The organism is Methylobacterium sp. J-070 (genome assembly GCF_022829385.1).
Lineage (GTDB): Bacteria > Pseudomonadota > Alphaproteobacteria > Rhizobiales > Beijerinckiaceae > Methylobacterium.
Window position 1 is genome coordinate 108417 of sequence record NZ_JAKSXX010000246.1, and the last position, 93822, is coordinate 202238.

At 69.7% G+C, this 93822-nt stretch carries 102 protein-coding genes, 1 tRNA gene and 1 pseudogene (1 of these 104 cut by a window edge); 51 read left to right on the top strand and 53 right to left on the bottom strand.

Annotated features, from left to right (window positions below; translation table 11 throughout):
* Together MKL01_RS28870 and MKL01_RS28875 are read left to right on the top strand one after the other, a co-directional pair.
* Nucleotides 1-637 carry the 3' portion of a hypothetical protein gene (locus MKL01_RS28870; protein WP_243908617.1) on the top strand. Its footprint begins 608 nt before the window's first position, so the window shows 637 of its 1245 coding nt (coding positions 609-1245); the start codon falls outside the window, past its left edge; it ends in the stop codon at nt 635-637.
* A 331-nt stretch (nt 638-968) separates the two neighbouring features.
* On the top strand, nt 969-1268 hold the full coding sequence (locus MKL01_RS28875) for a hypothetical protein (protein WP_243908618.1): 300 nt from the start codon (nt 969-971) through the stop codon (nt 1266-1268).
* Nucleotides 1269-1286: 18 nt separating this feature from the next.
* Here the strand turns inward: MKL01_RS28875 and MKL01_RS28880 are convergent, their stop codons facing one another.
* The gene (locus tag MKL01_RS28880; RefSeq protein WP_243908619.1) at nt 1287-2768 is read right to left on the bottom strand and encodes a PLP-dependent aminotransferase family protein; all 1482 of its coding nucleotides are present in this window, start codon (nt 2766-2768) and stop codon (nt 1287-1289) included.
* A 100-nt stretch (nt 2769-2868) separates the two neighbouring features.
* Here MKL01_RS28880 and MKL01_RS28885 point away from each other — a divergent pair, with 100 nt between their 5' ends.
* Together MKL01_RS28885 and MKL01_RS28890 are read left to right on the top strand one after the other, a co-directional pair.
* Nucleotides 2869-3495 (top strand): FMN-binding negative transcriptional regulator, encoded by a 627-nt coding sequence (locus MKL01_RS28885; RefSeq protein WP_243908620.1) that lies wholly within the window; start codon nt 2869-2871, stop codon nt 3493-3495.
* A complete protein-coding gene (locus MKL01_RS28890; protein WP_243908621.1) occupies nt 3492-4208 on the top strand; it encodes a GNAT family N-acetyltransferase in 717 nt (238 codons plus the stop codon). Before MKL01_RS28885 ends, MKL01_RS28890 begins: the two co-directional genes overlap by 4 nt.
* A gap of 7 nt (nt 4209-4215) precedes the next feature.
* Here MKL01_RS28890 and MKL01_RS28895 read toward each other — a convergent pair whose 3' ends face one another.
* Complete coding sequence (locus tag MKL01_RS28895) at nt 4216-5763, bottom strand: GMC family oxidoreductase (protein WP_243908622.1); 1548 nt, start codon at nt 5761-5763, stop codon at nt 4216-4218.
* On the bottom strand, nt 5760-7184 hold the full coding sequence (locus MKL01_RS28900; protein ID WP_243908623.1) for an alpha/beta hydrolase: 1425 nt from the start codon (nt 7182-7184) through the stop codon (nt 5760-5762). Before MKL01_RS28900 ends, MKL01_RS28895 begins: the two co-directional genes overlap by 4 nt.
* A 124-nt stretch (nt 7185-7308) precedes the next feature.
* Between MKL01_RS28900 and MKL01_RS28905 the strand changes: the two genes are divergently transcribed.
* On the top strand, nt 7309-8061 hold the full coding sequence (locus MKL01_RS28905; protein ID WP_243908624.1) for a GNAT family N-acetyltransferase: 753 nt from the start codon (nt 7309-7311) through the stop codon (nt 8059-8061).
* 16 nt (nt 8062-8077) lie between these two features.
* On the opposite strand, the gene xseA is transcribed toward MKL01_RS28905, so the two are convergent.
* From xseA to MKL01_RS28940, 7 genes are all read right to left on the bottom strand, one after another.
* On the bottom strand, nt 8078-9769 hold the full coding sequence (gene xseA / locus MKL01_RS28910; protein ID WP_243908625.1) for an exodeoxyribonuclease VII large subunit: 1692 nt from the start codon (nt 9767-9769) through the stop codon (nt 8078-8080).
* A gap of 56 nt (nt 9770-9825) precedes the next feature.
* On the bottom strand, nt 9826-11298 hold the full coding sequence (locus tag MKL01_RS28915) for an MDR family MFS transporter (protein ID WP_243908626.1): 1473 nt from the start codon (nt 11296-11298) through the stop codon (nt 9826-9828).
* A 168-nt stretch (nt 11299-11466) separates the two neighbouring features.
* Complete coding sequence (locus tag MKL01_RS28920; protein WP_243908627.1) at nt 11467-12783, bottom strand: MFS transporter; 1317 nt, start codon at nt 12781-12783, stop codon at nt 11467-11469.
* Nucleotides 12783-12989: an Rmf/CrpP family protein gene (locus tag MKL01_RS28925; RefSeq protein ID WP_243908628.1), complete on the bottom strand. Its 207-nt coding sequence runs from the start codon at nt 12987-12989 to the stop codon at nt 12783-12785. The genes MKL01_RS28920 and MKL01_RS28925 overlap by 1 nt, the downstream gene beginning before the upstream one ends.
* A 67-nt stretch (nt 12990-13056) precedes the next feature.
* Nucleotides 13057-13314 (bottom strand): DUF6894 family protein, encoded by a 258-nt coding sequence (locus MKL01_RS28930; protein ID WP_243908629.1) that lies wholly within the window; start codon nt 13312-13314, stop codon nt 13057-13059.
* Between the two features lie 112 nt (nt 13315-13426).
* The gene (locus MKL01_RS28935) at nt 13427-13690 is read right to left on the bottom strand and encodes a hypothetical protein (RefSeq protein ID WP_243908630.1); all 264 of its coding nucleotides are present in this window, start codon (nt 13688-13690) and stop codon (nt 13427-13429) included.
* A 169-nt stretch (nt 13691-13859) separates the two neighbouring features.
* Nucleotides 13860-14084 (bottom strand): hypothetical protein, encoded by a 225-nt coding sequence (locus tag MKL01_RS28940; RefSeq protein ID WP_243908631.1) that lies wholly within the window; start codon nt 14082-14084, stop codon nt 13860-13862.
* 293 nt (nt 14085-14377) lie between these two features.
* Between MKL01_RS28940 and MKL01_RS28945 the strand changes: the two genes are divergently transcribed.
* Nucleotides 14378-14743 carry a c-type cytochrome gene (locus tag MKL01_RS28945; protein ID WP_243908632.1) on the top strand — a complete coding sequence of 122 codons (366 nt, stop codon included), beginning with the start codon at nt 14378-14380 and terminating at the stop codon, nt 14741-14743.
* Nucleotides 14744-14794: 51 nt separating this feature from the next.
* Here the strand turns inward: MKL01_RS28945 and MKL01_RS28950 are convergent, their stop codons facing one another.
* The 3 genes from MKL01_RS28950 to MKL01_RS28960 form a co-directional block, all read right to left on the bottom strand.
* Entirely contained in the window at nt 14795-15313 is a 519-nt protein-coding gene (locus MKL01_RS28950) for a MarR family winged helix-turn-helix transcriptional regulator (protein ID WP_243908633.1), read from the bottom strand.
* Nucleotides 15314-15444: 131 nt separating this feature from the next.
* The gene (locus tag MKL01_RS28955) at nt 15445-16323 is read right to left on the bottom strand and encodes a site-specific tyrosine recombinase XerD (protein WP_243908714.1); all 879 of its coding nucleotides are present in this window, start codon (nt 16321-16323) and stop codon (nt 15445-15447) included.
* 65 nt (nt 16324-16388) lie between these two features.
* The gene (locus MKL01_RS28960) at nt 16389-16541 is read right to left on the bottom strand and encodes a histidine kinase (protein WP_243908634.1); all 153 of its coding nucleotides are present in this window, start codon (nt 16539-16541) and stop codon (nt 16389-16391) included.
* Nucleotides 16542-16793: 252 nt separating this feature from the next.
* Here MKL01_RS28960 and MKL01_RS28965 point away from each other — a divergent pair, with 252 nt between their 5' ends.
* The 7 genes from MKL01_RS28965 (at nt 16794) to MKL01_RS28995 (ending at nt 21795) form a co-directional block, all read left to right on the top strand.
* Entirely contained in the window at nt 16794-17396 is a 603-nt protein-coding gene (locus MKL01_RS28965) for a shikimate kinase (RefSeq protein WP_243908635.1), read from the top strand.
* 19 nt (nt 17397-17415) lie between these two features.
* Nucleotides 17416-18561 (top strand): 3-dehydroquinate synthase, encoded by a 1146-nt coding sequence (gene aroB, locus MKL01_RS28970; protein WP_243908636.1) that lies wholly within the window; start codon nt 17416-17418, stop codon nt 18559-18561.
* A gap of 107 nt (nt 18562-18668) precedes the next feature.
* Nucleotides 18669-18744, top strand: a tRNA-Thr gene (locus MKL01_RS28975).
* Nucleotides 18745-18964: 220 nt separating this feature from the next.
* Nucleotides 18965-19156, top strand: coding sequence for a hypothetical protein (locus MKL01_RS28980; RefSeq protein ID WP_243908637.1), 192 nt, complete (start codon nt 18965-18967; stop codon nt 19154-19156).
* Nucleotides 19157-19168: 12 nt separating this feature from the next.
* On the top strand, nt 19169-19822 hold the full coding sequence (locus MKL01_RS28985; RefSeq protein WP_243908638.1) for a Fic family protein: 654 nt from the start codon (nt 19169-19171) through the stop codon (nt 19820-19822).
* Nucleotides 19823-19927: 105 nt separating this feature from the next.
* On the top strand, nt 19928-20434 hold the full coding sequence (locus tag MKL01_RS28990) for a hypothetical protein (RefSeq protein WP_243908639.1): 507 nt from the start codon (nt 19928-19930) through the stop codon (nt 20432-20434).
* Nucleotides 20435-20673: 239 nt separating this feature from the next.
* Nucleotides 20674-21795: a hypothetical protein gene (locus tag MKL01_RS28995; protein WP_243908640.1), complete on the top strand. Its 1122-nt coding sequence runs from the start codon at nt 20674-20676 to the stop codon at nt 21793-21795.
* A 3-nt stretch (nt 21796-21798) separates the two neighbouring features.
* On the opposite strand, the gene MKL01_RS29000 is transcribed toward MKL01_RS28995, so the two are convergent.
* The gene (locus MKL01_RS29000) at nt 21799-22056 is read right to left on the bottom strand and encodes a hypothetical protein (RefSeq protein ID WP_243908641.1); all 258 of its coding nucleotides are present in this window, start codon (nt 22054-22056) and stop codon (nt 21799-21801) included.
* Between the two features lie 112 nt (nt 22057-22168).
* On the opposite strand from MKL01_RS29000, the gene MKL01_RS29005 reads away from it, so the two are divergent.
* The gene (locus MKL01_RS29005) at nt 22169-22765 is read left to right on the top strand and encodes a hypothetical protein (protein WP_243908642.1); all 597 of its coding nucleotides are present in this window, start codon (nt 22169-22171) and stop codon (nt 22763-22765) included.
* A 1548-nt stretch (nt 22766-24313) separates the two neighbouring features.
* On the top strand, nt 24314-25162 hold the full coding sequence (locus tag MKL01_RS29010) for an HNH endonuclease (RefSeq protein ID WP_243908643.1): 849 nt from the start codon (nt 24314-24316) through the stop codon (nt 25160-25162).
* A gap of 148 nt (nt 25163-25310) precedes the next feature.
* On the opposite strand, the gene MKL01_RS29015 is transcribed toward MKL01_RS29010, so the two are convergent.
* The 9 genes from MKL01_RS29015 to MKL01_RS35840 form a co-directional block, all read right to left on the bottom strand.
* Entirely contained in the window at nt 25311-26036 is a 726-nt protein-coding gene (locus MKL01_RS29015; RefSeq protein WP_243908644.1) for a hypothetical protein, read from the bottom strand.
* Nucleotides 26037-26048: 12 nt separating this feature from the next.
* On the bottom strand, nt 26049-26465 hold the full coding sequence (locus tag MKL01_RS29020; RefSeq protein WP_243908645.1) for a hypothetical protein: 417 nt from the start codon (nt 26463-26465) through the stop codon (nt 26049-26051).
* Between the two features lie 2 nt (nt 26466-26467).
* Nucleotides 26468-26722, bottom strand: coding sequence for a hypothetical protein (locus tag MKL01_RS29025; RefSeq protein WP_243908646.1), 255 nt, complete (start codon nt 26720-26722; stop codon nt 26468-26470).
* A 184-nt stretch (nt 26723-26906) separates the two neighbouring features.
* On the bottom strand, nt 26907-28397 hold the full coding sequence (locus tag MKL01_RS29030) for a hypothetical protein (protein ID WP_243908647.1): 1491 nt from the start codon (nt 28395-28397) through the stop codon (nt 26907-26909).
* On the bottom strand, nt 28394-28750 hold the full coding sequence (locus MKL01_RS29035; RefSeq protein ID WP_243908648.1) for a hypothetical protein: 357 nt from the start codon (nt 28748-28750) through the stop codon (nt 28394-28396). Before MKL01_RS29035 ends, MKL01_RS29030 begins: the two co-directional genes overlap by 4 nt.
* Nucleotides 28751-28921: 171 nt before the next feature.
* Nucleotides 28922-29539, bottom strand: a complete 618-nt coding sequence (locus tag MKL01_RS29040) for a recombinase family protein (protein ID WP_243908649.1) — start codon at nt 29537-29539, stop codon at nt 28922-28924.
* 604 nt (nt 29540-30143) lie between these two features.
* Nucleotides 30144-32474 carry a primase-helicase family protein gene (locus MKL01_RS29045; RefSeq protein WP_243908650.1) on the bottom strand — a complete coding sequence of 777 codons (2331 nt, stop codon included), beginning with the start codon at nt 32472-32474 and terminating at the stop codon, nt 30144-30146.
* A gap of 113 nt (nt 32475-32587) precedes the next feature.
* A complete protein-coding gene (locus MKL01_RS29050; RefSeq protein WP_243908651.1) occupies nt 32588-32821 on the bottom strand; it encodes a DNA-binding protein in 234 nt (77 codons plus the stop codon).
* A gap of 168 nt (nt 32822-32989) precedes the next feature.
* The gene (locus tag MKL01_RS35840; RefSeq protein ID WP_279604946.1) at nt 32990-33121 is read right to left on the bottom strand and encodes a hypothetical protein; all 132 of its coding nucleotides are present in this window, start codon (nt 33119-33121) and stop codon (nt 32990-32992) included.
* A gap of 199 nt (nt 33122-33320) precedes the next feature.
* On the opposite strand from MKL01_RS35840, the gene MKL01_RS36295 reads away from it, so the two are divergent.
* On the top strand, nt 33321-33440 hold the full coding sequence (locus MKL01_RS36295) for a hypothetical protein (RefSeq protein ID WP_409566376.1): 120 nt from the start codon (nt 33321-33323) through the stop codon (nt 33438-33440).
* 75 nt (nt 33441-33515) lie between these two features.
* Here the strand turns inward: MKL01_RS36295 and MKL01_RS29055 are convergent.
* The 8 genes and pseudogenes from MKL01_RS29055 to MKL01_RS29090 form a co-directional block, all read right to left on the bottom strand.
* Nucleotides 33516-34556: pseudogene (locus tag MKL01_RS29055) on the bottom strand (tyrosine-type recombinase/integrase); the annotation flags it as partial.
* A 250-nt stretch (nt 34557-34806) separates the two neighbouring features.
* A complete protein-coding gene (locus MKL01_RS29060; RefSeq protein ID WP_243908653.1) occupies nt 34807-36561 on the bottom strand; it encodes a complex I subunit 5 family protein in 1755 nt (584 codons plus the stop codon).
* Nucleotides 36558-36953, bottom strand: coding sequence for a sodium:proton antiporter (locus MKL01_RS29065; RefSeq protein ID WP_243908715.1), 396 nt, complete (start codon nt 36951-36953; stop codon nt 36558-36560). The genes MKL01_RS29060 and MKL01_RS29065 overlap by 4 nt, the downstream gene beginning before the upstream one ends.
* Before the next feature lie 2 nt (nt 36954-36955).
* Nucleotides 36956-37732, bottom strand: coding sequence for an MnhB domain-containing protein (locus MKL01_RS29070; protein ID WP_243908654.1), 777 nt, complete (start codon nt 37730-37732; stop codon nt 36956-36958).
* On the bottom strand, nt 37729-37980 hold the full coding sequence (locus MKL01_RS29075; RefSeq protein ID WP_243908655.1) for a Na(+)/H(+) antiporter subunit B: 252 nt from the start codon (nt 37978-37980) through the stop codon (nt 37729-37731). Before MKL01_RS29075 ends, MKL01_RS29070 begins: the two co-directional genes overlap by 4 nt.
* Nucleotides 37977-38261, bottom strand: a complete 285-nt coding sequence (locus MKL01_RS29080; RefSeq protein ID WP_243908656.1) for a monovalent cation/H(+) antiporter subunit G — start codon at nt 38259-38261, stop codon at nt 37977-37979. The genes MKL01_RS29075 and MKL01_RS29080 overlap by 4 nt, the downstream gene beginning before the upstream one ends.
* Nucleotides 38258-38509, bottom strand: coding sequence for a monovalent cation/H+ antiporter complex subunit F (locus MKL01_RS29085; RefSeq protein ID WP_243908657.1), 252 nt, complete (start codon nt 38507-38509; stop codon nt 38258-38260). Before MKL01_RS29085 ends, MKL01_RS29080 begins: the two co-directional genes overlap by 4 nt.
* Entirely contained in the window at nt 38506-39036 is a 531-nt protein-coding gene (locus MKL01_RS29090; RefSeq protein ID WP_243908658.1) for a hypothetical protein, read from the bottom strand. Before MKL01_RS29090 ends, MKL01_RS29085 begins: the two co-directional genes overlap by 4 nt.
* Nucleotides 39037-39301: 265 nt before the next feature.
* Between MKL01_RS29090 and MKL01_RS29095 the strand changes: the two genes are divergently transcribed.
* The 4 genes from MKL01_RS29095 to MKL01_RS29110 all read left to right on the top strand — a co-directional run bounded on the left by MKL01_RS29095 (nt 39302) and on the right by MKL01_RS29110 (nt 43979).
* Nucleotides 39302-39871 carry an NUDIX domain-containing protein gene (locus MKL01_RS29095; RefSeq protein WP_243908659.1) on the top strand — a complete coding sequence of 190 codons (570 nt, stop codon included), beginning with the start codon at nt 39302-39304 and terminating at the stop codon, nt 39869-39871.
* A gap of 121 nt (nt 39872-39992) precedes the next feature.
* Complete coding sequence (locus tag MKL01_RS29100) at nt 39993-41711, top strand: IlvD/Edd family dehydratase (protein ID WP_243908660.1); 1719 nt, start codon at nt 39993-39995, stop codon at nt 41709-41711.
* A complete protein-coding gene (locus MKL01_RS29105; RefSeq protein WP_243908661.1) occupies nt 41704-42750 on the top strand; it encodes an Ldh family oxidoreductase in 1047 nt (348 codons plus the stop codon). Before MKL01_RS29100 ends, MKL01_RS29105 begins: the two co-directional genes overlap by 8 nt.
* A 59-nt stretch (nt 42751-42809) precedes the next feature.
* Nucleotides 42810-43979 carry an acetyl-CoA acetyltransferase gene (locus MKL01_RS29110; RefSeq protein WP_243908662.1) on the top strand — a complete coding sequence of 390 codons (1170 nt, stop codon included), beginning with the start codon at nt 42810-42812 and terminating at the stop codon, nt 43977-43979.
* Nucleotides 43980-44251: 272 nt separating this feature from the next.
* Here MKL01_RS29110 and MKL01_RS29115 read toward each other — a convergent pair whose 3' ends face one another.
* The 3 genes from MKL01_RS29115 to MKL01_RS29125 form a co-directional block, all read right to left on the bottom strand.
* Nucleotides 44252-45544, bottom strand: a complete 1293-nt coding sequence (locus MKL01_RS29115; RefSeq protein WP_243908663.1) for an O-acetylhomoserine aminocarboxypropyltransferase/cysteine synthase family protein — start codon at nt 45542-45544, stop codon at nt 44252-44254.
* Between the two features lie 37 nt (nt 45545-45581).
* Entirely contained in the window at nt 45582-45968 is a 387-nt protein-coding gene (locus MKL01_RS29120) for a response regulator (RefSeq protein WP_243908664.1), read from the bottom strand.
* Between the two features lie 87 nt (nt 45969-46055).
* Nucleotides 46056-46712 carry an alpha/beta hydrolase gene (locus MKL01_RS29125; RefSeq protein ID WP_243908665.1) on the bottom strand — a complete coding sequence of 219 codons (657 nt, stop codon included), beginning with the start codon at nt 46710-46712 and terminating at the stop codon, nt 46056-46058.
* Between the two features lie 264 nt (nt 46713-46976).
* Between MKL01_RS29125 and MKL01_RS29130 the strand changes: the two genes are divergently transcribed.
* The 13 genes from MKL01_RS29130 (at nt 46977) to MKL01_RS29190 (ending at nt 57935) form a co-directional block, all read left to right on the top strand.
* Nucleotides 46977-48146 (top strand): cysteine desulfurase family protein, encoded by a 1170-nt coding sequence (locus tag MKL01_RS29130; protein ID WP_243908666.1) that lies wholly within the window; start codon nt 46977-46979, stop codon nt 48144-48146.
* Nucleotides 48147-48215: 69 nt separating this feature from the next.
* Nucleotides 48216-49685: a Fe-S cluster assembly protein SufB gene (gene sufB, locus MKL01_RS29135; protein WP_243908667.1), complete on the top strand. Its 1470-nt coding sequence runs from the start codon at nt 48216-48218 to the stop codon at nt 49683-49685.
* Between the two features lie 10 nt (nt 49686-49695).
* Nucleotides 49696-49953: a hypothetical protein gene (locus MKL01_RS29140; RefSeq protein WP_243908668.1), complete on the top strand. Its 258-nt coding sequence runs from the start codon at nt 49696-49698 to the stop codon at nt 49951-49953.
* Nucleotides 49954-49997: 44 nt separating this feature from the next.
* Nucleotides 49998-50750: a Fe-S cluster assembly ATPase SufC gene (gene sufC, locus MKL01_RS29145; RefSeq protein WP_243908669.1), complete on the top strand. Its 753-nt coding sequence runs from the start codon at nt 49998-50000 to the stop codon at nt 50748-50750.
* Nucleotides 50751-50753: 3 nt separating this feature from the next.
* Nucleotides 50754-52076 carry a SufB/SufD family protein gene (locus tag MKL01_RS29150; RefSeq protein WP_243908670.1) on the top strand — a complete coding sequence of 441 codons (1323 nt, stop codon included), beginning with the start codon at nt 50754-50756 and terminating at the stop codon, nt 52074-52076.
* A gap of 185 nt (nt 52077-52261) precedes the next feature.
* Nucleotides 52262-53506: a cysteine desulfurase gene (locus MKL01_RS29155; protein ID WP_243908671.1), complete on the top strand. Its 1245-nt coding sequence runs from the start codon at nt 52262-52264 to the stop codon at nt 53504-53506.
* 52 nt (nt 53507-53558) lie between these two features.
* A complete protein-coding gene (locus MKL01_RS29160; protein ID WP_243908672.1) occupies nt 53559-53942 on the top strand; it encodes an SUF system Fe-S cluster assembly protein in 384 nt (127 codons plus the stop codon).
* A 265-nt stretch (nt 53943-54207) separates the two neighbouring features.
* The gene (locus MKL01_RS29165; RefSeq protein WP_243908673.1) at nt 54208-54405 is read left to right on the top strand and encodes a hypothetical protein; all 198 of its coding nucleotides are present in this window, start codon (nt 54208-54210) and stop codon (nt 54403-54405) included.
* A gap of 226 nt (nt 54406-54631) precedes the next feature.
* Nucleotides 54632-54949 carry a hypothetical protein gene (locus MKL01_RS29170; RefSeq protein WP_243908674.1) on the top strand — a complete coding sequence of 106 codons (318 nt, stop codon included), beginning with the start codon at nt 54632-54634 and terminating at the stop codon, nt 54947-54949.
* A 276-nt stretch (nt 54950-55225) separates the two neighbouring features.
* Nucleotides 55226-55537: a hypothetical protein gene (locus MKL01_RS29175; RefSeq protein ID WP_243908675.1), complete on the top strand. Its 312-nt coding sequence runs from the start codon at nt 55226-55228 to the stop codon at nt 55535-55537.
* A 285-nt stretch (nt 55538-55822) separates the two neighbouring features.
* Nucleotides 55823-56077, top strand: a complete 255-nt coding sequence (locus MKL01_RS29180; protein ID WP_243908676.1) for a hypothetical protein — start codon at nt 55823-55825, stop codon at nt 56075-56077.
* Nucleotides 56078-56223: 146 nt separating this feature from the next.
* The gene (locus MKL01_RS29185) at nt 56224-57159 is read left to right on the top strand and encodes an ABC transporter ATP-binding protein (protein WP_243908716.1); all 936 of its coding nucleotides are present in this window, start codon (nt 56224-56226) and stop codon (nt 57157-57159) included.
* A 14-nt stretch (nt 57160-57173) separates the two neighbouring features.
* Nucleotides 57174-57935 carry an ABC transporter permease gene (locus MKL01_RS29190; RefSeq protein WP_243908717.1) on the top strand — a complete coding sequence of 254 codons (762 nt, stop codon included), beginning with the start codon at nt 57174-57176 and terminating at the stop codon, nt 57933-57935.
* A gap of 4 nt (nt 57936-57939) precedes the next feature.
* On the opposite strand, the gene MKL01_RS29195 is transcribed toward MKL01_RS29190, so the two are convergent.
* Entirely contained in the window at nt 57940-58704 is a 765-nt protein-coding gene (locus tag MKL01_RS29195) for an alpha/beta fold hydrolase (RefSeq protein ID WP_243908677.1), read from the bottom strand.
* 115 nt (nt 58705-58819) lie between these two features.
* Between MKL01_RS29195 and MKL01_RS29200 the strand changes: the two genes are divergently transcribed.
* Complete coding sequence (locus MKL01_RS29200) at nt 58820-59680, top strand: FkbM family methyltransferase (protein ID WP_243908678.1); 861 nt, start codon at nt 58820-58822, stop codon at nt 59678-59680.
* On the opposite strand, the gene sfsA is transcribed toward MKL01_RS29200, so the two are convergent.
* Nucleotides 59667-60380 carry a DNA/RNA nuclease SfsA gene (sfsA, locus tag MKL01_RS29205; RefSeq protein ID WP_243908718.1) on the bottom strand — a complete coding sequence of 238 codons (714 nt, stop codon included), beginning with the start codon at nt 60378-60380 and terminating at the stop codon, nt 59667-59669. The two genes, MKL01_RS29200 and sfsA, sit on opposite strands and share 14 nt — an antisense overlap.
* 81 nt (nt 60381-60461) lie before the next feature.
* Here sfsA and MKL01_RS29210 point away from each other — a divergent pair, with 81 nt between their 5' ends.
* Together MKL01_RS29210 and MKL01_RS29215 are read left to right on the top strand one after the other, a co-directional pair.
* Nucleotides 60462-61202, top strand: coding sequence for a competence/damage-inducible protein A (locus MKL01_RS29210; protein ID WP_243908679.1), 741 nt, complete (start codon nt 60462-60464; stop codon nt 61200-61202).
* Nucleotides 61203-61248: 46 nt separating this feature from the next.
* Nucleotides 61249-62118, top strand: a complete 870-nt coding sequence (locus tag MKL01_RS29215; RefSeq protein WP_243908680.1) for a formate/nitrite transporter family protein — start codon at nt 61249-61251, stop codon at nt 62116-62118.
* 46 nt (nt 62119-62164) lie between these two features.
* Here MKL01_RS29215 and MKL01_RS29220 read toward each other — a convergent pair whose 3' ends face one another.
* From MKL01_RS29220 to MKL01_RS29255, 8 genes are all read right to left on the bottom strand, one after another.
* Nucleotides 62165-63445, bottom strand: coding sequence for an NAD(P)/FAD-dependent oxidoreductase (locus MKL01_RS29220; protein WP_243908681.1), 1281 nt, complete (start codon nt 63443-63445; stop codon nt 62165-62167).
* A 122-nt stretch (nt 63446-63567) separates the two neighbouring features.
* Nucleotides 63568-64053 carry an ATP F0F1 synthase subunit B gene (locus MKL01_RS29225; RefSeq protein WP_243908719.1) on the bottom strand — a complete coding sequence of 162 codons (486 nt, stop codon included), beginning with the start codon at nt 64051-64053 and terminating at the stop codon, nt 63568-63570.
* A gap of 16 nt (nt 64054-64069) precedes the next feature.
* Nucleotides 64070-64648, bottom strand: a complete 579-nt coding sequence (locus MKL01_RS29230) for a F0F1 ATP synthase subunit B' (RefSeq protein ID WP_243908682.1) — start codon at nt 64646-64648, stop codon at nt 64070-64072.
* 140 nt (nt 64649-64788) lie between these two features.
* Nucleotides 64789-65016 (bottom strand): F0F1 ATP synthase subunit C, encoded by a 228-nt coding sequence (locus MKL01_RS29235; RefSeq protein ID WP_007566773.1) that lies wholly within the window; start codon nt 65014-65016, stop codon nt 64789-64791.
* A gap of 75 nt (nt 65017-65091) precedes the next feature.
* Nucleotides 65092-65847 carry a F0F1 ATP synthase subunit A gene (locus MKL01_RS29240; protein ID WP_243908683.1) on the bottom strand — a complete coding sequence of 252 codons (756 nt, stop codon included), beginning with the start codon at nt 65845-65847 and terminating at the stop codon, nt 65092-65094.
* A 71-nt stretch (nt 65848-65918) separates the two neighbouring features.
* The gene (locus MKL01_RS29245) at nt 65919-66293 is read right to left on the bottom strand and encodes an AtpZ/AtpI family protein (protein ID WP_243908720.1); all 375 of its coding nucleotides are present in this window, start codon (nt 66291-66293) and stop codon (nt 65919-65921) included.
* 190 nt (nt 66294-66483) lie between these two features.
* Nucleotides 66484-67128 carry a DsbA family protein gene (locus MKL01_RS29250; protein ID WP_243908684.1) on the bottom strand — a complete coding sequence of 215 codons (645 nt, stop codon included), beginning with the start codon at nt 67126-67128 and terminating at the stop codon, nt 66484-66486.
* 100 nt (nt 67129-67228) lie between these two features.
* Complete coding sequence (locus tag MKL01_RS29255; RefSeq protein ID WP_243908685.1) at nt 67229-67711, bottom strand: DUF721 domain-containing protein; 483 nt, start codon at nt 67709-67711, stop codon at nt 67229-67231.
* 130 nt (nt 67712-67841) lie between these two features.
* On the opposite strand from MKL01_RS29255, the gene mutY reads away from it, so the two are divergent.
* A complete protein-coding gene (gene mutY / locus MKL01_RS29260; protein WP_243908686.1) occupies nt 67842-69185 on the top strand; it encodes an A/G-specific adenine glycosylase in 1344 nt (447 codons plus the stop codon).
* Between the two features lie 315 nt (nt 69186-69500).
* On the opposite strand, the gene MKL01_RS29265 is transcribed toward mutY, so the two are convergent.
* Nucleotides 69501-70691 carry a site-specific DNA-methyltransferase gene (locus MKL01_RS29265; RefSeq protein WP_279604948.1) on the bottom strand — a complete coding sequence of 397 codons (1191 nt, stop codon included), beginning with the start codon at nt 70689-70691 and terminating at the stop codon, nt 69501-69503.
* 486 nt (nt 70692-71177) lie between these two features.
* Between MKL01_RS29265 and MKL01_RS29270 the strand changes: the two genes are divergently transcribed.
* The 5 genes from MKL01_RS29270 to MKL01_RS29290 all read left to right on the top strand — a co-directional run bounded on the left by MKL01_RS29270 (nt 71178) and on the right by MKL01_RS29290 (nt 75629).
* Complete coding sequence (locus MKL01_RS29270; RefSeq protein WP_243908721.1) at nt 71178-71489, top strand: septal ring lytic transglycosylase RlpA family protein; 312 nt, start codon at nt 71178-71180, stop codon at nt 71487-71489.
* Nucleotides 71490-71597: 108 nt separating this feature from the next.
* A complete protein-coding gene (locus tag MKL01_RS29275; protein WP_243908688.1) occupies nt 71598-71912 on the top strand; it encodes a polyhydroxyalkanoic acid system family protein in 315 nt (104 codons plus the stop codon).
* Nucleotides 71913-71992: 80 nt separating this feature from the next.
* Complete coding sequence (locus MKL01_RS29280; RefSeq protein ID WP_243908689.1) at nt 71993-72229, top strand: hypothetical protein; 237 nt, start codon at nt 71993-71995, stop codon at nt 72227-72229.
* A gap of 64 nt (nt 72230-72293) precedes the next feature.
* Nucleotides 72294-74096 carry an ATP-binding cassette domain-containing protein gene (locus MKL01_RS29285; protein WP_243908690.1) on the top strand — a complete coding sequence of 601 codons (1803 nt, stop codon included), beginning with the start codon at nt 72294-72296 and terminating at the stop codon, nt 74094-74096.
* A 42-nt stretch (nt 74097-74138) separates the two neighbouring features.
* Nucleotides 74139-75629, top strand: a complete 1491-nt coding sequence (locus MKL01_RS29290) for a carboxypeptidase M32 (protein ID WP_243908691.1) — start codon at nt 74139-74141, stop codon at nt 75627-75629.
* A 45-nt stretch (nt 75630-75674) separates the two neighbouring features.
* Here MKL01_RS29290 and MKL01_RS29295 read toward each other — a convergent pair whose 3' ends face one another.
* Nucleotides 75675-79151 carry a YhaN family protein gene (locus MKL01_RS29295; protein ID WP_243908692.1) on the bottom strand — a complete coding sequence of 1159 codons (3477 nt, stop codon included), beginning with the start codon at nt 79149-79151 and terminating at the stop codon, nt 75675-75677.
* Nucleotides 79152-79173: 22 nt separating this feature from the next.
* Entirely contained in the window at nt 79174-80412 is a 1239-nt protein-coding gene (locus MKL01_RS29300) for an exonuclease SbcCD subunit D (protein ID WP_243908693.1), read from the bottom strand.
* A gap of 249 nt (nt 80413-80661) precedes the next feature.
* Between MKL01_RS29300 and MKL01_RS29305 the strand changes: the two genes are divergently transcribed.
* The gene (locus MKL01_RS29305) at nt 80662-81447 is read left to right on the top strand and encodes an endonuclease/exonuclease/phosphatase family protein (RefSeq protein ID WP_243908694.1); all 786 of its coding nucleotides are present in this window, start codon (nt 80662-80664) and stop codon (nt 81445-81447) included.
* On the opposite strand, the gene MKL01_RS29310 is transcribed toward MKL01_RS29305, so the two are convergent.
* The 3 genes from MKL01_RS29310 to MKL01_RS29320 form a co-directional block, all read right to left on the bottom strand.
* Nucleotides 81365-82801 (bottom strand): phospholipase D-like domain-containing protein, encoded by a 1437-nt coding sequence (locus MKL01_RS29310; RefSeq protein ID WP_243908695.1) that lies wholly within the window; start codon nt 82799-82801, stop codon nt 81365-81367. The two genes, MKL01_RS29305 and MKL01_RS29310, sit on opposite strands and share 83 nt — an antisense overlap.
* Nucleotides 82802-82866: 65 nt before the next feature.
* Nucleotides 82867-83175, bottom strand: coding sequence for a hypothetical protein (locus MKL01_RS29315; protein WP_243908696.1), 309 nt, complete (start codon nt 83173-83175; stop codon nt 82867-82869).
* A 145-nt stretch (nt 83176-83320) separates the two neighbouring features.
* Entirely contained in the window at nt 83321-84139 is an 819-nt protein-coding gene (locus MKL01_RS29320; RefSeq protein WP_243908697.1) for an enoyl-CoA hydratase, read from the bottom strand.
* Between the two features lie 56 nt (nt 84140-84195).
* Between MKL01_RS29320 and MKL01_RS29325 the strand changes: the two genes are divergently transcribed.
* Both MKL01_RS29325 and MKL01_RS29330 read left to right on the top strand, forming a co-directional pair.
* Nucleotides 84196-84480: a DUF5993 family protein gene (locus MKL01_RS29325; RefSeq protein WP_243908698.1), complete on the top strand. Its 285-nt coding sequence runs from the start codon at nt 84196-84198 to the stop codon at nt 84478-84480.
* A gap of 14 nt (nt 84481-84494) precedes the next feature.
* Nucleotides 84495-85055 (top strand): disulfide bond formation protein B, encoded by a 561-nt coding sequence (locus MKL01_RS29330; RefSeq protein WP_243908699.1) that lies wholly within the window; start codon nt 84495-84497, stop codon nt 85053-85055.
* A gap of 78 nt (nt 85056-85133) precedes the next feature.
* Here the strand turns inward: MKL01_RS29330 and MKL01_RS29335 are convergent, their stop codons facing one another.
* Nucleotides 85134-85505 carry an AMP-dependent synthetase gene (locus tag MKL01_RS29335; protein WP_243908700.1) on the bottom strand — a complete coding sequence of 124 codons (372 nt, stop codon included), beginning with the start codon at nt 85503-85505 and terminating at the stop codon, nt 85134-85136.
* Between the two features lie 360 nt (nt 85506-85865).
* Between MKL01_RS29335 and MKL01_RS29340 the strand changes: the two genes are divergently transcribed.
* Entirely contained in the window at nt 85866-86318 is a 453-nt protein-coding gene (locus MKL01_RS29340) for a hypothetical protein (RefSeq protein WP_409566375.1), read from the top strand.
* A gap of 14 nt (nt 86319-86332) precedes the next feature.
* Here MKL01_RS29340 and MKL01_RS29345 read toward each other — a convergent pair whose 3' ends face one another.
* Nucleotides 86333-87022 (bottom strand): uracil-DNA glycosylase, encoded by a 690-nt coding sequence (locus MKL01_RS29345; protein ID WP_243908701.1) that lies wholly within the window; start codon nt 87020-87022, stop codon nt 86333-86335.
* Nucleotides 87023-87301: 279 nt separating this feature from the next.
* On the opposite strand from MKL01_RS29345, the gene hemH reads away from it, so the two are divergent.
* Together hemH and MKL01_RS29355 are read left to right on the top strand one after the other, a co-directional pair.
* Nucleotides 87302-88384, top strand: a complete 1083-nt coding sequence (hemH, locus tag MKL01_RS29350; RefSeq protein WP_243908702.1) for a ferrochelatase — start codon at nt 87302-87304, stop codon at nt 88382-88384.
* Between the two features lie 94 nt (nt 88385-88478).
* On the top strand, nt 88479-88637 hold the full coding sequence (locus MKL01_RS29355; RefSeq protein ID WP_243908703.1) for a hypothetical protein: 159 nt from the start codon (nt 88479-88481) through the stop codon (nt 88635-88637).
* Between the two features lie 69 nt (nt 88638-88706).
* On the opposite strand, the gene MKL01_RS29360 is transcribed toward MKL01_RS29355, so the two are convergent.
* Nucleotides 88707-89612 carry a peptidylprolyl isomerase gene (locus tag MKL01_RS29360; RefSeq protein WP_243908704.1) on the bottom strand — a complete coding sequence of 302 codons (906 nt, stop codon included), beginning with the start codon at nt 89610-89612 and terminating at the stop codon, nt 88707-88709.
* Nucleotides 89613-89875: 263 nt separating this feature from the next.
* On the opposite strand from MKL01_RS29360, the gene secA reads away from it, so the two are divergent.
* The 3 genes from secA to MKL01_RS29375 form a co-directional block, all read left to right on the top strand.
* Nucleotides 89876-92767: a preprotein translocase subunit SecA gene (secA, locus tag MKL01_RS29365; RefSeq protein ID WP_243908705.1), complete on the top strand. Its 2892-nt coding sequence runs from the start codon at nt 89876-89878 to the stop codon at nt 92765-92767.
* 8 nt (nt 92768-92775) lie between these two features.
* On the top strand, nt 92776-93447 hold the full coding sequence (bioD, locus tag MKL01_RS29370) for a dethiobiotin synthase (RefSeq protein WP_243908706.1): 672 nt from the start codon (nt 92776-92778) through the stop codon (nt 93445-93447).
* Between the two features lie 111 nt (nt 93448-93558).
* A partial coding sequence (locus MKL01_RS29375; protein ID WP_243908707.1) for a KUP/HAK/KT family potassium transporter occupies nt 93559-93822 on the top strand: 264 nt, incomplete at its 3' end.

Consider the following 93822-nt stretch of genomic DNA (forward strand, 5'->3'; position numbering starts at 1 on the left):
CGGGCTCGACCGGGACGGCCTGATCTCGTTCCACGGGATCGGGGCGGACAACCCGAAGGCGGGGGGCATCGACGTCTTCCACGCGCCGCCGGAGATCGAGGCCGCCTTCGGCCCGCTCCTCGCCGATGTCGGCACCTGGATCCCGCGGCAGGCGCGGCGGATCGACCCCGACAACGGCACCGACATGGTCATGACCCTGGACACCCAGGCCTACGCGGGCTGCGACCTCACCGTGATCTCGGAGACCGACTTCTTCGAGCGCGGCGTCGAGCGCATCACCGAGAAGTCGCTGAAGGCCGCCGCCACCGGGCTGCCCTTCGTGACGGTCGGTGCCCCGCGCGCGGTTGCGCGGCTCTCCGAGTTGGGCTTTCACACCTTCGGCGCCCTGATCGACCATCACTACGACGTGATCGCCGACCCGTGCGAGCGCCTGCCGCAGGTGTTCCGCGCCATCGAACGGGCCTGGGCCGCCTGCAAGGGCGACCCCGCCGGCTGGCACGGCCGGGCGCGGGAGCAGGCCGAGGCCAACGTCGCCCATGCGCGACGCGGCCTCCTGGCGCAGCTCGACCGGGTGATGGTGATGCCTCTGGTCGCGCGCCTGGCGCGCTTCGCGGAGACGGGCACCATCGAGCACTGACCGCCGCGTCGCCGTGACCGGACCTCTGCCCCCACCGGATCGGTCCTGCGCGGCCTGCGGCCGTGGGCATTACCTTGCGGTGCCGTTCTGCCCGTTCTGCGGCGCCGGCCAGGCATCGCGCGCGTCCCTCGGCGCTGACACATCCCGGCCCGCGCCGCAGGGCGTCCGCCGCAATCCGATTCCGGCGTCACCCGCTTCCCCCGGGACGTGGGCGGTCGCCGACGCCGAGCCGCATCGGCCGCGTCCGGCAGCGCCGCGTGCGCCTTCGCGTCGGACCATGGCCGATCGGGCGCCTCGGCGCGGGGGCTCGCGGTTCCGTCGCGTCATCGCAATGGCGGTCTTCGTCGGCGGCCTGACCTGTCGGGCTCCGGCCCTGCGGGAGGATCCGCCCGCGGCGACGCGGCTGGCGATCGGATCCGACTGGATGCGCGTGACGCTCGCGCCGTTCCGGAGGACGCCGCTGCTGCTCTTGGCCGGCGAGGGCGCCTTCGGCCTGCGGATCGACGGGGAGCGCGTCGTGCGCGTCGGGCCGGGCGAGAGCATCACGCTCGGCACCCGGCTTCTGCGGAGCCTCGAATTGCGCGCGAGACCCCGAACCGTCGTCACGCTGACACCCGTTCCGGAGCCGTAGGCCGCGTCGGAAGCCGCGTTACGCGGCGAGCCGCAGAGTCTCGGCCAAAAGCCGCATTGCCGGATCCATGGCGCGTTCCGGCACCGCCGCGTAGCCGAGCAGCAGGCCCTCCGCCGGTCGTCCGGCGTAGTAGGCCGAGAGGGCCACGGCGGAGATCCCGGCGCGTCCGAGCGCGTCCGTGGCCGCCGTATCGGTGAGCCCCGCGGGCCAGGCGGGCCCCGGCCGGGCGATGAGATGCATCCCGCCCTCCATCGGGGTGATCGCGACGAGGCCGTCGGCGATGCGGCCGGCGGCCTCGACGAGCGCCGCCTGACGCAGGGCGTAGAGACGACGCGTCCGGCGCAGGTGGCTCGCCAAGTGTCCGTCCTCGATGAAGCGGGCCAGCGCCCATTGGCCGATCACCGGCGGCGCCGGACCGGTCTCGGTCAGGGCGTGGTGCACCGGCGCGACGAGCCCGCGCGGCAGGACGAGATAGCTGAGCCCCATGGCGGGCAGCAGCAGCTTCGAGAAGCTGCCGACGTAGATCACGCGGCCGGAGCGATCGAGGGTGCGCAGCGGCGCGAGCGGGCGTCCGGCGTACCGGTAGGCGCCGTCGTAATCGTCCTCCACGATCCAGCCCGAGCCGGTCTCCGCCCAGGAGAGCAGGTCGAGCCTGTTCTCCAGGCTCATGGCCTGCCCGAGGGGATAATGGTGGGCCGGCGTCACCACGGCGAGCCTCGCCGCGGGCGCCAGAGAGGCCGCCCGCGCAGCCGCCAGTCCGCCCGATCCGATCGGCACGGGGACGGGTCGCAGGCCCGCGGCCGCGAGCGCCTGCGCGATGCCGGGGAAGCCCGGCTCCTCGACCAGGGCGGTCTCGCCCGGGTCAAGGAGCAGCTCCGCGATCAGCCGGAGGCTCTGGCGGATGCCGGCCGTGACGATCACCTCGTCCGCCTCGCAGACGACGCCCCGGGCCTGCCCGAGATGGGCGGCGATCGCCCCCCTGAGCGCAGGCGAGCCGCGGGGGTCTGGCCGCTCGATCGGGCCGTGGCGCCACTCGGCCTGGAGCAGGCGCGCCCACACGGGGTACGGGAAGGCGTCGACCGCCGGGCGCCCGAGCGCGAAGGCATCCGGCACGTCCGGTCCGGCCATGAAGCGCCGCGGCGCGGCGCCGACCAGGCGGGCGCCGCGCCGCGACAGGCTCGGCGGCAACGCCGCTGCCGGCGGGTCGGCCGTCACGGCGCGCGGGACGGCATCGTCGGGAATCGTCGCGGCCACGCGCGTGGCCGAACCGATCCGCGCCGTCAGGTAACCCTCCGCGGTGAGCTGCTCCAGGGCGAGAACCACCGTGCCCCGGGCGCAGCCGAGATCCGCCGCCAGCATCCGCGACGGCGGGAGCCGGGCGCCCCGGGGCAGGCGCCGGTCCAGGATCGCGGCGCGCAGGGCCTCGCGCAGCTGGGCGTGCAGCGGCGAAGGCGAGGCGGCGTCGAGGCTGACGGACAGGGGGGGAATGGCCCGGGTCACGGCACGAACTGGTCCAGTCGGGTTTCGGAAACTGGACCTTTCCCTTGGTCCGCCGGCGGGTCAATCAGCCGGTCTGACGATGTCGCTCGGATCGGACCTCATGTACCAGCCGCCGCACTTCCGGGAGGATTCGCGGGCCGCGCAGCACGCGCTGATCCGCACCCATCCCCTCGGCCTCCTGATCACGGCCGGCCCGGCCGGGCTCCTGGCAAACCCGATCCCGTTCCTGCTCGACGAGGCGGGCCCGCACGGGACGCTCCGGGCCCATCTCGCCCGGGCGAACCCGCAGGGACAGGACCTCGCCGCGGTGTCGGAATGCCTGATCGTGTTCCAGGGACCCCAGGGCTACGTCACGCCGGGCTGGTACGCGAGCAAGCGCGCGCACGGGCGGGTGGTGCCGACCTGGAACTACGCGACGGTCCACGCGTGGGGACGCCCGCGCGTGATCCAGGATGCGACCTGGCTGGCAGGCCAGATCGCCGATCTCACCGCCCTGCGCGAGGCGCCCCGCGCCGAGCCCTGGGCGGTCTCGGATGCGCCGGCCCCGTTCGTGGCCGCGCAGGTCCGGGCGCTGATCGGGGTAGAGATACCGATCACCCGCATCGAGGGGAAGTGGAAGATGAGCCAGAACAGGCCGGTCGAGGACCGGGACGGTGTCGTCGCGGGGTTCCGGGCGGACGGCGAGACAACGCTCGCCGACCTCGTCGCGGCGCGGAGCGGATCATGAGCATGCGCGTCGACGCCTTCGGCCAGCCGATCGGCCCGGCCCTTCCGGACTGGAGCCCGCGCCCGTTCCCGCCGCGGACGCCCATGACGGGCCGCACCTGCCGGGTCGTGCCGCTCGACGCCGCCGCCCATGCGGCGGGCCTGTTCGCCGCCTATAGCGGGGCGCCCGACCGGCGCGGCTGGACCTATCTTCCGGACGAGATGCCCGAGAGCGAGGCCGACTTCCGGACGCGGCTGGAGGCGCGGGCGGCAAGCGCGGACCCACTGTTCCACACGATCCTCGATGCCGGGAGCGGCGAGCCCCTGGGCCTCGCGTCGTACCTGCGGATCGATCCGAACAACGGCGTGATCGAGGTCGGACATCTCCATTTCGGGCCGAAGCTGCAGCGCGCCGCCGCCGCCACGGAGGCGATGGCGCTGATGATGAGCCGCGCCTTCGACGAACTCGGATACCGCCGCTACGAGTGGAAATGCGACAGCCTCAACGCCCCGTCCCGGGCGGCGGCGCTCCGCCTGGGCTTCACCTTCGAGGGCATCTTCCGCAACGCCGTCGTGGTGAAGGGGCGATCGCGCGACACCGCGTGGTTCTCGGTCACCGATGCGGAATGGCCGCTCCTGCGCGCCGGCTTCGCGGCGTGGCTCGACCCGGTCAATTTCGACGCCGACGGGCGGCAGCGGCGCGGGCTCGCGGAACTCCGTGCCGGGGCCGGGTGAGGGCGGTTCAGGGACGGCCGACCAGGAAGGCCTCGGCGCTGCGCAGGCTCAGCGCCATGATGGTCAGGGCCGGGTTCGCCGCGAGGGAACTCGGGAAGGTCGAGCCGTCGCAGATCCACAGGTTGTCGATGTCGAAGCTGCGGCCGTAGGGATCGACCACGGCGCTGGCGCCGTCGCGCCCCATCCGGCAGGTGCCGATCGTGTGGGCGACGCGTTCCATCACCCAGATGTCCTCGGCGCCGGCGGCTTCCCACAGCTTGCGCATCACCTTCGTGGCGTGCGCGTTGAGGCGGTTCTCGTTGGTGCCGTAGCCGAAGCTGATCCGGGCCTTGGGCATGCCGTGCCGGTCGGTCTCGTCCGACAGGGTCAGCACGTTCGTGTCGCAGGGCAGGGTCTCGCCGTTGATGCCGATCCCCGCCAGCCGGTTGTAGCGGTCGAGGTAGTCGAGGAGCGGCTTCCCCCACAGGCCGCGCCCGCGCGCCACCGCGTTGCCGAACGTCACCGGCACGACCCCGAGGCTCTGGATCAGGTAGCCGCCGGCAAAATCCGCATCCGACCGCAGGAAGTCCTCGGTGATCAGCGACGACGGATAGCCACGGTTCATCCGCACCTCGTGGGGGAAGGTGCCCCAGACCTGCGTGGCCACGTGGCCCATGTAGTTGCGTCCGACCTGATCGCTGGAATTGCCGAGCCCGAGATGCAGGAGCAGCCGCGGCGTCTCGACGGCGCCGGCGCAGAGGAACACGGCCGCGCAGCGCTGGCGCCGGTCCACGCCGCCCTGCCGGTAGACCACCGCGGTGACGCGGCCGTCGGCGCCGCGTTCCAGGCCGTGCACGAACGCCTCGGCCCGGATCTCCGCACCGTGGGTCAGGGCCAGCGGCAGGTAGGTCACGTCCATGCTCGCCTTGGCGCCGGTGCGGCAGCCCTGGTGGCAGAAGCCGCAGTTGATGCAGGCGTTGCGCCGCGGTCCGCCCGCGGAGTCGAAATCCCGCGACACCACGGCCGCCGGGGCATCGGCCCAGCGGATCCCGAGTGCGTCGCAGGCGCCGGCCATGATCTGCGCCGGGCCGTTGCGCGGCACCGGCGGGAGCGGGTAGCGCCGGTCGGGATCCCAGGGATAGGCCTGCGCCCCCGAGACGCCGAGGAAGCCTTCGACCCGCTCGTAGAACGGGACAAGCTCCTCGTAGGTCAGCGGCCAGTCGACGCCCTCGCCGGTCTCCGTCCGGAGCCGCAGGTCGCGGGCGTCGGCGCGGGGCACGAAGGCGCCCCAGTGGAGGGTCGAGCCGCCGACTCCGGTGCCGCTGTTGTTGGCGCCGAAGGCCTCGGGCGTCGGGCCGCCGCTCAGGCGTTCCTCGGTCCAGTAGATCTCGTCGGCGAGCGTCTCGTCGAAGGCGAAGCGCTCCGGCGTGAAATTCGGTCCCGCCTCCAGGGCCACGACCTTCAGGCCGGCCGCGGCGAGGCGCGCCAGCAGGGGGGCACCGCCGGCTCCGGTGCCCACGACGACAGCATCGACGACATCCTCGTCGCGGTGGGCGCGCATGCCGTCGAAGTTCATGGCGTCACCTCGGCGTTTGCGGATCGTGGCTCCCAGGGCTCGGGGGCGTCGAGCCCGACCTCGCCGAAGCCCGGAAGCCCGTCGGCGATCTCGCCCGGCCTGTCGCCGCCCGCGCCGATGCCCGAGAAGCCGATCCGCGCCAGGGCGGCCGGATGGGCGAGCCAGAGCCGGGTCGCGTCGGCACGCAGATCCTCGAACCAGAACCGCATCCGATCCGCATCGAGCCGGCCGCCGAGACGCTCCGGCACCGTCAGCTCGCCGCGCTGGGCGAGGCTCAGCAACCCGTCCTGATACGGCTCGTCCAGCGTCACGAAGGGGCGACCGCGCACCGCGCGGGCCGCGGCATCGAGGGTGCGCAAGGCGGCCGCGTAGGCCTCCGCGTCCAGGGGCAGCGCCACGAAGCGCCAGCCGTCCCCGTCCACGGCGGCGAGCCGCCGATCGAGCCGGGCCGCGAGGTCGATGTCCTCGACCGGCAGGACGCGGGCGAGGACGGCGCGCAGGATCGCGAGTTCCACCGGATCGAGGGCCTCCGGCCGGTAGGCGGGGTCGTCGGCCTCCGCGCGGGTGTCGAGGGCCGCGCGCAGCCGGCTGTTCACCCGCTCGGAGGCGATCAGGGCTTGATAGGCGACCGGTATCGCCGGGGCGAGGGGCGCGGGATCGCGCGGCCGGGCGCCGATGTGATCGCGCAGCCGGGCGGCCAGGATCTCGGGACGTTCCAGCGGCAGGAGGTGCCCGACGCCCTCCACCGTGACGAGGCGATGACGCGCGAGATGCGGCGCCATCAGGGCGCGCTGCGCGTCGGGCCCGAGGTCGGCATCCTCGGAGCCCGCGAGGATCAGCGCAGGCGTGCGCAGAACCCCGATGCGGCGGCACCAATCCTCGCGGGATCCGGCGTCGAGCCATGCCTTCCAGGCGTCCGGCGACGCCCGGAGCACGTCTGCGACGCAGAGGGCCTCCGTGTCGGGATCCAGGGCCGATCCGACATTCTCGCGCACGAAAGCCTGCGCCTCCCGCCGCCGCGTCTCCGCATCCGCGTCGATCCAGGCGCGCATCCGGGCACGGCGGTCCTCGGGAATGGGTTCGGGGCTCGGCGGCGAGCCCGAGACCAGGATCAGGTCCGTGAGGCCGGCCAGGCCCGGCGCGCCATCCTCGGACCGGCGCGCGAGGGCCAGCGCCACCTTGGCCCCCATGCTGTGGCCGGCGATTCCGAAGCGCGCGGTCTTATGGGCGCTGATCACGGCGTCGACGTGGTCGGCCATCGCGTCGACCGAGAACGCCGTCCTGCCGGCGGCTTCGCCGAAGCCGGGCAGATCCACCGGGTGGCACGTCGGCGTTCCGTCGAGGGCGCGCGCGAGCGGGCCCCAGCTTCGGGCGCTGCCGCCCAGGAAGTGCAGGCAGAACAGGACTTCGGGTTCAGACATCGCGGAGACATCGCGCGCCTGCAGGACGCTTCAAGCGTACGAGACGCCGCATGGCCGAAGTCTTGGCGGGCGGTCTTCGGCCAAGTCCCGGCACCGTGTAAGCAGCGCCCGGGAGGTGACCGCCATGTCGGATCTCGCGTGCGCCTGGCGCGTGGAGGAGGCCTGTCTCAACGCCTGGCCGAGCTCGCGCCAGCTTCTGGTCGACGGCTACCTGCTGCGGGCCGCGGGTGGGCCTTCCAAACGGCAGAACTCGGTGAACCCCCTGCGCGGCAGCGGCGCGCCGGAGCCGGCGATCGAGGCGGCCGGAGCGATCTATGCCCGCCTCGGGCAGCGCGCGATCTTCCGGGTACCCACCATCGCGCCCCAGATGGAGCCGCTCCTCGCGCGCCGCGGTTATACCGTCCTGGACGAGACCTGCACCCTCGTCCGCGACCTCGACGACCTGCCTGCGGAGCCCGACCCCGCCGTCGCGGTGGCGGCGGCCCCCGGCGACGCCTGGCTGGCGCTCCGCGACGGGATCAACCGCGCCGACCCCGCGGCCGTCCTGGCGTTCCGCGAGACGGTCGCCGCCCTGGCGGTGCCCCGGGCCTTCGCGGCGGCGGAGGCGGAGGGCGGGATCGGCGCCATCGCCTTCGGGGTGCTCGATCGCGAGTGGCTGGTCATCGAATCGGTGGCGGTGCCCGCACCCCTGCGGGGCCGCGGCCATGGCCGCCGCGCCGTCGGGGCGCTGCTCCACTGGGGCCGGGCGCAGGGTGCCGGGGCCGCCTGCCTGCAGGTCGTGGCGGCGAACACGCCGGCCCGGGCGCTCTATCGCGCGCTCGGCTTCACGCGGGAATTGTACCGGTATCACTACCGGGCGGCGTCCGAGCCGGCCTGACGCCGCGGGTCCGGCCTCAGGCGTCGAACAGCGACCGCTGCCGGGCCGGGGGCGCCGGCTTCGCCGCCGCCCGCTTGTCCGCGGCGCGGCCGGAGGCCGAGGCCGGACCGACCTGACGCCCGGTCCTGGCGGGCGCGGCCGGCTCCGATCCACCCTCCGGCACCGCCGCCACGGTCCCATCGGCGAATTGCAGGCTGAGGCGGAGGGCGGCGGCCGCATCCGCGGCGCGGCGGACCGGCATCCCGGCGGCATCGCGCACCAGCACGTAGCCGCGCTCCAGCACGGCGCGGTAGCTGAGCGAGCCCAGCAAGCCGGCGAGCCCCTCCAGCCGATCGCGCCGCCGCTCGACGCCGCGCGCGCCGGCCTGCGCCAGACGGTCCGACAGCGCGATCAGACGATCGGTCCGGCGGCCCTGCAAGGCCCGCGCCCGCTCCAGGCTCGCGTCGCGGGCGACGACGAGGCGGCGCCCGAGCTGCACCAGGGCCTCGCCCCGGCGCTGGACGTCGTTGCGCAGGGCCTGGAGCGGCCGATGGTCGATCCGGGCCAGCCGGGCGCGGGCGTTGGCGAGCGCAACGTCGGGCGAGCGCCGGGCCAGCCGGTCGAGCAGGAGCTGGAGCCGGGCGCGGTGCCGGCTCGCGCCCGCCGCCAGAGCCGGGGCGAGGCGCGCCTCGGCGAGATCGAGCCGCTGGCGCTTGGCCGCCAGCACGGTGTCGGCACTCGGCAAAGCGCGCGCGAGGGCCCGCAGGTCCGACCGGTCGCGCTCGATGCGGCGTCCGACGGCGCCGATGCCGCGGGCGGCGAAATCCGCCACGGCGGCGATCAGGTCGGCCCGGACCGGCACGGCCATCTCGGCGGCCCCCGTCGGCGTCGGTGCGCGGCGGTCGGAGACGTGGTCGATCAGGGTGGTGTCGGTCTCGTGCCCGACCGCCGAGATCAGCGGGATCGCGCTCGCGAACGCGGCGCGGACGACGCATTCCTCGTTGAACGCCCACAGGTCCTCGATGGAGCCGCCGCCGCGGGCGACGATCAGCACGTCCGGGCGCGGGATCGGGCCCCCGGCCGGGAGCGCGTTGAAGCCGCGGATCGCGGCCGCGACCTCCTCGGCCGCGCCGTCGCCCTGGACCCGCACCGGCCAGACCAGGACCGGACGGGGAAAGCGATCCTCCAGCCGGTGGAGGATGTCGCGGATCACCGCCCCGGTGGGCGAGGTGACGACGCCGACCACGCGCGGCAGATAGGGGATCGCCCGCTTGTGCTCGGGGGCGAACAGGCCCTCGGCGGCGAGCTGCTTCTTGCGCTCCTCCAGCAGGGCCATCCAGGCGCCGAGCCCCGCCGGCTCCAGGCTCTCGACCACGATCTGGTACGAGGATTTCCCCGCGAAGGTGGTGATGCGCCCGGTGGCGACGACCTCAAGCCCTTCCTGGGGCTTCTGGCGCAGGCGTCCGAACACACCCTTCCAGACCACCGCGTCGATGCGCGCCTGCCCGTCCTTCAGGGAGAAATACGCGTGGCCGGAGCCGTGCTGGCCGCGGTAGCCCGAGATCTCGCCGCGCAGCCGCACGTGGCCGAACGCGTCCTCGAGGGTGCGCTTCAGCGCGCCCGCCAGCTCGCCCACCGACCATTCGGGCTGGTTGGCGTTGAGCACGCTGGACGGTGGGATGTCCGCCGCGGGCGGTGCTGCGGGGCGCGGGGGCGGCACGAGGGGCATGGTCCGACGCTAGAACATGATGCGCCCGCACGGAAGCGGCACGCCGGCCACGCCGTCTACTCTACGGCGAGTTCGCGCGGCGCATCCGAGATCGCCACCCGCGGGACCAGGAGCGACAGCACCAGCGTCAGCGACGCCACGGCGAAGACCGTCAGGAACGTGCCATGCAGCGCGTGCTGGAGCCCGTCCCGGATCGCGTCGCCGCCGGCCCCCAGGCTCGCCGGATCGTCGAGCAGGCGTCTCAACGCGTCGGAGCTGACCGCGGGCCCGTCGGAGGGATGGGCGAGCCGGTAGTTCAGAACGGCGCCCAGCGCGGTGGCGCCGAGCGTCGAGCCGAGATTGCGCGCGAAGATGTTCGAGGCCGTCGCTGCCCCGCGCTGAGCCCAGGTCACGCTGTCCTGGATGATCACGATGGCGGCGGTCGACAGGAAGCCCATGCCGAGGCCCATCACCACCGAGCCGCAGGCCGCCACGATGGGCGAGGTGTCTGGACCGAGCGCGACGAAGGCCGTTGCCCCCAGCGGCAGCAGGATCGCGCCGACCAGCAGGACCGGGCGCAGCCCGAAGCGCACGAAGCTGCGCGCCGCCGTGGTGGCGCCGACCGGCCAGCCGAGCACCATCAGGGTGAGCGTCAGGCCGGCGATCAGCGGCGATTGCCGCAGGACGCCCTGCACGTACATCGGCAGGAACGCGGTGAGCCCGATCACCGTCATGCCGGACAGCAGGGTCGCGGTGTTGGCCGTGGCGATCGGGCGCTGCATCCACAGGCGGATGTCGAGCATCGGATCCGCGGCGCGCCGCTCCTGCAGCACGAACAGGATCGCCGCGACCACGAAGCCGACGGCCGGCCACAAGGCCGCCTCGGCCGAGTCGCCCGCTTCGGTCAGCGCGATCATCAGAGCCGCGATGGCCGCGGTGAAGAGCGCCGCGCCGAGGACGTCGATCTGCCGGCTGCGGCGCTCCACGCCCTCGTGGAGGAAGCGGAAAAACAGGCCGGCCGCGAAGACGCCGATGGGCAGGTTGATCCAGAAGATCCAGGGCCAGCTCACGTGACCGATGATCAGGCCGCCGACCAGCGGCCCGGCCACCGACGAGATGCCCCAGACGCTCGCCAGGTAGCCCTGGACCCGGCCCCGTTCCCGCGCCGGGTAGAGGTCGCCGACGACGGTGAGGCTGACCGGCTGGATCGCCCCCGCGCCGACGCCCTGCACCAGGCGGAACAGGATCAGCGACGGCATCGACCAAGCGAAGCCGCAGAGCAGGGAGCCCAGCAGGAACACCGCGATCCCGAACAGCAGCACCGGCCGACGGCCGTAGAGATCCGACAGCTTGCCGAAGACGACCGTGGTCGCCGTCTGGGTCAGCAGGAAGGACGCGAACACCCAGGCGTAGAGGTGGAGATCGCCGAGTTGCCCGGCGATCTGCGGCATCGCCGTCGAGACGATCGTCGCCTCGATGGCGATCATGAACATCGCCGCCATCACCGCGGCGAGGACCAGGGGACGGCGCGTTTCCGGAGGGGTGGGCATTGCGCCGGTCTAGGCCCGCCGCGCGCGCCGACCTAGCCTTCAGCCCGGCCCCGCGCGCCTTCCCTGTCGGGGGGCGTGCGGGAACGCACATCGGGAGTCGCCGCGCCCTGCCGCACACGCATGGTGTGCGCGTCCCGATGTGCGGAGCGCACGTATCCGGTGCCGCGCTCAGGCCTCCGACTGGGCGTCGAGATCGCGTCCGCGGGTCTCCGGGAGCAGGAAGGCCGCGACGGTCCCGATCAGGCTGAAGGCGGCGAGGTAGTAGGCCGGCGCGAGGCGGTCTCCGGTCGCGGCGATCAGCCAATTCACCACGTAGTTGGTGCTGCCGCCGAAGACCGAGACGGACAGCGCGTAGACGATCGACAGGCCGGCGCTGCGGACCGCCCGCGGCAGCGCCTCCGGTATCCCGACGATCACCGCGGCGGCGTTGATGGAGGACAGGGCCGAGAGGAGGAACGTGACCGCGTAGACGCTCGCCGCGCTCGGCGCCTTCACCACCCAGGCGAAGGCCGGGACCACCAGGATCAGGATCAGCGCGCGCGGCCAGATCATCACCGGGCGCCGGCCGACGCGGTCCGCCAGCCAGCCGCCGAGCAACGGGAACACCACGGAGGCGAGACCCAGGGCGATCGGCACCGCGGTGGCGGCCGTCTCGCTCAGGCCCAGGGTCGCGCCGGCGAAGACCGGCATGTTGGTGCCGACCGCGTTGGACACGGTCGAGGCGGCGATGACCAGGAAGGTCAGGCCCAGCAGGCGGCCGTGCCCGCGCAGGAGCCGCCCAACCACCGCCAGGGTCGAGGAGGCCGCGTGCGGATCCGCCTCGGCACCCGCCGTCTCCGGCAGGTGGCTGCGGATGACGAGGCCGATCGGCACGACGCACAGGCCGAGGGCGAACATCAGCCGCCAGCCCCAGCGGGCCATGGCCTGGTCGCCGACGGCGAGCGCCAGGGCGGTCGCGACGATCCCGGCGAACAGGGCGGCGCAGCCCTGGCTGGCGATCTGCCAGCTCGTCACGAAGCCGCGTCGGTCCGGGGGCGCCGCCTCCAGCAGGTAGGCCGTCGACGGACCGACTTCGCCGCCGAGGGCGAGTCCCTGGACGAGGCGCCCCGCGATCACGATCGCCTGCGCCCAGCCACCGATCGCCGCATAGGACGGGCAGGCCGCCAGCATCAGCATCCCGAGCGCCATCAGCGCGATGGTGATCAGCATCGCCGGCTTGCGCCCGGCCCGGTCGGCGAAGGCGCCGATCACGACCCCGCCGATCGGCCGCATGACGTAGCCGATGCCGAACAGGGCCAGCGACGCCAGCAGGCTGTGGGTCGGGTCGTCGGCCGGAAAGAAGGCCTCGCCGATCGGCTTGGCGAAGAAGGCGTAGACGGTGAAATCGTAGAACTCGAGGGCATTGCCGAGGACGACGGCGCCGACCGCCTTGCGGTCGAGGGCCGGATGGGTGGCGCCGAGACGCGGCGCGGTCCGGGCGTCCATCAGCGCGCCGATCCGTCGACCGGGTGCTTGGCGATCCCGCCGGTCACGGGCTCGATCCCGTCCGACACGGCGTCGTCGTAGCCGGAGAGCCAGAGCGTGCGCGCCTCGGTGCCCGCCGCATACGGGCATGCCTCGCGGGCCAGGCCCTTGCCTGGCGCAGCCCGGCCGAGGGCGCGGGCATCGAGATCGTTCTGCGGTGAATCCATTCCGGCGCGGCTCCTGGTCAACGGCCTTTGCCGCGATGTAGGGCGCGGATCGCGGGCGTCGCCGCCGTCAGTGACGGGTGAGATCCTCCGACGGGGGCAACTCCACGGCCTCGGCGAACGGGAATTCCAGCACGACGTCGCCCGCCTCGTCGGTGACCACGAGGCACGCGGTCATCAGCTTGGCTTGATCGCGCGGACCGCGCAGGGCCGCGCGGATCGTCTCCCGGGCCTTCTCCCAGGCCGCGTCCGGATCGCGGAGCTCGACCCCGGCCGGATCGGCGATGGTGTCCGCGCCGATCTGCGTGTGGAAGAAGTAGCGCGGCATGGCGGTTACCCATGACGGGTCCCCGGATCGGGTGCCCTGTCGGACAGGTGGGGATCACGGACCGCCGGACCAGCCCTCGATCGCGGCGCGCATCGCGGGGCCGCGACCGGACTCAGCCGTTGGCCGACCGCGCCTCCGGGGCAGCCGGCACGGGGCGGAGGGTCCGGACCTGAGCGGAAGCTCCGCCCGCGCGGTGATGCTTCTCCATCGCCATCAGCGGCCGCAATTCGGGTTCGGCGAAATCGAGCAGCCTGGCGTTGCGCCAGCGCGGCTTGCCGGATCCGCGGCGGAACCAGCGGGGCCGTTCCTCCTCGACCAGCAGCACGAGGCGGCCCGTCCAGGATTTCCGGAACCAGAAACGCCCGGTCAGACTCATTGCCCGATCCTCACGATAAGACAGTCGAAAACGCTCGTTCGGGCTGTTCCCGCACGGTTTCGGCCGCCTCGATACCGGATCTGACTTAAGAAGTTGCGGGCGATGGCGTGAACGCGGATCGGTCGGCGGTATCCGCTGCGGCGGCTCGGGCGCCGTGCCGATGCGGCCCCTAGCGGGCGAGATGGCGGATGACGAGGACCGTCACGAAGAGCCAGACGAGGCCCGAGACGCCGTACACGCAGCCGCGGAGCAGGACGGCTTCCAGGGCGGCATGCATCGACGGCCGGTCGTCGGCCCGCGCCGGCCGCTGTCCCGGCATCGCGGCGGCATCGGTCGGCGACGCCGCGAGCAGGCGGGTCAGGCACTCCGGAAGGGGTGGTTCGCTCGATCGCACGGCGGCTAGGAGCCTACAGACCTTCGGAGACGCCGGCAAACGGCACGCACCCTGCCGGTCGGCCACTCCGCGAGCACCCCTTCGCACAGCTTCCAAGTGCCGCAGGGAGCCAATGCGGACGCATGGGGTTGAGGCAAGCGGTGACCGGACTCGGCCATTGCGTCCACACAGCGGGATTTCGGCTTCAGGAAACTCGGCCGTTGCACCCCGCATGTGGATTCATTTAGAGCTGTTCCAGGCAGGCTAGTCCTGCTGCAAACGCTGCCGCGGCGGCGGCCAAACGGAGGAAATCCATGCGTTCAGTCGTACTCGGCGCCGTCCTTGCCGTCCTGATCCCGTTTTCGGTTCAGGCTCAGGAGGCCGGAGATCCGGCCGCGGGCGAGAAGGCTTTCGCCCCTTGCAAGGCGTGCCACAATTTCCAGAAGAACGGCGTCGGTCCGGACCTGAAGGGCGTCGTCGGACGCAAGGCCGGCACCTATGAGGGCTACAGCTACTCCGCCGCGATGAAGAATTCCGGAATCACCTGGGACGAGGCCAACCTCCACGAGTGGCTGAAGAACCCGAAGGCGAAGGTGCCGGGCACCAAGATGATCTTCCAGGGCTACCCCGACGACAAGAAGATCAACGACGTGATCGCCTACCTCAAGACGCAGTCCTGACCGCGACGGCATCGCGGTCCATTCCGGGGCGGCCGCCGAGCCGCCCCGGTCTCAATCCGCGACGGGACCGGCGTGGAGTTCGTGCCTGAGGGTCACGAGGTCGTCGAGCAGCCGCTTGCGGCCCTCCAGGTCCAGTCCGGTAAGGCCGCCGGCCTCGTCGGGAACGCAGGCGAGAACCTCGCGCAGGGTCTCGCCGGCCGGGGTCAGGAAGATGCTGACCTGCCGCTCGTCGACCCTGTCCCGGGCCCGCCGCACGCGCCCCGACGCTTCGAGTCGCTTCAGCAGCGGCGTCAGCGTCCCGGAGTCGAGGAAGAGCCGGTTGCCGATCTCCTTCACCGACAGCCCGTCCTGCTCCCACAGCACGAGCAGGACGAGATATTGCGGGTATGTCAGCTCGTAGCGACCGAGGAGATTGCGGTAGGTGCGGCCGAACGCGTGAGCCGCGGCGTAGACGGCGAAGCACAGCTGGTTGTCGAGGCGCTGCCGCTCCCGCCGCGTCGGCTGCTCGACGATCGCCTGCCCCGCCCGGTCCGGCTTAGCGCCGCTCTGCGAAGCAGTGGAACTCGGCATAGGAAGGATCTCTCTCTGGTAAAGACGGGCTCGCATACCGGTATGGCGACAGGTCACTCTTAGGCAGTTCGCGAAACCTATACAATTGCCCGGGTCTGCGGCGTCCGGTGCATATCGCTCCGGCCTGGGCTTCAACCATCCATCAGCGGGTGCAGATCGCGTACCATCGCCTTCAGGCGCTCATCGAGGACGTGCGTGTAGATCTGCGTCGTCGAGATGTCGGCGTGGCCCAGCAATTCCTGCACGATGCGGAGATCGGCCCCGTTCTGGAGCAGGTGGCTGGCGAAGGCGTGGCGCAGGACGTGCGGGCTCACGCGGTCGGGACGCAATCCCGCCTCCAGGGCGGCAGCCTTGAGGTCCCGGGCGAAGGCCTGCCGGGTAAGGTGGCCGCTGTCGCTGTCGGCGGGGAACAGCCACGGCGTGTCCTCCGGCACCGCCGTGAGGTGCGCCGCCATGGCGGCGCGGGCCGCCTCCGTCAGGGGCACGAGCCGTTCGCGGCCGCCCTTGCCCTTGATGAACAGAAAGCGCTCGCGGGTCGCGCCGGCGGTGCGCGGCAGGGCGACGAGTTCGGACACGCGCAGGCCGGTGGCGTAGAGCAGTTCGAGCAGGCAGACCATCCGGCGCGCCCGCCGGACCGCGCCGGGCGTCCCGTCGGCGGCCGACGTTGCCGCCTGTGCGACGGCCAGCAGGCGGTCGACCTCCGCGATGGACAGGACCTTCGGCAAGGTCCGCCCCCGGCGGGGGCCCGAGACGGCGACGCTGGGGTCGGCCTCTGCGACGCCCTCGGCGTACAGGAACTTGTGGAAACCGCGCACGCACGACAGGCGCCGCGCCGCCGAGGACGCCTTCAGCCCGCGGGTCTCGAGGTCGATCAGGAAGGCCCGGAGCGTCCCGGCCTCCACCTCCGAAACGGCGAGTCCCGACCGGGCGAGGAAACCGAGATAGTCGTCGAGATCGCGGCGGTAGGCGGCCAGGGTGTTCAGACCGGCCCCGCGCTCCGCGGCCAGCATGTCGAGATACTCGGCGACGTCCGGAGAGGACGGCCGAGCGGCTTCGCCGCCGGCCCCGGGGGCGTTCAACGAGCGCCCGGCTGAAGCTTCGAGGCCGGGATGGTCACGATCATCTCCCGCGGCGTCGGCTGGACGAAGTTGGCCAGCGCGAACATGGCGGCGAAGACCAGGCCCGCCAGGATCGCGAGGATGGCAAAGAAACGGAATAGGGTCGGCACGTCGGTCGAACCTCGGGCGGACGGGCGCGGTCGCAGGACCCGGAGCGAGCGGGGGCTTGCCCCGTCTTGCCGCGGGCGCCCGGTTTCCATCACGCGATCGAGGCGCTGACAAGGCCCACAACGACACAGCGATGCGTTTCGCTGGCCGCTTGAATCGCGCTAAGAGCCTGCCGCAGGATGATACACGCGCCGGCGCCCTGCGCCCGAGGCGCCAGGGAGGCAGGGACGCATTTCGATGCGGTGCAGCGGGCGATGAGCGAAGGGGAGGCGGCGGAGGAGCCGATCGAGGCGCGGCTGCGCCGGGCGCTCGGCCTGCGCTCGATCGTGCTCGTCGGCCTGATGGGGGCGGGCAAGAGCACCGTCGGCCGTCGCCTCGCCAGCCGGCTCGGGCTGATCTTCAAGGACGCCGACAGCGAGATCGAGGCGGCGGCCGGCCTGACGATCCCCGACATCTTCGCGATCTACGGCGAGCCGAGCTTCCGGGACGGGGAGGAGCGCGTCATCTCGCGCCTGCTCCGGGCCGGGCCGCTGGTGCTGGCGACCGGCGGCGGTGCCTACCTGCGCGAATCCACGCGCAGGCGCATCGCCGAGTCGGCGGTGTCGGTCTGGCTCAAGGCGGATCTCGATGTGCTGATGCGGCGGGTGCGCAAGCGCGGGAACCGGCCGCTGCTCCACACGGAGGACCCCGAGGCGACGATGCGCGACCTGATGGCGGTGCGCCATCCGGTCTACGCGGCGGCCGACGTCGTGGTGATCTCCCGGGAGGTCTCGCACGACCGCGTCGTCCAGGACGTGCTGGAGGCGCTCGATGCCCATCTCAGCGGCGCGTCGTCCATTCCCGTCGCCGCCCAGTAGGATTCCAGCGAGCCCGACCGTGACCGAGCCCCAGACCCCACGCGATCCCCTGACGGTCCACGTGCCCCTCGACGGCGACCGCGCCTACGACATCCGGATCGGGCGCGGCCTGATCGACGCCGCGGGGGCGCAGGTGGCGGCGCTCGGCGGCCGCCGGGCCGCGATCGTCACGGACCGGACGGTCGGGGCGCTCTATGCCGACCGGCTGCGGGAAAGTCTGATGCGCGCCGGCCTCGACGCCGGGGTGGTGACGGTGGCGCCGGGGGAGGGTTCGAAATCCTACGCGGGCTACGCTCAGGTCTGCGACGGCCTGCTGGCGCTGAAGGTCGAGCGGGGCGACCTCGTGGTGGCCCTGGGCGGCGGCGTGGTCGGCGACCTCGCCGGCTTCGCCGCCGCGACCCTGCGGCGGGGCGTACGCTTCGTTCAGGTCCCGACCAGCCTGCTCGCGCAGGTCGATTCCTCCGTCGGCGGCAAGACCGGGATCAACGCACCGCTCGGAAAGAATCTGATCGGCGCCTTCCACCAGCCCCGCCTGGTCCTGGCGGACACCGCCGCCCTCGACACGCTCTCCGAGCGCGAGATGCGTGCCGGCTACGCCGAGGTCGCCAAGTACGGCCTGATCGCCGATTCCGGCTTCTTCGACTGGTGCGAGGCCAACTGGCGCGGGATCTTCGCCGGCGGTCCCGAACGCGAGGCCGCCGTGGCATCCTGTTGCCGGGCCAAGGCCGCGGTCGTGACCCGCGACGAGCGGGAGGACGGCGAGCGGGCGCTCCTGAACCTCGGCCACACCTTCGGCCATGCCCTCGAGCGCCTCGCGGGGTACGATCCGGACCGGCTGGTCCACGGCGAGGCCGTGGCGATCGGGTTGGCGCTCGCCTTCCGGTTCTCGGCCCGGCTGGGCCTCTGCGCCGGTCAGGATGCCGGGCGCGTCGCCAACCACCTGGCGCTCGCCGGCCTCCCGACCCGCCTTCAGGCGATCCCGGGCGGCAGCGGCGATGCGGCGGCGATCCTCGATGCGATGGCGCAGGACAAGAAGGTCCGCGACGGCGCGCTGACCTTCATCCTCGCCCGCGGGATCGGCCAGAGCTTCATCGCGCCGGGCGTGGACCGCGCCGAGGTGGCGGCCTTCCTGCAGGACGAGCTCGCCTCCGGCACCGGCGCCTGACGCCGGGTCCGCGTCCCTGGCGGCCTTGCCTAACGCAGGTCGGGCCGCTAAGAGCCTGCCACGCCCGGCGCCGACTTGCGCCGCGCGGGGTCCACGTCGTGGCCCGGGCCGCAATAGCTCAGCTGGTAGAGCACCTCATTCGTAATGAGGGGGTCGGGGGTTCGAATCCCTCTTGCGGCACCATCACTTAGCCCTCTGCTTGCTTACCGGAAACGACGATCGGTAAGCAGATAGTAAGCAGCGGTCGAACGATTATCGTGGACAACTGGCATCACTCAGGAACGGAAACGCCCTGCGGCGGATTCCCCAGCCTCTCACGTCGTGACAACCGATCTCGGCGTGGGCATATTTTTTCGATCCGAGAGAGTGAGTCGACACCACATCTCGGCATCAGGAGCGTGCAATGACCGACCTTCGCACCGATGAGCGGCTGCTGGCAGCGTTGCAGCAGTCGGCCACGATGACTCCGCCCGCCGACCAGATCGAGCGTCAGCGTCTGTCCTTCGTAATGGGCTCGTTGCCCATGAGCAGTGATGTCACGCGAGAGGATGTGCGCGAGCTACTGGACCGGCAGAAGGGGCAGCAGCGCGGCTAACGGCCCCACGCCATGATCCTGCATGAGCTGGCCGGTGGACGGGAGGACCACCCTGTCTACCGCGCGATGGAAGCGGAGAACGGCAGTCGGCAGTACGATTTTCTCCGCTCCATCGTATCCGCCTCGATCGGCATCGGGCGACCGTTTTTCTCTCAGCAGATCCTTAAGGCCCTGAACTATCACGCGATCGCATGCCTGCACTACGACGCTGGCGTTTATCGTCCGTGCGGCGTGACGGTCGGCGAGCATCGGCCGCCTGATCACTACCGCGTACCGGCGCTCATGGACGACTTCGTGAACGAGGTGAACCGCGTCTGGGACGTTACCGACGCGGTGGCCCTTGCGACTTATGTCTTATGGCGCCTCAACAACATCCATCCTTTCATCAATGGGAATGGGCGCACCGCCCGAGCCGCCTGCTATTTCGTGCTCTGCCTGCGAGCGGGCGGTTGGCTTCCCGGCGATCCGATCCTGCCCGAGCTGATTCGCCGACACAGGGACGCCTACTGCCAGGCTCTCCAATTCGCTCACGTGACGCACGCGACCACCGGCAACCCCGACCTTCGACCCCTTCACGCGATCGTCGTGCAATTAGTTGAGGAGCAGCTTCGCTCGGCTGGACCAGCCCAGCCACCGCCTCCGCCGATCGCCCTGCCGGCTCCTTGAGGGCCGAAAGGGCGATGATGCTCGACGGGTTGGCCTGGAAGCGCGACACGGTCTGGACCGCGATCCTTCTGGCGCATTCTGTGAAGGGATGAAAGGAGCGGTCAGGTGACGCCAGCCGAGTACGTCGAGGTTGTCGTCATGCCGACGGTGAGGGAGTTCATGAAGAATCCCGCCGACCGAAGGCTTGCTTACCTGTCCGCGATCGCTGCCTTCCACATCCCAGACTATCTGCTGCGCGCCGGTCCGCCAGCAACCAAGCCGGAAGCCGAACTGAAGCGTATCCGCGATGTTCTACGTTCGGATCTAATCTACTGGTACGACGCGATCGAAGGCATGGCGAACGGTGCCAAGCACTGCGGCAGGGATCGGGGCGTGCCGTTCAGGCCTGGTGACGAGGAATACGTGCCACCCTTCGGCTTCGGGGAGGGCTTCGGCGGCTTCGATCATGGACGGTGGGATGGCCCGGGACTTCGCGCGCCGGCCGGGGACGATCATGTCTTCGTGGACAACGCTCTTGGCTACTTCCTGTTGGCTTGTGCGCGACATTTTCCGGATCACATCCCGGACATCGAGCCTTCGGATTGGGACCCGAAGTTCAAGCCTGCCGGTTGACCGATGCCGGTCGAAGAGGCCGACCCGATTATGGAGGCGGCGACGGCGCACGGGGCGCACCGCGCAGCTCAAGCTCAAGCCCGAGACGATCGAGGCGTTCACCCGGATCGCCGACGCGAAGTGGTGGGGGCTCGGCGAGGCTTTCGAGCGGGCAACGGCGCTTTTGGAGCAAGATGCAGCTAGCAGGTAGCTACCAACTAATATGTTGCTATCTACTAATAGCTTTCAGGCCGATAATAATGTCGAATAGCAATCTCCGAGCTAATAAATTTTCATCTCTTGCACTTATAGAGACTATAATAGCGAGCACGATAGCCGCTTTTTTAGCCTGGAAAATCGGCTCGATCAAATTTATAATACTATCTAGTTGTATATCTCCGTTCCTTTTGATTAGATCGAAGGAGATAACCGTTGCCACAATAAATAATTGCAATAAAACGATAGAATTCCTGGGAGAAAGGTCTTTTTTATTTGGAATTACTATGTTCTTTTCGATTGTAGGCGTGGTTTTTGCGGTCAATGTTTATACAACTATCGTTAATGTCGCCATAAGTCCCATTAAAGCTATAAAAATGATACCAGAAAATTATTATTACAATGTTTTTGTACTCGATTTTAGAAGCAGCCCTAAAATGATTCCTGGAGTGGAGGAAGTACCGTATGCTCTGAAGACAGAAGAACAATGGGACTTGTATGCTCTTCTAAAAAAGTATTGGATTTCTGCAAAGGAATTTACATCGAGAAATAAACTTTATTTTACCCTACTCGTTGCATTGCCTTGGATTTTATCAATATTACCGATAATACTACCCATAACATTGGGTTCTTTATTGCTTAGATATTCCGTTAAGAGCACAGCTATTGTCTGGTTGCCCCTCCTATGGGTACTTTATCAGTCAAATCCTGGAAAAGATGTCGATACGCGATTAAATCTAGCTGTTGAGCAACCGTGGTTCAAAGTAACTTTGGTCTATTCATTGTTTGTAGTCGCATCATTCCTGTTTAAGCTTTACGTATATTTTGCTATCATCGATATTCACTTACCAAACAGCCTAGGTCCGCTTAAAAGTCTAGGAGACAACCTAATAGATTGCTTTAATATGCCCCTCTGGCAAGTTGCAGGCTTTATCAATGCGCTACTAGCATTGATACTCTATAACGAAGCGAAGAAAAATTCCATCAGAACCGGTACGTTAGAGGCATGGCCCGACAACCGCGTGAGGGCTCTTTATTCTTTTATTCAATCTTCAAGATCGGCAATATCAATTTACACAGTAAGCTGTTTTATTTATATAATGTTTGCTTCTGCCTCAAATAGGGAATGGCCCGCTGTTAGGCTTATCCTATTCCCATGGTCGTAGCGTCTACTCCACCGTCCGCCAGTTCGCGGGCGGGAGGTCCGGCCCCGGAGACGTCGCGTCGCGCTGGTAGAACAGCCGCCGATCGCCGGCCACGACCTCGGCGACGTCGTCGATCCCCTCCACGATGCGCGAGACAGCCACGTAGAGGGGGCCCTGCGGCTTCGCGCGGGTGAGAACCTCGATGCAGCGGCGGCGGAAGAGGCGCCCCTCTTCGAGGAAGGCGACCTCCTCGGCCCTCACGAACACGCCCCGCCTCGCCATCGCGCCGCCCTCCGTCTCGCAACGGGATTTAGAACATAACATGAACGCGTGTAGGGGAGGGATGTCGAACCGTGCGGCCTGAAACCCTTTCTAAAGCCTTTACGAGGCACTTTTGGCCGACGCGCATCCACAGGGTGCGAAAGGGCTGACGACGGGGGCTTCGATGGGGGTGTCGATACGGGTCATGACCTACGCCGACCTAGAGCAGGAGCTGGGCTTGAAGCCCGCTTCCGCCCGGCAGCTCGTGCGTCGGAACGGTTGGCGGCGGGTGCCGGGTAACGACGGCCGGACCCGCGTCGAGGTCCCCGCCGAGGAGTTCGAACGGTATCTCAAGACCCCTATCGAAGCCTCGGTCGAAGATGAAGAAAACGAGCTCGACACCCCCGTCGAGACCCCGTTCGAAGCCCCTCTCGTCGCCGCTCTCTCGGCCCATATCGCCCGGCTCGAAAGGGCTCTCGACGAAGCCGAGGCGGCTCTCAAGGCGGTGATCGGCGAGCGGGATGAAGTCCAAGCCTTGACGGCTGCTGCCCGGGAAGAGGCGATCGCCGCCCGCGGGCAGATCGACGTGCTCCGGGTCCGGCTCGACGCGGAGCGCGAGAGGGGTCTCGCCGCCGCCGCGCGGATCGAGGAGATCGCCGCCGACCGGGATCGTTGGCACGAGATCACGACGCGGACGCAGAAACCGTGGTGGCGCCGGCTGGCCGGGTAGGCGGAGGCTACTCCTCCCGCCCGATCCGCTCGACGATCGCGACCAGCAGCTCCCGACCGGCGGGATCAAGCGGCCTCGGAGGTCCGGCGGAGCGCGGCTTCGGCCCGGAGGTCGGATCGGAACGCCCGGAGACGCGCGGCCCGGGAGGCGGCGACGTAGGACCGGACGGCTTCGCGGGTCGCTCGGAGGCCAAGATCGGTCTCGAAGGAGTCGGCGGGGTGTTTCCCGCGGTTAAGTGGCGTCCTTTCGGCTGACGAGGTCCACTTACCGCGAGCCGGCCCTCCTACTTCGACGCTAGAATATCGGCTTCACCGGTCGGCATTCTAGTTCGTACAGGAACGCTAGTTCTCCGCTCTTCAAGCCTCTATTCCCCGCCAAACTCAGTTTGCCGGTAAGCCGATCTAGGCTTCCTGCAATCTTTCCGTCCACTCCTGGATCAAAAGTCCAAGGTAAGCTGAACCCTATGTTTGTCGGCGCTATCCAAGTTATAGGTATAACCTTATTTTTCAGGCCGTGGACCCTCTTCTCTTCAAGATCTACCTAAACGCCTATGTTGGCGGCTGGCGAGGTCAAGGGCGGAGGCCCGGCCGTCCAATACGTTCCGCCACACGATAGGTTGATCACCTCGGCTCGGGCGATCGACGGAGCCGCCAGCACCAGCCCGGCGACGAACAGCGCAGCTCGCATCATGGGGCCTCTCTCGCGCGCATCATCGGCTCGGCTGTCGCGGCGGGTATCCCCGAAGATAACACCGATCAACAAGCCGTTTCCGGCCGCGTAGCCGTACGCGTTGCGCGTAACGCCGGACGTGATGCAGGATGAGCCGTCAAGGGAAGACGGGGTTGGAAGCCGCCTTCGGGCGAGTGTGGACCCCGCCTTCTCCTCGTGGCCGTGTAGAGCGAACGGTATGGACCCGCGTCGCGGCGCGTGGCTGGGATGGGAGGCGGCTGCCTTGCTAGGGGACGGGCCGCCTCCCCCTCACGTGCTGAGGACAGGGGAACCCATCTTCCCCCGGCGTGCAAGGTCGAGGGCGGTTTGTACCCACTTTCCGCAGGGATATAACCATAGGTCTGTTCGATCTTCGTTCCCTGTGGGAAAAGCCGTCCACAGAGGGAACCGACGGCACGCGAGCCCCTGGAAGGACCCTCTTTCCACAGTTGAAGGTACCGCTCGGCGAAGTCCGGCTCGTTCAGGTCGTCGGCCGAGAGGTCCCGTCGTCGCGTCGCGCTCGCCGATGATCTCGGTGGTGAAGCGCGCGTCGAGGTTATCGGCCTCGTAGACCGCCAACGGCGCTGGATCGTCAGGTGATCGCCGTCTAAGCGTCGGCAAGACTCATCTGGTAAACGTTACGGAGGCTGCTCTTGGCGATGCGAGTGTGCCCCGGCGGGCGCTCGACACAGGTCACAGTCGTGTAATTCTGGGTATGCTGCACAACCTAGCGGGCACCGCTTCTCGGCCCCCTTCCTGGCCGGCACGAGAATGCGCAACCAAGTTCTATCACGCGAGCCGAGAAGGCCGGGCATTATGGCAGCACAACCCGACGCCCCGATGAAGACCTATGACCCGGTCGGTCGCTGCATCTACTGCGGCGAGGATAAAGGGCGGTTGGGAGAAGAACATATCATTCCGCTGGGGTTGGACGGTAACATCGTTTTACCTCTAGCCAGCTGCGACGATTGCTCAACTATTACAGGAAAATTTGAAGGTGTTGTGCAAAGAACTATGCTTGGAAATATTCGGGTAAAACTAGGAATGAAGACTCGAAGAAAAAAGGATAGACCCAAGAAACTTGATATATTTATCAAAACTTCGGCCGGAGAAGAAGCCACTCCCGTTCCCGTTTCCGAATTTCCACATATGTTCGCTCTGCCCTTACTGGGCAAAGCGAGAGTGCTCCACGGGCTGCCAGAATTTCACTCGGATGTGATTGGGTGCGGATTTTGGGCGAATGCTCCGGAAGATGAAGTCCGCCCTTATCTCAAAGACGAAAACCATAAATTGCGCATTGGAGCAGTTAGAGCAGATTTTTTCTGTCGAATGCTTTCGAAGATCGCATACTCTTTTGCTGTCGCGGAATTCGGGTACGGAGCGTTTAAGCCATTGGTGCTACCGATCATTCTAGGCAAATCAAACAACTATGGCCACTTGGTCGGCGGCGATCCACAGGCGCCGCTTGCATCTGAACATTTGCATGACGTTAGTTGGGAATACCAGATTGTCAGATTGCAAGTATATATAGTCGTGAATATCAGACTATTCTCTAAAGCTGGCGCGCCCCAGTATCATGTCGTTGTCGGCACGACCGGCATCATCACCCCGCAGCAGAGACAAGCTCTCGATCAGGAAGCGCGGCAGCAAGCGAACAACGCGTGCCCGGATCTAGGGTCGTTAGGCTAAAGCACCCCCGGCACCGAAGCGCCGGGGGCTTTCGCGTCATGAAGCGGCGCGGGATTTGGAGAGCGCCCCGCGGCCTAGGCGCCGGCCGGTTCATCGAACGGCCTGTCCACGTGTGGATTTCCTCTCCCTCGCGGCGAGGAGACCCGGTTCACTCAGCATCACGGGCGGACGGCCCCGGCCCGCCGACGGCGGCCAGCGCCGCCTCGATCGTGGGCATCGGGGCGTCCGGATCAGTGCGCAGCCGCTCGGCGGCCTGGGCCCACGGGCAGGGGCCGGCCGCCAGGGCAGCGTTCCGCGCGGCATGGAGGTCGGGCGGGGCGTTGCCGGCCCGAACCACATCGAGGGCGCGACCGAGGATCGCCGCACGGGCGGCGTGGTGCTCATACTCGGCGACGATCGCGGCACGGTCGGACTCGGCGGTCACGACCTCTTTCGCGGCCATGACGATCCGGCCGTCCGCGGAACCGAGTTCCCGCTCCAGAGCGGCGACATCCTCGCGCTTCTTCTCCATCAGCATCCGGGACCTACGCATCTCAGCTCGAAGCTCTTCAAGCTCGACCCGAAGTGCCGCGAGGCGCTTGTCCCCTGTGGGCTCCTCCTCGGGCAGGTCATCGCCGCGGATCAGCGCGGCGGCCCGGCGCGCGGCGGTCTCCTCGCGGCGGTAGTGGTCTTCAGACATCGAGGGGGAGGCCGACGTCGACGCGCGCCGGATCTCGGCTTCGAGCTTCTCCTCCCGTTCCTCGAAGGCGTACGGGAACCCGATGCTGTCCCGGCGTCGTGCCTCCAAAACCTCGGAGACCCGGTTGCGCGCGGCGATGAGGTCCGCGAGGCGGGCGCGGGCAGGGGAGCGGGCGGCGACGAGGGACAACGACATGACAGAAGCTCCCTAGATGCGGGACATGTGAGGGAAGATCGCCGCCATCCGAGCGCGCTCGGCGGCGTCGGTGGAGGCGGGCGGGCGCTTGTCCTGGGCGATCGTCGGGCGAGCGTCCTGGGCGGTCCTGATGCGGCTCTGGCGTGCGAGCCGACGGGTCTGGCGAAGCTGGAGGGGGTTCTTGCCGTCCTGACCGACGGTCGGGTTCGTCCGCTCGGCGTCGTCGAGGATATCGTCGAGGAGATCCTCGAACCGGTTGTAGTCCGCACCTCGGATCTGGGAGGCGACGAACTCGCGGAGCGCGTCGACCTTCTTGTCGTCGGTGGCGGCGCGGTCCTTGGCGATCTTCACCCGGTTCGAGGGTCCGAGTGAGACTTGGGATCCACATGAGCCGGTCGAGGCGCAAAAGCGCATGGGGGCGTCGGCCATGATCAGCCTCCGATCCGGTTCATGTGCGGGAAGAGGGCCGCGTCCTGGGCCGGGATCGACGGCTTGTGGACCGCGTCGCTTTCGGAGCCGTCGGCGTCGCCCAGGAGGAGAGCCTCCAGATCGGCGCGATCTCCCTCGGGGGCCAGCGCGATCAGGTTACGGATCGCCTCGTCGCGATCGGCGGGGACGGCATCGCGCGCGATGGGAGCAGAGCCGCCCATGACGTGCGGCCGGGTGGTGTTCGAGGGGATGGGCATCTTAGGCGCTCCGGAGGTTCGAGGACTGAAGGCGGGGGCGGCGGTGGGGGAAGGACGCCCAGTTGCGGACGAACTCCTTCGTCGAAAGGACCCGGAGGGCCTCGTCATAGTAGAGGGGCCGGGTCTTCTCCGAAGTTGCTTCGGTCTTTTCGGGCTTCGCGGGCATGACGGCGGGACCTTCTGGCTACCTACGGCGGGCGAACATTTGATGAGGTGGGCGTTTCGATTGCGTCAGTTGCTTCAGTTGTTCGATGTTTTCACGAGTGAAGATAATCTTACGCCGTTCTTCGATCTTTGCAACAGTAATGGCCCCAGCCACGGCATTCGCCACGTCGTCATGAGCGCCCTTCATCTGCGGATGATCGATTATGTCCCGGCCAGTTCCGCGGGTTGTACGGCGTTCGAGCGCGACAAGCTGAGCCTCTAGCTTCGGAACGTCGAGGAGCCGGCACTGTTCACTGTTCAAGATCGGCAAGAACTCGCGATATATGTCCGACTTGTTCTTCTCGGACGGCTGGTAGGTCACGCCGTGCGCGGCGAACCGGTCGCGAACCCAGGCCGCGCCGTAGTTGTCGCCGACCACGGTCGTCACGCCGAAGGTCTTGAGGAGGCCGGCGAACTCGACCGTCACCGCATCCGGGGATCCCTGAAGCTCGCGGACGGCATCAAGGACGGCGACCTCCCCGTCGTGGTGCGCAATCGCCAGGACGTGGCTGTCCGATCCACCGCCGCTTACGTCGACGAAGGCGCGATACCGGATTCCGGCGACGGGCGGACGCTCGCGGACACCGGTCGGGATGCACGCCTGGACGGCTTCGAGGGTGATGAACGCCTCGATGTCGTTCCGAAATTCACCCCCGTATTCTGCCGCCGCGGCCGCCGGGTCGGCTTTGTAAGCCCGGTCGACGACCTTCTCGGACAGCGTCGGGTTCATGGTCCGGCTGGCCCCCTTCGCGACGAGGACGCTCGGGTCGCCGTCGGGGCCGAAATCGCGCTTGAACGTGTTCCACAGCTCGCCGCGCTTCGAGTAGGGCGACGAGAAGCCGTAGAGGGGGCCGCCGGTCGTCGCGAGCGCGGGCCGGGCCGCGCCGAGGATCTCGCTGTCGGGGTTCGCCGCGGTGTCGGCGGTGTGCCAGTAGGCGACCTCGTCACAGAGGAGACAGACGAGCGTCTCTCCCCGGATCGTCCGGTAGTTCGCCGGGCGGATCTCGATGTCGACCCCGTTCGTCAGCCTGATCGTGTCGGCCGTCGGCTCGCCGTCCATCATGTTTGCGAAGAGGGGGACGCCTTCGATGATCCCGCGGATGTAGGTGAAAGCTTTGGTCGCTTGCTTGGTGGTCGCGGCCAGGAGGACGACCTTCAGCCGTTCGCCGGGTGCCCGGACGTCGGCGTAGTCGATCAGACAGGCGTAGTAGACGGCCAGGATCGCGAAGGCGCGGGTCTTCCCGGCCCGGCGACCGAATACACCCCAGAACTCGTCAACTGGCGCGTCGGGCTCGCGCTCGCGACCGGTCAGTTCGAGGAAGACCAATCGCTCCTCAGCGGAGAGGGTCTCGCCTTGGGAGGCGATGAGCAGGATCCGCCACAACGCCCACGACTTCCCAGGCAGGATCTCACCGAACAACGCCGGGTCGTCCAGGGCTGACCGCATGGGGATGAGGCGACGCTGGCTCATGGGCGGCGGCCGGCGAGATGGGAAGCGAGGTCGAGCGGCCGGGCGGCCTTGGACACCGGCGGACCCATGCGGCGGGACAGCCGATCACACCGGTCACAGAGCATCCCGAACTGATCGAGGTCGATCGCCTCGCCGGCCGAGCGCGCGGCGGTCATGCGCTCGCGCTCCAGGGACAGGAGGGCGAAGGCGTGGATCGCGTCGAGCCGGACGGCGTCGAGTGTATTGAGGCCGCCGCGCTCCGCGATCAGCCGCTCGCGGGTCTCCCGAAGCTTACGCGCGAACTTCGTCCGACCGTCGAAGTCGACGAAAAGACGCTTTTCTTTCGTTTGATCCGGAGCGAGTTCGGTTTCCACGGTGTATCCCGCCGGTCCTAAATCGATATCGGCCCTGTGAGCGGCCTATATCGACGTGATGACTGGGGGTAATTTAGATGACCGCGGGACAAGGTCAATGAAATTGATTTTTTAGGCAGTTCGGCTCCTAAAGGTGCTTTTCTTTTACTTACTTGCGATAGCGAAGGACCGTCAGGCTACCTTCGCGGTGCGGGCGACCCTGGCGATCGTGTCCCGCGAGGCTCCGGTCGCGGCCTGGACCTGGGACCACGAGGCGCCCTTGGCGAGCATGGCGGCGATGCCGGCGTTCCGCTTCGCATCCTCGGGGCGGCCCCGGAGGCGGCCCTCAGTCTTCGCCTTGGCGATGCCCTGGGCCTGACGACGACGGCGGTCCTCGTAGTCCTTCCGGGCCACGGCCGCGAGCATGTCCAACATCATGCCGTTCAACGCCTCGAACATCCGGGCGGTGAAGTCGTCCGGGTCAGGGGAGGCCATGGCCCAGGAGGTCGGGAGGTCCAGGGCGACGACCCGGACTCGGCGGGAGGAGATCTCGGTCTTGAGACGGTCCCAGTCGCCCGCGGTGAGGCGGGAGAGGCGATCGACTTGCTCGACGAGGAGGACGTCGCCGGGGCGGGCGTCCGCCAGGAGCCGGAACAGCTCAGGACGGGCCAGCTTCGAGCCACTCTCGTTCTCGACATACCAAGCCGCGATCGTCAGGCCGCGCTCGCGGGCGAACGCCTCCAGAGGCTCACGAGCGCGAGTGGCGTCTTGCTCGGAGGTGGACGCGCGGAGGTAGGCTCGAACGAACATCGGAACCTCGTCGGTACGATTAGACCGGTCCGAATATAAGCGGTCCGATTTGCGTCGTCCAGTGGCGTTTATCGTACCACTCTAAGGGTAGTCCGATCAGGGCATACCTTTTCAGACCGGCGTCGGGGGAATGACGCGGGGATCGGCGTGGTCGGCGGTTCAGGTTCAGCGGGTGCTGGCGCGGGTGTGAGCGGTCGGCAAGGTCGAGTTGGGCGCCGCGGATTTTTCTGTCCGGCCGGTGTGCGCGTGCCGTCGTGGTTTCGAGGCCCGCGGGGATGGGATCTGGCGAGGGGCGGAAGGGCGGAATTGGTCTCGTTTTGGGGCGTGGGGCCGTTTTAACTCTACTTACTCTTCTACTGCTCATGATCAGAGGGGTAGAAGAAGAGAACTATTAAATCCGGCCCACGCCCGGAAACGAAGATCATTCCGCCCTTCCGCCCCTCCCGGTCCCGGCTATTAAATCCGGCCCACGCTCCGAAACGAGACCAATTCCGCCCTTCCGCCCCTTCCCTCGGCCGGCAGGCTACCGGTGCCCCGGACACGAAAAACCCCGCCCACGCCTTCGTCAGGGCGCGAGCGGGGCATCGGGTGGAGGCCGGTGGCTTCAGAACCTCGGGTTCAACACATCGCCAGGGGCGACCTTCTTCTCCCGAACCATGGCCGCGATCGCCCCGTCGTTCGTAAGTTCGGCCAGCTCGGCGCTCATGGCCGCATTGACCAGAATGTACAGTCTCCGTCCCCCGATCTTGACACGCTCCGGAAGGACCGCGAGCCCGCATCCGGTCATGGTGCGCCGAAGCTCGTAGTCCGTATCGAACACCCGCCCCGACGCGCCGCCTTTGATGAAATCGATCACCTCCTTGAGCGCGACAGCCGCGGGTCTCGCGAGGTCGCGCACGGCCTCGGCGATGGCGGCGGCCTCCGCCTGGGCGTCCGAGCGCGATCCGGCGATCATATCCTCCTTCCGCGCCGTCATCGGGGCGTGATCAGCCGGGCCGACGTAGTTCCCGTAGTTCTCCGCCCAGTGCCGGATGATGCGGAGCCCGTCGCCCGAGAGCCATTCCCGGAACGCCGTGAAGCGATCCTTCGGCCACGCCGTCTCTGTCACCTCCGGATAGAACCAGCGGCGATCCTCGTTCTCCATCTTGAGGGCGCGCCGAGAGTTCGAGCACGCAAAAACGTGGACCCAGTTGTCGATCGTATGTTGACGGACGTACTTCTGATTGACCGTTACAAAACGGTCGGTGATCACGGTCTTTAAAGACTGGTACGCCTTCCAAGACGCCCCCGAATAGATCTCGTTGACGATGGCAAGGCGCTTATTGGCGACCCATTCGTTGAAGTCGCTCATTATGTCCTTTTCGCTCGGGAAGCTGACGTTCAACTCTCCCACGAGGGGTGCGAGAATATCTTGTCCGAGGGTCGTCTTCCCGACGCCCTGAGTTTCTGAAATCAGGAGGAGACCGTACCCCATCCGGACGCTCGGACGGGCGATCAGGGTCGCGCACCACTTCTCGACCTCGACCCGTTCGGCTTCGTTCGGGAAAAGGTACTTCATGAAATCTAGGAATGGCCCCGGATCCCCGGCGCTCGAACGGATGAGCGACGGCCGGTGCAGGTTGATCGCCGACGAGCCGTGGGCGACGATCGAAGTTCCTTCTTCACCCGGCCGGTAGCAAAGGCGAACGGACCGCCCCTGGTACTCCTTGAGCACGAGCCGAACCGTGTCGTTTACGTGCGAGAACGACGCGAGCATTTTGTTCAGCACGGCCTCGTTTCGGACGATTTCCGGCATCTCCCGGCAGACAAAGAGGTCGGCATCCTCGACATATGCCCACATCAGTTTGAAGCTCTCGCGGAGGACCGCTGCGGGCCGCCCCTTCCCATCCGGATTCGGAACGAGATCCGTCGCCCAGGTCGCGGGATGCTGACACTCACGGAAGGCCGGGCCGGCGTAGCGGCCGCCTTTGAACATCGCCTCCGGGAACGGGTCCGCGAGGTCGAAGCCGGACGGGAACTGCTCGCCGAACTGGATCACGAACGTCGGACAGCGAAGCGCCTTCGAGATGTACGGGACCGCCGAACGGCCGACCTCGTCGTTGTCCGGCACGATATCGGCGCGGGTGATGCCAGCCCTCTTCAGGGCGTCCCAGTCCGTTCGATGCGGTGACAGCGCGCCCCCGATCCACCCGATGTGAAGCGTATGGCCCAGCTCGGCACCCCAGGGATGCGCCTTCAGCGCATCCCGATCCTTGCGGGTCACGCCATCGACAAGGCGTTGCATGTGGCGCGCGGCCTTGGCCCCCTCGTGAATAACGACGGACGAAAATTCTTTCAGCCGGTGGGCATTGTAGAGTGGGAGCGGGCCGTCCGGCTCGGTCATCCGCCACTCGCCGTCGTCCCAATAGGTCCACGGCACATAGGCGCGCTCCCCGTCGCGCTCCATCCGGACCTGAAGCATCACGACCATGTTGTTCTCGTCGCGGAACTCGAAGACGTCCTCGTCATCCGCTTCCCGGACCATCTTCGGGAGATCGGTCAGGGTCGGGAGCGGCTGGATCTCCGGCCACCGGAAACCGGCACACTCCTCGGCGATGCGCTTGGCCTCGTCCTCGGTCGGGGCGTAGTCGGCCGGAGCCGTGACCTTGCCGTCCTTGGCGACGCGGATCACCGCGAGGTCACGCCAGTATTTCCCGGCGCTCTCGCGTACGACAGCGGTCTTGAGTGACCGCGGCTCGGCGCCGATGCGGTTGAAGTAGTCCCGCAACGCCGGGACGTCGGTGAGGCTTCCGAGCTTCTGGAACGTGCTTTTCCCTTTGTTCTCCTGGTGGTTCGTGCTATCTCTTAAATCGCTGTTTGAGCTTTGATCTTGGTTCTCCTGGGGGTGCGGCGCGGACAGGCGCTCGCACCCCTTTTTCTGTTCTTCGAAAGCCATTGTACCTACTCCTAACCGGCATGGCCGGCGCTGTTTGGGGCCCGTAAAGGGATCTCCAAAGTGGAGAGGTCCGTATTCCCGGAACTAACTCAGTCGATCGGTGCGGGAGCTGATTAGGCAGCTTTCTCCGACTGGCCGACACGACCTTCGATCATCTCGCGAAGACGCGCGGTCGGGACGTATCGCCGATTGTTGATCGTGATCGTCGGGATGTCGCCGCTCGCGATCGCCTTGAATGTCGGTGTCAGGCTCAACCCGAGGATCAGGCCGGCCGTTTTCACCGGCACGAGCGGCCGCTCCAGCGCCTCGGCCCGCTCTTCGGCGGTCATCGTCGTCTCCATCGCCATCGGCGGCGCTCCTCTACAGTGGAAGAAGCCACCGATTACAACGCGCTTGAACAGTCTGCAAGCGTATCGTAAATCTACCTCTCGGCTGGAAAGTATCTTGCCCGGGCGATAACAGTAAGTCGCGAGAAAAGTTTTCGATTTTCGACGCCTAAAAACGAACTCCGTACCTCAGCCCGTCACGCGAAGGAGCTTTCGATGAACCTCGATCTTCACCTCGCGCCCATCCCGCCTCTCCGAGATCCGCTCGATCGCGCGCGAGCCGATCCCGAACCCCTCGGTCGCGAGCCACCTCACGATCATGGAAGCCGTCGCCCAGGTGGTGAAGCTCTATCGGTCGCGCAGAGTCGTCTGCTGCCAAGTCGCGCCGGGGAATTTCTGATGGCGCCACACGCCAAGCGGAGGGAGCGGGGAGGGGGTAATGTCTGATCCAGCACGCCATGTCGTGCCGTTCCAAATGGCAGCTCGGGAGCTAGGCCTGAGCGCGGCGACGCTCCGCCGAATGTGCAGAGACGGCCGCGGCCCGACGCTTCTTCGGCTGAGCGAACGCCGGCTCGGCGTCCGCCGTGGCGACCTCGACGCGTGGCTGAAGACCCGCGAGGTAGGCGCCGAGCGCGTCTAGGGCCTCGCGCTTCTCTGTGGCGTAGACCGCCCGGTTGTAGATGCCGGCCACGCCTGCCTTGTGACCGGAGATGTGGTTCAGGACCGCCTCGACGACGTGTGGAAGCACCTTCAGGCGGTCGATCATGAGCGTCGCAGCAGTTCGGCGGAGATCGTGCAGCCGCCAGCCGGTGACGCCGGACCGCTTATCGAGCGAAGCTTTCGCCCGGGAGAATCCCTGGAATCCACCTTCGCCCTGCCCGAACACGAGTGAGCGCCCCTCGATCCGCTCCATCGTCGCCAGAATTTGAAGCGCAGGGGCAGACAACGGCACGTCGTGATCCAGGCCGTTTTTCACCCGAGTCCCGGGTAGCGACCACAAGGCACTCGCGAGATCCAATTCCGGCCACGTCATCTCGGCGACCTCATCGCGGCGTTGCCCGGTCAGCAGCAGCAGCCGCACGATCCGGCCGAAGTCGTCGTTCCGACAGGCCATCAACACCCGGCCGACTTCATCCTCGGAAAGCACTCGCGCGCGCCGCACCTCGGGCGCGGGCTTCGGCATCCCAATGACGGGGTTCGCCTCGGCCTTGCCGGTCCCGACCAGCCACGCGAAGTGCGCTGACAGCGCGGAACGCGCACGGTTGGCCGCATGGGGGCCGGTGTCCCGCTGGATTTCGGCGAGCCTGTCGGCGATCTGCCGCCGGTCGACCGCGTGGAGCGGGATTTTGTGAAGCGGCTTCCAGGCCGTGCGCAGGTAGCGGCTCACCTCGGAGAGGTACGACGGACGCAGGCTCGGCCCGACCGCGTCGAGGTACGGCTCGACGACCGCGCCGAAGGTGACCGCGGCCCGCGCCCTGGCCTTGGCTTTCTCGGCGTGCGGATCCTCGCCGAGTTTCGCCCGCGCCAGCCGCTCACCGGCCGCGCGCCGCGCATCGGCGGCCGTGAGGACCCCGGCCTTGCCGAGCGTCTCCCTCTTCGACTGGCCGAGCGCGTTGCGGTACTGCACGACCCAGGCCCGCGAGCCGCCGCGGCTGACGCTCAAGCCGAATCCGGGAAGATCATCGTCAAACACCACGAGTTTGTCGCGGCCGGCTGGGACCTGAACTGCGAGGGCGGTCTGGTTCGTGAGGCGCATCGCTTACCGGTAAGCACATAGTAAGCAGGAAGCGCGAGCGCCCTGGCTGGTCCCGCCCACATGATGAGAGGGTACACGCGCCCAAACCCCTGCCGAGACGTCATTTCTGCGCCCCGGTAAGCAGCCCTGTCAATCCTCGGACTCTCTACCCTATGTTTCGTAATGAGGGGGTCGGGGGTTCGAATCCCTCTTGCGGCACCACTCCCGACACTCCGACCGGCAGCGTCACCCGCCGTCCGGGGCCCGTCCGTCAGGCCAGCCCCAGAACCACCGCGATGACCGCAACCCCGACGGCCAGCCACGCCGCGTAGTCGCCGATCAGCCCGCTGTGGAGCACCTCCAGGGCGCGCGTCGGCGCCGATTGCGTCACGCTGACCGGCCGGACCACGAGGGCCGGCAGACGCCTCCGAAACAGCCCGTAGCCGGCACCCGCCAGCGCGGCGGTCAAGGACGTCCAGGGCAGCCAGGCCGGCCCCTCCGCCAGCGCGGCCACCGCCGGGCGGTGAAGGAACGCCGAAGCCGCCCGCGGGACGGCATGCTCGATCAGATCCGCCGGCAGGGCGACGTCGAGGGCGAGGAGCACGCAGCACGGCGCCAGCATCAGCCAGAGGGGCCGGTTGGCCTTCTCGCGCTCGTCCGCGCTCGGCGCTCCGGCCTCGTCACCGGGATCGGGTCCGAGCCCGAGGAAGATCCGGCCCGCCGCCCGCAGCACCGCGGCCCCGGTGAGCGCCGCGCCGATGGCCCCGGCCGCCAGCGCCATCCCGCGGCCCTGCTGCGCCAGCGCCCCCTGGACGAGGCGCGTGCCCTGGTCGAGCACGCCGATCGGCAGGCCGCAGAGCAGGAGCCCGGCCAGCGCCATGGCGATCCCGGCCGGCCCGATCCCCCGCCCGAGGCCGCGCAGGGCGATCTCGTCGATGCTCGCCCGCGTGGCGAGCAGGATGCCGGCGACCATGAACAGCGCGCCCTTCACCAGGCCGTGGCCGACCAGGTAGACCAGCATCCCGCCGGTGCCGTCCGCCGAGAGCGCTCCGATCCCGGTGAGCATGATTCCGGCATGCGAGATCGTCGAGAAGGCGAGCATCCGCTTGAGGTGCCGCTGCAGCAGGGCCATCCAGCCGCCGAGCAGGGCGGTGCCGCCGCCGAGGGCGGTGAGAAGCAACGGCAGGGCGTGCCGGAGCTGATCGGAGCCCCCGAACACGACGGCGCTCAGCTTCGCCAGGCCGAACAGCCCGAGGGACACCATCGATCCGGAGAAGATCACCGAGACCGGGCTCGGCGCCACCGCGTGGGCGTCGGCGAGCCAGAACTGGAACGGCACGATCGCGCCCTTGATCATCAGGGCGGCCGCCACGAGGCAGAAGGCCCCCGCCACCACCGGATCGCGTCCGCTGCGCGCCACCGCGGCGGCGATCCCCTCGAAATCGAGCGTGCCCGTCCGCGCGTAGATCAGCCCGATCCCGCCGAGCATCAGGAAGCCCGCGAGGCTGTTGATCACCGTGAAGTTGATGGCGCCCGAGAGGGCGGATTCTTCCAGGTGATAGGCCGTCAGCGCGAAGGCGGCGACGCTCATCACTTCGAACCACACGAACAGGTTGAACATGTCGCGGGTGAAGCAGAACCCCACCATGGCGGCCAGGAACAGCAGCATCAGGATGTGGAAATGGCCGTGGGTGCGGCCGAAGAAGCCCCAGGCGAACACGAAGGTGACGGCGTAGAGCAGGCCGATGAAGGCCGCGACCCAGCCGCTCGCCTCGTCGACCGAGAAGCCGATGCCGAGATGGACGCCGTCATGCGGCTCCCAGCCGCCGAACCAGTAGACGAGGGGATGTTCGGCGGCGTGCCTGGCGATGACCGCGCAGAGGACCGCGACGGCGAGCGCCGCCAGGGTCGCCAGGATGTCGGGGAGGCGCCCCGGCAGCAGGTGCGCGGTGGCCAGCATGGCCGCACAGACGACCAGCGGGATCGCGACCGGGAGCGGCAGGAGCGCGGCGGCGGAAGCGGTCACGGAGCCGTCCGCTCCCCGTCGTCCGCCCGGCTCGCCCCGCGATCGGGCTGTCCGCCCGGCCGCATGGGCCGGAGGATCTCTGGGTCGAGGCTGCCCCCGCGCTTGTAGGCCTGGATGGTCAGGACCAGGAGGAGCGCCGTCAGGGTCGCGCCGACGACGATGTCGGTGAGCACGAGCGCCTGCATCACCGGATCGACCGCCGGCGTGCCTGGCGGATGGTCGTAGAAGATCGGCGCGATGCTGCCCCAGCGGTAGCCGAGGCCGAGCAGCAGCACGTAGGTCGCCGACTGGCAGATCCCGAGACAGCCCACGAGGTGGATGAAGTTGCGGCTCGTGGCGATGCCGTAGAGGCCGATCCCGAACAGCCACGCGGCGACCGCGTAGGGGAGCATGCTCACGCGGATTCCTCCCCGGGCTCTTCGGGCTCGTCCGTCGCGCGGGTCTCCTCCATGAATTCCAGGAAGAGCTGGGTGAACCCGCCCGTCACCGCCAAGGCGACGCCGAGATTCTCGATCAGCATCAGGCCCCCGGAGAAGAGGTCGCGGAAGGTACCGAGCGGCAGGACGTTCTGCATGAAGGCCGCGCCCATGAGCATCGGTCCCAGCCCGCACAGGGCGAAGAGCAGGGCACCCCCACCCTCCAGGGCGTCGAGCCAGTGGCTGCGCACCGCGTCGCGCCACCCGGCATAGCCCTCGCCGAGGTAGATCAGCAGGGTGGCGGAGGCGAGGATGACGCCCCCCTGGAAGCCGCCGCCCGGCGTCACGGTGGCGTGTACCACCACGTAGAGCCCGAACACGGCGGTGAGCGGTCCGGCGATCCGGCAGGCGAGCACCACCGCCTCGGAGCGCGGGATCAAGGCGCGGCCGGCCCGGCGCATGGCGCGCCCGGAATTGCCCTCGCCGCGGTGGCCGCGCAGCAGCACGACGGTCCCGGTGATGGCGGCGAGCAACATGAACTCCTCGCCGAGCGTATCGAGACCGCGCAGGTCGAAGTTGATCGCGCTCACCATATTGGCGACGTGCCGCGCGTCCGGGGCGATCGCGTTGATGCGTTCGCCGTACTGCGCGATCGTCGCGCCGAAGGGCGGCAGCCCGGCGATCACCGCGGCGGCGCCAGGGAGCAGCGCGAGTCCCGACAGGGCCAGAAGCGCGACGCGCAGGCGCGGGCTCACGACTTCTCCTCGGGTGGCTGGTTGCGGACCGCCATCAGCGCGACCAGGAAGAGGAGCGGCACCGCCGCCGAGCCCACCGCCAGCTCCGACAGGGCGACGTCGGGCGCCTGCAGGGCGTCGAACAGGATCGCCAGAACGAGGCCGTTGACCGCGATGGCGAAGATCTGCCGGGCCGGGTCGCGGATGAGCACCACCGCGGTGCCCGATCCGGCGGCGAGCAGGAACAGCAGCGGCAGGATCACGGTCATGCCGAGCGGCCTTCACGCATCAGCACGGCCCGGCCGGTCACGTGCGACAGCACGGCGGCCCAGCCGAGGAACACCGCCATCATCAGCAGGATCTTCAGCGAGCGCCCCGAGATCCCGTCGGCCAGGAAGGCCGCCGTCGTGACGAGGCCGGACGCCGCCACATTGAGGAACGCGAGGGCATGCATCCGGTCGAGCGCCCGGGGCAGGCGCCATAGGGCCAGGGCGGCGAGCCACGTCACCGCCACCGCGAGGCCCAGCATGACGCCGATCGCGAAACTCATATCCAGCGCTCCAGGAAGACCGCCAGCAGCATCGTGCCGGGCAGGTTCAACAGGACCAGGGTGACGGCGAGGTCGGTGATCGACGCCTGGTCGGTGGCGAACGCCATCAGCGTCAGGATCAGCACCGTGACGCTTCCGACAAGCTGGTAGGCGGCGAAGCGCTGGCCGGGACGCCCCCGCCACGCCAGGACCGCCCCCAGGATCAGCGGCGGCAGCAGCGCCAGGATGGCGGCCGTCCAGAGGTTCACGGCGCTTCGCCCGTTAAAACGTGCGTCGCCACGGTCCCGTGGTCGCGGTCGAGGGTGAGGACGTAGCTGTCCGGGGCCAGGGAGGCGGCGAACAGGCCCACGGCCCGCGCGGCCGGCGCCGTCTCGCCGTGCGGCGTCGCCCACGGTACCTCGGCGGCGCTCCGCTCGCGGGTCGTCCCGCCGGCGGCGCGGCCGAGCAGGGCCTTCACCAGATGCACGCCCACGCGGAGGGTCTGCCCGGGCAAGCCGAGGACGGCCTCGGCGAGGGGCCGCAGCGCCGCCCGTTCGAAGCGGAAGCGCACGCCGCCGCGACGGCCGACGACCCACCACCAGGCCGTGCCGAGGCTGGCGCACGCCACCGTGGCGAGGCCTTCGTTCACGCTCGGCGATCCGGCGAAGACCAGGTAGGCAAGGGCGAGCGAGACCCAGATCACCACGGCGACGCGCGTTGATCGCTGGTGGATGCTGCTGATCGGTCCTGCCCGCATCGATCCTGGCCGGGGCGCGCCCCGCGGAAGCGTGGCCATGCGCTGATCGACCAAACGTGGCCGCGGGCGTGGCCGTTCCCGGAACCCGACGACACGGTTCCGTGTAGGGATCTCAGAGCCATTCCGATCCGGGCGTTCCCAACCCTGGCGGTCATCCTGAGGCGGCGCGGCGGAGGATTCGAGTGAGCCTTCAGGACATCGCTGCCTCGGAGAGTGCCTCGGAGGACCGCCGCCGCGGGCCCCCGCAGGAGGGCGAGGCGGGACGATCTCCGGTCGAGCCGGCTCGCAGGCACAGGGACGCGCGATGAAAGCCGAGATCCTCACCATCCGATTCGTGCACGAGGGCTGGTGCCGGTTCGGCATCGCGAAGGTGCGCCTGGCCGACGGGGCCGTCGTGGAGCGGGCGATCGAGGATCACGGCGACGCGGTGGGCGTCCTGCCCTACGATCCGGAGCGGCGGGTCGCGACCCTCGTGCGCGAGCTGCGGGTGCCGCCCCTGTTCGCGGCCGGCGAGCAGGTCCAGCTCGAGGCGCCCGCCGGGCTGATCGACGACGGCGCCCCGGAGGAGAACGTCCGTCGGGAGGCCCTGGAGGAGGTTGGCCTGCGCCTGGACACCCTGGAATTCGTCGGCGCTACCTATTCCTGCGCCAGCCTGACCACGGAGAAGTTGCATCTCTACCTCGCACCCTACAGGCGCGCGGACCGGGCGGCCGACGGCGGCGGGGCCGAGGGCGAGCATGAGAACATCCGGGTCGTGGAGATGGCACTCGCCGACCTCGCCGGGATGGCGGAACGCGCCGAGATCGCCGACCTGAAGACGCTGACCCTCGTCCTGGCGCTGCGGGTGCGCCATCCGGAGCTGTTCCGCGCGTGAGAATCCGCTATCGCGTAGTCGCCCAGGGGTTGCTGACCGCCGCGGTGCTCGCCGGGGTCGCGTGGATCGCCTTCCACCTGCGCTGAGACCCGGCGAGGCTTACGTTTCAAGGATCGATGTCATGAGCGAAGACGCCGGACACGCCGAGCCGCACGGGCTCGACCGCGGGCTGACGAATTACGGCGACCGCGACTTCGCCCGATACCTGCGCCGCTCCTTCGCCCGGTCGATGGGCATCTCGCCGGCCTTGCTGAACAAGCCGGTGGTGGGCATCGCGATGACGCCGTCCGGCTTCAACAACTGCCATCGGGGCATGCCCGAGCTGGTGGAGGCGGTCTCCCGCGGCGTGCTGGCCGCCGGCGCCCTGCCGCGACCGTTCCCGACGGTCTCGCTCGGCGAGGTTTTCCTCAACCCGACCAGCATGATGTACCGCAACCTCATGGCCATGGACACGGAGGAGATGATCCAGGCCCAGCCGATGGACGCCGTCGTGCTGATCGGCGGCTGCGACAAGACCGTGCCGGCCCAGCTCATGGGCGCGGCCTCGGCGGGGCTTCCCGCGATCCAGCTGGTGACCGGTCCGATGTCGACGGGGCGCCACCGGGGCCAGAGGCTCGGCGCCTGCACGGACTGCCGGGGCTTCTGGGCGAAATACCGGGCCGGCACCGTGGATGCCGCGGAGATCGCCGAGGTCGAGGGGCGGCTCTCGGTCACCGCCGGCACCTGCGCGGTGATGGGCACGGCCTCGACCATGGCGTGCATCGCGGAGGCGCTCGGCATGTCGCTGCCGGGCACGGCGGCGATCCCGGCGGTGCATTCGGACCGGCTGGTGGCCGCCGAGGAGACCGGCCGCGCGGCGGTTCGGCTGATCCAGTCGAAGATCGCGCCGTCGCAGGTCATCACCGAGAAGTCGGTGGAGAACGCCATCCGGGTGCTGATGGCGGTCTCGGGCTCGACCAACGCCATCGTCCACCTGACGGCGATCGCGGGGAGGCTCGGCATCCGCATCCCCTACGAACGATTCAACCAGATCTCCGACGAGACGCCGGTGCTGGTCGATCTGAAGCCCGTGGGCGAGGGCTACATGGAGGACTTCCACGCCGCCGGCGGGATGGGCGCGCTGCTGCGCGAGTTGCGCCCGCTCCTCCACCTCGACACCGTGGACGTGGAGGGCCGCACCCTGGCCGAGCGGCTCGACGAGCCGTCCGGCTGGGTCGACCGCGCGGTGATCCGCGCCTTCGACAACCCGGTCTCGCCCGTGGGCGGGCTGGTGGCGCTCACCGGCAACCTCGCCCCCGAGGGCGCGATCTTCAAGCGCGCGGCGGCAACCCCGGAGCTGTTCGAGTCCGAGGGGCGCGCGGTGGTGTTCACCGGCCTGGAGGACCTGAGCCGGCGGATCGACGACCCCGACCTCGACGTGGGCCCCGGCGACGTGCTGGTGCTGCAGAATGCCGGCCCGCATGCCGCCGGGATGCCGGAGGCCGGCTACCTGCCGATCCCGAAGAAGCTCGCCCGAGCGGGGGTGAAGGACATGGTGCGCATCTCCGACGCGCGGATGTCGGGCACGGCCTTCGGGTCGATCGTGCTGCACATCGCCCCCGAATCCGCCATCGGCGGCCCGCTGGCGGCGGTGCGCGACGGCGACCGGATCCGCCTGTCGATCCGCGACAAGCGGATCGACCTGCTGGTGGAGCCCGACGAGATCGCCCGCCGGCTCGCCGGCCACCGGCCCCCGCCGGCCCCGACCCGGGGCTACAAGGCGCTCTACCGCCGCACCGTCACCCAGGCCCCCGCGGGCTGCGACTTCGACTTCCTGATGGGGGAGGCGACCCATGAGTGACCGGATCGCGCCGGATCGCCTGCTCGACTTCGCCACGGCGGTCTACGCCGCGTCGGGCCTCCCCGCGGCGGATGCCCGGCTCTGCGCCGACACCCTGGTCCAGGCCGATCTCTGGGGCCACCAGTCCCACGGGGTGATGCGCCTGTCCTGGTACGTCGATCGGCTCCGATCCGGCGTGTGCAACCCGGTGGCTTCGCCGGAGCTGGCGGTCGATGCCGGGGCCATCGCGGTGATGGATGGCGGCGACGCGATGGGACAGGTGCTCACCGCCCGCGCCATGGAGGCGGCGATCGCGCGGGCCCGGGCCCACGGGGTCGGCGTCGTGGCCCTGCGTAACTCCGGACATTTCGGAACCGCCATGTACTACACGCTGATGGCGGCCCGGGCCGGCTGCGTCGGCTTCCTGTCGACCAACGCCAGCCCGTCGATGGCGCCATGGGGCGGCCGCGAGAAGGTCGTCGGCAACAATCCCTGGTCCTGGGCCGCCCCCGCCGGGCGGCACGCACCGATGGTCCTCGACATCGCCAACACGGGCGTCGCCCGGGGCAAGATCTATCTCGCCCGCCAGAAGGGCCTGCCGATCCCGGAGGGCTGGGCGCTCGACGCGGAGGGCAGGGCGACCACCGATCCGGAAGCGGCTCTCGACGGCCTCGTGCTGCCGATGGCCGGCCACAAAGGCTACGCCATCGCGCTCGTCATGGACATGCTGTCGGGCATCCTGACCGGCAGCGCGTCCGGCACCGGCGTGGCCGGGCCCTATCAGGCCGAGCGGCGCAGCGGCGCCGGCCAGTTCATGCTGGCCCTCGACATCGCGAAGTTCCAGCCGCCCGAGACCTTCGCGGCCCGCATGGAGGCGATGATCGCCGAGCTGAAGGGCGTAGCCCTGGCGCAGGAGGCGGACGAGATCTTCTATCCCGGCGAGATCGAGGCGCGGAACGACGCGCGGAACCGGCACGACGGCCTGCAGCTTCCGGCCGACACGCTCGCGGACCTGGATCGGCTGGCGCGCGAGACCGGCGTGGTCGGACTCCGCGCCTGAGAGCTTGATCGTCGGCGAGGCCGGGGCCATCGTCCCTCCGAGAGACGGGAGGTCACGGAATGACGCGCGCCTGCATCGTGGGCTGGGCCCACACCCCCTTCGGCAAGCTGGAGGAGCCGGATGTCGAGGGGCTGATCGCCCGGGTCTCGGGGGAGGCGCTGGCCCATGCCGGCGTCGAGGATGCGCAGGTCGACGGGATCTACGTGGGCTCGATGAACACCGGCTTCTCGAAGCAGGGGTTCGAGGGATCGCTGGTGGCGGTGAACCGGCCCGGTCTCGCCCACGCTCCGGCGACCCACCTGGAGAATGCCTGCGCCACCGGCTCGGCGGCGCTCTACGCGGCCCTCGACTTCGTCGACAGCGGCCGCGGCCGGGTCGCCCTGGTGATCGGCGCCGAGAAGATGACGGCCAAGTCGGTCGCCGAGACCGGCGATATCCTGCTCGGCGCCTCCTACCGCAAGGAGGAGGCCGAGATCGAGGGCGGATTCGCGGGCGTGTTCGGGCGGATCGCGGCGGGCTACTTCCAGCGCTACGGCGATCGCAGCGAGGAGCTGGCCCGCATCGCCGCCAAGAACCACCGCAACGGCGTCGGCAACCCCTATGCGCAGCTACGCAAGGATCTCGGCTTCGACTTCTGCAACCGGGTCTCCGAGAAGAACCCCTACGTGGCGGCCCCGCTGCGCCGGACCGACTGCTCGCTGATCTCGGACGGCGCGGCGGCCCTGGTGGTGGCCGATGCCGAGACCGCCGAGGGGCTCGAGCGGGCGATCGGCTTCCGGGCCCGGGCGCATGTCAACGACATCCTGCCCCTGTCCCGGCGCGACCCGACGGAATTCAAGGGCGCCCGGATGGCCTGGGAGAAGGCCCGGAGCCAGGCCGGAATCGGCAACGACGACCTCTCCTTCGTGGAGACCCACGACTGCTTCACGATCGCCGAACTCATCGAGTACGAGGCGATGGGCCTCGCCGCCCCGGGCGAGGGGTATCGCGTGGTGCGCGACGGGTCCGCCGAGAAGGGCGGCCGGCTTCCGATCAACCCGTCCGGCGGACTGAAGGCCAAGGGACATCCGGTGGGCGCGACCGGCGTCTCGATGCACGTCATGGCCTGCCTCCAGCTCATGGGCGAGGCCGGGGAGATGCAGGTGCCGGGTGCCGAACTCGCCGGGATCTTCAACATGGGCGGCGCGGCCGTGGCGAATTACGTGTCGATCCTGGAACGGCGGCGCTGAGTTGGGGAAGACGGCTGCGCTTCTGTCCATCCCACTTGCGGGGAGGGGTCACGGGGTGGGGGTTGTGCCGGATGCGGCTCGGCGGTGCCGTCTGCACCACCCCCACCTCCAACGCCTCCCCGCAAGGGGGGGAAGAGAGCGCATCGCGCTTCCTCATCCGCTGCAGATAGAGAACGCTCGATGTGAGGAGACGCCCTGCATCTCGTGGGGCCGCCACGGCGCTGCACTCGATCCGGACATGCTCGGGCCCGCAGGGAAGGAAACCGCCCTGCTCAGCCCAGCCTGTCCAGCGCCTGCCTGAGATCGGCGATCAGATCGGCCTCGTTCTCCAGACCGATCGAGAGCCGGACGGTCTCGGGGCCGACCCGCGCGGCGGCTTTCTCGTGCTCCGGCAATTGCCGGTGCGTGGTCGACGAGGGATGGATCGCCAGCGATTTGATCTCGCCGATGTTCACGAGGTGCGAGATCAGTTCCAGCCCGGCGATGAACTGCAAGGCCGCCGCCTCGCCGCCCTTCAGCGCGACGGTGAAGATCGCGCCGGGCCCGTCCGGCGTGTAGCGGCGGGCGAGATCCTCGCCGGGTTGCCCCGGCAGAAGCGGGTAGCTCACCCAATCAATCGCGGGATGATCCTTCAGGAAGGCCGCCACCGCCCGCGCATTGGCGCAGTGCCGCTCCATGCGCAGGGGCAGGGTCTCGATCCCCATGAGCGTGAGGAAGGCGTTCATCGGCGACAGGCCGGGCCCGAGGTCGCGCAGGCCGAAGAACCGGCAGGCCGCGGCGAAGGGTGTTTTCGGGAACGCCTTCGTCAGGACCAGCCCGTCGTAGTCCGGCCAGGGCTCGGAGATGAGGTTGTAGCCGCCGGCCTTCTCCCAATCGAAGCGCCCGCCATCGCAGATCACGCCGCCGATGGTCTGGCCCGAGCCGCCCAGAAACTTCGAGGTCGAGTGCACGACGATGTCGGCGCCGTAGGCGATCGGCCGGATCAGCGCCGGAGACGCCAGGGTGTTGTCCACCACCAGCGGCAGGCCGTGGCGGCGCGCTACCGCGGCGATGCCGTCGAGGTCCATCACCGAGGCGCAGGGGTTCACGATCGATTCGCAGACGATCGCCCGGCAGTCCGGCGTGATCGCGGCCTCGAAATCCTCCGGGCTCATGCCGCGGGCGAAGCGGGGCTTCAGATCGTAGCGGCCGTCGAGGCGGCGCATCAGGCCGAGCGAGCCGCCGAACAGGCGCGGCGAGGCGACGTAGGCGTCCCCGCTCTTCATCAGGGTCATCAGCACCAGCAGCATCGCCGACTGGCCGGAGGAGACTGCCACGGCGGCCTTGGCCCCCTCGAGGTCGGCGATGCGGCGCTCCAGCGCGGCCACCGTCGGGTTCGAGCCGCGCGAGTAGGAGAAGCCGGTCCGACGGCCGGCGAAGATGTCCGCCGCCTGCTCGGTCGACTCGAACACGAAGCCGTTGGTGAAGTAGATCGGCTGGATTCGCGCGCCGGTGGCGGGATCCGGCGCCGCGCCGGCATGGATGGCCCGGGTCGCGAAGCGGTGCTGTCGGTTCTTGTCCGTCATGGGTCTCGGTCGGGTGGTCGGCGCCCCGACCGGGGGGTCAGGCCGCGCGGCGGAGGAAGGCGTGGAGCGTCCGGACCAGGGTCGTCGGCTCGTACGGCTTCGGGATGAAGCGCGCGCCCTCCGGCATGTCGTTCGGCCCGGGGGTGCCCATGCCGGACACCACCAGCACGGGGATCGACGGCCAGCGATGCGCCACCAAGCGCGCGAGGGCGAAGCCGTCCATCGAGCCCTGCGGCATGTCGACGTCGGTCATCAGGACGCCGACGTCGCTGCGATTCTCAAGGACCCGCAGCGCCTTGTCGGCGTGGCTCGCCTCCAGGACGGTGAAGCCCGCATCCGCGAGGGTGTCCGAAGCCTCCATCAGAAGGAGGCCGTCATCTTCCACCAGGAGCACCACGGGATGGTCGGACGGGCTATCTGACATCAGACCTGCGACGGTGAATCTCGATGGGTGAAGCCCGCGGCCTATTCCTCCGGGCCTCCCCGCGTCAAGGCGCGGGGTTCGGCCGCGTCAGGCCGCCTCCTCGCGCTTGCCCAGGCGCTTGTCGAGGTACGTGTCCACCGTCTGGGTCAGCTCCTCGACCTTGCCGTCGAAGAAGTGGTTCGCACCGTCGACCATCTGGTGCTCGATGATGACGCCCTTCTGGGTCTTCACCTTCTCGATCACCGGCATCACCTCGCGGGCGGGGGCCACCCGGTCCTCGGAGCCGTGCACGAACAGGCCGGAGGAGGGGCAGGGCGCCAGGAAGGTGAAATCGTAGCGGTTCGCCATCGCGGCGATCGAGATGAAGCCCTCGATCTCGGGACGGCGCATCAGCAGCTGCATGCCGATCCACGAGCCGAATGAGACGCCGGCGATCCAGCAGGACTTCGCCTCCGGGTTGACCGACTGAACCCAGTCGAGCGCGGCCGCGGCGTCCGACAGCTCCCCCGAACCGTGATCGAACGCGCCCTGGCTTCGGCCGACCCCGCGGAAATTGAAGCGCAGGGCCGCGAATCCGCGATTGGCGAACGTGTAGAACAGGTTATACACGATCTGGTTGTTCATCGTGCCGCCGAACTGCGGGTGCGGATGCAGGATGATGGCGATCGGCGCGCCGCGCTTCTTGGGGGCTTGGTAGCGGCCTTCCAGGCGGCCGGCCGGACCGGTGAAGATGACTTCGGGCATTGCTCGTCTCTCGCTGTCGAGATCGCCCGCCGGACGATCGGCGCGACAGCCTTGACTCGCCGCGCGCACTCCATAAAAGCGCTCTTAGAATAATTCTAGGTAATTAGAACTATTCTAAAAAGGCCGTCGGGAGCGTCGCGTCGGCTGTCGCACCGACCGTGCTCGGTCGGGGGATCTCATAGTCTCGGCGCGCCTTAGCACGGAGAGCCGGTGCGCGGGCAAGGAATTGTGACGCGCTGCAGCAGAGGGCGGAACGAAACGCGGATGAGCCGGGCACGCGCCTATCTCGACTACAATGCCACCGCCCCGGTCCGTCCCTCCGTCGCGGACGCGGTGGCGCGTGCGCTGATGCTCCCCGGCAATCCCTCGTCGGTCCACGCGGAGGGCCGCGCGGCGCGGGCCGCGCTGGAGGCCGCCCGCGCTCAGGTCGCCGCGCTGGTGAATGCGCGGCCGGAGCAGGTCGTCTTCACCAGCGGCGGCACGGAAGCGGCGAACGCGGTCCTGTCGGGCGCCCTGCGCGGCCGGGGCTTGCCGAACCCGACCCGCCTGCTTCACACCGCCACCGAGCATCCCTGCGTGGCCGCGGGTCACCGGTTCACGGACACGGCGGTGGACGTACTGCCGGTGACCGCAGACGGCGTGATCGATCTGTCGGCCCTGGAGGCGCGCCTCGCCGCCCATGCGCATGAGACCGTGCTCGTCTCGGTCCATGCGGCCAACAACGAGACCGGCGCGGTCCAGCCGCTGGCCGACGTGGTGGCCCTTGCCCGGGCGCACGGCCGGGTTCTGGTCCACAGCGACGCGGTGCAGGCGGCCGGCAAGGTCGCCCTCGACATGGCCCGGCTGGGCCTCGATGCGCTGACCCTGTCGGGCCACAAATTCGCGGCGCCGAAGGGCGTCGGCGCGCTGGTGCTGGCGGAGGGCGTCACCCTGGAGAGCCCGTTGCTCCGGGGGGGCGGCCAGGAGCGCAGCCAGCGCTGCGGCACCGAGGGGCTACCGGCGATCGTCGGCATGGGCGAGGCGGCCCGGATCGCCCGCGAGTCGCTGGACGGGGAGGCCGCGCGCCTATCCGCCCTGCGCGACCGGATCGAGGCGGGGGTCCGCGCCCTTGCGCCCGACGGCGTGGTGTTCGCCGCCGGAGCGGTGCGCCTGCCCAACACGCTCAACGTCGCGGTCCCGGGCCTCGACGCGCCCGCGGCCCTGATCGCCCTCGATCTCGCCGGCGTGGCAGTTTCGTCGGGCTCGGCCTGCTCCTCGGGGAAGGTCGCCCGCTCGGCGACGCTCGCCGCAATGGGGGTCGGTGCGGATCTTGCCGGGGGGGCGCTGCGCGTCAGCCTCGGCTGGAACACGGTGGACGCGGATGCGGCATGCTTCCTCGACGCCTTCGAACGGGTGCTACAGCCCCTATATAAACGGCGAGGGCGCGCGGCCTGAGTGCCGCGCCCTCCGCTATCCGAAAGACGCTTCCCGGTCCTTGACGCCGGAGATGCCTAGGAGACGCTGATGCCTGCCGTGCAGGAAACCATCGACCGGGTCCGTTCCATCGATCTCGACCAGTACAAGTACGGGTTCGAGACCACCATCGAGATGGAGAAGTCCGAGAAGGGCATCTCCGAGGACGTGGTTCGTTTCATCTCGGCCAAGAAGAACGAGCCCGCGTGGCTGCTGGAATGGCGCCTCGACGCCTACCGGCGCTGGCTGACCATGCAGGAGCCGGAATGGGCCCGCGTCTCCTACGACAAGGTCAACTACAACGACATCTACTACTACGCGGCGCCGAAGCGCCCGGCGGCGATGTCGCTCGACGAGATCGATCCCGAGATCCTGAAGACCTACGAGAAGCTCGGCATCCCGCTCCGCGAGGTCGAGGTGCTGGAAGGCATCGCGCCCGAGCGTCGTGTCGCGGTCGACGCCGTGTTCGACTCCGTCTCGGTGGCCACCACCTTCAAGAAGGAGCTCTCGAAGGCCGGCGTGATCTTCATGCCGATCTCCGAGGCCGTGCAGGAATATCCGGAGCTGGTGCAGAAGTATCTGGGCTCCGTCGTGCCGGCGACCGACAACTTCTTCGCGACGCTGAACTCGGCCGTGTTCTCGGACGGCTCCTTCGTCTACATCCCGCCGGGCGTCCGCTGCCCGATGGAGCTGTCGACCTACTTCCGCATCAACGAGCGCGATACCGGCCAGTTCGAGCGCACGCTGATCATCGCCGACAAGGGTTCCTACGTCTCGTACCTCGAGGGCTGCACCGCCCCGAAGCGCGACGACAACCAGCTCCATGCCGCGGTGGTCGAGCTGGTCGCCCTTGACGACGCCGAGATCAAGTACTCGACGGTCCAGAACTGGTACCCGGGCGACAACGACGGCAAGGGCGGGATCTACAACTTCGTCACGAAGCGCGGCGACTGCCGCGGCGCCCGCTCGAAGATCTCGTGGACGCAGGTCGAGACCGGCTCGGCGATCACCTGGAAGTACCCGTCCTGCATCCTGCGCGGCGACGATTCCCGCGGCGAGTTCTACTCGATCGCGGTGTCGAACGGCATGCAGCAGGTCGATTCCGGCACCAAGATGATCCATCTCGGCAAGAACACCACGAGCCGGATCATCTCCAAGGGCATCTCGGCGGGCCGTTCGCAGAACACCTACCGGGGCCTCGTCTCGGCCCACAGGAAGGCGACCAATGCCCGGAACTTCACCAACTGCGACTCGCTGCTGATCGGCGACCAGTGCGGCGCCCACACGGTGCCGTACATCGAGTCGAAGAACGCCTCGGCGGTGTTCGAGCACGAGGCGACGACCTCGAAGATCTCCGAGGACCAAAAGTTCTACTGCCAGCAGCGCGGCCTCTCCGAGGAGGAGGCGACCGCGCTCATCGTCAACGGCTTCGTCCGGGACGTGCTGCAGCAGTTGCCGATGGAGTTCGCCGTCGAGGCCCAGAAGCTGATCTCGATCAGCCTGGAGGGCTCGGTGGGCTGATGCCGCGGCCATGACCTACGCGTTCGACACCCTCACGTTCACGCAGCGAGTGGAACAAGTCGGTGTCGGACGCGAACAGGCCGTGGCGCACGCCGAACTGGCGCGCGACATGATCCTTGCCGATACGGCGACGAAGGCCGATCTCACGGAACTGAAGAAAGATATCGAGGCTTCGCTCCGCGAACTCGAGCTTCGCATGACGGTGAAGATCGGCGCGATCATCGGTGCCGCAGTTACCGTGATAACGGCGCTTCAGAAATTCCTTTGACGGTCCGAGACCGACCAACATCTGATTCTTAGGACTACGAAGACATGCTGGAAATCAAGAACCTCGTCGTGCAGATCGAGGACAACCGCATCCTGAATGGCCTCAACCTGACCGTGAACGACGGCGAGGTCGCGGCGATCATGGGGCCGAACGGCTCGGGCAAGTCGACCCTCTCCTACGTCATCGCCGGCAAGGAGGACTATGAGGTCCTCGACGGAGAGATCCTGCTCGACGGGCAGAACGTTCTGGAGATGGCCGCCGACGAGCGCGCCGCGGCCGGTATCTTCCTGGCCTTCCAGTACCCGCTGGAGATCCCCGGCGTCGGCACGATGACGTTCCTGAAGGCCTGCCTGAACGCGCAGCGCAAGGCGCGCGGCGAGGCGGAGCTGTCGACCCCCGACTTCATCCGGGCGGTGAACGGCGCGGCCGACAAGCTGGAGATCAACAAGGAGATGCTCAAGCGCGCCCTCAACGTCGGCTTCTCCGGCGGCGAGAAGAAGCGCATGGAGATCCTCCAGATGGCGCTGCTGCAGCCGAAGTTCTGCGTGCTCGACGAGACCGATTCCGGCCTCGACATCGACGCCCTGCGCATCGTCTCCGAGGGGGTGAATGCCCTGCGCGATCAGGGCCGCTCGTTCCTGGTCATCACTCACTACCAGCGGCTGCTCAACCACATCGTGCCCGACACCGTACACGTCATGTCGAAGGGTCAGATCGTGAAGACCGGCGGCAAGGACCTCGCCCTCGAACTCGAGGCGTCGGGCTACGCCGAGTACCGCACCAGCGAGGCCGCCTGAGCCATGGCCGACGTCACCAACCTCCGCTCCCCCGCCGAGGCCGGCCTGTCGAAGCTGTTCGAGGCGGCCCGCCAGGGCTTCGCCTCCGAGGAGGCCATCGCCCGCGAGGAGGCGTTCCGCTTCTTCGAGGCGACCGGCCTGCCCAGCCGCCGGGTCGAGGCGTTCAAGTACACGGACCTGCGGGCCGCCATCACGGAGGCCGCTCCGCCGGCCGAGGCGCCGAGCCTCGACGCCGCCAAGGCCGCGGTGGCGCGGGCGACGGCCTTCAGCGGGATCGAGGCCGCGCGCCTCACCTTCGCGAACGGCCATCTGGTCCGCGAACTGTCCGACCTCGATCGCCTTCCGGAGGGCGTCCGGGTCGTGCCGCTGAACGAGGCGCTGTCCCGGGGCGACCCCGCCCTGAAGCAGCTCGCCCCGGTCGCGCAGGCCCGGGAGAACCCGGTCTATCAGCTCAACACCGCGTTCCTGGCGGACGGGGCCCTGATCGCGGTCGCGCCCGGCGCGAAGCCGGAGCGGCCGCTGCACCTCCGTTTCGTCGGCACCGGCGACCGGCCGTTCTCGACCGCGACGCGCGTACTGGTGGAGCTCGGCGAGGCCGCGGAATTCGCCCTGCTCGAGAGCCACGAGGGCCCCGACGGCCTCACCGCCCAGCCCAACGACGCCCTCGACGTGGTGGTCGGACCCAGGGCCGCGTTCCGGCACACCCGCCTGAACAAGGAGGGCGACGCCACCATCGCGCTCTCGACCCTCTCGCTGAAGGTCGAGGCCGAGGCGCAGGTCGAGACCGTGAACCTCGTGACCGGGGCGGTGCTGTCGCGCCACCAGATCTACGTTCACGTCGCCGGCGAGGACACCAACGTCGTGGTGAACGGGGCGGCGATGCTGCGGAACGGCCAGCTCGCCGACTCCACCCTGCTCGCCGACCACGCCGCGGTCGGCGGTGTCGGGCGCGAGCAGTTCAAGTGGATCATCGACGGCGACGCCACCGGGGTGTTCCAGGGCAAGATCATCGTCCGCCAGGTCGCCCAGAAGACCGACGGCAAGATGAAGTCCGACTGCCTGCTCCTCACCGACGAGGGGCAGATGATGAACAAGCCGGAGCTGGAGATCTTCGCCGACGACGTCGCCTGCGGCCACGGGGCCACCTGCGGCGCGCCGGATCCGGACCTGCTGTTCTATCTGATGGCCCGCGGCCTGCCGCGTCCCGTCGCCGAGAGCCTGCTGGTTCAGGCCTTCGTGGGTGAGGCTGTGGAAGCGGTCACGCACGCGGGTGCTCGCGAGGCGCTGATCGGCGAGATCGAAGCCTGGCTGAAGACGCGCGCGTAGCGTCCGCACGTCGCCCGTCCTGGGAGACGCGACGCAGTCTCCTCCCCCTCGCGGGGAGGAGCCGGAGGTGGGGGTTGCGCCGGATGAAGCTCGGCGCCTCCCGAACCACCCCCACCCTGACCCTCCCCGCACGGGGGAGGGGGTCCGTCCGGTCCGAAGGGACGGCGTCCTGTGAGTGAGAAGCGATGAACGCACCCGTCCTCACCCCCGCCTACGATGTCGAGACGGTCCGCAGGGACTTCCCGATCCTGGCCCAACAGGTCTACGGCAAGCCCCTGGTCTATCTCGACAACGCGGCCTCGGCGCAGAAGCCGAAGGCGGTGATCGACGCCATGGTGTCCTGCATGGAGACCGGCTACGCCAACGTGCACCGCGGCCTTCACTACATGGCGAACGCCGCCACCGAAGGCTTCGAGGGCGCCCGCGAGACCACCCGCCAGTTCCTCAATGCGGCCTCCACCGACGAGATCATCTTCACCCGCAACGCCACCGAGGCCTACAACCTCGTGGCGTCGTCGATGGGCTGGGCCGGGCTGATCGGGGAGGGGGACGAGATCATCCTCTCGATCATGGAGCACCACTCCAACATCGTGCCATGGCACTTCCTGCGCGAGCGCCGGGGCGCCGTGATCAAGTGGGCACCGGTGGACGACCAGGGCAACTTCCTGGTGGAGGAATACGAGAAGCTGTTCTCGCCCCGCACCCGGATGGTGGCGATCACCCACATGTCGAACGTGCTCGGCACGGTGACGCCCGCCGCCGAGATCGTCCGCATCGCCCACGCCCACGGCGTGCCGGTGCTCCTCGACGGGGCGCAGAGCGCCGTCCACCAGCCCGTCGATGTCCAGGCGCTCGACTGTGACTTCTTCGTCTTCACCGGTCACAAGGTCTACGGTCCGACCGGGATCGGCGTGCTCTACGGCAAGAAGGAATGGCTGGAGCGCCTGCCGCCCTACCAGGGCGGCGGCGAGATGATCCGGACGGTCAGCCAGGACGCGATCACCTACAACGATCCGCCGCACCGGTTCGAGGCCGGGACCCCGGCGATCATCGAGGCGGTGGGGCTCGGCGCGGCGCTCGAATACATGATGAGCCTGGGGCGCGAGGCGATTGCGGCCCACGAGGCCAAGCTCACGGCCTACGCCCAGGAGCGGCTCGGGGCGATGAATTCGCTCCGCCTCATCGGCACCGCCCCGGGCAAGGGCGGCGTGATCGCCTTCGAGATGAAGGGGGCGCATGCCCACGACATCGCCACGGTGATCGACCGCCAGGGCGTCGCGGTCCGGGCCGGGACTCACTGCGCCATGCCGTTGCTCACGCGCTTCGGCGTCACCTCGACCTGCCGCGCTTCCTTCGGCCTCTACAACACCACCGCCGAGATCGACGCCCTTGCCGAGGCGCTCGGCAGAGCAGAGATGCTGTTCACCTGATAACCTGCGCTGAGGCGGGTCCCGTCCGCACGGGCCCGGGGAGAGTGAAGCGATGACCACCGACGCCACCATCACCGGCGGCATGAACGCCCCCGCCGTCGCCGGCGCCTCGGCGATCCCGCAGGCGGAACTGGACCGTCTGACCGACGACATCGTCGCGGCGCTGAAGAGCGTCTACGATCCCGAGATCCCGGCCGACATCTACGAACTCGGCCTGATCTACAAGGTCGACATCGACGACGACCGGAAGGTCGCCATCGATATGACCCTCACGGCCCCCGGCTGCCCGGTGGCGGGCGAGATGCCCGGCTGGGTGGAGAACGCGGTGAGCGCGGTGCCGGGCGTCCAGTCCTGCACGGTGACCATGGTGTTCGACCCGCCGTGGGACCAGAGCCGCATGTCGGACGAGGCCCGCGTCGCCCTCGATATGTGGTAGCGCGGAACGGGGGGCGGCTCGAAGGCGCCGGCCTTCCGCCGACTCTTCGAACTCCGCCCGAAGCCGGCAGCCCGGGCCTCCGGAATTGCCGTCTCGACCCGGAGCCAGCATGGCACGCCGGTACGCGTCGAACGGGCGGACCCGATGGCGCTGCCGATCACGGACCGCAGCACCGCCACAACGGCGCGCGTGCCGGGTCGACGGTTGCTGAAGCGTCGCCATGCCGGCGTGCCGAGAAATCTCATCGGTGGCCGGACGCCGGCCGATGCCTGGGACCGACGATGTTCTCGAGGGCGACAAGGTCGTGTCGCGCGAGAGCGAAGATCATCGTCCGCATCCCCGGTACCGGCGCGCCGTCCACCGACCCGCCGAGCCCGCCCCCCGCGCGATGATCGCGGCCCGCATCACGCGCCGCATCGCCGGAGCGCCCGAGGCAATCTCATCGGAGCCTGCCGAATGCTGATGCGGGGCGCGGGAAGATCAGTCCGCAGGTCGAAGGACATTCGACAGTCGGGCTAGAATACAGGCGCCCCCCCGTAGATTAGTCGAACCCGCCGGCCTCTTGCGATCTGCAGGCTTCTACGGGGCCGTTAAGGCTGCGCTAACCATGACGGCGCAGATCAGGTCATGCCGCGACGCTGCGGCGCCTTCCTCGATGCGGGTGGTGGTTTCCAATGGCTTCGGGCTATGTGATCGCGGCGCTCTTGGAGACGGCCGGGCTGATCGGCCTCGTGATCGCCGCGGTGAAGATCCGGGCCGAGCGCCAGGCGAAGGCCGGCGAACTGCGCAGCTTCCTGCGGTCCGGGCAGTTGCCACCGTCGATTCCCGTCCTTGTCCGGTCCCGCTGGACCTCTGCCACCGGTGGGCGCACGCTCACCCTGCAGGCGACCTCCGGCCGGACGCTGGCGGCGGGCGAATCCACCGCGCGTTCGGCGCTCGGCCGCGCGATCGTGCGCAGCGGACGTGCTGTCCGAGACGATCTCGGCCGCCCCGTCAGCGCAGGATGACGTCGAGGCCGCTGCCGAAGAGCACTACCGCGCTGAGCGTGAGCATGAACTTCAAGTCTTCGAGGCGCGCGCTCATGATCTTTCACTTGTGCCCCGCCGCGTCATCGCTGCCCGGCTGCTGAAGATCACCGCATTAACGGATTTTTCGCGAGTCCTTTCAGCTTCCGTTAGGGATTTACCGACGGTTTCCGTTTATTAAGGTTGTCTATCGGTTAACGACCCGCACGGCACGGCACGGCACGGCCGGTCCAGGGCGCGTCAGGGAGGCTGCACACGATGGATCAGGAGCGGACCGGACCGATCGGACGCGGTTTCGACTGGGTCTTCCGCGACCGGACCACGGGTGCGATCACGATCGCCCAATGGCCGAACCTGCCGCTCTGGCTGTTCGGCGCCCTCACGCTGGCGGCTTGGGCGACCCGCGGCACCCCGACGCTCGCATCCTGGCTGTCGGTCGGCGCCGACCTTGCCCTCGCTTGGTGGGCGCTCGATGAGCTGCTCCGGGGCGTGAATCCCTGGCGCCGGTTTCTCGGCGCCGCAACGCTCTTCGGGCTCGTCGCCCTCATCACGCTTCGGCGAGCAGCTTAGTTCGGATCGACGTGGTCGCGCTACTCGCGATTGCATCCGATGACGGACGAACAGCCCCGGAAATCACCGCGTCTCTGATAAAAACTGTTCTGTACCGAAGGGGATGCGCCAGTGGTCACCGGCGCAGACTACCGGCTAAGCTCGGTTCCCACACATCCGAACATAACGGTAGGTTGCACCCGCGATGAATCTGTGAATGGTCGCGCTGAGCATCGCTGCGAGCGATGCTGGCTTGCCATGACGCGCCCTCCGGCGCCCTGCTGTGGGATTGGTGTTGACGCCATCATGACGGACGTTGGAGGATCCGACCTCGACGCCACCGCCGCGGACGAGCGGGAGCGGCTGCTCCGGCAGATCGCCGGGGCGCTGAACATTCCGGTCACGGCCTTCCGACATCGCATGGCCTGGGTTCCGGGATCCTCCGGACCGAACGCTTCGGAATGCGCGGCCCTGCTGGCCGCGTTCGCGCGGATCGACGACAGGGAGCGCCGCCGCGCCTGCCTGGCGATGGTGGAACGCTTCGGCGACCCGCTCGCATAGAAAATCCCGGCGGTGCGCTCGCGCACATGGGCCCGGTGAGCGCCGGTGATTCGGCATGCTATAGGCCGCCCGTGTCCGATGTGGCCGACCCCGGCGGCGCACCGGAATGCCGGCTGCGGCCGCGCATCCCCCGCTGATCCCAGGCCCTGATGCCGATCCTCTCCATCTCGAAGCTGTCGAAGACCTACAAGTCGGGTTTCACCGCCCTGCGCGACATCGACCTCGCCATCGAGCGGGGAGAGATCTTCGCGCTGCTCGGCCCGAACGGGGCCGGCAAATCCACGCTGATCAACATCGTCTGCGGCATCGTGACGGCGAGTTCCGGCACGGTTCTGGTCGATGGCCGCGACATCGCCGGCGACTACCGCGCCGCGCGCCGGGCGATCGGGCTCGTCCCGCAGGAGCTGACCACCGACGCCTTCGAGACGGTGCTCAACACCGTGAGCTTCTCCCGCGGCCTGTTCGGGCTGAAGCCTGATCCGGGCCATATCGAGCGGATCCTGCGGGCGCTCTCCCTCTGGGACAAGCGCGACAGCCGGCTGATGACCCTCTCGGGCGGGATGAAGCGCCGTGTCCTCATCGCCAAGGCCCTGTCGCACGAGCCCCGGATCCTGTTTCTCGACGAACCCACGGCGGGCGTCGACGTGGAGCTGCGTCAGGACATGTGGCGCCTCGTGCGCGACCTCCGGCAGCAGGGCGTCACCGTCATCCTCACGACCCACTACATCGAGGAGGCCGAGGAGATGGCCGACCGCATCGGCGTGATCCGCCGGGGCGAGATCATCCTGGTCGAGGAGAAGGCCGCGCTGATGCACAAGCTCGGCCGCAAGCAGCTCACCCTTCACCTCCAGAAGCCGATCGCCGCCGTGCCCCCGGAACTCGCCGATTACGCACTGGCGCTCGCCGGTGAGGGGAACGAGCTGGTCTACACCTACGATACGCGCGCCGAGCGCACCGGCATCACCGGCCTGCTGACCGGGCTTTCGGCGGCGGGCATCCGTTTCAACGACCTCCACACCGAGCAGAGTTCGCTGGAGGACATCTTCGTGGGCTTGGTCCGCGAGGAGGGGGCACGGGCATGAGCGCGGGGTTCGGCATGAACTGGCCGGCGGTCCGGGCCATCTACCTGTTCGAGATGGGCCGATTCTGGCGCACCGCCGGCCAGAGCATCCTGGCGCCGGTGATCTCGACGACCCTCTACTTCGTCGTCTTCGGGGCGGCGATCGGCTCACGGGTCTCGGCGGTGGACGGCGTGCCCTACGGGCTGTTCATCGTGCCCGGCCTGATCATGCTGTCGCTGCTGACGCAGAGCATCTCCAACGCCTCGTTCGGCATCTATTTCCCGCGCTTCGCCGGCACGATCTACGAGATCCTGTCGGCGCCGATCTCGCCGCTGGAGGTGGTCCTGGGCTTCGTCGGCGCGGCGGCCTCGAAGTCGATCCTGATCGGGCTGATCATCCTGGCGACCTCGGCGCTGTTCGTGCCGCTGCGGATCGACCACCCGCTCTGGATGATCGCCTTCCTGTTTCTCACCGCGGTGACGTTCAGCCTGTTCGGCTTCGTCATCGGCCTGTGGGCGGACGGGTTCGAGAAGCTGCAGCTGGTGCCGCTCCTCGTGGTGACGCCGCTGACCTTCCTGGGCGGCAGCTTCTACGCCATCGGCATGCTGCCGCCGTTCTGGCACGCGGTGAGCCTGCTCAACCCCGTCGTCTACCTGATCAGCGGCTTCCGCTGGGCGTTCTTCGGCAAGGGGGACGTGAGCATCGCGGTCAGCCTGGGGATGACCGCCCTGTTCCTGTGCGTGTGCCTGGGCCTCGTCACCTACATCTTCCGCACGGGATACCGCCTGAAGAGCTGAAGGCTCAGGGCTGCGCGGCGAGGAAGGCCAGCACGCCGTCCCGGTGCGGCTTGGCGCCGACCGCGGTGGAGTGGTCCTTGCCCTCGATCTCGAGCGCCCGGGCGTCCGGCATCAGCGCAGCGAGCCCCGGTCCCGAACCCGCCACCGTGTCGAGGGTCCCGACCGAGACCAGCACCGGCACCTCGATCTGCCCGAGTTCCGCCCGGCTCAAGGTCTGGCGCGAGCCCCGCATGCAGGCGGCCAACGCCCGCAGGTCGCTCCGGGTCTGCTCGGCGAAGATGCGGAACGCCGCGGCCGTCGGGTTCGGCGCCGGGGTGCCGGCAGGGGCCTCCAGAGCCTCGGCGATGCCGGACGGCAGCCCCTTGCCCTCGACGAGATGCATGCCGAGGCCGCCGATCAGCGCGGAGCGCACCCGGTCGGAATGGTCCAGCGCGATGTGGGCGGTGATCCGGCCGCCCATCGAATAGCCCATGATGTGGGCCCGCGCGATGCCCAGATGGTCGAGCAGCCGCACCGCGTCGCCCGCCATCGCCTCCGAGCTGTAGGCGGCCGGATCGTAGAGCTTCTCGCTCTCGCCGTGGCCGCGATTGTCGAGGGCGATCGCCCGGTAGCCGGCCTGGGTGAGGGCCTTCACCCACTGGGTGTTGACCCAATTGACCGCATGGTTCGACGCGAAGCCGTGGATCAGCAGGATCGGCGTGCCGCCGCCTTCCGCCGGCGGGACGTCGATATAGGCGATCCGCACGCCGTCGGATTCGAAGGAGTCCATGCCGCGCAACCCGTGCTCATCAGCTTGGCCACGGCTTTAGCCAGACGGGTGCGCCGGGGCAACGCGGATCGATCCGCTTGCGGGTCGCGGCGCCGGCTGGCAAACCGCCCCGGTCATGACGGACATGCAGCCCTACGGCACCTACGAACCGGCCGGCCTCGTGGCGGCGATCACCCGCCGCACCAACCGGATCCCGGCCGAGTCCTGGTATGGGCGCCGCCTCGCGCTGTTCCTGCGCCGGATCGCCATCGCGCGGCTCGGCGGCAAGCCCCTCGACGTGACCCGCTACGGCGCGCGGATGCGGCTGCACCCCTACAACAACAACTGCGAGAAGAAGGTGCTCTTCACCCCGCAGTTCTTCGACCCCGAGGAGCGGGCGCTGCTGCAGGCCCGCCTGCCGAGCGACTGCGTCTTCCTCGACATCGGCGCCAATGTCGGCGCTTACGCCCTGTGCGTGGCCGCCTTCTCCGGGCCGGGTGCCCGGATCGTCGCGGTGGAACCGCAGCCCGACGTGTTCGACCGGCTGACCTACAACATCGCCCAGAACCCGTTCCACACGGTCAAGGCCGTCGCCTGCGCGGTGGCCGACAAGGCCGGCGAGCTGACCCTGTTCATCGACCCCCGCAACCGCGGCGAATCCAGCTTGCGCATCGTCGGCACCAACCAGGGTGCCCGGATCACCGTGCCCGCGGTGACGCTCCTCGACCTGCTGCACCGCGAGGGCCTGACCCGGGTCGATGCCGTCAAGCTCGATGTCGAGGGCGCCGAGGACCTGATCCTGGAGCCGTTCCTGCGCGAGGCGCCGGAGACGCTTCTGCCGCGCATCCTCCTGATCGAGAACGGCACCGGGCAGTGGCAGCTCGACCTGCCCAGGCACCTCGAAGGCTACGGCTATCGCGAGATTGCGCGCTCACGGCTGAACCTGATGTTCGAGCGCCCGGCCGACCGGGCCGCGGATCGCCCTACGGCGGCGTGATCACCGGAATCTCGTCCGCGATGGCGACGCCTTCCGGCTGCACAGCGCAGCGATAGGCGCGGACCTCCACGCCCGCCGCGCGCGCCTCCCGGAAGGCGCGATCGAACACGGGGTCGATATCCCGGGCGACGTCGAAGGCGTCCGCGTGCATCTGCACGACGATGACGACCAGCGCCCGGCCGCCCTCCGCCACCACCTGGGCGAGGTCGCGCATGTGCCGGGCGCTGCGGGCGGCCTTGCAGTCCGGGAACTCCGCGAGCCCGGGCTGGCGCATCAGGTGGCAGTTCTTGACCTCGACATGACAGGGCCCGGACGCTGCGCCGCTGGCCAGGAAATCGACGCGGCTCGCCTGCGCGTACCTGACTTCCGGCTTCAGGACGGCGTGGCCGGCGAGGGCCGGGATCGCGCCGTCCCGGAAGGCTTCGGCGACCAGGGCATTCGGGCGCAGGGTGTTGATGCCGACCCATTGCGGGCCGCCGGGCAGGTCGGCCTCCACGAGTTCCCAGGTCAGCGGCAGCTTGCGCGCCGGATTGGCGGAGCGGGACATCAGCACGCGGGCGCCCGGCGTGTTCAGCCCGATCATCGCCCCGGGGTTGGGGCAATGGACTGTCACCCCGCCGCCTTCGGTGTCGATGTCGGCCAGGAAACGCTTATAGCGCTGGACGAGCCGTCCCGGCAGGAGCGGCGCGGCGAACTGCATCGGGTCCCCGGGGTTCACGTAGTCGCGGACCACGCTACGGTCGCGCTCTCTGCCTGTCAGCCCCGCACGACGTCCGAGCCCATGAACCAGCCTTCCGACCCCATCACGGCCGCGATCCTCGTCATCGGTGACGAGATCCTCTCGGGCCGCACCAAGGACAAGAACATCGGCACCATCGCCGACTTCCTCACCGCCGCCGGGATCGACCTGCGCGAGGTGCGGATCGTGCCGGACGAGGCCCCGATGATCGTCGAGGCGGTGAACGCGCTGCGCGCCCGCTACACCTATCTGTTCACCACCGGGGGGATCGGCCCGACCCACGACGACATCACCGCCGATTGCGTGGCCGAAGCCTTCGGCGTCGGCATCGACATCGACGAGCGGGCGCGCGCGATGCTGCTGGAGCGGCACAAACCCGAGGACCTGAACGCGGCGCGCCTGCGCATGGCGCGGATCCCGTTCGGGGCCGACCTGATCGCCAACCCGGTCTCGAAGGCGCCGGGCTTCCGGATCGGCAACGTCCACGTCATGGCCGGCGTGCCCAGCATCATGCAGGCCATGCTCGATTCGATCGCCCCGACCCTCAAGGGCGGCGCCACCATGCTGTCCGAGACGATCGAGGCGGCCGGCCTGGCGGAGGGCAGCTACGCGGGCGGCCTCGGCGAGATCGCGAAGGCGCGGCCGGCGGTATCGATCGGGTCCTACCCGGCTATGACGCCGGAGGGCTTCCGCAACCGGATCGTCGTGCGCAGCCGCGACGCCCAGGCGCTCGCCGAGGCGCGGGACGCGGTCGAAGACCTGCTGGCGCGGCTGTCAGCCTGACAATCGGACATCCGATCGGATCGAGTGGCGTAGCGAGGCTGAGCGGATGGTGCGGGACAAGAACAAGCGGGCCGATCCGGCGGCCCGGCGGGACGAGTTGCTCAAGGAAGTCTCGGAGATCGGCCGGCCGGACGCCTACGTCCTGCACGAGGTCATCCGGCTGGAAGGCGACGAGGAGTTGCGGCGCCACGGTCTGGCGCTGTTCCTGTCCGCCTTCTCGGCCGGTCTCAGCATCGCCCTGTCGCTGATCGTGCCGGGCGTCCTGCGCAGCCACCTGCCCGAAACCGACTGGGCCAAGATCGTCAGCTCGATGGGCTACGCGGTCGGGTTCCTGGTCGTCGTGCTCGGACGCCAGCAGCTCTTCACCGAGAACACCATCACGCCGATCCTGCCGCTGCTGCACGATCGCTCGGTGAAGACGGCTGTGCGGGTGGTGCGGCTCTGGGCGATCGTCCTGTCCGGCAACATCCTGGGCACCCTGACCATCGCGACGGTGATCGCCCATTCCGGCGCGTTCGAGCCGCCGGTGCTCAAGGCTTTCGCCGAGATCAGCCACGACGCCATCGCGCACGAGTTCTGGTCGACATTCGTGAAGGCGATCTTCGCCGGCTGGATGGTGGCACTGATGGTCTGGTTCCTCCCGGCCACCGGCAGCGCGGCCCCCTTCGTGATTCTGCTGATGACCTGGCTCGTAGCGCTCTGCAGCCTCGCGCACATCGTCGCCGGCTCCGTGGAGGCCTTCTATCTGGTGGTCACCGGCGCGGCCTCGATGGGCGATTACGGATTGAAGTTCTTCCTGCCGACCCTGCTCGGCAACGCCTTCGGCGGGGCGACTCTGGTGGCGGTTTTGAATTACGGGCAGGTGGCGCCGGAGGTGGAGGAGACCAAGGCGGTCGAAGGCGAGCGCACCGACTGACCCGGTACGGGGGCTGCGGGCGCTGCGATCATCCCGGCAGCCCGGCTCAATCGAGGCGGACGGGCGGCCCGATCAGCTGATCGAGATCATCGAGAAGCCAGGCCAGGGTCCCGCGCAGGGGCCCGTAGAGGCCGATCTGGTGCTGACGATACAGCAGGTCGTGGGTCAGCCGCGCGGAGAGCCCGTTCAGGCGGCCGCCGCCGAACGTGTAGCGGCCCAGGGTACCCCACCCGTTGTAGTCGGCCAGGGAGACGATGGCGCCCTTCTCCACGTAACGGAACGGCGGAAGCTCCGCCGCGACCGTGCCACCCCGGGCCAGGGCGCGGCCGAGATGGCGGGCGAGGTGCTGGGCCATCTGCCGGGCGGCCTGGGCGGTCGCCGGGACGGGCTTGCCGGAATGCGGATCGGTGAGGCTGGCGCAGTCGCCCAGGGCGAGGACGGCCGGATCGCCGGTCGTGCGCAGATCCGGGCCGACGACGAGCTGCCCGGTCCGCGAGCGGTCCAGTCCGTCGAGACCGGCGAGCACGTCAGGCGCTTTCACGCCCGCCGCCCAGACCTTCAGCCCGGCCGGGACGCGGCTGCCGTCCTTCAACGTGAAGCCCGCGCCATCCGCCCCGGTGACCATCGCGTTCGTGCGCACCGCGACGGCGAGATCCGCGAGGGTACGGGTGGCGGCCCGCGAGACGCGTTCGGGAAAGGCGGGCAGCAGGCGCGGGCCGCTCTCGAGCAACGTCAGGCGCAGGCGCCCGGGCATATCCGGCGAGCCGTAGGCCGAGAGCAGGTCGATGGCGTGCTTCAGCTCGGCGGCCAGCTCGACCCCGGTGGCGCCCCCGCCCACGATGGCGATCTCCAGCATCCCGCCGCGATCGAGCCGCGCCAGCAGATGGCGGCGCAACTGGGTGTGGAACGCCTCCGCCTCGGTCAGATCGTCGATGGTCAGGCAGTGCGCGGCCACGCCCGGCGTGCCGAAATCGTTGGCGCGGCTGCCGATGGCGAGGACGAGCAGGTCGTAGGCGAGGTCCACCTCCGGGTGCCCGTCCGCGGCCTCCACGGCCAGGCGGGCGCGCCTCGTCCGCAGGTCGACGCCGACCAGGGCCCCGGGTTGGAAGCGGAAGCCGTTGCGCCGTGCCTGCGCGAAGAAATCCACCTTCTGCCGGTCGGCCCGGGCCGTGCCGGCCGCGAAGGTGTGCAGCATCGGCTTCCAGACATGGGACAGGCTGCGGTCGGCCAGGGTCACGTCGGCGCGGCCGCCCCGCCCAAGGTGGGTGGCGACCTCGATGCCGGCGACGCCGCCGCCGACGATCACGATCCGCGCCCTGTCCGCCATGACGTCTCCGCTCTCACCATCGTCGGGAACGCCGGCGCAGTCGCCGATGTTCGGCGCGGCGGTCCGAAAACGAAAAAAGCCGCCCGGAGGCGGCTTCTGGACGATCGATTGCCGGGACGGGATCAGGACCGCATGCGGGTCCGGACCTCGCCGAGGCTCGCACGGATCAGGCCCTGCGCGGCCTCGCCCTGCATCCGCTCGCGCAGGATCGTCTCCGACACCTTCACGGCGGCCTCGGCGGCGGCGGCGCGCACCTGGGCTTCGGCCTGCGCCTCGGCCTGGGCGATCTTGGTCTCGGCGGCCAGGGTCCGGCGGGCCAGGAAGTCGTCGAGCTTGCGATGACCCTCCTCGGCCGCGCGCTCGGCCTCCTCGCGGGCACCGGCGACGATCGACTCGGCCTCCTTCTCGGCCTCGGCGCGCCGGCGCTTGTAGTCGGCGAGCACGGCCGCCGCCTCCTCGCGCAGGCGCTTGGCCTCGTCGAGTTCGTGACGGACCCGGTTGGCGCGGCCGTCCAGGCCCTTGATCATCGTCGAGAAGGCCCCGGCCTTCCAGGCGATGCCCAGGAAGACGACGAACGCGACGGCGACCCAGAATTCGGCTTCGAGCAGCATCGTGGGTTCCCGGCTAGTGTGCGGTAGCGTCGAGGGCGCGATCGAGGCTGGCCCGCTCCGGGGCCTGACCCGTGAGGCGCTCGACGATCGCCGACGCGGCCTCGCCCGCGATGGCGCGGACGTTGCCCATGGCGGCCTCGGTCCGGGTGCGGATCGTCGCCTCGGCGGCGGCGATCTTGGCGTTCAGCTCCGCCTCCAGCGCCTTGCGCTTGACCTCGGCCTCGGCGGCCAGGGCGTTCCGGGTGGTCTGCGCGATGTCGCGCGCCTTGCCCTGGGCGTCCCGGAGGGCGGTCTCGAAGGCCACGCCGGCGGCGTCCGCCTCGGCCTTCATCGCCTGCGCCTGGTCCAGGTCGGCGCGCAGGCGCTCGGAGCGCGCGTGCAGGATCGACTGGATCCGCGGCAGCGCGATCTTGTCCATCAGATAGTAGAGGAGCCCGAAGGCCAGCGCGAGCCAGATCAGCTGCGCCAGGAAGCCCGAACTCTCGAAGGGCGGAAAGGCGCCGGTATGCGCCTCCGTGTGCTCGGTATGGCCCGGCACGATCTGCGTGTCGGCGCCCGGAGGCGGCGTGGTGAGGGGATTGGGCTGAGCCATGAGACCGCTACACTGACACCGTTCGCTGAGGCCACCGCCGGGGCGGTGACGGAAGAAGCGGGCGCCCCCCGGGGAGCGCCCACCCGTTCATCGGGCGGCTGCCCGAGGAGGCCGTGAACCCGCGGCCTCCGGCGCGCCGATCAGACGGCGAAGAGCAGCAGCAGCGCGATCAGCAGCGAGAAGATGCCGAGCGCCTCGGTGAGGGCGAAGCCCAGGAGCAGGGTGGCGCGCTGGCCGTCGGCCGCAGACGGGTTGCGAAGGGCGCCGGCAAGGAACTGACCGAACAGGTTGCCGAGGCCGATGCCTGCGCCCGCCATGCCGAGGCAGGCGAGGCCGGCGCCGATGTACTTCGCAGCGACGGGATCCATGGTAACTCCTGAGGTCTCTTCAGATCGAAACGTGCGTTGACGTTTGCGGCGGGTGGAGCCGGCCAGGTCTGGTGACTAGTGGCCGGGGTGAAGGGCATCGTTGAGATAGATCGCCGTCAGCGTCGCGAAGACGTAGGCCTGAAGTGCCGCGACGAGGAACTCGAGAGCGGTCAGCGCGATCGTCAGGAACAGCGGGAGCGGCGATAGCACGCTCCACGCCCCCGCGAGAAGAAGCTGGACGACGAAGAATGCGAAGATCTTCATCGCGATGTGACCGGCCAGCATGTTGGCGAACAGACGGACCGACAGGCTGATCGGGCGCGAGATGAACGAGATGATCTCGATCGGCACCAGGATCGCCAGGAGCGGCTTGGGCACGCCCGACGGCACGAACAGTCCGAAGAAGTGGGTCCCGTGCTTCATCACGCCGAAGATCACCACCGTGGAGATCACCAGGGCCGCGAGGCCGAACGTGACGATCAGGTGGCTGGTCACCGCGAACGCGTAGGGGATCATCCCGAACAGGTTCAGGATCAGGACGAACATGAAGAGCGAGAACACGAGCGGCATGAACCGCTTGCCGCCGTCGCCGGTCGCCTGGTGGACCGTATCGGCGATGAACTCGTAGAAGATCTCGGCCAGCGACTGCATGCGGCCCGGCACCACCGAGCGGGACGCGGTCGCCACGATGGTGATCAGCGCGATCACCCCCACGGCGGCGAACATGTAGAGGGCGGATTGCGTGAACGCGAGTTGCTGATGGCCGATATGGCCCAGCGATACGAGCGGCTTCAGCTCGAACTGCTCGATCGGGTCGATCGTGACCGCCATTCCCGCTCCCGCCCTTCCTGTTCGGTGCGCCGGCATCGCCGGTCGCCCTGATTCATCCCCGCCGGCGCGCCTTACGGCTCCTGCCGGTCGCGCCGTTCGGGACGCGCGCCGGAGAATCCCGACACCCGCATCACGTTGTAGACCCCCGCGACGAAGCCCAGCATCAGAAGGACGATCAGGCCCCAGGGTTTGGTCCCGAAGACATGATCGACGATCCAGCCGAGTATGCCCCCCGCGATCACGCCCGCGACGAACTCGGTCGAGAGCGTCAGGGCCTGTCCCAGCGATGAGGACCCGCCGTTCCGAGCGCGCAAGGAAGGATCGGGAGCAGCCTTCGGCCGCTTCCGTTCGATCTGCGTCTCGAGACGTCTGAGCCTCGCGGAGAGTTCGCTGTCCGTCGGCGTCTTCTCGGTCCCTTTCCCGTCCCTGGGGCCTTCGCCGGTCACGGCTTCGAACTCGTCGGGCGGGAGGATGTGGAACCGGCTGGACGCCCCCAGCAAGCGCGGCGCACCATAGTTTCGCCCATCTTGAGTGTCAAGGCGAACCCCATACACAGTAAGTCTTTGATTTTGGTTTGGTATTCCAGTTTCGAACGACGCGCCGGAGCACCCCTCCGCGTGTCGCCCCGGTCGCCGATCAGGCGCCCAAAAGCGGCTTGATCACCTTCTCCATCCCCTCGACCGTCATCTCGCCGGTGTAACGCTCACCGTTGATGAAGAACGTCGGCGTCGAGTCGACCTTGAAGACGTCGAGCCCGCGCTGCTTCACGGCGTTGACGGCACCGTAGATCTTCTGGTCCTTCAGGCACGCCTCGAAGGTCTGCTTGCTGTAGCCAGCCTGCCGCAGCATCTGCTCCAGCGCATCCACGGGCTTCGGCGTGAAGGCCCAGCCCGCCTGCTGGTCGAACAGCAGGTCGGTGATCGGGTAGTACTTGGTATCGCCCTCGCACCGGGCTAGCATGAAGGCCGCCGTGGCCAGCGGGTCGAGCGGAAACTCGCGTAGGGTGAACCGCACCTTGCCGGTGTCGATGTAGCGCTCCTTCAGGGTCGGCCACGTGGTCCGGTGGAAGGCCGCGCAGTGCGAGCAGGTCATCGACGCGTATTCGATGATCGTGCACTTGGCGTCCGCCGGGCCGAGCCAGACATCGCCGAGCGGACCCGGCTGCAACAGGGCGGCCGCGTCAACCCCCTGCGCCCGGGCGCCCTGCGCCAGATACGGGAGGGCGAGGCCGGCGCCGAGCGCGAGGCCGGAAAACTTGAGAGCGTCGCGTCGCGTCGTCATCGGGGAAGCTCCGCCGGATTGACCAGTCTTGGCGTCCGGCATCGGGTAACGGGGCGCGGCTGTCCTGGCAAGGCGACCGAATTGCCTCGCCGGGGACCGGTCAGCGTTCAGGCCGCGTGGCCACGGCGGCAATCCCGAGGCGATCGAGGGCGGCGCGCAGCCCCTCGTCGTCGATTCCCGAGAGGGCGCGCTGGACCTCGTCGGCCCGGGCGGGATCGATCCGGGCGGGGGCGGCGATCCGCCCGCCGCGACCGACCCGGTCCTGCTGCAGCACGATCCGGGAGACGCAGGCCCAGCCGTAATGGGCGTTGATCCGCTGAATCACCACGGGCGCCAGGTGCTGCAGTTCGAGGGCGAAGACGCCCTCGACGCGCACCACGAGCGTGCCGGATTCGGGCGCGCCCGAATCCTTGCGGCGACGCTTGGGCCATTCCAGCTTGGACGGCCGGCAATAGCGGGCCAGCCGCTCGCCGACGATCTCCGGCCAGGCAGCCAGGATATCGGTCGAGGCGAAGCCCTGCGCCGCGAAGGCCGGCCCGATGCAACTCTCGATCAGCTCGGCCAGCGGTTTGACGCGCGCCATGGTGGTCTGGGCCCTGCCCCTGCGGATCAGCGACCTTAGCGCAGGATGGTTGACGAAGGGAGGACGCGCGCGCCGCCCTATGATCGCCGCCGGTCTCCGGGTATGCAGCGCCGACCCTGCCGGCCTGCTCATGCCAACCCGCCACGCCAAGGATACCAAGCCCGGTCCCGGACCGCGCGCCGACGACCTGCTTGCCTGGTACGACCGGCACCGGCGGGTGCTGCCCTGGCGGGCGCCGGCGGGCGCGGTGGCCGACCCCTACCGGGTCTGGCTCTCCGAGGTGATGCTGCAGCAGACCACGATCGCGGCGGTCCGGCCGTATTTCGAGCGGTTCCTCACGCGCTTCCCCGACGTGTTCGCCCTTGCGGACGCCCCCGAAGAGGCGGTGATGTCGGCCTGGGCCGGGCTCGGCTACTATTCGCGCGCCCGCAATCTCCACGCCTGTGCCAAGTCGGTCGCGGCTGCGGGCGGGCGCTTCCCCGACACAGCCGACGGGCTGCGCAAACTTCCGGGGATCGGCGCCTACACCGCCGGGGCGATCGCCGCGATCGCCTTCGACCGCCCCGAGGCCGCGGTCGACGGCAATGTCGAGCGGGTGCTGAGCCGGGCCTACGCGGTCGAGGCGCCCCTGCCGGGCAGCCGGCCGGAGATCCGTCGGCTGACGCAGGACCTGGTTCCCGAGGACCGCCCGGGCGACTTCGCGCAGGCGCTCATGGATCTCGGCGCGACGATCTGCACGCCCCGGCGTCCCGCCTGCGCCCTCTGCCCCTGGATGCTGCCCTGCCGGGCGCGGGCGCTCGGCACGCAGGAAACGTTCCCGCGCAAGATCAAGGTGGCCAAGGGAGCCCTGCGCCGCGGGGCCGCCTTCGTGGCGATCCGCAGCGGCGACGAGGCGGTGCTGCTCCGGACGCGGGCACCCGAGGGGCTTCTCGGCACCATGGCCGAGCCCCCGGGCAGCGCCTGGGAACCGGATTACGACGTGGCCGCCGCCCTGCTCGACGCGCCCCTCGATGCCCGCTGGAAGCGGCTGCCGGGGCTCGTCCGCCACGGCTTCACGCATTTCCCGCTGGAGCTGACGGTGTTCGCCGCCCGGGTGGCCCTGTCGACGCCGGCGCCGCCCGGGATGCGATTCACCCCCCGTTCCGCCCTCGACGATGAGCCGCTGCCAGGCCTGATGCGCAAGGTCCTGGCCCACGCCTTCGATCCGAAGCCGGAACCCGAGAAGAAGCCCCGCGGGCGCCCGAAGAAGGAGCCGCCGCCGATGCCGCTGCTGGCCGCCATGGAGGCGCCGCTGTCGATGCCCGATCCCCCGCCGCGCCCGAGCGTGCGGGCGGTGCCGAAGCCCCGGCCGAAGCCCGCGCCGCCGCCGGCGCCGGAAACGGACGATCTGCTCGAGGGCGAGGTGGAGCCGACCGCCGACACGATGCGCGCGCGGCCACCAGCGCGGCGGACTGGTGCGGCGAGAAAGCGCTGAAGCCGCGCGCGGTAGACGTGGAGCGCGCGGCGGATAGGGGCGGCAAGTGTCCTCCAACTCACCCCTCATCCTGAGGTGCCGCAGCGAAGCGGAGGCCTCGAAGGAGCCGTCCAGAGCGCGCGCGGCTGGCTGGAGCCCTCCTTCGAGGCCCGCTTCGCGGTCACCTCAGGATCAGGGGGAGCGGGTCGGATTCAGATGTCTCGCCGCCGTCTCTGCGAGCGGAGCGGAGCAATCCGGGTCACGTTGCCTCGCTCGTGATGGCGGAGAGCGTCATCACCCGCAGGCTTGACCCGAAAGCTTGGAACGCAAACGGCTTCAGCCGTTGGCCATCGCCCGGCGCAGGCCGGCCCGATAGCTGTCGATCACCACCGGCTTGCCGGACCGCTCCACGTGCCAGAACGTCCAGCCGTTGCAGGCCGGGAGCCCCTGGACCAGGGCGCCGATCTTGTGGATCGAGCCGATCACCAGGCCGTTGTCGAGCTGGCCGTCCGGACGCACCGTGGCGCGGAAGCGGCGGCGCTCGTCGGTGACGACCTCGCCGGGGCGGATGTGCCCGGCCTCGATCACCGAGAGGAACGGCACCCGCGGCTCTGCGCGCTTGGTCGGCGCCACCATGAGGGCCGCCTGCGACAGGGTTTCGACGGCGGCGATCCGGGCGCGGGCGGCGTCCGCGTAGACCGTCTCGCGCTCGATGCCGATGAACCGGCGGCCGAGGCGCTTGGCGACGGCACCCGTCGTGCCGGTGCCGAAGAACGGGTCGAGCACGACGTCGCCGGGATTGGTCGCGGCCAGCAGGGTCCGGGCGAGCAGGGCCTCGGGCTTCTGGGTGGGGTGGACCTTGTGGCCGTCCGCATCCTTCAGCCGCTCGTCGCCGGTGCAGAGCGGGATGAACCAGTCCGAGCGCATCTGGAGGTCTTCGTTGCCGGCCTTCAGCGCGTCGTAGTGGAACGTGTAGCCCTTCGACTCCGCCGAGCGCGACGCCCAGATCAGGGTTTCGTGGGCGTTGGTGAAACGCTTGCCGCGGAAGTTCGGCATCGGGTTGGCCTTGCGCCAGACGATGTCGTTGAGGATCCAGTAACCGAGATCCTGCAACGCGCTCCCGACCCGGAAGATGTTGTGGTAAGACCCGATCACCCAGAGGGTCGCGTTCGGCTTCATCACGCGGCGACAGGCGGCGAGCCAGTCCCGGGTGAAGGCGTCGTAGGCCTCGAAGGTGGCGAACTTGTCCCAGTCGTCGTCGACGGCATCGACGCGGCTCTGATCCGGACGCAGCAGGCCGGCCTCGCCGAGCTGGAGGTTGTAGGGCGGGTCGGCGAACACGCAGTCGACGCTGGACGCCGGCAGGGCGTTCATCGCCGCGATGCAATCCCCGACCAGCACCTGGTCGAGGGGTAGGGAACGCTGGGCGGGTACGAGACCCATCCGTGGCGCCAACGCGGGCCGCCCGGCACGCGAGACCTGTTTCCGGGCGACGGCGTCGGCAGCCACGGTACGCGGGGAAGCCATGGCAAACACCGGTTACGCGACTGACCGGCAGACCATGCGTCGGACAGGGTAAAGGTCGGGTTTTCCGATTTTGTCGGCGGACGTCCCGTTCTGGGGCTGCACTTTTTGCCGGGTCGAAAATCCGGTCCGAAGCGGCGACGCCGGCCGGGTCGTGTCCACCCGAGCGGGATACAGGGTCCCTCTCAGTGCAACGCTTAGGCAATTATGCCTCGTCCGCGCAATCTTGGGCTCGTCCGCACAAGGACTTCCAGAACACGCAGTTCGACTTGCCTCAGCGTATTTGCAAGACGAACCAGAAACGTCGCGCAACACTCCCGCATGTAATCAGCACGGGCCAAAAACGGCCCGGCGGAATGCCGCTTCCGCCCGGCGCATAGACATGCCTTATTGCGGCCTGTTTCCGAAACGACTGGCGCCGTCCCGAAAAAACAAGGGAATGCGTTGAGAATGCAGTTTGGTTTCGGAAAGTTCGTCGTCACTCTTGGAATGCTGGCCACCGTCCTCGGGACAACCCTCCCGGCCGCCGCGCAGAGCGGAGCGGCCTCCTGGTACGGCAGCGGCCATCGCACCGCCAACGGCGAGCATTTCAACCCGAACGGGATGACGGCCGCCCATCGCAGCCTGCCCTTCGGCACCCGCGTCCGCGTCGAGAACCAGCGGACGGGCCGCTCCGTGGTCGTGCGCATCAACGACCGTGGTCCGTTCGTGCGCGGCCGCATCATCGATCTGTCGCGCGGCTCCGCCCGCGCCCTCGGCATGGGCGGCACGACCTACGTCTCCCTCCACGTCCTGAACTGACGGCGCCGAGGCCCGGCCGCCCTGTCCCGAGCGGGCAGGGCGGTTCCGGGCGTTGTCTGCCGCGCCCGAAGGCCCCATCTGCTGCCGGGTTCAGTCCGGATCAGCCGCATGCCCAAGCCCCTCATCGTCGACATCCCGCACGACCTCGGCCGTGACGAGGCCAAGAGGCGCCTCGAGCACGGGACCGAGCAGGCGCGGGCGTTCCTGGCCAAGAGCGGGATCACGGTCGACCAGCTCGCCTGGACCGGCGACCGGCTCGACTTCGGCGTCTCGGCGGTGGCGCAGAAGGTCGCCGGCACGATCGACGTCGGCGCCGAGAGCGTGCGCCTGGAGGTGAAGCTGCCGTTTCTGCTCGCGCTGTTCGCCGAGAAGATCCAGAAGGTGGCCAGCAAGGAGGGCAACCTCCTGCTCACCAAGAAGTAGCGTCCCGGAACCGGATCGGCACGACCTTGTTTCCGCCGACACGGTGCGGGTCTGCACCGTCCGTCTCGCGGAGGATCCCGGTGCCTCAGTTCACGCTCGCCGACCCGGGGCAGGTCCCCGAGGTGCCGCCTCAGCCGGCCCCCACCCCGGATCGCCCCTTCGAACCGCCGCAGGCGCCGACCCAGCCGCCCGGCCCCGAGATCCCCGGGAACACGCCCTCCGAGTCCCCCGGCATCCAGCCGCCCGAGATCCCGGTCAACGATCCGGGCGGCCCCTCGATCAGCCCGCCGACGGGGCCGGCCAACCCGATCGCCTGACGGGAGGCGTTCTCGCGGGGCGTCGCGTTTGAACAGGCCGCCCCGCGCTGCCATAAGCCGGCCCATGGCCGCTCCCCCGCTCCTCACCCTTCAGGACGTCGCGCTCACCTTCGGCGGCACGCCGCTGATCACGCGCGGCGATCTCACCATCGCGCCGGGGGAGCGAAGCTGCCTCGTCGGCCGGAACGGATCCGGCAAGTCGACGCTGATGAAGATCGCCGCCGGCCTGGTCGAGCCCGACAAGGGGCGGCGCTTCGTCCAGCCCGGCACCACGATCCGCTACCTCGCGCAGGAGCCCGACTTCGGGAGCTTCGCCACGACCCTCGACTTCGTCGAGGCGGGCCTGCCGCCGGGCGAGTCCACGCACCGCGCCCGCTACCTGCTGGAGAGCCTCGGCCTCACCGGCGCCGAGGATCCGGGAAAGCTCTCGGGCGGGGAGGGGCGCCGCACCGCCCTGGCCCAGGCGCTGGCCCCGGAGCCCGACGTGCTGCTCCTCGACGAGCCCACCAACCACCTCGACCTGCCGGCGATCGAGTGGCTCGAATCGGAGCTGAAGGGCACCCGGGCGGCGCTCGTGCTGATCAGCCACGACCGCCGGTTCCTCTCGGCGCTGTCGCGCGCCACGATCTGGCTCGATCGCGGCGAGACGCGGCGGATCGACCAGGGCTTCTCCGGCTTCGAGGCGTGGCGGGACGCCTTCTTCGAGGAGGAGGAGCGCGACCAGCACAAGCTCGACCGCAAGATCGTCGCCGAGGAGCATTGGCTGCGCTACGGCGTCACGGCGCGGCGCAAGCGCAACGTCCGCCGCCTCGGCAACCTGCACGAACTCCGGAAGAACCGCCGCGAGGTGCGCCGGCCGGTGGGCAGCGTCAGCATGCAGGCCTCCGACGCCGAATCGTCCGGCAGCCTCGTGGTGGAGGCCCGCGACATCGCCAAGGCCTATGGCGAGCGGCGGATCGTCGAGGGCCTGTCGCTGCGGGTGATGCGCGGCGACCGGCTCGGCATCGTCGGGGCCAACGGCGCCGGCAAGAGCACGCTGATCAATCTGCTGATGGGCCGGCTCGCGCCGGATTCCGGGCAGGTGGTGCTCGGCACCAACCTGCTGCCGGTGGTGCTCGATCAGGCCCGGGCCGTGCTGGAGCCGGGCATGACCGTCACCGACGTCCTCACCGGCGGCCGGGGCGACAGCGTCACGGTCAACGGCCACAGCCGCCACGTGATCGGCTACCTCAAGGACTTCCTGTTCACCCCCGAGCAGGCGCGGACCCCGGTCTCGGTGCTCTCCGGCGGCGAGCGCAACCGCCTGTTGATCGCCCGCGCCCTGGCGCAGCCGGCCAACCTGCTGGTGCTCGACGAGCCGACCAACGACCTCGATCTTGAGACCCTCGACCTGCTGCAGGAGATGCTCGGCGACTACCAGGGCACGCTGATTCTGGTCAGCCACGACCGTGACTTCCTCGACCGCGTGGCCGGCAGCGTGCTGGTGTCGGAAGGCGGCGGCCGCTGGGCCGAATATGCCGGCGGCTACAGCGACATGCTGATCCAGCGCGGGCAGGGGGTCGAGGCGCGGACCGTCGCCCCGAAGGCGAAGGAGGCGCGAGACCGGTCGTCCAGCCCGGCGCCGCAGCCGACCGGCAAGCCCAAGCTCGGCTTCAAGGACCAGCATGAGTTGAAGACGCTCCCGGCCCGCATCGAGAAGCTGGAGGCGGCGATCGGCCAGCTCAAGACGATCCTGGCGGATCCCAATCTCTATGCCCGCGATCCCGGGCGCTTCGACAAGGCCTCGACCATGTTGGCGCAGGCCGAGACCGAGCTGTCGCAGGCGGAGGACCGCTGGCTGGAGCTCGAGATGTTGCAGGCCGGCTGAGTACCGCCGTGCCCTCGCGTGACCGACCGGACCGGAGACCGCATGACCGCCTACCAGACCCTCGAACAGCGCTTCGCCCGCCTCGCCGCCCTCGAAGGCGCGGCCGGGATCCTCGGCTGGGACGCGCAGACGCTGATGCCGGATGGCGCCGCGGAGGCCCGGGGCGACCAGCTCGCGATCCTGCGCGGGCTCGCCCACGAGATGCTGACGGCCCCCGCGGCCGCCGAGGACCTCGACGCCGCCGAGCGCGCCGGGATCCTCGAGGCGTGGCCCGCCGCCAACCTGCGCGAGATGCGGCGCGCCCAGGCGCACGCCACGGCGGTGCCCCGCGATCTCGTGGAGGCCAGCTCCCGCGCCGTCTCCCGCTGCGAGATGGTCTGGCGGGCGGCGCGGCGGGACGCGGATTTCGCCAGTCTCGCGCCGGACCTGACCGAGGTGCTGCGGCTGCAGCGGGAGATCGGTCAGGCGAAGGGCGCGGCCCTCGGCCTCGACCCCTACGACGCGCTCCTCGACAGCTACGATCCCGGCATGCGGCGTGCGACGATCGACCCGCTCTTCGCGGATCTGACCGGCTGGCTCCCGGCGCTGATCGCCCGCGCCCGGGAGATCCAGGCGTCGGGGCCGGCGCCGCTGCCGCTCGCCGGGCCGTTCGATGTCAGCGTGCAGCGCGCGCTCGGCCTCAAGCTCATGGAGGCGGTGGGCTTCGACTTCACCCGCGGCCGGCTCGATATCAGCCTGCACCCGTTCTGCGGCGGTGCCACCGACGACGTGCGCATCACCACCCGGTACGACGAGGCCGATTTCGGCCGGGCCCTGATGGGCGTCCTCCACGAGACCGGCCACGCCCTCTACGAGCAGGGTCGGCCGGCTCCGTGGCGTCACCAGCCGGTGGGCGCGGCCCGGGGCATGAGCCTGCACGAGAGCCAGTCGCTCATCATCGAGATGCAGGCCTGCCGGAGCCGGCCGTTCTTCACCTTCCTGGCGCCGCTTCTGCGCGAGGCGTTCGGGCGTTCGGGGCCGGAATGGTCCCCGGAGAACCTGCACGCCCTCAACACCCGGGTCGCGCCGGGCTTCATCCGGGTGGATGCCGACGAGGCGACCTACCCGGCCCACATCGTCCTGCGCTACCGCCTCGAGACCGCGATGATCGCCGGCGACCTGGCGGTCGGCGACCTGCCCGGCGCCTTCAACGACGGCCTGCGGGACCTCCTCGGCCTGACCGTGCCGGACGACCGCGTCGGCTGCCTCCAGGACATCCACTGGCCCAGCGGCGCCTTCGGCTACTTCCCGACCTACACGCTCGGCGCCCTGGCGGCGGCGCAGCTGTTCCGGGCCGCGCGAGCGGCCGAGCCGGCGCTGCCCGACTGCCTCGCGGACGGCAATTTCGGGCCGCTGCGGGGCTGGCTGCGGGCGAACGTCCACGAAGTCGGCAGCCTGCTCGGCACCGACGATCTGCTCACCCGCGCCACCGGGTCGCCGCTCGGCACGGAGGCGTTCCGGGCGCATCTGGAGGCGCGATATCTGGCGGGCTGAAGGCGGTCTTGGCAGGACAGCCGCGTCCTTCCGCCGGAACTGCCGCTACAGCTCCACCACATCCACCGCGCCGCCCAGCCGATCCCGGGCGAGATCGGCGACGTGGCGGTGGTGCGTGAACAGGATCGGCTGGACGCGCGCGCCGATCTCCGCCAGCGCGTCGAGCCCGTAGCCGGTGCGGGCCTCGTCGAAGGTCGAGAACAGGTCGTCGCCGATGAACGGGGCCGGCTCGGCACGCCCTGCGTAATCCTCCAGGTAGGCGAGCCGCAGGGCAAGATAGAGCTGGTCGCGGGTGCCCTCGCTCATGCCCTCGATCGCCACCGTGCCGCCGCCCGCCCGCTGCCCTGCGAGCTTCGGCGTGTCGGCCTCGTCGTAGGTCTGAGCGAGGCCCGAGAAGGCGCCGCCCGTGAGCGCCCCGAACAGCGCCCCGGCCCGCGCCACCAGGGGATCCTGCTGCCCGGCCCTGTGCCGGGCCATCGCCTGGCCCAGCATCAGACCGGCGAAGCGCAGGACCGCCCAGGACCGGGCGGTGGCCTGAAGATCGGCCTCCGCGGCCTTCCGCTCCGCCAGCGCCGGCTCGGCCCCGCTTCCGCCCTCAAGCTCGGCCCGGCGGCGCTCGGCCCGATCCCGGTCGGCGAAGATGACTTGGCCGCGCTCCGCCTGCTCGTCGGCCTCCAGCGCGAGCCGGGCCAGCTCCGCCTCGATCGCCTCGGGCGGCAGCGCGGCCAGATCGGCGCGGAGCTCGGCCTCCGGCAGCCCGTCGGCGGCCCCGGCGAGGCCGCCGCGGAGCCGCAGCAGCTCCGCCCGCAGCCGCTCCCGGGCGCTCAGCCGCCCGAACAGGGCCTCGATCTCCGGCACGGGAGCCTCCGCGAGCGCCGGCATCGCCTCGGCGACCTGCCGGGCCAGAACCGTCCGGGCCGCGTCGCGCCGATCGGCCGCCGCGCGGTCGGCTGCCTCGGCCTCCTCCCGCCGGCGATCCAGCTCGGCACGTCGGGCTTCCCGCGCCTGCGCGGCGACGAGGCGGGTGTGCAGGGTCCGGACCGCACCGGTCGGTGGGGCGCCGGCGAGGTCGGGCGCCAGCGCATCGACCAGGGCGGACGCCGTGATTCGGAACGCCTCCATGTCGCGCCGGATTCCGGCAGACCGGCGATCGAGCGCGGCGCGGTCCAACAGCCGATCGGGTACCGTGCGCCAGGCCTCCAGGGCGCCCTCCGCCTCGTCGGGCCCGGCGGTGGCGTCGAGGCCGAGGGGCAGCAGCGCCGCCTCCCATTCGGCTCGCCACGCGCTCCGGCGCGACGCGGTCTCGGCGCGCGCCGCCTCCAGCCTGTCCGCCGTCGCGGTGGCGGCGCGCAGCAGGCCGCCGGTCTGGAGGTTCGCCTCCCAGCGGCTCGCCAGGGTGGCGACCCGCGCCTCGATCCGTTCCAGGATCTGACCCACCCCGCCGTCCGGCGCCGGATCGAGCCCGGCCCGGAGGCCGAGGTCGGCCAGCGGCGCCCGGGCGTCCTCGATCCGGATCCACAGCCGGTCCCGTTCGATCCGCTGCTCGGCCAGCCGCTGCTCCGCCTCGATCAGGCTCTCGGCCTCGGCGAGCCAGGCCGCCATCTCCGCCGGGGGACCGGGGACCAGGCCCACGGGCTGCCAGACCTCGCGCCATGCCGCCTCGCCCTCGGCGATGTCGTCGGCCATCCCCGCGAGGATGCCCGCCGCGGCGGCCGCCGCCGCATCCTCGGCGGCGAGGCGGTCGAGATCGGCGGCGTGGGCCGCGACCCGGGCGGCGTCGGCGGCACGCTCGTCGGCGAGGTGGTCCGCGTCGAGGCGCGCGCGCTCGTAGGCGGCGACGGTGGCGAGTTCCACGGGCCGTCCGGCCGCCAGGGCGTCGCGCAGGGGGGCGAACGCCGCGTCGCGGGCCGCCCGCACGGCGTCGAGCCGCTCCCGGGTGGCGATCGGACGGCCGGCCTCGCGCTCGCGCAGGCGGTCCCGGGTGGCGTCGGCCTGCCGGAGGGCCGCATCCCGGCGGTCGGCGGCGCGCTCCTGCTCGCGCCGCTTGCCGTCGAGGAGCGCGCGATAGCGCGCCACCGTGTCGGCCGAGGGCAGGGGCAGGCGGGCGAGGGCGGCGGTCTCGGCGACCGGGGGCGACAGCCGGCCGGCCTGGTTGCGCAGCAGCGCGGCCTCCCGCCGGATCGCGGTGTCGAGGGCCTCGTGGGCGGCGATGCGCTCGTGCAGCTTCGCCAGCGGCTTCAGGGCCTCGCGCAAAGGGGTCGGATCCCGGGTCGCGCCGGCCGCCTCGACCTCGCGGGCCAGCCGGTCGCGCTCGGCGCAGGCCGCAGCGCCGTCGCGGGCGAGCTGCTCCTCGGTCGCCGCCAGCATCCGGTGGTCGCGGATCAACCGCTCGATCCGAGCCCGGGCGGCGTCGGTCGGCTGCCCGGTCTCCAGCGCCGCCATGTCAGCGGCGCCGATGCGGGCGCGCAGCCGCTCCAGCTCCAGCCCGATCTTGTGGGCATCCCCGTCGATCCGGGGGAGGTCGGTGCCGCCCTTCTCGTATTCCTTGGTGCCGCTGAACGCCGCCAGGATCTCGTCGGCCCGGACCGTCAACCCCGGCTCGACCGGCACGGCCTCGGCCTCGGCGCGCGACCGGGCGAGGGCGGAGCTGGTCCGCTCCGCCTCGGCCTCCGCGGCGCGGCAGCGTTCGAGGGCGTCCCCGAGGCGCTCGATCCACGTCGGGTCCGCATCGCCGAGGTCGTCCCCGGTGGAGGCGCGCTCTGCCAGCGCGTCGATCTCCGCGAGGATCGGGCGGACGCGCTTCAGACGCTCCAGCCGCGCCCGGGCGACCGCGACGGCCTTCTGCTCGGCCCGGAGCGCCTCGAGCTGCCCGGCGGCGGCGGCGATGTCGTCGTTCAGCGCGCGCCAATCGCCGGTCCGCAGGCCCCTCTCGCGCACCGCCTTCCGGGCGGTCTCGTGGCGCTCCAGCGCCTGATAGAAGGTCCGGTGCTTGGCCTGGCGCGGCGCGAAGATGCCATCGGCCTCGGCCTCGAGGGCGGTCTGCAGATCCGTGAGGCCGCGCAGGCCCGAGCCCGCCGCGAACAGGCTCGCGCCGACCTCGCCCTCGACATCGACCACCTCGCGGCCGCCCGCCCGCAGGCTCGCCGCGTCCAGGCCGAAGGCGCGGCAGAACACCGTCCGGGAGATCCCGCCGAGGAACGGCGCGAGGACGTCGTCGGGGAGCGGGGCTTCCGCGGCGTCGATGAGGGTCCGGCTGTTGCCCTTCCGGCGGCGGAAGGAGAGGCGGCGCCCGTCCGCCGCGACGAGGTCGGCGCCGAGCCGAAGCTGCGGCATGTCGTGCAGGAAGGCGTAGCGGGTCGACTTCTCGAAGCCGAACAGCAGGTCCGTGACCGCCGCGAGCGCGGTGCTCTTGCCGGCCTCGTTGGCGCCCAGCACCACGTGCAGCCGGGCATCCGGCCGGAACGCGACGGTGCGGTCGGTGAACGCGCCGTAGCGCTCCAGGGCGAGGCGGGTCAGGCGCATCGCGTGTCCGAGGGCTGCCGGCTCAGCACTGCCGCCCCCTGAGGCGACCGAGGATCAGCGCCTCGGCCTCAGCGCAGAGCGCGTCCATCTCGGTCTCCAGATCGGCCTCCGCGGCGACCGCCGCCGGCATCCAGCCGCCGATCTCCGCGAGGGCGGCGCGGGCCCGGGCGCGGAACTCGGGGTCGCGATCGAGGTCAGCCAGAAGGGCCGCCGGGTCGATGGCGGGGCCGGCGGGCGCGACCGCCGCCCGGGGCCGGTGCGTCTCGATCTTCAGCCGCTCCAGCCAGACGTCCTCGTGCAGCCGGTGGGCCGCCGCCTGGATCTCGGCCGTGAGCGTGTCCCGGTCGGCCGCGAGCGCGTCGTGGGCCGGTGTCACCCCGGTGAGATGGACGCGCACGAGGACGAGGCGCGTCGCCGCCAGGGCGGCCAGCGGCCGGAGGGCGGCCTCCACGGCCTCCAGCGCCGCGCGGGCATCGGCGGCCCCGGCGAGGTCGACGAAGACCTGCTCGAACCGGGCGCGGTCGAGGGCGAGGCGGGCGAGCCCGGTCACGCGGCTGTCCGCCACGTCGACCAGGACGGCGCCCTTCTCGCCGCACTCGCGCACGCTTCGGCCCTGGAGATTGCCGGGGAACACGATCCAGGGATCCCGGTGCAGCTCGGCATAGTCGTGGATGTGGCCGAGCGCCCAGTAATCGTAGCCCCGGGCCGTGAGGTCGGCGATCGAGCAGGGCGCGTAGGTCTCGTGGGCGGCGTGGCCCGTGCAGGAGGTGTGGAGGATCCCGAGATTGAACCAGCCCGGCACGGCGGCCGGGTAGGTGAGCGACAGGTTCTCCTCCACGGCCCGCCGCTGGAAGCTGCGGCCGTGCAGGGCGACCCGCACCCCGTCGAGCCGCAGCGTGCCGGCGCGGTCGGACGGGAAGACGTGGACCGAGGCCGGCAGGGTGATCGCGCGGGTGATGACACTCTCGGCATCGTGGTTGCCGCGCACCACGATCGTCGGGATGCCGGCGCGGTCGAGGCGCGCCACCTGCCGGGCGAAGAACAGGCCGATCGTCGCATCGGCCCAGTCGCCGTCGTAGACATCGCCGGCCACCACCACGAAGGCCACCGACCGCTCGATGGCCTGGGTGACCAGATCCTCGAAGGCCTGCCGCCCGGCCGAGGCCAGCCGGCGCGCGAGGTCCGCGTCCCGGGCCGCGAGGCCGGACAGCGGGCTGCCGAGATGCAGATCCGCCGCGTGGATGAAGCTGAACGCAGTCATCGGTGTCCGGAGCGACTTCGCAGGATGTCGGAACGGCCGCGCCGTTCAGGGGCCGCTCTTAGGCTGCCGAGCGGGGTCGCCTCAAGCGGCGTACGCCGATGGCCTGTGGGACGCGTTCCGAAGGCAGGCCGCATCGCGCCCAGACGATCCCGCGCACCCCGCTCGGATCCGGTCGAACGTCCCGGCGCCGGGCGCGTTAGAGCGTGGCGGTGGCACAAGAACCGCCCGGTGAGGTACGAGTCCGGCCCGATGAACTTCACTGCACACCCGGCTCGCTCCGGCCACGCACCGCCCACCGAAACCCGGGCCCGGCCGGCCAGCCGCGCGCGGGCGCCCTTCAAGATCGTGAGCTGGAACCTCCTGCGGCGCACCGGCGCCGCCGTCGACGACGTGGCCGCCCTCGTGGCCCGGGAGAAGCCCGACCTGCTGCTGATGCAGGAGGCGACCCGGGCGATCGGCTTCCTGCTGGATCGGATCGGCGGCCACTATGCCTGGGCGCCCCTGCCGGGACGGATCCACGGGCTGGCCATGTGGAGCCCGAAACCCTGGCCGGCGCCGCCCCGGGTGATCACGCTGCCCTCCGGCGCCCTGGTGCATCGGGTCTGCCAGATCCTCGACCTGGGGGACTTCGGGGTCGCGAACGTTCACCTGTCTCACGGGCAGATGCTGAACCGTCGGCAGCTCCGCCGCATCGTCGGCGAATTGCCCCCCCGGGCCGCGGTGCTCGGCGACTACAACATCGTCGGCCCCGCGCTGATCCCGGGTTTCCGCGATGTCGGCCCGCGCCAGCCGACCCACGCGATGGTCGAGGTCCTGCCGCTGCGGCTCGACCGCTGCCTCGCCCGCGGCCTGATCTGCCACGAGCACGCCGTGCTGCCGCGCGGTCGCTCCGATCACCGGCCGATCGTCGTCCATCTCGGTCCTGCGCCGGAGGCGCACGCGCCGGGCCGCTTCAAAGGTATGGCAGCAGCAGTCGCACGCCTGCGTCGCGGAGACGGATCGGCAGGCCGCGTGCGGCGAGATCCTCCCGGCTGAGTCGCGCCCGCATCTTGTCGCGCATGAACCGGTCGAGGTCCGCGGCGAGGTCCGCGTCGATGATCTCGACATTCAGCTCGAAATTGAGCCGGAAGCTGCGCATGTCCCAGTTGGCGCTGCCGACGAAACACCAGATGTCGTCGACCACCATCGCCTTCGAATGGTCGAAGGGTGGATCGTCGAGCCAGACGCGCACGCCGGCCCGCAGCAGCGGGTCGAGATGCGCCCGGGTCGCCCAGTCGATGAACGGGTGGTCGCTGACCCCCGGGATGATCACGTCGACGGCGATCCCGCGGGTCGCGGCCTGCGCCAGGGCGCCGGTGACCAGCTCGTCGGGCAGGAAATAGGGCGTGACGAAGCGGACGGACCGGCGCGCGCAGGCGAGCGCCTGGAGGATGACCTGCTCGATCTTCTCCACGTCCGCGTCCGGACCCGACGTCACCGCCCGGGCGACGCTGGACCCGGCGGGATCGAGATCGACGAACCACGGCGTGCCGTCGAGGTTCTCGCCGTCGACGAAGGCCCAGTCGGCCGCGAAGGCGGCGGCGAGCTGCTCGACCACGGGGCCGCGCAGCTGGAAATGGGTGTCGCGGATCGGATGCTCGGGCTTCAGGGCGACCCGGTTGGGATGCGAGATGTTGAGGCCGCCCGTGAAGGCGATGCGCCCGTCGATGATCAGCAGCTTCTTGTGCGAGCGCAGATTGAGGAACGGCATCCGCCAGGGCAGGGCCGAGTGCATGAACAGGGCTGCCGGCACCCCGGCGGCGGTCAGGCGGTGGTGGACGGGCGCCCGGAAGTAGCCGCCGCCGATCCCGTCGATGATGACCCGGACCTTCACGCCGCGGCGCTGCGCCTCCACCAGGGCCTCGCAGAACGCGCGACCGGTGGCATCGTCCCGGAAGATGTAGCTCGACAGCCCGATGCTGGCCTCGGCGTCTCGGATCGCCGCCAGCATCACCGGATAGGCGGCATCGCCGTTGCGGTACATGCGTACGGAATTGCCCGCGAAGGCCGGCAGGCCGGTGATCCGCCGGATCGCGCGGTCCAGGGGCCAGAGCGCCTCGGGCACCACCGCGTCGTCGGTGTCGGGCAGCTTCGTCGCGTCGGAGGGCTTGGTCCGCAGCCGCCGGGCGCGCCGCGAGACCCGGTTGATGCCGAAGGTGAGGTAGAGCGCCGTGCCGAAGATCGGCGACAGCCACGCGAGCCCGATCCAGCCCACGGCGACGCTCACCCGTCGCTTGCGCAGCAGGGCGTGCAGGGTGACGCCGATCGCCAGAGCGAAGCCGATGAGCACCTCGACATCCGACCGCAGCAGGGCGGTCGATTGAAGCCATCGAGTGAGCGCGTTTTCCAAGGTCTCGGCATCCGGTTCGCGGCAGGCGGCGCCGGATATACCCGACAACGCTGCGGCGTCGCGGATTAATCGGCCCCGCCGGCCGGCCGCCTGACGCCGACCGTCGCGGGCCGTTCGCAGCGGTAGGGCCCGCTCCCGTCGAGCGCCGCGTACAGGATGCGGCCGCCGGACTCGATGCAGCGCGCCTTGGCTTCGGCGTAGGGCCGGTGGAAGCTCCAGATGGTGATCATCGGCCCCATCGTGGCGAGGCAGACGCCCCCGAACACTACCGCCGCCGCCCAGGTCGCCCCGTTGCGCTCGGGGCGCGGCCGGCGCGGCGGCGGCATCGCGCCGTAGAAGGCCAGCGTCAGACCGAACAGGTCGATGGTGCTCATCAGCCGTTCCGCGATGGGGCGCCGCATCCGGCGGGATCGGACCCAGTCATTATCCTAGGGCAAGGTCGCGCCAGAACCTACGCGCGCGCCACGGATCGGCCTGCGTCCTATCGCGCGGCGGCGGGTGAGGATCACGGGCCGGGGCTCAAGGCTCCCAGCGCGGCGGCCGTTTGGCCAGGAAGGCGTCGATTCCCTCCCGGGCATCGGCCATCGCCATGTTCCTGGTCATGACCTCGGCCGTGTAGCCGTAGGCCTCCTCCAAGCCCATCTCGATCTGCCGCCCGAACGCTTCCTTGCCGATCGCCAGCACGCGCCGCGCCTTGCCGGCGATCCGGGTCGCGAGGGCGCTGACGGCGGCATTGAGCTCCGTCGCCGGCACCACCCGGTTGACGAGGCCGATCCGCAGCGCCTCGGCGGCCTCGATCGGCTCGCCGACCAGCAGCATCTCCAGGGCGGCTTTCCGCGGCACGGCGCGCGACAGGGCGACCATCGGGGTCGAGCAGAACAGGCCGATCTGCACCCCGGGCGTGGCGAAGCGGGCCGTGTCGGCGCAGATGGCGAGGTCGCAGGTGGCGACCAGCTGGCATCCGGCCGCCGTGGCGATCCCGTGGACCCGGGCGATCACCGGTTGCGGCAGGCGCGCGATGCTGAGCATCAGCCGCGCGCAGGTCCGGAACACCGCCTCGGTGGCCTCCCGGGACGGATCGGCGCGCATCTCCTTGAGATCGTGCCCGGCACAGAAGGCGGGCCCGGCGCCGCCCAGCACCACGGCGCGCACCCCGGGATCCTCGCGGATCGCGTCGAGCTGATCCTGGAGGGCGCCCATCAGGGCCATCGACAGGGCGTTGCGCGCCTGCGGGCGGTTCAACGTCAGGGTCGCGACGCCGTCCGCGTCGCTGCGCAACAGGACCGGGCCCTGCGAATCGCCCGGGACGGACGGGGCCGCCGCTATGGCTGCTGTCATGGTGCGTCTCCCAGGACCGGCCCGTCTGCGGGGTCGGTCTCCCGATCGAGAATATCATGCCGACCGGAGGGCAGCGATGCCGTCCGTCGCCGGGCCGGTTTCACGAAAGCTTTAACCGCCATTCGAGCAAGCTCGAGCGGCGGGCCCGGTGGTTCCGGCGCCGCAATCAGGTGAGGTCTCTGTCCATGATGGTGCTGCCGTTCATCGGATTTGCGGGAAGCGCGGTCGCCATCCTCGCGGGACGACGGGGGGCGGCCATCGGCCTGTGGCTCGCGTCGCTGCTCAGCACCCTCGGGCTGTTCGCCGCGCATGCCACGTCGACGCTTCAACTCGACTTCTGAGGGGACCGCGCATCGTGACAAGGCTTGATGCACGCACCCTCAACGCCCTCGGACTTCTGGGCTGCTGCGCCATCCTCCTCGTGGCCTTCGGGTATCAGTTCGCGCTCGGCGAATTGCCGTGCCCGCTCTGCCTCCTGCAGCGGGCCGGATTCGCGGCCTCGGGCGTCGGCTTCGCGCTCGGCGTCCGGTTCGGTCCGCGGCCGTCGCATTACGGCATCGCGATCCTGAGCGCGGTCGTCGGCGCCGCCGTGGCGGCCCGGCAGGTCGCTCTGCACGTCGTCCCCGGAACCGGCGGCTACGGCACGACGCTGGTCGGCCTCCATTTCTACACGCTGGCGCTCCTCGCCTTCGTGGCGCTGATCGCGGCGGTGGGGGTGCTGCTCCTGGCCGACGGAGGCCTGCGATCCGACCCGCAGGCCGGGCGCGGCGCCGGAGCCTTCGGGAACGCCTGCCTGCTGCTGTTCCTCTGCGTCGTTCTCGCCAATGCCGTTTCGACGGCGGCGGAATGCGGCGGCGGCCTGTGCCCGGACGACCCCACGCATTACGAGGCCCTCGACGCCTTGCTGAATCGCTAGGACACCGTCTGGAGCTTCCGCCGCCGGCTTCGGTCACCGTCGGTGGCGACCGAGCCGAATCGCACTGCGATTTCGACCTCAGGCCTGCTCGTCCAGGGCGAGGTCGAGGCTGGCGAAATCCGCGCCCGGCCCGTTCCACCACACCGCCGGATAGGTCGCCAGCCGGCCCATCACGCTCGCATAGGCGTCGGATAGGGCGGTATCGACGATGACCAGCGCGGCGTCCGACCGGACGAGGCTGTCGGCCAGCGGCTGACCGGGGCGCGTGCCGTCGAGGACGGTCACGTGGGTGCCGATCCGGGCGAGGCCGAGGCGTATGGCCTCCGCCTGTCCGAGATCCGCCACCAGCAGCGCCACGGTGGTGCCGGCTCCCAGGCCCTCGCCGCAGGCCCAGCGGGCAACCCGGTGCGGACAGATCGCCGCCGCCGCCGGACCGGCGCGTCGGTCCACGCCGGCGAGGGCCGGCCGGAATCGCCGGTCGGGATCGCGGGATGCAGGAGCCGCGAGGGGTGTGGCAGAGGAGATGACGCCGTACATGCGATGCAGACCGCCTGGATCTGGATAAACCGTCGTGTCTGGCGTGACGCGGGCAGGTTAACACTCTCTCTCACCGGCGCGCGCAACAGGAACGGGGACGCGATTTGAGAGGTTCGGTGGCCCAGGACTGCGACTAAGGCCAATGAGTCGTGAATGCCGGGCAGCGGTTTGTTGGCGAATTAGGTCGCATTGGCGCGCGGTCCGGTCCGGACTATGTCCCCGGCGTCTGAGGCGGTCCGACAGAGGCCGCAGCCACTGAGGAAACCGCCACGCATGCGTCACGCCGCCCTGCCTGTCGTCCCGATGCTCGCCGCCCTGATGTCGGCCGCCCTGCCGGCGCAGGCGCAGATCCGCAACGCCCCGAGCCCGCGCGCGCTGGAGTTCGCCGCCTACATCTTCGCCGCGTCGAATGTCTGCGGCTACCGGATCGGCACCGACCAGTTCGAGGCGCTTCTGGCGAAACAGAACGTCCGGGCCGAGGACGTCCAGCCGCGCGGACCGTTCGGTAACCGCGTGCAGACGATGTTCACCCTGATGTCGAACCAGATGGCGCAGAACCGCGATCAGGCCTGCATCGCGGTGGCTGGCGAGTACGGGCCCGCGGGCACGGTCGCCCAGAACGTGCTTCTTCCGGAGGGAACGCCACCGTCGGCGCCGGCAAAACCCGCCGATACTGCCAAACCTGCGGAGCCTGCCAAACCTGCGGAGCCTGCCAAGCCTCAATGAGGCTGGGGTCCGGCTCAGCCCAGGCGCCAGTCGATCGGGCGGCTGCCGTGCGCTTCGAGCCAGCGGTTGGCCCGCCCGAACGGGTCCGACCCGGGGAAATCCCGGGCGCGGTTCAACGGCGAGGGATGTCCGCTCTCGAAGATGCCGTGACGGGCCGCGTCGATCAGCGCCCCCCGCGCCCGCGCCTGGGCACCCCAGAGCAGGAACGCGGCCGGCTCGGGACGCGCCGAGACGGCGGCCACCGCCTCGTCGGTGAGCGCGGCCCAGCCGAAGCGCAGGTGCGCCCCGGCCTTGCCGGCCTCCACGGTGAGCGCGGTGTTGAGCAGGAGCACGCCCTGTCGTGCCCAGGGCGTCAGGTCGCCCCCGGCCGCGCGGTCCGAGCCCGCCTCCGCGAGGATCACCTTCAGCGAGGCTGGCAGGCGCCCGGCACCCACGAACGAGAAGGCGAGGCCGTTGGCGTCGCCCGGGGTCGGGTAGGGATCCTGCCCGAGGATCACCGCGCGGACCGCCGGCAGCGGCGTCTCGGCGAGCGCCCGGAAGATCCGGTCCGGTGCCGGCAGCACCCGGGCGCCCGCCGCGATCCGCGCGTCGACCCGGGCCGCCACCGCGTCGGCCGCGCCACCCGCGAAGAACGGCAGCGCCAGCCACGGCGAGCCGGAGGCGCGGAAGGCGGCGAGGGCGTCGGCGACGGGCGTGTCGGTCATCTTGTCTCGCGGTCCGGTCCGGGAGTGGGGTAGGGGCGCCCGGCCCCGTCACCGGGGCCGCGGTTGCAGCCCGGGCCGCCCGTGTTTAGGGACATGGGTCGGGCGTGCGGCGGATTGCGGTGCGGCATGTCGCGTCCGGCCTTCGCCGGGCGGGATCGCACCCTACATGGGAACGCGCCCGACGGGGTCGAGCCTCCGGTCCAGGTCCAAGCGCGCGCGCCGGCCCCCGGATATCTGAAACCAGAGGAAGGACTCGGCGCGCGGCGCCGGAACGCTGCCATGAACGAACGCGTGGAACCCGTGGCGCTGGCGAACGGCCGGCCCCTCGTGCCGCTCCAGACCGCAACCGATACCCTGCCGGCCGACCATCCGAAGGTCGCCTGGGGCCGCGTCGGCGTGCTGCTGATGAACCTCGGGACTCCGGAGGGCACGACCTACTGGCCCATGCGCCGGTACCTCAAGGAATTCCTGTCCGACCGGCGGGTCATCGAGGTGCCGCGGTTGATCTGGTGGCCGCTCCTCAACCTGATCATCCTGTCAAAGCGCCCGGGGCCGAAGGGCCGCGACTACGCCAGCGTGTGGAACACCACGCTGAACGAGGGCCCGCTCAAGACCATCACCCGCAGCCAATCCGAACGGCTCCAGGCGGCGATGGGCGATTCGGTGGTGGTCGATTGGGCGATGCGCTACGGCAAGCCGGAGGTGGCCGGCCGGATCCAGGCGCTCCTCGACCAGGGCTGCGACCGCATCCTGCTGGTGCCGCTCTATCCGCAATACGCCGCCGCCACCTCGGCGACCGCCTGCGACCAGGCGTTCCGGGCCCTGATGGACATGCGCTGGCAGCCGACCGTGCGCGTCTCGCCGCCCTACCACGACGACCCGGTCTACATCGCCGCCATGGCGGATTCGATCCGGGACGGTCTGGCCAAGCTCGATTTCGAGCCCGAGGTCATCCTCACCTCGTTCCACGGCGTGCCGCGGAGCTACCTGCTCAAGGGCGATCCCTATCATTGCCAGTGCCACAAGACCGGCCGGCTGATCCGGGAAGCCCTCGGCCTGTCGCCGGACCGGATGCGGCTGACCTTCCAGTCGCGCTTCGGAAACGAGGAATGGCTGAAGCCCTACACGGACGAGACCGTGAAGGAGCTGGCGAGATCCGGCGTGAAGCGCATGGCCATCGTCGCCCCCGGCTTCACGGCGGATTGCCTGGAGACGCTCGAGGAGCTCGACGGCGAGAACCGCCACTATTTCGAGGAGAACGGCGGGGAGCGCTTCGCCTATATCCCCTGCCTGAACGACACCGACCTGGGCATGAAGGTCATCGAGCACGTGGTGCGCCGCGAACTCCAGGGCTGGGTCTGAGGCAAAACCGTCGCGGCGGCGCTTGCGGACGGCGCCCGTCGACCTATCATCCTCCGAAGCTGGACGGTTCCCAGATCCGGCGTCGGAGGATCACATGGCGTTCTTCATCGGGATCGCGTGTCCCTGGCTGCTGATCGCGGTGCTCGACCGGATCGCCGAGGGGCGCCGCAGCGACGAGCTCAGCGCCCTCGGACTCGTGGCGCCGGCGGCGCCGGAACAGTCCAGTTACCTCGTTCCGGACCGGCCGTACTGACCGCGCGGAGCTCATCCGGCGCGGCACCCTCACAAGCGCCACGCCTCTGGTTCCGTCGTAGCCGGCCGGTCAGGGCTTCTTCGGCTCGGGCGCGGGCTGAGCCGCGTCGGCGGGCGCGTCGGGGCGCTCGATCTTCGCCTCCGAGCGCAGCTTCAGGATCATATCCTGCTGCGCCTTGCGGATGAGGTGCTGGTCGATCTGCTCCTTCAGCTCGTCGAAAGTCGGCTGCGGCTTCACCCGCTTCTCCTCGACCTTGATCACGTGCCAGCCGAACTGGGTCTTGATCGGGTCGGAGACCTGGCCGGGCTTCATCGCGAAGGCGGCGGTGGCGAAATCCGGCACCATTCGCTCCTTGGTGAACCAGCCGAGATCCCCGCCCTCGGCCTTCGAGCCCGGATCCTTCGAGGTCTCCGCCGCCACCTTGGCGAAGTCCTCGCCGCCCTTGATCCGCGCCGCGATCTTCTTCGCCTCGGCCTCGTTGTCGACCAGGATGTGCCGCGCGTGCACCTCCTCCTCGGGCTTCATCAGCTTGACGGTCTGATCGTAGATCGCGTGCTCGGCCTCTGGTGTGACCGCCCGCTTGGCCTCCTGCTCCAGATAATCGTCGAGGAGGAGCTTGTCGCGGAAATAGGCGAGCTTGCGCTTGAAGTCCGGCGTGTCGCCGATCTTGGCGGCCTCGGCCGCCTGCGCGCCGACGCGCAGGTCGACCATGTAGTCGACCAGCAGGGTCTTCTTCTGCGCCTCGTCCACCCCCGGCAGCGACAGGGCGGGATCATCCGCCGCGATGGCGAGGTCGCCCTGGGTGATCGGCTTGCCGTCGACCCGCGCCACCACCGACTCCGCACCGACGGACGCGGCCGGCGGGTTCGCGGCCGGCGTCGGGGCCGTCTGGGGCGCCTGGGCCAGCGCCAGTCCGGGCATCGCGATCAGGAGGGCCAACGCGCTGGCGCGCCGGAGGAGGGCGGTGTTCGGCATGCGGGCGAAGTCCTCGGATTTCGATCTCTGGGCCGCACCGGATCGGGCCGGAGGGCGGGCCGCGGCACAGGTGGGCCGCATGGCGCGAGAAGGCAAGCGCAGCCGTTCCGCCGATGCCGGAACCGTGACCGAGGCCACCCGCGTCGCGGGCTGCCTCTTTCAGGTGCGCCGGCCGATGTTTACCTCTATAAGCCCGGCCAACTCCGCCCAGGCCGGCCCGCCACGCTCACCCGTGGGCGGGCTCGCGCGTCCGCAGGTCAACGATGCTCGGCTCGATCGCCAAGAAGATTTTCGGCTCCTCAAACGACCGCCGCGTGAAGGGCTACCGCCCGCGCGTGGCGCAGATCAACGCGCTGGAACCCGAGATCCAGGTGCTGTCGGACGAGGCCCTCAGGGCCCGGACCGACATGCTGAAGGCGGAACTCGCCGGCGGCAAGAGCCTCGACGACATCCTGGTTCCGGCCTTCGCCACCGTGCGCGAGGCAGCCAAGCGCGTGCTCGGCCAGCGCCATTTCGACGTGCAGCTCATCGGCGGCATGGTGCTCCACGAGGGCGGCATCGCCGAGATGAAGACCGGCGAGGGCAAGACCCTGGTGGCGACGCTGCCGGTCTATCTCAACGCCCTGGAGGGCAAGGGCGTCCACGTCGTCACGGTGAACGACTACCTCGCCTCCCGCGACGCCGAGTGGATGGGCCGGGTCTACCGGTTCCTCGGCCTCACCGTGGGGACGATCGTCCACGGCCTCGACGACGCGCAGCGCAAGGACGCCTACGCGTGCGACATCACCTACGGCACGAACAACGAATACGGGTTCGACTACCTGCGCGACAACATGAAGTACGAGATGTCCCAGCTGGCACAGCGGGGGCACAACTACGCCATCGTCGATGAGGTGGATTCGATCCTGATCGACGAGGCGCGCACGCCGCTGATCATCTCGGGCCCGGTGGACGATCGCTCGGAGCTGTACGTCTCGGTCGACGCGCTCATGCCCCGGCTGGTGCGGGAGCACTACGACCTCGACGAGAAGCAGCGCACGGTCTCGCTCACCGAGGAGGGCAACGAATTCGTCGAGGAGGCGATGCGCGAGGCCGGCCTCCTCAAGGAGGGCGACCTTTACGACGCCCACAACGTCACCCTCGTGCACCACCTGAACCAGGCGCTCCGGGCGCACACGCTGTTCACCCGGGACAAGGACTACATCGTCAAGAACGACGAGGTGGTGATCATCGACGAGTTCACCGGCCGCATGATGCAGGGCCGGCGCTACTCGGAGGGCCTGCACCAGGCGCTGGAGGCCAAGGAGCGGGTGACGATCCAGCCCGAGAACCAGACGCTGGCCTCGATCACCTTCCAGAACTACTTCCGCCTCTACAAGACCCTCGCCGGCATGACCGGCACGGCTTCCACGGAAGCCGACGAGTTCGCCGAGATCTACAAGCTCGACGTGGTCGACATCCCGACCAACAAGGAGGTCGAGCGCGTCGACGAGGACGATGAGGTCTATCGCACCGTCGGAGAGAAATACGACGGCATCATCGCGGAGATCGACAAGGCGCATGCGCGCCACCAGCCGATCCTGGTCGGCACCGGCTCGATCGAGAAGTCCGAGCACCTCGCCGACATGCTGAAGGCGCACGGCTACAGCCTGCTCGATTATTCCGATCCGAACGCCCTGACCGACGTCTACAAGGCCGCCCGCGAGGGCCGGGTGACCAAGCGCTTCGCGGTGCTGAACGCCCGCTTCCACGAGCAGGAGGCCTACATCGTGGCGGAGGCGGGTGTCCCCGGCGCGATCACCATCGCCACCAACATGGCCGGCCGCGGCACCGACATCAAACTCGGCGGCAACCTCGAGATGCGGATCGAGAAGGAGCTCGGCCACCTCGCCGACGGCCCCGAGCGCGACGCCGCCATCGAGGCGATCAAGGCGGAGATCGCCGACAACCGCGCCAAGGTGCTGGCCTCGGGCGAGCCGGCCGATCCGGAGGCGGGCCGCAAGAAGGACCTGCCGGGGGGCCTCTACATCATCGGCACGGAGCGCCACGAATCCCGGCGCATCGACAACCAGCTCCGCGGCCGCTCCGGCCGACAGGGCGATCCCGGTCGCTCGAAGTTCTACCTGTCGCTTCAGGACGACCTGATGCGGATCTTCGGCTCGGACCGCATGGACGGGATGCTGCAAAAGCTCGGCCTGGAGCAGGGCGAGGCGATCATCCACCCCTGGATCAACAAGGCCATCGAGAAGGCGCAGCAGAAGGTCGAGGCGCGCAACTTCGACATGCGCAAGAACGTGCTCAAGTACGACAACGTCATGAACGACCAGCGCAAGGTCGTGTTCGAGCAGCGCCGGGACTTCATGGGCCAGGACAGCGTCCGCGAGACCGTGGACGAGATGCGGGAAGGCGTGATCGACGACTTCGTGGCGCGCTACATCCCGCAGAACGCCTACGCGGAACAGTGGGATGTGGCCGGCCTGCGCGAGCAGGTCCGCGAGGTGCTCAACCTCGATGCGCCGGTCGAGGACTGGGCCCGGGAGGAGGGCATCGCCGACGAGGAGATGCGCGAGCGCCTGCTCAAGGCCGCCGAGTCGGCCTATGCCGAACGGACCGAGCGGAACGGCGCCGAGGTCACGGCCTACATCGAGAAGCAGGTGCTGCTCCAGACCCTGGACCACCTGTGGCGCGAGCACCTCGTGACCCTGGACCATCTCCGCCAGGTGATCGGATGGCGCGGCTTCGCCCAGCGCGATCCGCTGAACGAGTACAAGTCCGAGGCCTTCGACCTGTTCAACAACCTCGTCACCGCCCTGCGCGAGCAGGTGACGGCGCAGCTCTCGCGGGTCGAGATCATGATGCAGGAGCCGCAGCAGGAGTTCCCGGCGGGCGGCCCGCCGCTCCCGCAGATGTTCGCCCAGCATCTCGACCCGGTCACGGGCGAGAACGAGATGGATTATGCCGGGCACGGCTCGGGCAGCGATGGCGGGGGCGGTCCGGCCTACGGCTTCGCCGCGCAGGGTCTCGCCGCCGACGGCGCCGTGCTGGAGCGCAATCCGAACGACGCCGCCACCTGGGGCCGCGTCGGCCGCAACGAGCCGTGCCCCTGCGGCTCGGGCAAGAAGTACAAGCACTGCCACGGCAGCCTCCAGGCCTGAGGCCGGCGATGCCCGCACGGGCGGTCTTCATCGCCGGAGCCGGGACCGAGATCGGCAAGACGTACGTCACCGCCGCCCTGACCCGCCGTCTCCGGGACGCGGGCCGGACGGTCCGGGCGGTGAAGCCGCTCGCGAGCGGGGTCCCGCCGCTCGACGATCCCGGCTTCGCCGGCAGCGATACCGCCCGCTTGCTGGACGCGCAGGCTATCGGCCTCGACATCGAGGCTGTCGAGGCGTGCTCGCCGTGGCGGTTCACGGCGCCGCTCTCGCCCGATCAGGCTGCCGTGCTGGAGGGCCGGTCCCTCGCCCTGGCCGACCTCGTCGGCTGGTCCCGGGCGCAGATCGCCGGCACGCAGGGGACGCTGCTGATCGAGGGGGTCGGTGGCCTCATGAGTCCGGTCACCGAGGCCGCCACCGGGCTCGACTGGCTCCGGGCTCTGGATGTTCCGGCGCTCCTCGTGTCCGGGAGCTACCTCGGGGCGATCAGCCACACGCTGACGGCCTGCGAGACCCTGCGCGCCCACCACGTGCCGCTGCGCGCCGTGGTGGTGAGCGAGAGCCGGGGCGCGCCGGCGCCGGCCAGCACGGTGGCGGCGGCGATCGCCCGCCATGCGGGCGCGCCGGTTTTCTGCCTGCGCCGCGGAGATGCCTGCCCGGCCGGGCTGGCCGAGCTGATCTGACGGATCCACATCCGTTGCTGGACGCCGCCGCCGCCGCCGCTACCTTCGCGGTGACGACGCGTCCGGCGCCCCGATCATCGAGGCCGGGTCTCGTCCTGCGGGAGTAGTGCGTTGAGTCAGTCTCTTGCCCCCGCAGCCGATCCCCGGTCGGCATCCGGCACCGCCGGTCATGAACCGGCGGGCGACCGGCTCCGCCCCGCCGTGGTCCTGGGCGCGCTCGGCGTCGTGTACGGCGACATCGGCACGAGCCCGCTCTACGCGTTCAAGGAGGCGGTGAAGGCGGCGACCGCCGGCGGCGCCTCGGTCCCGGCGGCGGCCACGGGGGCGGTGTCGCTGATCCTGTGGTCGTTGATCCTGATCGTGTCGTTGAAATAT

Excerpts from the sequence above, each read along its gene's own strand:
- MKL01_RS29275 (WP_243908688.1), top strand. The coding sequence starts at position 71,598 with ATGCCCAAGCCCCTCATCGTCGACATCCCGCACGACCTCGGCCGTGAC.
- MKL01_RS29265 (WP_279604948.1), bottom strand. The coding sequence starts at position 70,691 with ATGGCTTCCCCGCGTACCGTGGCTGCCGACGCCGTCGCCCGGAAACAG.
- MKL01_RS29300 (WP_243908693.1), bottom strand. The coding sequence starts at position 80,412 with ATGACTGCGTTCAGCTTCATCCACGCGGCGGATCTGCATCTCGGCAGC.
- MKL01_RS29160 (WP_243908672.1), top strand. The coding sequence starts at position 53,559 with ATGACCACCGACGCCACCATCACCGGCGGCATGAACGCCCCCGCCGTC.
- MKL01_RS29025 (WP_243908646.1), bottom strand. The coding sequence starts at position 26,722 with ATGCCCATCCCCTCGAACACCACCCGGCCGCACGTCATGGGCGGCTCT.
- MKL01_RS29270 (WP_243908721.1), top strand. The coding sequence starts at position 71,178 with ATGCTGGCCACCGTCCTCGGGACAACCCTCCCGGCCGCCGCGCAGAGC.
- MKL01_RS29230 (WP_243908682.1), bottom strand. The coding sequence starts at position 64,648 with ATGGCTCAGCCCAATCCCCTCACCACGCCGCCTCCGGGCGCCGACACG.
- MKL01_RS29105 (WP_243908661.1), top strand. The coding sequence starts at position 41,704 with ATGAGTGACCGGATCGCGCCGGATCGCCTGCTCGACTTCGCCACGGCG.
- MKL01_RS29295 (WP_243908692.1), bottom strand. The coding sequence starts at position 79,151 with ATGCGCCTGACCCGCCTCGCCCTGGAGCGCTACGGCGCGTTCACCGAC.
- MKL01_RS29255 (WP_243908685.1), bottom strand. The coding sequence starts at position 67,711 with ATGGCGCGCGTCAAACCGCTGGCCGAGCTGATCGAGAGTTGCATCGGG.
- MKL01_RS29235 (WP_007566773.1), bottom strand. The coding sequence starts at position 65,016 with ATGGATCCCGTCGCTGCGAAGTACATCGGCGCCGGCCTCGCCTGCCTC.
- MKL01_RS29125 (WP_243908665.1), bottom strand. The coding sequence starts at position 46,712 with ATGCCCGAAGTCATCTTCACCGGTCCGGCCGGCCGCCTGGAAGGCCGC.
- MKL01_RS29155 (WP_243908671.1), top strand. The coding sequence starts at position 52,262 with ATGAACGCACCCGTCCTCACCCCCGCCTACGATGTCGAGACGGTCCGC.
- MKL01_RS28905 (WP_243908624.1), top strand. The coding sequence starts at position 7,309 with ATGTCGGATCTCGCGTGCGCCTGGCGCGTGGAGGAGGCCTGTCTCAAC.
- MKL01_RS29240 (WP_243908683.1), bottom strand. The coding sequence starts at position 65,847 with ATGGCGGTCACGATCGACCCGATCGAGCAGTTCGAGCTGAAGCCGCTC.
- sufB (WP_243908667.1), top strand. The coding sequence starts at position 48,216 with ATGCCTGCCGTGCAGGAAACCATCGACCGGGTCCGTTCCATCGATCTC.
- MKL01_RS28875 (WP_243908618.1), top strand. The coding sequence starts at position 969 with ATGGCGGTCTTCGTCGGCGGCCTGACCTGTCGGGCTCCGGCCCTGCGG.
- MKL01_RS28925 (WP_243908628.1), bottom strand. The coding sequence starts at position 12,989 with ATGGATTCACCGCAGAACGATCTCGATGCCCGCGCCCTCGGCCGGGCT.
- MKL01_RS29090 (WP_243908658.1), bottom strand. The coding sequence starts at position 39,036 with ATGGCCACGCTTCCGCGGGGCGCGCCCCGGCCAGGATCGATGCGGGCA.
- MKL01_RS29000 (WP_243908641.1), bottom strand. The coding sequence starts at position 22,056 with ATGGCGAGGCGGGGCGTGTTCGTGAGGGCCGAGGAGGTCGCCTTCCTC.
- MKL01_RS29115 (WP_243908663.1), bottom strand. The coding sequence starts at position 45,544 with ATGACGGACAAGAACCGACAGCACCGCTTCGCGACCCGGGCCATCCAT.
- MKL01_RS29165 (WP_243908673.1), top strand. The coding sequence starts at position 54,208 with ATGCCTGGGACCGACGATGTTCTCGAGGGCGACAAGGTCGTGTCGCGC.
- MKL01_RS29095 (WP_243908659.1), top strand. The coding sequence starts at position 39,302 with ATGAAAGCCGAGATCCTCACCATCCGATTCGTGCACGAGGGCTGGTGC.
- MKL01_RS29080 (WP_243908656.1), bottom strand. The coding sequence starts at position 38,261 with ATGAGTTTCGCGATCGGCGTCATGCTGGGCCTCGCGGTGGCGGTGACG.
- MKL01_RS29120 (WP_243908664.1), bottom strand. The coding sequence starts at position 45,968 with ATGTCAGATAGCCCGTCCGACCATCCCGTGGTGCTCCTGGTGGAAGAT.
- MKL01_RS29175 (WP_243908675.1), top strand. The coding sequence starts at position 55,226 with ATGGATCAGGAGCGGACCGGACCGATCGGACGCGGTTTCGACTGGGTC.
- sufC (WP_243908669.1), top strand. The coding sequence starts at position 49,998 with ATGCTGGAAATCAAGAACCTCGTCGTGCAGATCGAGGACAACCGCATC.
- bioD (WP_243908706.1), top strand. The coding sequence starts at position 92,776 with ATGCCCGCACGGGCGGTCTTCATCGCCGGAGCCGGGACCGAGATCGGC.
- mutY (WP_243908686.1), top strand. The coding sequence starts at position 67,842 with ATGCCAACCCGCCACGCCAAGGATACCAAGCCCGGTCCCGGACCGCGC.
- MKL01_RS29325 (WP_243908698.1), top strand. The coding sequence starts at position 84,196 with ATGCCGACCGGAGGGCAGCGATGCCGTCCGTCGCCGGGCCGGTTTCAC.
- MKL01_RS29050 (WP_243908651.1), bottom strand. The coding sequence starts at position 32,821 with ATGGCGATGGAGACGACGATGACCGCCGAAGAGCGGGCCGAGGCGCTG.
- MKL01_RS29305 (WP_243908694.1), top strand. The coding sequence starts at position 80,662 with ATGAACTTCACTGCACACCCGGCTCGCTCCGGCCACGCACCGCCCACC.
- MKL01_RS28955 (WP_243908714.1), bottom strand. The coding sequence starts at position 16,323 with ATGCTGGCCGCGGAGCGCGGGGCCGGTCTGAACACCCTGGCCGCCTAC.
- MKL01_RS28895 (WP_243908622.1), bottom strand. The coding sequence starts at position 5,763 with ATGAACTTCGACGGCATGCGCGCCCACCGCGACGAGGATGTCGTCGAT.
- MKL01_RS29315 (WP_243908696.1), bottom strand. The coding sequence starts at position 83,175 with ATGAGCACCATCGACCTGTTCGGTCTGACGCTGGCCTTCTACGGCGCG.
- MKL01_RS35840 (WP_279604946.1), bottom strand. The coding sequence starts at position 33,121 with ATGATCGTGAGGTGGCTCGCGACCGAGGGGTTCGGGATCGGCTCGCGC.
- MKL01_RS28900 (WP_243908623.1), bottom strand. The coding sequence starts at position 7,184 with ATGTCTGAACCCGAAGTCCTGTTCTGCCTGCACTTCCTGGGCGGCAGC.
- MKL01_RS29200 (WP_243908678.1), top strand. The coding sequence starts at position 58,820 with ATGACGGACATGCAGCCCTACGGCACCTACGAACCGGCCGGCCTCGTG.
- MKL01_RS28995 (WP_243908640.1), top strand. The coding sequence starts at position 20,674 with ATGTCGAATAGCAATCTCCGAGCTAATAAATTTTCATCTCTTGCACTT.
- MKL01_RS29220 (WP_243908681.1), bottom strand. The coding sequence starts at position 63,445 with ATGGCGGACAGGGCGCGGATCGTGATCGTCGGCGGCGGCGTCGCCGGC.
- hemH (WP_243908702.1), top strand. The coding sequence starts at position 87,302 with ATGAACGAACGCGTGGAACCCGTGGCGCTGGCGAACGGCCGGCCCCTC.
- MKL01_RS28950 (WP_243908633.1), bottom strand. The coding sequence starts at position 15,313 with ATGCCGAGTTCCACTGCTTCGCAGAGCGGCGCTAAGCCGGACCGGGCG.
- MKL01_RS29045 (WP_243908650.1), bottom strand. The coding sequence starts at position 32,474 with ATGGCTTTCGAAGAACAGAAAAAGGGGTGCGAGCGCCTGTCCGCGCCG.
- MKL01_RS28965 (WP_243908635.1), top strand. The coding sequence starts at position 16,794 with ATGAGCGAAGGGGAGGCGGCGGAGGAGCCGATCGAGGCGCGGCTGCGC.
- MKL01_RS29290 (WP_243908691.1), top strand. The coding sequence starts at position 74,139 with ATGACCGCCTACCAGACCCTCGAACAGCGCTTCGCCCGCCTCGCCGCC.
- secA (WP_243908705.1), top strand. The coding sequence starts at position 89,876 with ATGCTCGGCTCGATCGCCAAGAAGATTTTCGGCTCCTCAAACGACCGC.
- MKL01_RS29140 (WP_243908668.1), top strand. The coding sequence starts at position 49,696 with ATGACCTACGCGTTCGACACCCTCACGTTCACGCAGCGAGTGGAACAA.
- MKL01_RS29340 (WP_409566375.1), top strand. The coding sequence starts at position 85,866 with ATGCGTCACGCCGCCCTGCCTGTCGTCCCGATGCTCGCCGCCCTGATG.
- MKL01_RS29190 (WP_243908717.1), top strand. The coding sequence starts at position 57,174 with ATGAACTGGCCGGCGGTCCGGGCCATCTACCTGTTCGAGATGGGCCGA.
- MKL01_RS28885 (WP_243908620.1), top strand. The coding sequence starts at position 2,869 with ATGTACCAGCCGCCGCACTTCCGGGAGGATTCGCGGGCCGCGCAGCAC.
- MKL01_RS28935 (WP_243908630.1), bottom strand. The coding sequence starts at position 13,690 with ATGAGTCTGACCGGGCGTTTCTGGTTCCGGAAATCCTGGACGGGCCGC.
- MKL01_RS29110 (WP_243908662.1), top strand. The coding sequence starts at position 42,810 with ATGACGCGCGCCTGCATCGTGGGCTGGGCCCACACCCCCTTCGGCAAG.
- MKL01_RS29130 (WP_243908666.1), top strand. The coding sequence starts at position 46,977 with ATGAGCCGGGCACGCGCCTATCTCGACTACAATGCCACCGCCCCGGTC.
- MKL01_RS29285 (WP_243908690.1), top strand. The coding sequence starts at position 72,294 with ATGGCCGCTCCCCCGCTCCTCACCCTTCAGGACGTCGCGCTCACCTTC.
- MKL01_RS29020 (WP_243908645.1), bottom strand. The coding sequence starts at position 26,465 with ATGGCCGACGCCCCCATGCGCTTTTGCGCCTCGACCGGCTCATGTGGA.
- MKL01_RS29345 (WP_243908701.1), bottom strand. The coding sequence starts at position 87,022 with ATGACCGACACGCCCGTCGCCGACGCCCTCGCCGCCTTCCGCGCCTCC.
- sfsA (WP_243908718.1), bottom strand. The coding sequence starts at position 60,380 with ATGCAGTTCGCCGCGCCGCTCCTGCCGGGACGGCTCGTCCAGCGCTAT.
- MKL01_RS28980 (WP_243908637.1), top strand. The coding sequence starts at position 18,965 with ATGACCGACCTTCGCACCGATGAGCGGCTGCTGGCAGCGTTGCAGCAG.
- MKL01_RS28945 (WP_243908632.1), top strand. The coding sequence starts at position 14,378 with ATGCGTTCAGTCGTACTCGGCGCCGTCCTTGCCGTCCTGATCCCGTTT.
- MKL01_RS29075 (WP_243908655.1), bottom strand. The coding sequence starts at position 37,980 with ATGACCGTGATCCTGCCGCTGCTGTTCCTGCTCGCCGCCGGATCGGGC.
- MKL01_RS29250 (WP_243908684.1), bottom strand. The coding sequence starts at position 67,128 with ATGACGACGCGACGCGACGCTCTCAAGTTTTCCGGCCTCGCGCTCGGC.
- MKL01_RS28985 (WP_243908638.1), top strand. The coding sequence starts at position 19,169 with ATGATCCTGCATGAGCTGGCCGGTGGACGGGAGGACCACCCTGTCTAC.
- MKL01_RS29180 (WP_243908676.1), top strand. The coding sequence starts at position 55,823 with ATGACGGACGTTGGAGGATCCGACCTCGACGCCACCGCCGCGGACGAG.
- MKL01_RS28915 (WP_243908626.1), bottom strand. The coding sequence starts at position 11,298 with ATGCCCACCCCTCCGGAAACGCGCCGTCCCCTGGTCCTCGCCGCGGTG.
- MKL01_RS28890 (WP_243908621.1), top strand. The coding sequence starts at position 3,492 with ATGAGCATGCGCGTCGACGCCTTCGGCCAGCCGATCGGCCCGGCCCTT.
- MKL01_RS29195 (WP_243908677.1), bottom strand. The coding sequence starts at position 58,704 with ATGGACTCCTTCGAATCCGACGGCGTGCGGATCGCCTATATCGACGTC.
- MKL01_RS29210 (WP_243908679.1), top strand. The coding sequence starts at position 60,462 with ATGAACCAGCCTTCCGACCCCATCACGGCCGCGATCCTCGTCATCGGT.
- MKL01_RS29065 (WP_243908715.1), bottom strand. The coding sequence starts at position 36,953 with ATGCTCCCCTACGCGGTCGCCGCGTGGCTGTTCGGGATCGGCCTCTAC.
- MKL01_RS29320 (WP_243908697.1), bottom strand. The coding sequence starts at position 84,139 with ATGACAGCAGCCATAGCGGCGGCCCCGTCCGTCCCGGGCGATTCGCAG.
- MKL01_RS29010 (WP_243908643.1), top strand. The coding sequence starts at position 24,314 with ATGAAGACCTATGACCCGGTCGGTCGCTGCATCTACTGCGGCGAGGAT.
- MKL01_RS29030 (WP_243908647.1), bottom strand. The coding sequence starts at position 28,397 with ATGAGCCAGCGTCGCCTCATCCCCATGCGGTCAGCCCTGGACGACCCG.
- xseA (WP_243908625.1), bottom strand. The coding sequence starts at position 9,769 with ATGCCCCTCGTGCCGCCCCCGCGCCCCGCAGCACCGCCCGCGGCGGAC.
- MKL01_RS29150 (WP_243908670.1), top strand. The coding sequence starts at position 50,754 with ATGGCCGACGTCACCAACCTCCGCTCCCCCGCCGAGGCCGGCCTGTCG.
- MKL01_RS29040 (WP_243908649.1), bottom strand. The coding sequence starts at position 29,539 with ATGTTCGTTCGAGCCTACCTCCGCGCGTCCACCTCCGAGCAAGACGCC.
- MKL01_RS28920 (WP_243908627.1), bottom strand. The coding sequence starts at position 12,783 with ATGGACGCCCGGACCGCGCCGCGTCTCGGCGCCACCCATCCGGCCCTC.
- MKL01_RS29355 (WP_243908703.1), top strand. The coding sequence starts at position 88,479 with ATGGCGTTCTTCATCGGGATCGCGTGTCCCTGGCTGCTGATCGCGGTG.
- MKL01_RS29015 (WP_243908644.1), bottom strand. The coding sequence starts at position 26,036 with ATGTCGTTGTCCCTCGTCGCCGCCCGCTCCCCTGCCCGCGCCCGCCTC.
- MKL01_RS29215 (WP_243908680.1), top strand. The coding sequence starts at position 61,249 with ATGGTGCGGGACAAGAACAAGCGGGCCGATCCGGCGGCCCGGCGGGAC.
- MKL01_RS29100 (WP_243908660.1), top strand. The coding sequence starts at position 39,993 with ATGAGCGAAGACGCCGGACACGCCGAGCCGCACGGGCTCGACCGCGGG.
- MKL01_RS28930 (WP_243908629.1), bottom strand. The coding sequence starts at position 13,314 with ATGCCGCGCTACTTCTTCCACACGCAGATCGGCGCGGACACCATCGCC.
- MKL01_RS36295 (WP_409566376.1), top strand. The coding sequence starts at position 33,321 with ATGTGCAGAGACGGCCGCGGCCCGACGCTTCTTCGGCTGAGCGAACGC.
- MKL01_RS29360 (WP_243908704.1), bottom strand. The coding sequence starts at position 89,612 with ATGCCGAACACCGCCCTCCTCCGGCGCGCCAGCGCGTTGGCCCTCCTG.